Origin of the sequence: Escherichia sp. WS3227_2, assembly GCF_046486495.1 — a bacterium.
Lineage (GTDB): Bacteria > Pseudomonadota > Gammaproteobacteria > Enterobacterales > Enterobacteriaceae > Escherichia > Escherichia coli.
Genome location: NZ_JBJQLG010000002.1, coordinates 57,672 through 172,718 on the forward strand (window position 1 = coordinate 57,672; position 115,047 = coordinate 172,718).

Below are 115,047 nucleotides of genomic sequence, written 5' to 3' on the forward strand. Positions count from 1 at the left end.
TCGTCGCCAAACCGTGCACGGTTTCCACCACCAATGCCACGGTAGATCTCGGCGATCTTTATTCTTTCAGTCTGATGTCTGCCGGGGCGGCATCGGCCTGGCATGATGTTGCGCTTGAGTTGACTAATTGTCCGGTGGGAACGTCGAGGGTCACCGCCAGCTTCAGCGGGGCAGCCGACAGTACCGGATATTATAAAAACCAGGGGACCGCGCAAAACATCCAGTTAGAGCTACAGGATGACAGTGGCAACACATTGAATACTGGCGCAACCAAAACAGTTCAGGTGGATGATTCCTCACAATCAGCGCACTTCCCGTTACAGGTCAGAGCATTGACGGTAAATGGCGGAGCCACTCAGGGAACCATTCAGGCAGTGATTAGCATCACCTATACCTACAGCTGAAGCCGAAGAGATGATTGTAATGAAACGAGTTATTACCCTGTTTGCTGTTCTGCTGATGGGCTGGTCGGTAAATGCCTGGTCATTCGCCTGTAAAACTGCCAATGGCACCGCTATCCCTATTGGCGGTGGCAGCGCCAATGTTTATGTAAACCTTGCGCCCGCCGTGAATGTGGGGCAAAACCTGGTCGTAGATCTTTCGACGCAAATCTTTTGCCATAACGATTACCCGGAAACCATTACAGACTATGTCACACTGCAACGAGGTTCGGCTTATGGCGGCGTGTTATCTAATTTTTCCGGGACCGTAAAATATAGTGGCAGTAGCTATCCATTTCCGACCACCAGTGAAACGCCGCGCGTTGTTTATAATTCGAGAACGGATAAGCCGTGGCCGGTGGCGCTTTATTTGACGCCTGTGAGCAGTGCGGGCGGGGTGGCGATTAAAGCTGGCTCATTAATTGCCGTGCTTATTTTGCGACAGACCAACAACTATAACAGCGATGATTTCCAGTTTGTGTGGAATATTTACGCCAATAATGATGTGGTGGTGCCTACTGGCGGCTGCGATGTTTCTGCTCGTGATGTCACCGTTACTCTGCCGGACTACCCTGGTTCAGTGCCGATTCCTCTTACCGTTTATTGTGCGAAAAGCCAAAACCTGGGGTATTACCTCTCCGGCACAACCGCAGATGCGGGCAACTCGATTTTCACCAATACCGCGTCGTTTTCACCAGCGCAGGGCGTCGGCGTACAGTTGACGCGCAACGGTACGATTATTCCAGCGAATAACACGGTATCGTTAGGAGCAGTAGGGACTTCGGCGGTAAGTCTGGGATTAACGGCAAATTACGCTCGTACCGGAGGGCAGGTGACTGCAGGGAATGTGCAATCGATTATTGGCGTGACTTTTGTTTATCAATAAAAAAATTACAGGGCATTGCTAATGCTGGTACGCAATATTACCTGAAGCTAAAAAACTGCACGTTAGCCCTCTGTAGGCCAGATAAGACGCGCCAGCGTCGCATCTGGCATAAACAAAGCGCACTTTGCCGACAATCCGAACAGAGCCTGCCAATGGCAGGCTCTGGTGCTATTTTACGCTACCATGCTGATAATCAAAACAATAATCAGCCCAACCACGGAGTTGACCAGCTCCAGCAGACCCCAGGTTTTCAACGTGTCTTTTACTGACAGGTCAAAGTAACCTTTGAACAACCAGAATGAGGCATCGTTAATGTGGGTGAGGGTGTTGGAACCCGCAGCCGTCGCCAGTACCAGCAGCGCCGGATTCACGCCAACCAGCTGACCAGTTGCTGGATCAAGGATTGCTGCACTGATAATCCCGGCAGCGGTCATCGCCGAAACGACACCCTGACCTGTCGCCAGACGAATCAGTACAGTGATCAGCCATGCCATGATGTAGGGCGAGATATTGCCGTGGGACATCAACATGCCGATGGTGTCGCCAATGCCGGTGTCGATGATTGTCTGCTTCAGCACGCCACCCGCACCGATGATCAGAATCACCATTGCAATGCTTTTCACCGCGCTTTCAAAAGCGTTCATCACCCACTGCATGTCATGACCACGCGCGGTACCAAAGAGTACGAATGCAACCACCATCGCAATAAACATTGCAATCGGCGAGGAACCGATAAAGTTAACCACTTCCCACGCAGGGGTATCTTTTACCAGCCAGATATTGGCGATGGTGGTGGAGATCATAATGATCGCTGGGATCAGCGGCACCAGAATCGAAACGCCGAAAGAGGGCAGATTATTCATATCTACCGGTTGATCTGCTTTCAGGAATGATGGCGTTGGGCGCTCAAGATTGCCGAGGAACTTCGGCAGGATCAGACCTGCGCAGATGACACTTGGGATCGTCACCAGTACGCCATAGATATAAACCATCCCCATATCCGCGCCATAAGCATTCACCAGCGCCACCGGACCCGGCTGCGGTGGGAACAGTGAATGTGCGGTAGTGGCAGCTGCTACTGCCGGGATCGCCAGTTTCAGGAACGGAATTTTAGCTTCGGCGGCAATCACGATAACCAGCGGCGCTAACATGATAAAGGCCACTTCATAGAACATCGCCAGACCGAAAATCAGGCCGATGATAATCACCGACAGCTGTACATAGCGCAGACCGAGACGCGCCAGCAGCGTATGTGCTATCTGGTGCGCCGCGCCGGAGTCGACCATCAATTTACCGATGACCGCACCGAACACCACGATGATAGCCAGTTCCCCCAGCGTGTTGCCGAAGCCCGCTTTCATGGTGTGCAGCAGCGACATCAAATCCATGCCCGCCAGCATCCCGACGGACAGCGCCGCCACCAACAAAGCCACCATTGAATTGATTTTGAACTTCAAATTCAGTACCAGCATCAGACCAATGCCGAATACCACCCAGAGAATGTTAAGCACATGCATAACGTTTTACCTTACCTGGTTGAACCGTTGTTATTTTGGGCGACATGTTATGTAAATTGGTCAACCATTGTTGCGATGAATGTCACATCCTCTGATCAATAACCATCGATTACCCTTTGCTGCAATTTGCAGCAACAACCAGGAGAGTGAAATTCTTGTGATGTGGTTAACCAATTTTAGATTTCGGGTTGACATGTCTTACCAAAAGGTAGAACTTATACGCCATCTCATCCGATGCAACGCCACGGCTGCGGTCTGGTTGTTCATCCGGATACCTAAACAACTCCGGGGTTCCGCGTCTCTTTGCTGTGGAACCCACTATGTGAAAGAGGAAAAATCATGGAACAGACCTGGCGCTGGTACGGCCCAAACGATCCGGTTTCTTTAGCTGATGTCCGTCAGGCGGGCGCAACTGGCGTGGTTACCGCGCTGCACCATATCCCGAACGGCGAAGTATGGTCCGTAGAAGAGATCCTCAAACGCAAGGCGATCGTTGAAGATGCAGGCCTGGTGTGGTCTGTCGTAGAAAGCGTGCCAATTCACGAAGATATCAAAACCCACACTGGCAACTACGAGCAGTGGATCGCTAACTATCAGCAGACTCTGCGCAACCTGGCGCAGTGCGGCATTCGCACCGTGTGCTACAACTTCATGCCGGTGCTCGACTGGACCCGTACTGACCTCGAATACGTGCTGCCAGACGGCTCCAAAGCTCTGCGCTTCGACCAGATCGAATTCGCTGCATTCGAAATGCATATCCTGAAACGTCCAGGCGCGGAAGCGGATTACACCGAAGAAGAAATTGCTCAGGCAGCTGAACGCTTCGCCACTATGAGCGACGAAGACAAAGCGCGTCTGACGCGTAACATCATTGCCGGTCTGCCGGGCGCGGAAGAAGGGTATACCCTCGACCAGTTCCGTAAGCACCTGGAGCTGTATAAAGATATCGACAAAGCCAAACTGCGCGAAAACTTTGCCGTCTTCCTGAAAGCGATTATTCCGGTTGCCGAAGAAGTTGGCGTCCGTATGGCGGTTCACCCGGACGATCCGCCGCGCCCGATCCTCGGCCTGCCGCGTATCGTTTCCACCATTGAAGATATGCAGTGGATGGTTGATACCGTAAACAGCATGGCGAACGGTTTCACCATGTGCACCGGTTCCTACGGCGTGCGTGCTGACAACGATCTGGTTGATATGATCAAGCAGTTCGGTCCGCGTATTTACTTCACCCATCTGCGCTCCACCATGCGTGAAGATAACCCGAAAACCTTCCACGAAGCGGCGCACCTGAACGGTGACGTTGATATGTACGAAGTGGTGAAAGCGATTGTTGAAGAAGAACACCGTCGTAAAGCGGAAGGCAAAGAAGACCTGATCCCGATGCGTCCGGACCACGGTCATCAGATGCTGGACGACCTGAAGAAGAAAACCAACCCAGGTTACTCCGCAATTGGTCGTCTGAAAGGCCTGGCCGAAGTTCGCGGTGTCGAACTGGCGATCCAGCGCGCTTTCTTTAGCCGTTAATATCCACCGGCATGGCTGCGCGCCGTGCCGGTTCCTTCTTCCTTGCCGTCACTCTCTGAAGACGGATTCTGGAGTTTACGATGACTACTATTGTTGACAGCAATCTGCCGGTTGCCCGCCCGTCATGGGATCATTCTCGTCTGGAATCACGCATTGTGCATCTCGGTTGCGGGGCGTTTCACCGCGCGCACCAGGCGCTGTATACCCATCATCTGCTGGAAAGCACCGACAGCGACTGGGGTATCTGCGAAGTTAACCTGATGCCAGGTAACGACCGCGTGCTGATCGAAAACCTGAAAAAACAGCAACTGCTGTACACCGTGGCGGAAAAAGGCGCAGAAAGCACCGAGCTGAAAATTATCGGTTCGATGAAAGAAGCCCTGCATCCGGAAATCGACGGTTGTGAAGGTATTCTCAACGCGATGGCGCGTCCGCAGACGGCGATTGTCTCCCTGACGGTCACGGAAAAAGGCTACTGCGCCGATGCGGCAAGCGGTCAGCTGGATCTCAATAACCCGCTGATCAAGCACGATCTGGAAAACCCGACTGCGCCGAAGTCCGCGATTGGTTACATCGTCGAAGCCTTGCGCCTGCGTCGTGAAAAAGGGCTGAAAGCGTTTACGGTGATGTCCTGCGACAACGTGCGTGAAAACGGTCATGTGGCGAAGGTCGCGGTTCTGGGGCTGGCTCAGGCGCGTGATCCACAGCTGGCGGCATGGATTGAAGAGAACGTCACCTTCCCGTGCACCATGGTTGACCGCATCGTTCCGGCGGCGACGCCAGAAACCTTACAGGAAATTGCTGACCAGCTGGGTGTTTACGACCCATGCGCCATTGCCTGCGAACCGTTCCGTCAGTGGGTGATTGAAGATAACTTCGTTAATGGTCGCCCGGACTGGGATAAAGTGGGCGCACAGTTTGTTGCAGACGTTGTGCCGTTCGAAATGATGAAGCTGCGTATGCTGAACGGCAGCCACTCTTTCCTGGCGTACCTCGGTTACCTTGGCGGCTATGAAACTATTGCCGACACCATGACTAACCCGGATTATCGCAAAGCGGCCTTTGCCCTGATGATGCAGGAACAAGCGCCAACGCTGTCGATGCCGGAAGGTACAGACCTGAACGCCTATGCGACGCTGCTGATCGAGCGTTTCAGCAACCCGTCTCTGCGTCACCGTACCTGGCAGATTGCAATGGACGGCAGCCAGAAGTTACCGCAGCGTCTGCTGGATCCGGTGCGTCTGCACCTGCAAAACGGCGGTAGCTGGCGTCATCTGGCGCTGGGCGTGGCTGGCTGGATGCGTTACACCCAGGGCGTGGATGAGCAGGGTAAAGCTATTGACGTGGTTGACCCGATGCTGGCGGAGTTCCAGAAGATCAACGCGCAGTATCAGGGCGCAGACCGCGTGAAAGCGCTGCTGGGCCTGAGCGGTATCTTTGCCGATGATCTGCCGCAGAATGCTGACTTTGTTGGCGCGGTGACGGCGGCATATCAGCAGCTGTGCGAACGCGGTGCGCGCGAGTGTGTGGCTGCGCTGTAACTAACTGATTACCCTACAGACTTACTGGTCAATCAAACTGATATTTGGTTGACCAGTTTTCGTTTTTTTGCCCACCTGTACGTGCCAACTTCCAGTGCTAATGGTATAGTTTGAGATTAACGGGTGCCGTAAAATTGCCCGTTGTAGGCCGTATAAGGCATTCACGCCGCATCCGGCAAAAATTTGATTAACCGCATCTAACGGACACAACACCATGAAATCTGCCACCTCTGCGCAAAGACCTTACCAGGAAGTCGGGGCGATGATCCGCGATCTGATCATAAAGACGCCGTACAATCCTGGCGAACGGCTGCCGCCGGAGCGTGAAATTGCAGAAATGCTTGATGTCACGCGGACGGTGGTACGTGAAGCGCTGATCATGCTGGAGATCAAAGGGCTAGTGGAAGTGCGCCGGGGTGCCGGTATCTATGTTCTTGATAGCTCAGGCAGCCACAACACAGACAGTCCGGATGCCAACGTCTGCAATGATGCCGGTCCTTTTGAGCTGTTACAGGCGCGTCAGTTACTGGAAAGTAACATCGCCGAGTTTGCCGCTTTGCAGGCTACCCGCGAAGATATCGTCAAAATGCGTCAGGCATTGCAACTGGAAGAGCGTGAGCTTGCTTCCAGCGCGCCGGGCAGCAGCGAAAGTGGTGACATGCAGTTCCATCTCGCCATTGCCGAAGCGACGCATAACAGCATGCTGGTGGAGCTATTCCGTCAGTCCTGGCAGTGGCGGGAAAACAATCCGATGTGGATCCAGTTGCACAGCCATCTGGATGACAGCCTGTATCGCAAAGAGTGGTTGGGCGATCACAAACAGATCCTCGCCGCGTTAATCAAAAAAGATGCCCGTGCGGCGAAGCTGGCAATGTGGCAGCATCTGGAAAACGTTAAACAACGTCTGCTGGAATTCTCGAACGTTGACGATATTTATTTTGACGGCTATCTGTTTGATTCATGGCCGCTGGATAAAGTCGACGCCTGACTTATTATGATAAGCGCAAGGGTAAACGTTCCTTGCGCTTTCTTAAATTAAGAAGTCGCAATGAGTATTACTTTGTAAATTGCAGGGTATTGTTTAAATATCTGTATAACCTGAATGTTAGTACTCATTCTTCTCAGTAGTCATTTACCAATATAATTCCATTCACCATTTTTTAATTCAAACAGTTCTGGAAGAGATGACGGTTGCAGAGTCATGCGTTTGAGTTTTGCATCTTCATCACCGGGGATAACTTTATATCCCATTTTTGCATGGATCTCCGCGGTACCTGGATAGGCTTCTATACCAATTATTGGGTCATTTCCCATTCCAATATTAGCATTAAGTAATGCGGCAAGGGCGAATCCGGAAGAATTTGCTACCCCGGTTACCGTCATTATCTGATCAATATAGATATCAATTCTTGGCTGCTCATTGGTCCATCTTTTTGCCTGAGAAGCTGGAAGGGTTGAAATATATCCTATCGTGGTTCCGGCATAACCAGGAACATTGCAACCAGGGCCTAATGTTATTTCATGAACTGTATAGTCCTCAACAGGATCGAAAGGGCTCTTCATAAATAAATTTAGCCGTAAACCTTCTGCTAACTCTGTGGCAGCATGCGCCTTTTTACATATACCACCATATATTTCGTCTAAAGCTGAGGTGATTTTCAAGTTTCGATAGAGCATACGCCCTGTTGTTGTAATGCCATTGAATTCGCTGCATGTTTCTGTTACATAATTAAATGGCCAGGACTGTTTGCCAATATTAAGTTTTCTAATTTCGACAACGCTTTTTCCATCGTAATTATGGTTGTTGCCACGAGCAAGAGGCAGAAGATAGATATTTTCCGTATCCATGCGTGCATATTCATATCGACGTGTTAACTCATTGTCGACTTTTGGGTGATGAAGGAAATGATCATCTGTAATAATTTGACTCTGAAGGGCATTGCTTATTGGCATAGACATAATAGTTACCTTTTATGAGTATTTCACTGATGTTTAGAAAAATAGATAAATTTTTCTGTAGTAAAAGAGAAGTAAACAAATGACATGCATGTTTCTGTTGTAGTGATATCAACTCTACACAGTGATATTAAAGGGTGGGAAACACTATAAAGTATCAAAAAACGCTCATTTAAAATTATTTGCATGCAATTTAAAAGCATATCTTATTACTAATTGGAATTTGATGTTGCTATATTGATGTCTATATTAATAATGCCTGTGAATGGTATTTTTGATGTATTTGATATGTTATCAATTTATATTATTTACAAACTAATTGTTTCAAATAATACATGGCTGATTATGCGGAAATAAATAATTTCCCACCGGAATTAAGTAGCGGTGGTGACAAGTATTTTCATCTACGTAACTATTCGGAATATTCAGAATATACTAGCGGTTTTTTTTTGAGTTTGATGATTTTTATCAAATCATGACTTTTTTCCTGAAAAGTCAGTAGATATTCATAGGCAAGTAAGGTTTTATACTTTGCTGACAGGATTCAGGCCTGTCTCAGACTGACATGGATGTAATGAACAAAAGGGAATGGCTATGGAAAATGAGCATCAATACAGTGGTGCCCGGCATTCAGGGCAAGCCGCATATGTTGCTAAACGTCAGGAGTGCGCAAAATGATGCGCCAATCACTTCAGGCTGTTTTACCTGAAATTTCAGGCAATAAAACGTCATTGCTGCGTAAATCGGTATGCAGCGATCTCCTCACTCTTTTTAATTCTCCTCATTCGGCATTACCGTCATTACTTGTTTCAGGCATGCCCGAGTGGCAAGTGCATAACCAGAGCGACAAACATCTTCAGAGCTGGTATTGCCGTCAGCTGCGTTCTGCACTGTTATTTCATGAGCCACGGATTGCGGCGTTGCAGGTCAATTTGAAAGAAGCGTACAGCCACACGCTGGCGATCAGCCTTGAGATAATGCTGTACCACGACGATGAACCGCTAACGTTTGATCTGATCTGGGATAATGGCGGTTGGCGTAGTGCGACGCTGGAGAATGTCAGCTAAGCACAATCTCCAGCTCGCGCAGTTCACGCCAGAAGCGTTCGGCAACTGGATTCATGCGGGTATTCATCCGGTATGCGTAGGCCTGAATCGGGATCACCAGTTCTTCCCGATTCAGTACAACGAGCTGCCCGCTGCGAATTTCTTGTTGGATGGCGTACTCCGGCAGCCAGGCAATCCCACAGCCGTCGAGGGCAACCTGCTTTAAAAGCTCGCTCATCGAAGAGACAAAAAAGGTGCTGAAACTCAACTCACTGTGGCGCGTCAGGGTGCGATTAATCAATCGCCCCATGTAGGAGTTGCGGCTGTAATTCAGTAACGGAAAGTGTGGCTGCGCGAGGTTAAACAGTGCTTCTCCGTGTTCGTCACTGGCGCAGACGGGGAACAATTGAGATTCAAATAAGCGAATGTGGTCAAACGGTGCTTCCAGCAAATCTTCGTCGTGAAAGGAAAAAATACAGTCACTTTGCCCTTCACGCAGTTTATCGACCGCTTCATCGACATCAATGGCTTCAATCGCCCAGGTAAAGAGCGGCGGCATCTGGCTGATAATGGACGGTAACAGACCGAGGGAAAGAGAGTGTGCAGCGGCAATCTTGATTTTACGTTGCGCGTAATCGCTGCCGCCACGCAGCTCTGCCAGGTTGCTTTCTAACTGTTGTAACAGATGGCGGATCTGCGAATGAAAGATTTTCCCTTGTTCCGAGAGTTGCAGCGGCGTCACCTGGCGGTTAAACAATTCAACGCCAATCGCCTGTTCCAGTGCACGGATGCGGCGGCTGAATGCCGGTTGCGAGACGTTGCGACTGACTGCCGCCTGGGAAAAGTTGCGGCATTTTTCCAGGGTCAGAAAATCATAAAGCCATTTTGTTTCAATATTATGCAAAACCGCACCACAGTCATCCATTACGTTTTACTCTGTCAGCCGCCCTTGCGGGCATTCTACGTCCATTCGGGCGGCTGACAACCGTTTAAGCCATTTCAAACGTTCCTTTCACGCAGGCTTTGCCGTCTTTGACCATCAGTTTGCCGCGAGCGTATACCTGCTCAATGCGCAATTCTGGCGTCATGACCAGTAAGTCTGCGTCATTGCCTGGCAGAATTTCGCCTTTCCCGCTCAGGTTAAGGAAACCGGCTACGCTACTGGTGAGCGGGCGAAGGGCATCGCTGATACTGAAATCATAGTCCTTGACCAGCACCTGCACGGTTTCCAGCAACGTTTCAAAACCTGCAACACCGATATGGGTTAAATTCCCTTCGTCATCGAAGAACGGCTGGCTACCGTTGCCGTCGGAGCTGAGGGTGACGCGTGCCAGCGGAATACCGGCCTGAACGGCGCGGGCAATACCTTCGGCAGGGGCGACCGGTTCGTCAATGCTGCTGGTGATGTCGATAGTGCCGCCTTTGTGCGCAAACTCCAGCGCCTGCTCAAACAACGGAACGTTGCGGTTAACGTGGGTCGGCAGCAGCTTGCTGATCGGCACATCGCAGTTTTCCAGCAGGTCATAGACAGGCTGTAACGCCTTTTTGCTGTCGCCCATGTGGAACACGGTGACGCCAGGTTTGCCGCCGAGCAAACCGCCAACGCGGGATTCCGCCGCCATATTAGCCAGGTGATAAACGTCAGGTGCGGCAGAACGGTGATCAGAGATGGCGCATTTCACACCAATCACGCGATCGATAATCGCCACGTCTTTTTCCACGGAACCTGTAATGGTGCGGGAAGGGACATGATAAGCGCCGGTCAGCATCCAGGCGCTGATGCCTTCTTCATTGAGCGCACGGGTCTTGGCGAGCAGGGATTCCGGGTGACGAGAGATAGAGTCAGTGCCGAGCAGACCAACCACTGACGTGACGCCCGCTTCCGTCAGACGACTTAACGCCACTTCCGGCGTGCGCGTCGTGGGACCTGCTTCACCGCCACCGCCAATTAAATGAACGTGTTGATCAATAAAACCTGGGCAGAGGATCTGCCCGCTGAGATCGACAACCGTGCAGTCCGGTACAATATCAGAAGGGATATTACTGGCAACGGCGATAATTTTGCCGTTAGCGACGAGGACATCGCAAACTCCCCGATCTTCCGGCGCATACAAATGCGCTCCCTGCAGCAGGGTAAAACCGGCTGCGGTATAATCAATCATGGTAACTCCTTGTTAAACAATAAGCTGCATAACCCAGATCGACAGCAATGCGTTAATCACGCAGACCGTAATGATATGCGGGTAATATTTGGCATTCACTTCGGCTGTCCCCAGGCAGCGACCGACATTTTGCACCGGGTTGCCCATTAAATACATCGCGGGCAGTAAAACGGTGACATCGTGACCGGTTAATGCGCCAGCGGTTGCCAGACTGGCGGCAACACCGACTGCGCCGCCCATACTCATTAATGCGGCTAAAAGGACGGTTGCCGCTTCACCGGGCAATCCCCACAGCGCCATTACCGGTTCACAGATATGCCCCACCCAGTCGAGCAGGCCGGTAATTTTCAGCGCCTGAATGATGACAAACGCCATCACCACGTTTGGCAGCAGGTTGGTGGTGGCGATAGTAAAGCCACGGCGCGCGCCATCGATAAACATATCCATGACGTTTTTGCGGACCTGAGTTGTCATGCTTGCGCTCCTTGCGTTGGGTTGCGACGTTCTTCGAAGTTAAGCCAGACGCGCAAAATGTTGGCTCCGACAAATTTAAACACCAGGATGACTGCTAAAGGTACGATTACGGACGTGCCCAGAAAGGCAAACACCGCGACGCCGGAAGAGAAGTAGTTGGTGATAATGGCGCTACCGCTGGTTTGATATGCGGCGAAAATCACTTTATCGCGTTCGGTAATTTCACCTTCCTGCGCCAGCTCTTTGGTCATACCGGCGGCGGCATCGGTGTTTTGCAGGTTAGCGATCAGCGCCAGCGAGCAGATCCCTGGAATGCCCAACAACGGTTTTAGCACTGGCGTCATTAACTGCTGCGCGGCGCGTAATCCACCAAGACCATCGGTAATTGAAATAATCCCCAGAGAGAGAATGACTGACGGTGCCAGCTCCAGCGCAAAGAGAAAGCCATCTTTAGCCCCCGCGCCACCCGCGCCGCGAAACGAGGTGGTGGCTCCGTTCGCACCAGGCAGTTGCCCAAATGATCCGTTCAGCACGGAAAAATCAAAAACGCGCCACCAACTGTCTGTCCCGGAAAAAACACCGGAAAAAAAGATTATGGTGAGAAAAAAAGCCAGATACCCTTTAATGCCCACTTTTTCTGTCGCCAGCTCCCCGGCTACAGCATCCCCTTGTTGTGTCATAACAATCCCCATTGTTTTTTTGTGTTTGTGTGTTGCTTGAGCCAGGAAAATTCCTGGAGCTGAAAAACCTTATCAGCCATGTGGGTATGGGGAAAATGCAAGTATGTTTCTGGCTATGCGTTTTTTGCATAGCGGAAAAATTACGCTATGGGGAAAAGGTTCTGCGCAGGATTGAGTTGCAGTAAATTCATAAACCCAGTGACAATGACATCAGTAAATAAAAACAGAAAATCCAGGGACGAAAACGCGATGGCAAAGTACAACGAAAAAGAGCTGGCGGATACGAGCAAGTTTTTAAGTTATGTCCTCCGACACAAACCGGAGGCGATTGGTATCGTACTGGACCGTGAAGGATGGGCGGATATCGATAAGCTCATACTTTGTGCCCAAAAAGCGGGCAAGCGGTTAACCCGTGCATTGCTGGATACCGTTGTCGCCACCAGCGATAAAAAGCGTTTTAGTTATTCCAGTGATGGTAGGTGCATTCGCGCGGTTCAGGGGCATTCGACTTCGCAGGTCGCCATTTCCTTTGCCGAAAAAATACCGCCACAGTTTCTTTACCACGGTACGGCAAGCCGTTTCCTTGACGAGATAAAAAAACAGGGGCTGATTGCAGGGGAGCGTCATTACGTGCATCTCTCTGCTGATGAAGCAACGGCACGCAAAGTGGGAGCAAGACACGGATCGCCGGTTATCTTAACCGTCAAAGCACAGGAAATGGCGAAACGAGGCATCCCTTTCTGGCAAGCGGAAAATGGGGTCTGGCTGACATCAACGGTTGCTGTTGAGTTTCTTGAGTGGTCGTTCATGTCGGCTGGGCGACAAAAACAATAAATTCAATATATTGCAGGGGTTATATAGGCCTGATAAGCGCAGCGCATCAGGTAATGTAGCGTTTGTTATCAGTCTGAAAGGATACCCTCGCACAAGGGTATCCTTAATAACCTACTAAAATTAAAGTGATTTACGGCAGGCGGTCAGTTGGGGGCTGGAATCAGCGTCGCTTCCGGTCATACCGGTTAGCATCTGCACATAGTAATGCCTATTGTAATCATCAGATTCATTTGTCCAGTAAGCACCTTGTGTAAATTGCGAATTACTGGAAAACGCTCCAACGTTCCCCCATTCACCATACAGTGATCCCTGCGTGCGTTGGTTTTCGCCAGACGTCAAATGTGTGATGCCAGGAAGATTATATCCATCATTTTTCGCATGACAGAGCGCATTGGCAGCTAGCCAGATATTGGTATGATTTCCATTATTCACCCACCAGCCTTTCAGCTTAATTAAGGTCTGGTAGGTTGTACCTCCTTGTCGGGGAACAGCACTTATTGTGACTGACGTTTGATCGCCGATATTTGAGAAAGAAACTTTACCTGACGCATCGACAGACACCCAACTCTGTGAACTTGAAAACATATAATCATCAACGGTTTTACCCGCTTCAAAGTTATCATTGTTGAGTGTGTAATACGCTCCTGCAAAACCTTCGCTCGGGAATTTAGCCGTGGAGAAGGTATGGTTGTTTGCAGTGACATGACCGGACATTTCTTTTATCGATTGGATGAGATTCAGCGATACGCTTAATTTTGCCTGATGAACCCCGTTCAGCATGGGAATGAGGGTCGCTGTTCCCTCTTTTCCGCCAGTGACAGTCACGGTGTACTCGCCATAATTTCTTTGGCTGTAATCAATATCGCTCAACTTGAGAAAGTTCACGAAGGGACCTGACTGGACAAATTCCAGATGATCAGACGTCACTATCGGGTTACCGTACTTGTCTTGCAATGTTAGCGTAAGTTTCGCGCTATGCTGGTAGTCAGCCATCAGAGTGCCAACGTCGGATTTCAATAATGACTTACTTTCATCCGCCGTGCTGGCAAGCAAGGTAATAGCTGCGGATTGGTTGGCTGTACCAGGAACTTGCACATTGACCGTTAAGGTTTCTGCCAATGTACTGGTTATTGTCGCCGTGACTTGCCCGGACTGATCGGTACGCGTAGTTGGAATATTAACTACCGGGCGACCTTTGGTGTCTAAGGCGTAACGAACATCGACACCTTCAACCGGGAATCCGTAATCATCTTCTACTCGTGACGTGACGGTGCTGCTATCGATGCCGTCGGCGGTTATGGTGTCAGGAGAAGCCACGACGCTCACAACATGTGCCGTTTTAGCATCTGCCTTAACCGCAACCGTTACTTGGCTCTGAACGGGAACATCTTTGCCCATTGTGGCCGTAACGGTATAGACATTCACTTTGTCACTGGTCAGCGTCACTTTGGCCTGACCATACTGGTCAGTAAGTATTTCCCCTGTATTGCTTAGCGTTGCACCTTCAGGCGTTACGCTAAAGGTGATAATTTGCCCTGGCATCAATTCATCCCGTGCATTTCTCGCCGTTGCGGTCAGCGTAATACCTTCACTGTTATGGACCGTGGTTTCTGGCTTCGATGATGTTAACTCGAGTTTGCCATTTGCCACATTCACATCAACCTTACTACTACTGTTATTGTCCAGCGTTGCCGTCACCTGATAAACCCCAGGCTGGGTGCTGAGAAGGTTAACGTACGCGTAACCGTTATTATCAGTGTAAGCCGTATCGCCTATCGTAATGTTAGCTGTTGGCTGCGCACTTAATCTGACGCGTTGACCCGCTATTACATTGTTAAACGCGTCCTGGACGAGTATCCGTAGCGTGATGTTTTCGCCAACCGTTATCGTTTTTTCGGCTCCGGTTATACTTATTACCTTCGCCGAACTTTCATCCGGCAGCACTGATAAACTAAACGTTTTATTATCGGAGGCTTGCGCTTTCCGGCTCACCACGACGTTATGTTGCCCGGCAATATTGCTGGTCATTGTTACTGTCGCCTGACCCAGTGTATTGGTGGTGACTTCTGTTCCACTTAGAGTGACATCGTTACTCTGGAAAGTGACCAGCTGGTCTTTAAGCGGATTTTGGTAAGCGTCCAGGATCGTTGCCGTCAGGGTACTCCCCGTACTGTTACCCGCAACAATGGTATTTAATGAGGCAGTCAGCGGCTGGAGCTGCGCGCTGTTTGTATCCCCAATAAAAGTGACTTGCTGATGAGCAACGGTATTATTTCTGGTCAGCGTCGCCGTAACTGTAAACTCACCCGCTTTTGTGCCACGCAATGTGACCACGGCATCGCCGTTTGCATCGGTGCGGGCGGTTTCACTACTTAGCGTGAAGTTCCCGGTCATGGAGGCTGGCAAGGTAAATTTCACATCCTCATCCGGCAACGGGTGTCCGTAAACATCTTTCACACTGGCTGTCAGGATAACGGTATTTGTATTGTTAGCGATCGCACTGCCCGACCCGGCATTTAAGGTCATTACCGATTGTTCCCTGTTTGGGACCACGGTGATCGTGACCGACTGGTGAATATTTTTATCCGCCTCAAGCGAGGCATCGACGGAATAGCTACCAGCTTTTGAACTGGTCAGGTGCACTCGCACAATACCGGACTGATCTGTTGTGGCGGACGTGTTGTCCAGTTGCGAGCCACCAGGTGCCACAAAATTCACTTTCATATCTTTTAATGGATTGTTATGAAAGTCTGTGACGGTGGCGGTCAGAGTACTGCCCTGGCTGTTGCCAGCAATAATGGTATCTGGATCGGCAACCAGTTGTTTGAATTTTGGCGTACTCGAATCGCTAACGAATTTCGCAATTATCCGTTGTGAGAAACCATTTGGCAGCGTGGCACTAATCGTATTTTCTTCCGCAACCTGACTTACCATGTTGATTGTGGCAACACCGTATGCATCCGTATTTTGCTGCGGCGGTTCGACAAATTCCGCGCTTCCTTTTTCATTCTTAAAGGTGACCTGATGATTTGTCAGGGGATTATCACTCTCATCAGTGACGTTGATAGTGAGGGTATTAAATGTCTTTTTATCGGCGTAAACGTCATTATTCGTCGCTGATAATGTGGCGACGCGAGCCTTATTCTGGTTTGCCTCAATGTTATAAATATGCGATTGCAGTGGAGCATTCCAGTTGTGAAGGCTAAGTTGTGCCCTTAGTGCTGTCCCTTGCTTATGGGCCGGATAATTCGCGGCATAAACGCCCGGCTGCTCTTCGTTCCAGACAATCGTGGCTCCAGGTTTGCTGTTTTCGACAGTAACGGCTTTTACCAATTCTTCTTTTTGATAAGCAACCGGTTGATTGCTGTCGTCTTTCAGTTCCACCCTAACCTTGATGTCGTCTCCGGCATAATACGATACGTTATCTATTGTTATTGATGAATGGTCGCGGGATGAGACAACAGGGACGATATTAACGACAATGGATTCTTTTACCGCACTCTCACCGTTAATTTGCGGCGTCAGTGTTACTGAACCTGATGTCGTTCCGGCGGTCAGCATCTGTGTGTAACTACCATCACCGTTATCTGTCCAGTCAGACAGGGTGATATCCTGAACGCCTTCACTGCGGGTTTGCAGCGCCAGCCCCGGCACCGGAGTTCCGTCGGAATCGTGCGCAGTAACGGTCAATGTGGTCGTCGATTTTTTATCTGCAGCTACGGTTAGCGGATTAACGGATAACAGAGAATCTTTCTGGCTTAATGTCGGAGCCTGAATGACGACCATGCTTTGTTCATGACGTGACAGGTTACCTTTTACATCCTCGGCGGTAACGTCTATCGACCATGTATTATCGGTTTCTGGAGTGTTAGTGAAGCGGTAACCTGGCAGCGTGACCGTGATATCTTTTCCAGACGTGCTGACTTTACCTCCGGCAGCTTCCAGCGCAGCGGCTTCGATGTTATAGCCTTTCAGGGCATATTTGGTCTGTAGCGAGGAAACCAGCGGTTTTATTTCTCCAGACTTTCCTTTCACCGGATCCAGCAGACTCAGGCGAATCAGCTCTTTCTTGCGATATTCCAGAACGATGTTGTTGTTGCGATCAATCAGGTCATAACGACTACCGGCCAGACTGCGCCGTCCGGCCACTTCGTCCGGGTTAAGCTGTTTCTGCATTGAACTGCTGGGTTGCCAGGTCAGATCAACGGCAAAACGTGTGTCATTTTCACCTTGTTTTCCCTGACGCTGTTCCGCACTGAGAGTCAGAAGCGGGAAGGGGGTATAGTTGAGGCCCGCGGTAATAGCATGGGGATTACTTTGGCGATCATTCTTGTCAAACAGCGCCACTTCATCACCATAGTATTGTTCATAGACCAGTTTTCCACCCAGTTGTGGCCAGGCTGGTAACCAGCCTTCCGCGCGTAAATCCCAGCCGTTGGCCGGGCGGGCTTCGTAGTCATTATCCAATTCCGGTGCGCTACGCCAGCCGGTCAGGCCGATATAAGCGTTGCTGCTCAACTTCAGATAATCACGCCAGTATTCTGCGCCAAGCCCCGCGCGGGAGTGATAGCGGCTCAGGTCGTGGTCAAAAAACAGGTTGATGCCTGACATCCAGCTGGGGGTGAAATGACGCCAGCCCAAACCGGTGTTGATCTGGGTACGATCGTCTGTTCGGTGAAGGGTATGCTGGCTGAAGAGCAGATAATCGGGTGTGTCATACCACGGATGCAGGAAGTCGAATTGCGAATTTTTCAGGCTGAAATCTTCATCCACACCCAGAGAGATTTTCGCAGTGCCAAAGTTATTTAACCAATCAGTCATCGCGCCTGAGGCTTCTGAAGACGCCCAACCACGCGCCATGCCGCTTGCCTGCTCACTATTCATATCTTGTGAAAGCAGAGTGCCAACTTGCTGCGAAGTGCTGGCTATTTGATTCTCCAGCGTGTTTTCGCCATTCGCAGGCGGTACAGCATTTTGTTGCTCATGGCTTTTCTGCGAGGTTGTTGCCGGAACATCCAGTTCTTCACCCTGGCGCACGTTATCAAAGCCGCGAGCAAAAGTGCGGAACTGATTAAGACGACGAAGCTCCTCCAGTGAAATACCGAATCGATCAGCAACGCTTTGCGCTGATTCCAGCGCACCAAGCGTGTAAGGCACAGTATTATTTTCTATTAGAGGGGACGGAGATGAAACTGTCGTCTGAGGCTTAGCGTGTACCACATTTTGTGCCGTCGCCATGACGGGGAAAAAAATTTGTGTAAATAAACAAACTCCGGCGGTCAGGCGGCGTATTTTGTCACCCAGACCACATAAAGAGTTTTGATCATTATTTTTTATTTGATGCGCATTTGTTGAAGCCATAGTGACCTTCCGTGAAAAAACAGAATTAAACTTGTTTTTTCTAGCACGGAGATATAATGCGATCCTGACTATAATATGACCAGAAATAATGAATTCGCCGTGGAATTGCTAAACCAGGATTAATAACGGCGGTGGCTGAGTACCTCCAAAGAAAAAGGATGTTTTAATTATTTTACGTGATGTACTGAAAAGTTAAATTCGTTAAATTACTTAAGAATCATTCGTATGCAATTTTAATATTTGCATCCCGCAGATTAATGCTGCGATAAATAGCGCCGCCGCGCCGCAGAGCGTGGCACTGGCGAGGGCCGACGTTCCGTTGCCGAGCATGCTGGTCAGCGCCGGGCCAAGAATTTGCCCGATACCATAAATGAGTGTCACAAAGCCCAAAAGGTTGAGATTTCCCGGCACGCTAAGCTGGCGGGCGATGGTCATCACCAGCGAGGTCGTCCCCATAAAGGTGCCGCCAAAACCAATACTGCTGATGATGAGTAATAAAGGAGAGCTGCTGGCGAGGGTTAACAGCACGCAGATCGCCTGCACCAGCAAATTCGCGGTCAGGCAAGGTAATGCTCCCCACCGTTTGGCTGCCCACAGCCAGCCAAAGCAACCAGGGACAATCGACAAGCCAACCAGTGTCCAAAGGTGAGCCGTCAGCACAGGCTGGCCCGCGTCTTTCGCCATGAGCGGCAGGTAGGTGGCGACGATGATATAACCAAAACCCGCCAGACCATACAGAATCGCCAGTAACCACCAGCTCATGGGTTGTTGCGCGATTTTTGCCAATGGCGCTGGCGGGATAACGTGTTTATTCGACGGGATGAGCAGCGCCAGAGCAAGCAATATAATGGCAGAAAGTGCTCCGGCACCTTGCCACAACGTTTGTGAAGAGAGGGCAAAATGCAGGCCTGCCAGCACATATTCATTACCCAGAGCGATGCCGACGCCAACACCAGAAAATAGCGCCGCAAGGACAAAGGGATGGCGAGTATGTTGCATGATGAGCGTTGAGCCGAAAATCAACATCCCGGCGCTGGCGACTCCCGCCAGAAAGCGAATGATGAAAACCAGAAGAAACGGCGGCAGCCACGCCATCGCGAGGATTAATAATCCGGTTGCGAGAGCGGAAGCTAACAAGAACGGGCGCAGGCGTGAGGGTAAATGAAACGCGCCGAATGAAAACAGCAGGCTCCCCGCCAGATACCCGGCATAGTTACCGCTGGCGATCCATGAGAGTTCGCTAAAGGAAAACTCGCCTTCCGCCAGCATGACTGGCAGCATCGGCGTATAGAGAAAGCGGCCTAAACCCATACCTAAGGTCAGAACCAGCATCCCGAATAACGCGGTGCTGAAAGAAAAACGTTCTACGGGATGCGATGTCGAATTCATGTTCTGCCTGGTTTGTATTATTTTGAGTTAACAAGTTAATAACAAAAAAGGAGAACCTGCCAGACTGTTATCATGATTTTGTCGACGTAAAGCGATAAAAAAGATTCGGTTCACCAACGATATAAATGTTGCCGCTGTCATCCATCGCTATCCCTTCCGCCTGCTTGATGTTGTGTGAAAGGCCATACTTGCCTTTGGTTAACGACATTTCGCCGATCACGTCACCTGTCACGGTCACTTCCTGCAGGGCGCGTGACTCATGTGACAACACCAGCAACGTATTTTTATGTGGGTTAAATTCCGCGCCAGAAACATCGTCTAAAGTAAACTGACGCTGCAACGCTTTATCTTTGCTGATATGCAACTCATCGCTACGCAATAGCCCGGTTACTTTGTAGACCTCTATCGGATTTTTCTCTTTAAAAAACCAGAAGGTATGGTCCTGAGGGGAGTAAGCCAGTCCTTCAAAGCCACAGTTAGTAGGCGTTTCCTGCAATGGGATTTTAATTTTTTTGAGGATGCTTACTTCCGACTCAGCGTTAAGTGAAATCACATAAATGGCGTAGTCACGTTCATCACTGATGACAAATTTATTATCACCAATGTATTCAATCGTCTCGAGATCCTTAACAAAATCGAGCGGAATGGTGCGGATCAAGTCGCCCTCGGTCGTCATTTCAACGATGGCTGCAGGTTTGTTGATAGTGCTAAATAAGGTATTGCTCTGCGCTGACCAGGTCAGTGAGGAGATATTTTTAGTTACTCCTGTAATCTCTTTACCATCGATAGTGGCCTGATAATTCTGAAACCCTGCGACATGCTGGCTTTTACGGACGCAGGATTGCACAAAAAACAGGCTCACCGCCACGATGGCGCAAAGAAAAACGATAAAGGTGATGCGCTTTTTCAACTTGTTGCTCCTTATTATTGCTTTTTTTCTCGTCAAATTCAGTGCGACAGATAAGGAGTATACGGATGAAGCTTAATGAATTCTTAACGCGGGCGATGAAATAGTAAACGCCGCAGGGGGCGGCGGTTGTCTCTGGATGGCGGAACATTTTCAGCTTACATCGACTGATAAATGCGCCTCATCCATGAATGATAGATGAGGCGGTTAACATTTAAATTTTAATTTATATCCTCTGCCATACTCACTCTGTTTGGGTGATTATTGAACTATTCGTCAACTATATACGTTGGCTGATAAGACGTTAAACCCGGAATGGAAAAACTGCTATTCACTTCTTTCTTTAAACGGGCTTCATTAAAACTGGTACTGTCCTGTTGCTCGGTATTGTTCTTGGCTTGTTTATCGGTACTGTTATTGGCTTGTTTATCAGTACTGTTCTTGGCTTGTTTATCGGTACTGTCATTGGCTTGTTTCTCGATACTGTCACTGGCTTGTTTCTCGATACTGTCATTGGCTTGTTTCTCGATACTGTCACTGGGTTGTTTCTCGATACTGTCACTGGGTTGTTTCTCGGTACTGTCATTGGCTTTTTTATCGATATTATCATTGTAAATATATGCTTTCTTAAGAGAAACATTATTCACTTTGGCATTGAAAAAACAGGCATTTTTAAAAATCGTATCTATAAATATCGTATTGAACAACCATGCATGGTTAAACAGAATATTAGAACCTTCTGTACCAGTGAAATTAGTATTGTCAAAATTTGCAGCCGAAAAGTTTGTATTAAAGAGTTTGCATTTTGTTAAATTAGCGTTTGAAAAATTGGTAAACATGCAGACAGTACCAGTAAGATCATATTCTGAAAGATCTTTACCCGATAGATCGGAATAATTTAGTATTGCTCCAGTAAGAATTACTTTAGGTGTACCAGGTATTCGAGGTGTTGCAGGTATTTTAGGTGCTCCAGGTATTTCAGGTATTTTAGGTATTTTAGGAGTATCAGATGTTGCAGATGTTGCAGATGTTGCAGATGTTGCAGGTGCTGCAGGTGTTTCATATAGAATCACTGTTGTGAAATCTATGTGTTCAAGATAAGCGTTACTAAGGTCACTTCCAGTAAAATTAACGCCAGTGAGAACTTTTCCGCTGAAGTTACAGTTTCGTAGATTTGCGTTTTTGAAATTTACATAAGTCAAGTGGCGAACTTTACGAAAATCATTATTTTCTAATGAGGCGTTTTCGAATTTTGCATTACGCAGATCACAATCGGTAAAATCCACGCCTTCACAGATCGTACCGGAGAAATCCGCATTTCTAAGAATGCTGCCATTAAAATTGACATTCCTTAGAACCATATTAGACAAGTCTATGCCGGTTAAATCCATTCCCGCTAAATTCAACCCTTCTATACACCGTTGACCCGATTCATCTTTAGGAATAGCAGTGCTAATAGTATTGATGACAACATCACCTATCTTGAAGGTCATTGTAATTCCTGCATCAGAGATAGAGACTTTTCGCGTAAGACGTTCACTGTTATCTCCAGTGATACTCTTCTGAGCAACATAAAAGCGCTCGCATGTATGGCAAAATCTTTTCCAGCTCTCATTTGGGGTCAGATTATTGTCCGGGAGGAAATTAGCAATGCTATAAAGATCGTTCAGGACGCTACTTCTTATTTCAGGAGAGGCGCACTCAATAATTTCAGAGGTGGATATTGTATTTTTAATTTTATCTATATTATCCGTGAGATTTCGTGATCCAGCTATATTTGGCTGCTGGTGGTTTTCTCTGTAGTATTGCAGCACATTTTCCCATTGTAAGTTTGTCAACGAGATAGTTTCAGTCTCGTTATTGTTATCCCGTATTGTTAATTGATTTTCTACTGGGTCAAAAGAAATCATGAAGTTATTCAGATGTTGATATTGATGAGTGGCATCTAATTTCACTTCAAATGAATTTGAACTTTTGCAGGCATGTGTTAAAAACTTATCACAGGGAAGGTATTGCTCTTTATCTACGTGCTGTGGGTCATTTCGCAAAACAGAGAAAATACTCTCTTTCAAATTGTTCTTGTCAATATAGATTGGTAGTTGCGCTTTTTGTTCCATTATTTTAATAAACTGCTGCAGTTGCTCGGTTTTAACATTGCAACCATGACTTATATCTTTGTGTTTAACAGTTAATACGCTTTCATTATCATCTTGTCGATTAAATATTATTTTTAGATCGCCAACTTCAAACTCATGTAAACCATTTCTTTTGGTTCTGCCGATGATTTGCTCTGTTGTTGATGAATATCGATTTAAGGTTAATTCGAGATTATCGGGATTAGAGATAAGGTGAATAAAAACATTCAGTACACGCTTAATCAAACCATCATTCAAATGATTTATATCATAATTAATTTGTTTTTGTATGGTTTCAATTTCCGTGTTAATATCAAATGGTAGGTTGTTTTTTTCATGGCAAGGTTTTAGTCCCGAATACATGTTGAATGCTGGGAGAATATCCTGGTATATGTTAAATGTTGAGTCCATAATTTTATCCTTGAATTGTGAAATGTTCTTCTAAATCTAAAATAATCAGGGGTGTGGGTAATCATTTTATTGCTCTATGTATAATTATGGGTTTAAGTATAATACAATGTATATTGTATTTTAGACGCGCAATAGTAAGGTGCTATCAAAAATCGCTCATTTTGTGGATGGGAAATATTTCACATCAGGCGAGATATTTAATACAACTTCCTTCATGCAGGATTATGTGCAGCCAAATATCCGGGCGTTATATTTAAAGGTCTTATTGCCTGGTTGACGCTTCTGAAGCGTAATGCACCACGCACTGCCAGTCGCTGCCCTGCTGGCAATATATCGCTTCGGTTTGCCCAGGGATCACCCATTGTATTTCCTCGCCGGGCAGACAGGTCAGCCAAATGCATAACCCGCAGCCGCCGCGTAAATCACGGGGAATATCGCTGACGCGAAAAGTCATGCCCGCTGCCTGCAACGCCTTACGGGTTTGTATGACGCCGACCGTGGAGTGAAATAAAAATAAAAACTCTTTCATCGGCGTTTTCTCACTCGTTGACCAATTACCGCCGCGCCAATTGCGCCAGCAAATTGCGCATCAGGATGGGTATTTACCGGCATTCCCAGATGAAATTCCAGCATCCGGGCAAACGTCTGGCAATGACTAACGCCACCAGTAAACAGAATCGGCGCTTCACAGGAGAGACGAGCAATGAAATTGGCACTCCGCCGCGCCATCGCGTTAATCACTCCGGCGAGAATCGCTTCTGGCGCGACGCCCGCTGAGCGCAGGCTGATCACTTCTGATTCGGCAAACACTGTGCACATACTCGTGATGGCGTGCGGTCTGACATTTTCAGTAATGCTGTCGAGTTGCTCGACGCTGGTGCCAAGCGTGCGCGAGATCACCTCCAGGAAACGCCCGGTGCCCGCCGCGCATTTGTCATTCATCAGGAAATCGCACAGGTTACCGTCATCATCAAGCTGAATCACTTTGCTGTCCTGACCACCGATGTCGATTACTGCGCGCGTTGCTGGCGCAAGAAACCGTGCGCCCAGCCCGTGACAGGAGATTTCCGTCACCTGTTTATCGGCAAAATCCACCAGTTGCCGTCCGTAGCCGGTGAGCGTCAGAAACGGCGTTGTTTCTAACCCTTCGCGCAGAGTTTCCCAGGCTTCAGTAATTGCTGTTACCGGGCGAAAGGGTGTTGGAACGAGGAAACGGCGCGTAATCACGCCGTCTGCCAGTAAGATCCCTTTGGTGGCGGTTGAGCCGGAATCAATGCCAATCGAATATGCCACTGCCACTCCTTACAGCATCTCAATAAAGGCCGCGACGCGGGTGCTGAGCTGCCCGACATCCGAGGTGGAGTAGTCTGTTTCAATAGCGATATAAGGAATGTTGTGCTGCTGGCGCACATGACGTTTAATCGCCAGCGATTCCACCGCGTAGGTATGGCACGCCTGCAAAATCACATCAACTACGCCATCGACCTGATATTCTTCCACCATCTGGCTGAGCATTTTCAGGCGCTGATCGTTCGGCGAAACACAGGAGCAGCCAATCGCCAGATATTTATCCGCCAGCGCGTCGTAGACATCGCCCGTTTCTGCCACGCATTGCTCGGTCGCTTTCGCCCCGGTGCAGTTTTCATAACCGACAACCCAGCCGCCATTCTCTTCAATCGCGCGCACCACTTTTTCTGCTGCGCCGCCAATCGGGCAGCCGGTGATTAAAATGCGCGGACGCGGGTCCAGTCGCTGGCCTTCTTCCCACTGCTGACGAACGCGGGCGGTCATTGCATCCAGGTCATTGATCAACGCCTCTTTATCGAACCGGAAGGTTGCGCCGTAAACCACTTTCAGAATGTCGCTGCCGCTAAGCGCCGGAGGATTTAACTGCCCAAGATGATAAAAATTAGCCAGTGCGCGACGTTCGCGGTTTTTCAGCGCAATGGCATCGCGCAGAGCATCTTCGCTAATTTCGTGCCCAAAACGTTCTTCTACCGTTTTTTGCAAGCGCAGCATCTCGGCTTTCCATAACGCGCGTGAGGCATCGTCCTCGACGCTGTTTGGCAACTGCATCACATGAACGGGCTTAAACTCCGCCATGTATTCATACATTTTCTTTTTGCCGTCGCAGGTGGTTTCACCGACCACCAGATCAGAAAAGTAGAAGTAGGGGCATTTATCGGTTTTGCCGAAGCCGTAGCTGCTTTTAATCAGCGGGCAGAGGTTGCGCGGCAGATCTTTCTCCGCTTCTTCAATGGTTTCATCAGAGGTGGAACAGAGCGAAACCACAACTGCACCGGCTGCCATCGGGATCTCTTGCGGCATAAAGGTGCAGTAGGTGCCAACCAGCGGAATGCCGCGCTCCTTGAGATCCATGACGGTGAGAAAGCCTTTCTGGCGAGCTTCAGAGAACTGATCAAAAATGGCGGGTAGATCGGTGACAAGTGACATGATTTTCCTTCCCCGTACCACGGGAGATAATGAAAAGAGGCCACATTATTACCATTCTTTTAGTGTGGTTTATTTGATCTCTCTCGCGGTTAGCCACTTAGTTTTTCATGGATTTCTAAAAATTGCCGAGGGGGAACAAGGCCGGGAGCTGCGACAGCAAATACAAAATTAGCCCAATACAACCGCCAACCAGCGTACCGTTGACACGGATAAACTGCAGATCTTTGCCGATATTTAACTCGATTTGCCGCGACATATCCTGCGCATCCCAGCTTTTTACCGTATCGCTGATATGTCGCGTCAGGAATGCGGAAAACTCAGGCGCGACGCGGTGCGCGGCTTGTTCCAGATGACCATTTAACGACGCCCGCAAGGCATCATCGGCAATTAACGTTTCGCCAAACCATTGACCCGCCCGCGCGATACGTTCTTTCACACGAGAATCTTCACTGTTGATATCCGCTTTCAGCCATTCCCGTAAATCTCCCCACAATTCACTGAGATAGCGGTTAAAAGCTTCATCTTCTTTCAGATAGCTTTTTACGGCATCGGCTCGCGCTGCCATTTCAGGATCGTTTTTCAGCTTGTCGATCAGGGCAAAGGTGGCGCGATCAAACGCATGGCGGATCTGATGCGCACGATCGCGGCTGATATCATCAAGCAAAGAATTCACCGCGTCAGAAACCAACTCCGCGCTATGTTCGCCCAGCCATTCAGTGGGCAAAATTTTGGCTTTCAGTGGATGCTCGCTCTCCAGCCAGCGAACAATTTGCTGGGCGATAAACTTGCGCGATTTATCGCGCTGGAGAAGGGCGATCAACTGTGCGATCAGCGTATTGAGCAGCACCTGATGACGATCGTTTTTGGTCATACTCTCCAGCATCAACGCACTGGTGCCAGAAAGATCAACCTTATCAATCGCCCGGTGGACCGCGCGCTTAAGCAGGCGCTGAATACGCGCATCATCGGTCAGTTCAAGAAAACCACTCATGATCTGCAACAGATGCTGACCAACGCGGCGGGCGTTCTCCGGCTGACTAAACCAGTTGCCAATCAACAACGCCGGTTCGTGACGTCGAATCAATGCCACCAGCGACTGGGTATCGAGAAATTTTTCCTGCACGAACTGACCGAGATTTTCGCCAATCCGGTCTTTATTACGCGGGATAATCGCCGTATGACGAGAAATGATCGGAATCGGCACGCGGCGAAACAGCGCCACCACCGCAAACCAGTCCGCCAGCGCGCCGACCATCGCCGCTTCAGCAATCGCCTTCACGCCGCTCACCCAAAAATTGGGCGGCAAAAACAGCGTAACGACAAAGGTAGCAGCGGCGATAAGCAATAAAGAGAGCGCCAACATTTTGGCGCGTCTGAGTTCAATGAGTTTATTCATAATGTTAAGAATAGAGCCTGACGGCAGGATCGCGCAAAAATCACCGCTCCTCCGCCAGCTCGGCAGCCTGATGTTGGCGCACGCGATTAAGCAATCCGGCCAGGGTGAAAACGACGATAACGCCTGCCACAACGGCTAACAGATGAAACGGCAAGCGACCGCCGTTAAACCACAGCCAGTGGCCGATTTCGACCGAGACCGACATCACCATCAGGATCACCATATTTAGCGATGCGGAGACGGTCCCTTTCGGTAAGTTATTGGAAAACAGCGTAAAGCGGAATAAGGTCGGGAAGATCAAACCAATCCCGAAAGCATACAGACTGGTGCCCAGCACCGACCACAGCCAGACGTGCGGTGACAGCAGATTGCCGATAATCAACAGCGCGAGGCCAACCAGTTGAAGGGGTACGGCACGCCAGATAAAGCGCGGTTCGGTCGGATCTTTAACGAAACGCGCCACGATGGCATTCGCGACAATCACCGCGCCGAACACCGGAACCTGTGTCCAGGCGAACTGCGAAGTTGTTAAGCCGCCTGCATCGATAAGGATCACCGGCGAGACAGCCACCCAACTCATCATCGGGATATAGCTTAAAGAGATGGTTGCTGCGCCAAAGAGGAACAGCCGATTGCAAAAGACATTACGAAAATCGCGCAAGACGCTTTTGGCGCTAAACGGAACCGCGCCGCGCTTCACCGTCTCTGGCATCGTCAGCAGTAAGCCAACAAATGAGATAAAACCCATAACCGCAATGATGGCAAAAAGGACTTTCCAGTGCATAAAGTGCATCAGAGCTGCGCCGGAAAGCGGGCCGATAATCGGCGCAATCAGTACGATGGAGGTGATAATCGCCATCAACTTGATCCCTTTTGTCTGTCCGAACGCCTCCTGCACCGTGACATAACCAACGGTGGCAATAAAACAGATACTGGTGCCCTGAATTGCACGCGCGATAAGAAATTGTGTCATTGACGTGGTGAACATTGTCGCGGCGCAGGCAAGGGTAAAAATTAACGCCCCGGTAATCAGCACCGGCCTGCGGCCAATTCTGTCGGAAAGCGGCCCCAGCAGCCACTGTAACGCCATACCGCCAGCAAGATAGAGACTGACGGCAGCAGGGGCCAGACTGACATCGGCATTAAAATCACGGACCACATTAATGATCCCTGGCTGGATCAGATCCGTCGACAGGTACGCGGCAAAATCATACAAAATCAACGCCATCGGGAAAAACAGCGTGGCGGCATGGCGGGCAAAAAAACGTGGCATAACAAACAACTCCTTGTCCGGAGAACCCCAATGGGGAAAACGAAATTCAATACCGTCGGTAATGACGAAAGGCAGGCGAGAAGGACAAATGTACTGAATTTCATGTAATCAACCACACTGCCTGTGAACACACAGACAGAAAAATACCTTCTGACTCCAGGTCAGAATGTATAACGATTACAAATAGTCATCAGCACATTACACCTCTTGAATTGATGGGTTGCATAGAAAATATACACCTTAAGTGTAATTAAAATTTGCGGTTAATCAAAAGAGTGCGGTGGAAAGGGGAATATCTGCCGGGTACAGGAAATGTAAAATGCGAGCCTGTTTCCGAAAAAATGTATCGTTTGCAGAAGAATAAAAATAGCCTGGAAAGCACCTCGGGGAATGGGAAATTGCCGGGTGAGAATGGTTTTGTTAGTCGCTAAAGTCGGGCCATCTTATCAACAGGTGACGGATCGCCATGACAAACTTCACGACCAGTACGCCGCATGACGCATTATTTAAATCCTTTCTCACCCACCCTGACACCGCGCGGGATTTTATGGAGATCCACTTACCAATAGATTTACGTGAATTGTGCGATCTCGACAGCTTAAAACTGGAATCCGCCAGCTTCGTCGATGAAAAATTGCGGGCGCTACACTCCGATATTCTGTGGTCGGTAGAGACCCGTGAAGGTGATGGCTATATCTATGTGGTGATTGAACATCAGAGCCGTGAGGATATTCATATGGCCTTTCGCCTGATGCGCTATTCCATGGCGGTGATGCAGCGCCATATCGAGCATGATAAACGCCGGCCGCTACCGCTGGTCATCCCGATGCTGTTTTATCACGGTAGCCGCAGTCCTTATCCCTGGTCCCTGTGCTGGCTGGACGAATTTGCCGACCCGGCTACCGCACGGAAAGTTTATAACGCCGCGTTCCCGCTGGTGGATGTCACTGTCGTGCCAGACGACGAGATTGTGCAGCATCGCAGAGTCGCCCTGTTGGAGTTGATCCAAAAGCATATTCGCCAGCGCGATCTGATGGGGCTTATCGACCAACTGGTACTATTACTGGTTACAGAGTGTGCTAATGACAGCCAGATAACTGCGCTGTTAAATTACATTTTACTGACTGGCGATGAAGCGCGTTTTAAAGAGTTTATCAGCGAACTAACCAGTCGAATGCCACAACAAAGGGAGCGAATAATGACGATTGCAGAGCGAATTCATAATGATGGATGGCTGTTGGGAAGGGAGAGGGGGAGGAAAGAAGGGAAAGTAGAAGGGGAACGGAGCCTCCTCCGATTGTTGTTGCAGAATGGGGCAGATCCTGAATGGATACAACGATATACCGGACTCTCGGCAGAGCAAATGCAGGCATTAGAGCAGCCCTTGCCTGAAAGCAAGCGCGATCCTTGGATCGAGTACTAATCAGAGACTGATGACAAACGCAAAGCAGCCTGATGCGCTACGCTTATCAGGTCTACATAACCCATTTAATATATTGAACTTTAAAAATTTTGTAGACCTGGTAAGGCGTTCACATGGCATCCGGCATGAACGAAGCGCATTTTGCCTAAGCCATGCTGGAACGTGGAGATGACCCTGCAAAGATAAAACGAGTCACACGCTATTCGTGAGAGGAAATCAGGGGGCTCGCCACTATTTTGAATTCATTCCATTGCCCGATACACGGCTTCGCCAATTTGCTTCAGTGCTTCGCGATAGGTTTCGCTGAGCGGCAAAGCGCAGTTGATGCGCAGACAATTACGGTATTTGCCGGAAGCTGAGAAAATCGAGCCTGCTGCCACCTGGATTTTCATGCGGCACAGCTGCCGCGCGACGCAGACCATATCGACCTGTTCAGGCAATTCTATCCACAGTAAAAATCCGCCTTTCGGGCGCGTAATACAGATTTCGCAGGGAAAATATTCCCGTATCCAGCAGGTATAAAGTGCCAGATTGCGCTGATAGATCTGCCGCATCCGCCGGATATGGCGATGATAGTGACCTTCCAGCACAAACGTTGCCGCCGCCATTTGCGTGGACGGCACATTAAAGCTGCTGATGGCGTATTTCATATGCATCAGTTTATCGTGATAACGCCCCGGTGCGACCCAACCCACGCGCAGGCCAGGTGCAATGCTTTTACTGAACGAGCTGCACAGCAGCACTCGCCCGTCGATATCCCAGGAATGAATGGTCCGCGGGCGCGGATACTCCGTTGCCAGTTCGCCGTAGACATCATCTTCAAAAATCACAATATCATGACGCTGAGCGAGAGAGAGAACGGCCCGTTTGCGCGCGTCCGGCATAATAAATCCCAGCGGATTATTACAGTTTGGCACCAGAATGATGCCTTTAATCGGCCACTGTTCCAGCGCCAGTTCCAGCGCTTCAACGCTGATGCCTGTTTCTGGATCGGTTGGGATTTCAATCACTTTCACGCCCATGCCACGCAGCATCTGCATCGAACCGTAATAACAGGGGGATTCGACCGCGACAATATCGCCCGGTTTACACACCGCCATTAACGCCAGCGACATCGAGTTATGGCAGCCGCTGGTAATGATGATGTCATCGGCGGTGACCACCGAGCCGCTGTCGAGCATCAGGCGGGCAATCTGCTCTCGCAACACTCGCTGACCGGCTAACAAGTCATAACCGAGAACGGTTTGCAGATTATGCTGCACCACCCGGCTTAGCTCCCGCCACAGCGGTTTCAGGCTGGGCGTTTCGACATCCGGCGTGCTTTTACTTAACGGAACAATGGAACTGTCGCTATGCGCCTCCAGCATATCCAGCACCTGATCCCACTGGGTAATTTCCACCGGGCGCTGCACCGGACGCGTCATCGGCGGTACTGGCGGCTGGGCTTTACGTTGTGCGACAAAATAACCCGAACGCGGCTGCGGAGTGATGAGCTTCATCGTCTCCAGCGTCTGGTACGCCTGCTGCACGGTGCTGATGCTGACGCCGTGCTCCTGACTTAAGCTGCGCACCGACGGCAATTTCTCCCCGTGACGATACAGCCCTTGCTCAATCCGCTCGGCAAGTAGAGTCGCCAGATGTTGATAACGCGTCATGCTGTGTTCCTTATTTGGACCATACAGAGAGAAAAACCGGTACAGATGAGGCTAAAAAACCGGATGCAGATGCTGTTTTAACCTGTCTGTATGTTAAATAAAACTAATATTTGCATCTGTATTGTGAACTGCCAGAAGGCGGATGATGAAGCCTCTGAAAGATGAGGAGGCAGCAGATGGAATTTCACGAAAACAAAGCTAAAGCACCGTTTATTGGACTTGTGCAACTCTGGCAGGCAGTGAGGCGTTGGCGGCGGCAAATGCAGGCCCGGCGGGTGTTACAGCAGATGAGTGATGAGCGGTTGAGGGATATTGGGTTACGCAGGGAGGATGTGGAGTGAACTATGGGCGGCGTGTTGGCAAATGCTGCCTGTCTGCATTCAAAATTGCTACAAAATCCAACCATAAAAGTCGTTTACAACATATTTTTCTGATTTACATACAGATAATGACCTGAGCTGTCTCACTGGGGGTCATCATCTATGCGTCCGGGGGGCTGTCACAAAATGGAAAAGGAATAGAACAAAATCATCAGCGGTGAATAAAGCGATTCGTTTTAGATCACATTAATGAAATTTTTGTATCAAAAATTAGTTATCGCGCTCACAGTTCATAATGAAACAATTCTCTGCAAATAGATAACCGAAGCTTCGTTGCTAGTATCAATTCGCTAATTATACACCTGCCAGAGGATACAATGAAAAATAGAAATCGTATGATCGTGAACTGTGTTACTGCTTCCCTGATGTATTATTGGAGCTTACCTGCACTGGCTGAGCAGTCGTCAAGTGAGATAAAGATTGTTCGCGATGAATACGGCATGCCGCATATTTATGCCAATGATACATGGCACCTATTTTATGGCTATGGCTATGTAGTAGCACAAGATCGCCTTTTTCAGATGGAAATGGCACGTCGCAGTACTCAAGGGACTGTCGCGGAAGTGCTTGGCAAAGATTTTGTGAAATTTGATAAAGATATCCGTCGTAACTACTGGCCGGATGCTATCCGGGCGCAAATTGCTGCCCTTTCCCCAGAGGATATGTCCATTCTGCAAGGCTACGCTGATGGAATGAATGCCTGGATTGATAAGGTAAATACCAATCCAGAGACGCTCTTACCAAAACAGTTTAATACATTTGGCTTTACTCCTAAGCGCTGGGAACCGTTTGATGTCGCGATGATATTTGTGGGCACCATGGCAAACCGCTTCTCTGATAGCACTAGCGAAATTGATAATCTGGCACTGCTAACGGCTTTAAAAGATAAATATGGTGTATCACAAGGCATGGCGGTATTTAATCAGTTGAAATGGCTGGTAAACCCATCAGCGCCAACCACTATTGCCGTACAAGAGAGTAGCTACCCACTTAAATTTAATCAGCAAAACTCGCAAACAGCAGCTCTGTTGCCACGCTACGATTTACCTGCACCAATGCTTGACCGACCAGCAAAAGGGGCGGATGGCGCACTGCTGGCGTTAACAGCAGGGAAGAACCGGGAAACTATTGCTGCACAATTTGCACAGGGTGGTGCCAATGGTCTGGCGGGGTATCCAACGACCAGCAATATGTGGGTGATCGGCAAAAGCAAAGCCCAGGATGCGAAAGCAATCATGGTAAATGGTCCGCAGTTTGGCTGGTATGCGCCTGCGTATACTTATGGTATTGGTCTGCACGGTGCTGGTTATGATGTCACTGGCAATACACCATTTGCCTATCCTGGGCTGGTTTTTGGTCATAATGGTGTGATTTCCTGGGGATCAACGGCAGGTTTCGGCGATGATGTCGATATTTTTGCTGAACGGCTGTCGGCAGAGAAACCAGGCTACTACTTGCATAATGGTAAGTGGGTGAAAATGTTAAGCCGTGAGGAAACCATTACGGTGAAAAATGGTCAGGCAGAGACCTTTACTGTCTGGCGTACGGTGCATGGCAACATTCTCCAAACTGACCAGACGACACAAACGGCTTACGCTAAATCCCGCGCATGGGATGGTAAAGAGGTGGCGTCTTTGCTGGCCTGGACTCATCAGATGAAGGCCAAAAATTGGCAGGAGTGGACACAGCAGGCAGCGAAACAAGCACTGACCATCAACTGGTACTATGCTGATGTAAACGGCAATATTGGTTATGTTCATACTGGTGCTTATCCAGATCGTCAATCAGGCCATGATCCGCGATTACCCGTTCCTGGTACGGGAAAATGGGACTGGAAAGGGCTATTGCCTTTTGAAATGAACCCTAAGGTGTATAACCCCCTGTCGGGATATATTGCTAACTGGAACAATTCTCCCCAAAAAGATTATCCCGCTTCGGATCTGTTTGCCTTTTTGTGGGGGGGGGCAGATCGCGTTACGGAGATCGACCGACTGCTTGAGCAAAAGCCACGCTTAACTGCTGATCAGGCATGGGATGTTATTCGCCAAACCAGTCGTCAGGATCTTAACCTGAGGCTTTTTTTACCTACTCTGCAAGCAGCGACATCTGGTTTGACACAGAGCGATCCGCGCCGTCAGTTGGTGGATACATTAACACGTTGGGATGGCATCAATTTGCTTAATGATGATGGTAAAACATGGCAGCAGCCAGGCTCTGCCATCCTGAACGTTTGGCTGACCAGTATGTTGAAGCGTACCGTAGTGGCTGCCGTACCTATGCCATTTGATAAGTGGTACAGCGCCAGTGGCTACGAAACAACCCAGGACGGCCCAACTGGTTCGCTGAATATAAGTGTTGGAGCAAAAATTTTGTATGAGGCGGTGCAGGGAGACAAATCACCAATCCCACAGGCGGTTGATCTGTTTGCTGGGAAACCACAGCAGGAGGTTGTGTTGGCTGCGCTGGAAGATACCTGGGAGACTCTTTCCAAACGCTATGGCAATAATGTGAGTAACTGGAAAACACCTGCAATGGCCTTAACGTTCCGGGCAAATAATTTCTTTGGTGTACCGCAGGCCGCAGCGGAAGAAACGCGTCATCAGGCGGAGTATCAAAACCGTGGAACAGAAAACGATATGATTGTTTTCTCACCAACGACAAGCGATCGTCCGGTGCTTGCCTGGGATGTGGTCGCACCCGGTCAGAGTGGGTTTATTGCTCCCGATGGAACAGTTGATAAGCACTATGAAGATCAGCTGAAAATGTACGAAAATTTTGGTCGTAAGTCGCTCTGGTTAACGAAGCAGGATGTGGAGGCGCATAAGGAGTCGCAGGAAGTGTTGCACGTTCAGAGATAATTAAGCCCGAAAGCCCTCATATTCTGGAGGAATATGAGGGTGATAAAGTCTCAGGTATTGTGATGTTGGAGGGCTGGTTACTTTTTGAGTCCCGCAAACGCTGCCCGAATCTCTTCCTCCGGCAACTGAATCCCGATAAACACCATTGTGCTATGCGGTTTTTCATCGCCCCACGGGCGGTCCCAGTCGGCGCTGTAGAGGCGCTGGACGCCCTGGAACAGCAGGCGGTTAGGTTCGCCGTCAATCCACAGCATCCCTTTGTAACGCAGCAGTTTATCCGCCGATTCCAGCAGCAGGTTTTCCATCACGCGGGAAACTTCGCTGATATCTACCGGGTAATCCAGTTCCACCACAATCGACGAAATATCGTTTTGTTTATCCGCGATAAAGTGGAAACGCGGTTTGGTACTGACGACGTTCTCTTCCAGCATAAAACCGTTGGTATTGAACAGCAGGGCCAGGTCGATGTCGCCGTGAGTGACGGTGTAGACCGGCGCGCGGGCGTTGATGCGTGCCAGGCGTTCACGCAGTTTTTCTGCTTCGCCTGCGACGTCGGTTTTAGTCAGCAGAATACGGTCAGCGTAGCCCACCTGGGACTGGGCGATGGTGAACTGGTTCATCTGCTCATCGGCATGTACCGCATCCACCAGCGCAATCACGCCGTCCAGCAGGTAGCGCTGGCATAAAATCTCATGGGAGAAAAAGGTCTGAATAATCGGGCCGGGATCGGCCATGCCGGTGCATTCAATGACCAGACGGTCGAACTGAATATTGCCCTTGTCGAGATTGTCCAGCAGGTCGAGTAGTGCGTCTTCCAGCTCGTTGGAGCGCGAACAGCAGATGCAGCCGTTGGTCAGCGTTTTGATCTGCGTGGCGCGATCACCAATCAATTGATCATCAACGGAGACTTCGCCGAATTCGTTTTCAATCACGGCAATCTTGTAGCCGTGTTGTTCGTTAAGAATATGGCGCAGCAGGGTGGTTTTGCCCGCGCCTAAAAAACCGGTGAGTAGGGTAACTGCAATCGGGTTCATGCTCTCTCCATTAACAACAGCGCATACCGCCTTTACCATCGCCGCCGTAGCGCGCGTTCTGGCGTTCGCGGAAGAATTCTTCATAGCTCATGTACGGCTTGTCGGGATGGTTGGTCTTCATATGCTCGACGTAGTTGTCGTAGTCTGGAATGCCAATCAACATCTTCGCCGCCTGGCCGAGATATTTTTTTGCCTGTCCTAAGTTACCAAACATAGTTCACTCTGATAAGAACAAAGCCCCGCCGAAGCGGGGCTAAACACGGTTAGTGGTGCGAAGAGATCTTCACGCCGCCTTCCGGGATTGGAACGTACGGTGTTTCTTTGTCAGTACGTTTGTCGCTGTTACGCACCTTCAGCCAGGTTTTGAAACCGTAGAAGATGATGCTGTACACCACAATCAGGAACAGAATACTCAGACCTGCGTTGGTGTAGTTGTTCACAATGATGTGGTTCATGTTGGCAATCTGCTGCGCCGTCAGGTCAGTACCGTTAGCAATCTTCTCTTTGTACTGGCTTGCCATGTAGAAGAAGCCTTCCATCTGCGGGTTGGTGCTGAACAGTTTCAGGCCCAGCGCCCAGGTGGTGCAGATAAGCAGCCATACAGCCGGAACAACAGTTACCCAGATGTATTGGGTGCGCTTCATCTTAATCAGCACAACGGTACCCAGTACCAGCGCCACGGCTGCCAGCATCTGGTTGGAGATACCGAACAGCGGCCACAGGCTCTTAACGCCGCCCAGCGGATCGACCACGCCCTGATACAGCAGGTAGCCCCACAGACCCACACAGCCCGCAGTACCGATGATACCAGCAACCAGAGAGTCGGTTTTTTTCAGGAACGGGATGAAGTTACCCAGCAGGTCTTGCAGCATAAAGCGGCCAGAACGGGTACCGGCATCCAGCGCGGTCAGGATGAACAGGGCTTCGAACAGAATACCGAAGTGATACCAGAAGCCCATGTCAGCCATCGGCAGCACTTTGTGGAACACGTGAGCGATACCTACCGCCAGTGTCGGCGCACCACCTGCACGGTTCAGGACAGAAGGCTCACCAATGTCTTTCGCGGTTTGCAGGATCTGCTCTGGCGAAATCACGAAGCCCCAGGAGCTGACGGTCGCCGCCGCGTGTGCGGTAACGTCTTTCAACTGCGCCATGATGATCGGCGCGTTCTCGCCACCCATTTCATGCAGGTTAGGCATGGTGATGCCAAGGCCCGCAGGCGGGGTGTTCATCGCGAAGTAAAGACCCGGTTCGATGATGGACGCTGCAACCAGCGCCATAATCGCCACGAAGGACTCCATCAGCATTGCGCCGTAGCCAATGAAACGCGCGTCGGTTTCGTTAGCCAGCAGTTTCGGCGTCGTACCGGAAGAGATCAGTGCGTGGAAGCCAGATACCGCACCACAGGCGATGGTGATGAACAGGAACGGGAACAGAGCGCCTTTCCACAGCGGGCCAGTACCGTCAATGTACTGGGTCATCGCAGGCATTTTCAGTTCCGGGTTCAGCACCACGATACCCAGCGCCAGGCCGACGATAACACCGATTTTCAGGAAGGTTGCCAGATAGTCGCGCGGTGCGAGGATCAGCCACACCGGCAGCAGTGCGGAAACAAACGCATAGCCAATCAGCGCGAAGGTAATGGTGGTGTCTTTAAAGGTCAGTGCCGGACCCCAGTACGGATCGTGAGCAATCACGCCACCGAAGTAGATAGAGGCAACCAGCAGCACGATACCAATGACAGAGACTTCACCCACACGCCCCGGACGGATAAAGCGCATGTAGATACCCATAAACAGCGCAATTGGTACGGTTGAGCAAACGGTGAAGACACCCCACGGACTTTCGGCCAGGGCTTTAACCACAATCAGCGCCAGAACGGCGAGGATGATGATCATGATTAAGAAACAGCCAAACAGCGCGATAGTCCCCGGTACTGGTCCCATCTCTTCTTTGATCATCTCACCGAGAGATGCGCCGTTACGGCGAGAGGAGATAAACAGCACCATAAAGTCCTGAACCGCACCGGCCAGTACTACCCCCGCCAGCAGCCACAGCGTGCCAGGCAGGTAGCCCATCTGCGCGGCGAGCACCGGACCCACCAGCGGACCAGCACCGGCGATAGCGGCGAAGTGGTGACCAAACAACACGTAACGGTTGGTCGGAACGTAGTTCAGACCGTCGTTGTTAATAACCGCAGGCGTCGCGCGCGTGGGGTCGAGTTTCATCACCTTCTGGGCGATGTACAGACTGTAGTAGCGATACGCCACCAGATACACCGACACAGAGGCGACCACGATCCACAGGGCGCTGACGTGCTCCCCCCGACGTAATGCAACTACCGCGAGGCAGAATGCACCGATGATTCCGAGAATCACCCAGGGTATGTGCTTGAATAGTTTTTTCGTATCCATAGTAAAACCTGGCATTTTACTCGTCGTCTTTTGGCTTACAGGTGCGGCAGCTGCGTTCGTTCACCTCTGTCACTTACTGTTGTAAGCTCCCGGGGATTCACTCACTTGCTGCCTTCCTGCAAACCAAAATCCATAGAGTAATTTGTTAATCATAGGCCGAAGCCGTTCTAGGTTTGCGTTGCGTTTGAGGAGGTAAATTGACCGCTATCCTGCAGTGATGTTGCCAGAGATACGCGCGCGTAAAGTAAGGTAAATAACTGAGTGGTTATTTTAGGGATGTAAGCGGTCAGGAATGGCGGTGAGCGGTTGGGCAAGAATTATTCATCGGGTGGATATGTGATTGAGATCACAATAAAAATGCCCCTTCGACGAATGCGTGAAGGGGCTGGAGCTTAAATCGCAGCTTCCATTTCCAGCATCACCGGATGGAAACGGCGTTTAAAGTAGATAAGTCCGTGACCTTCTGCACTGAGGATGATGTTTTTAATCTCCACCAGATACACCAGATGTGTGCCAATTGCCTGCACATCGCGGATCTCACCTTCAAGACTGGCTAGCGAACCTTTTAGCACCGGCTGCGCCAGCGGACCTTTTTGCCAGCATGAGAGGCTAAAACGCTCTTCCATCGCCATGCCTGTCATGCCCGCGAAGTGGCGTGCCATCAGTTCCTGCTCATGGTTGAGGACGTTGACGCACAACTTGCCGTTGCCCTGAAAAACCGGGTTCATCGCACTGTTGGCGTTAATGCACACCATCAGCGACGGTGGTGTATCCGTGACCGAGCAGACGGCCGTTGCCGTAATCCCGCATTGTCCGGCGTCGCCCTCGGTGGTGATAATATTTACCGCTGCCGACAGGCTGGCCATCGCGTCACGAAAGCGCAGGCGTTGTTCATCTAATTGCATCTTAACCTCCTGCTGCGTTATTTCAGCAGCTTATCCAGCATGTTGATATCGTCGTTGTTGTGCAGGTGCGGCACAGTCCAGCCGTTCTGGTCGTATTCCGACAGGCAGCGATCAACCATCGCCATCATCTTGTCCATATTGCCGGAGCTTTGTGCCTGGCGCAGACACTGCAGGCGAATCTCATCCTGGCTACCGGAGTAGTTGATTTCATACAGTTCGTGACGACCACCAAATTCGCTGCCAATAGCATCCCACATCAGTTTGAGGATCTTGATGCGCTGGACGTGATCCATACCATTCGAACCGCGCACATACTTCGCCAGATACTGGTCGATCTGCGGATTGTTCAGGTCACGGGCACTGGAAGGAAGATAGATCAGGCCACTGGTAACGTTGCGTTCGATAATGTTTTTGATCTTCGCGTAGGCCATTGGTGCCAGTACGCGATAGGTTTGCAGTGCGGCATGATCCGGTAAATAAGCCCCGTTGACCCACGGCGTCGCTTCTGAGCACATCGAGTCACTCAATGCCCAGAAGGTGTTGCGCCACGCCACCACTTCACCGAGATCGGCCTGCACGCCCCGGAACTCCAGGGTGCCGGTACATTCAAGTGATTTTTTCAGCAGTGCCGTGATGAAATCGAGTTTCACTGCCAGGCGCACACAGGCTTGCAGCGGATACATACGGGCGAAACCGCCTTCCATCGTCCAGCGACGGCAGCGATCGAAATCGCGGTAGATCAACACGTTTTCCCACGGGATCAGTACGTTATCCATCACCAGAATCGCATCGTTCTCATCGAAGCGGCTGGAGAGCGGGTAGTCGTACGGCGAGCCGGTAGCACCCGCGACCATCTCATAAGAGGCGCGGGAGATTAATTTCACGCCATCGGCATCCATTGGCGCAACGAACATCAGTGCGAAGTCCGGGTTTTCGCCCATCACTTGTGCCGAGCCGAAGCCAATCATGTTGTAGTGAGTCAGCGCCGAGTTGGTGGCAACCACTTTCGCACCGCTGACGATAATCCCGGCGTCAGTCTCTTTTTCCAGCTTGATGTAAACGTCTTTTACTTTATCGGTCGGCAAATGACGATCGATCGGTGGGTTAACAATCGCGTGGTTAAAGTAGAGGCCAGTTTCCTGAATACGGGTGTACCAGTTACGGGCGTTCTGCTCGAACTGACCGTAAAAGCCCGGATTCGCGCCCAGTGCGCAACCGAAAGCGGCTTTGTAGTCTGGGGTGCGGCCCATCCAGCCATAGCTCAGGCGTGACCACTCAGCGATGGCGTCGCGTTGCTGGCGCAGGTCGTCGGCACTTTTCGCCACGCGGAAGAATTTATGGGTATAGCCGCCGCTGCCGGTGTCGGTGTTCCAACACAGAGAGTCCTGCATCTCCGGTTTGTGCAGCGCGTCGTACAGTTGGGCAACAGACGCTGCCGCATTACGAAATGCCGGATGAGTGGTGACGTCTTTCACTCGCTCGCCATAGATATAGATCTCGCGACCATCCTGCAGGCTTTTCAGATACTCTTCCCCGGTGAACGGACGTTGGGTACTGGCGCGGAAATCTTCTGGTTTCATGTCGACCTCTACAGTATTAATCGGAATACGATTGTTAATTTTGTGTTTTGTTTTTGTTATTCAATTGAAGCTTGCAGGGGCGATTACGGGAAGACACTTTTGGGACAATGGCTGGTACTTTTCAGGTCGGGTACGGTTTTGTGATCGAGGTCGCTTTTCGCGATTTTTAACGTTACTAAATCCCCTTGCTCCAGGCGGAGAAAGGGGAATAGCAGGTGGTGCCTGGTTTCCCGTTAAGGCTAAGGGATTTTCACGTCACAGGTACTTTTTTGGCACGATAAGCACTGGGCGAGCAACCGACTAAACGATTAAAAAAGCGCGCAAAATAAGCCGGATCCTTAAAACCGAGTTGCCAGGCAATATTGTTCACGGCGTTATCAGAAAACAGCAGCAGCCGCTTGGCTTCTCGTAGCTGCCTGTCGAAAATCAACCGTTTTGGCGGACGGTTGGCAAAGCGGCGGCAGATGTCCGTGAGGCGTGATTCGGTGATATGCAGTTCGTTAGCGTAATCCGGTACTGTCCAGTGCTGATGAAAATGGCTTTCAATCAGCATATTAAAACGCTGGAACAGTTTTAATTCTCCGCGCATTCCGCTGGCGGCATGGTCGTCGAGTTTTGCGTTACGCAGCAGTAGGGTGAACACTGCCTGTGCCAGTAACGTCAGGGTGTGTTCCCGTCCAGGCAGTTGTTCCACCGATTCCCGCTCTATCAGTTGCCAATAGTGTTCCAGCGCCGCCAGTTCGTCGGGTTTATCTGCCAGTGACAGGCAAATCCCCGGCAGGCCGAAGGTTTCCCGAGTGCCCGGATAAAGAACTTCCAGCAGGGGCCAGATCAGATCTTCCCGTACCGTCAACACATGACCGTCGGCGTCAGACTCCGTAATAAACGCATGAGGTACTGACGGCGGCGTCAGGACAAACAGGGGCGCTTCCACCGAGTAGCGATGATCGTCAAGCTGTAGCTCAATCTGTCCGCTATTGAGGAAATGCATCTGAAAGTACTGTTCGTGGCGATGTGGCAGCATATGGCGGCCAAAAAATGCCGCCATGCGGGCGAATGACTGATAATGCACATCGTCCGTGCCCAGGCTTTCATCGTACTCTTTGCTGATATCAATATTGGCAATCTGACGGTCACACATCGTCGTTCCTTACGGGGTCGCTCGCGGACGGGAGGACTGCATTGGAATCGCCCAGATAATCCCCGCACCAATCACCAGCAGCGCGGCAACAAACCACAATCCACTGTTAAAGCTGCCGGTCAGATCTTTCAACCAGCCGATCATAAACGGACTTAACGCTGAACCAATGTTGCCTGTGGCGTTGATCACCGCAATACCGATCGCTCTTGCCCGCAGGCTGATGGACTGATCCGGTGTTGTCCAGAAAATCGCCATTGCGCTGAATGATCCGGTCGAAGCCATAATGATCCCCAGCATCTGGAGCATGTTGTGATCAGTTGCCGAAGCCAGTAACCAACCAGCGGCAGCGAACAAATAAGGAAGGGCGGTGTGATGCCTTCGTTCCTGGCGGCGATCTGAGTGACGGCTCCAGTAGATCATCCCGAGAATGGTACAAATCTGCGGTACGGCGGCCAGCAGGCCGATGGTGATATTACTGCTGCCCTGATTAAAGCTTTGCAGGATCTGCGGTGTCCAGATGCTGATCGCACTAAGTGTGTTGGTCAGGCAGAAATACGCCAGGGTATACATCATCACCACCGGAGTGAAGATCTCCCGCCACATGCTGCGTTGTTGCATGGCATGGTGGCTGATGGCTCCCTCAGGCTGAACCAGCGTCAGACGATCGTTATCCATCATCTCTTGCAGGCATTTTTTGTCTTCTTTCGTCAGCCACTTAGCTTTGTCCGGTGAGTCATCAAGCCAGAACCACACCATGACGCCGAGTAATACCGACGGGAAGCCTTCCAGCAAAAACAGCCACTGCCAGCCTTTTAATGCCATTACGCCATCCAGCGACAAAATGTAGCCGGAAACGATAGAGCCCAGCGCTGTCGTTACCGGCATTGCCACCATAAACAAGGCGTTGGCACGGGCGCGGAAATAGGCCGGAAACCAGAAGGTTAAATACAGCAGAATGCCAGGCAGAAAGCCGGCTTCGGTAATGCCAACCAGTATACGCAGTACGTACAAGCTGGTGGGGCCAGTGGCAAACATGGTAGCAGTAGAGGCGATGCCCCAAAGCACCATGATGGTGGCGATCCAGCGCCGTGCACCGACAATACTCAGCATAATGTTGCTGGGAATGCCGAAGATGACATAAGCGGCGTAGAACAGGGTGGTGGCGAGGCCAAACATGGTGGCGCTCAGACCGAGGTCGCGTCCCATCGTGAGTCCGGCAAAGCCGATGTTGATGCGATCAAGGAACGAGAAGATAAACAGCACGAACAGAAAGACGATCAGGCGGCGAAACAGCTTCTTAATAACCGCCTGTTGTCCGGTAGTCAGCGCTTTATGCTGATTCGCCGGATCGATACTCTCCGGTATGGCAGGTGAGGTGTCGCTCATTTTTCTTCCTCTAATGGGATTTTTGTAGGGTACGACAAGGTTTATGGCGGATGCGGCGTAAACGCCTTATCCGGCTACAGTTTGGTACTGCTGTAAGCCGGATAAGCGCATTCAGCATTAATACACGCCGGGCTTAACGGTCGTGGCCTGCGCGCCAAACCGTGCTGCCAACGCTTCGGCGGCGCGGGCGAGCAGGGTGGTGTCAACGCCGACGGCGACAAACAGCGCGCCCAGTTCCAGATAGCGTTTTGCCAGTTGCTCATTGGCGATCAGGATCCCCGGCGCTTTGCCCGCTTCGCGGATCTGCACGATCGCCTGCTCAATGGCGACCTGTACTTCCGGGTGCTGTGGATTACCGGCATAACCCATATCGGCGCTCAGATCCGCCGGGCCGATAAACACGCCGTCGACCCCTTCCACGTCCAGAATCTGCGGTAAGTTCTTCATTGCCTCACGCGTTTCGATCTGCACCAGCACGCACATTTGATCGTTGGCTTTTTGCAGGTAATCAGGAATGCGATTCCAGCGCGAGGCGCGAGCCAGCGCACTGCCCACACCGCGAATACCGGCGGGGGGATAACGGGTGGCGCGTACCGCTTCACGGGCTTCGTCGGCGTTTTGTACCATCGGCACCAGTAAGGTTTGTGTGCCGACGTCCAGCAGTTGTTTGATTTGCACCGGATCGTTCCACGACGGACGTACTACCGGCTGGCTGGGGTAGGGCGCAATCGCCTGTAGCTGGGTGAGCACAGTTTGCACGTTATTCGGCGCGTGCTCACCGTCGATCAATAACCAGTCGAATCCTGCTCCGGCCAGTAACTCTGCGCTGTAGCTGCTACTTAGCCCCAGCCATAATCCGATCTGCGGGCGGCCTGCTTTCAGCGCCGCTTTAAAACTGTTTTCCATCGTTCTCTCCTTAAACAAAGCGGCAGCTAATGGAGCCCATGTTGCCGTAATCGACGTGGAAGGTGTCGCCCTTACGCGCCGGAACCGGGCGGGTAAACGAACCGCCGAGAATGATTTGCCCGGCTTCCAGTTGTACGTCATACGGTGCGAGTTTGTTCGCCAGCCAGGCCACGCCGTTTGCCGGGTGATTCAGCACGCCAGCGGCGACGCCGGTTTCTTCAATCACGCCATTGCGATACATCAGGGCGGAGATCCAACGTAGATCCAACTCATCGGGCTTAATGGGACGACCACCGAGGATCACCCCGGCATTGGCGGCGTTATCAGAAATGGTGTCGAACACTTTACGCGGGCGCTGGGTTTCCGGATCGATGTTGTGGCAGCGAGCGTCGATCAGCTCCAGCGCCGGGATCACATAGTCCGTGGCGTTGTAGACGTCGAACAGCGTGCAGTTTGGCCCACGCAGCGGTTTTGCCAGCACGAAAGCCAGCTCCACTTCAATGCGCGGCACGATAAAGCGATCGGTCGGGATATCGCTGCCATCGTGGAAGAACATGTCATCCAGCAGGGCACCATAATCCGGCTCGCTGATTTGCGAGCTGGCCTGCATCGCTTTCGAGGTCAGGCCGATTTTGTGGCCTTTCAGCGTACGGCCTTCGGCAATTTTCAGGCGGACCCATTCGCGCTGTACGGCGTAGGCATCTTCGATGGTGATCTCCGGGTAATCCAGCGAGATCGCGCGGATCTGTTCACGCTGTTTTTCTGCCTGATCCAGACGCTGGGCGATCAGGGTGTGGGTGTGTTTATCGAACATGGCGATATCCTGTGGCATTGCCGGATGCGGCTGCGCCTTATCATCCGGCCTGGAAGCTGGTGCAAATTTATTTAAACAACGCGTGTACGTTGTTCTGTTTGAAATTCAACGTCGGGTGCAGCTCTGCAATCTCAAATGAAAGCGCCAGGTAACGGCTCTCCATCAGTGAGGCGAAGTGCGTTTTAATCAGATCAAACAGCATTTCGCCCACTTTCTGACGGCTTTCCAGACTGCGCCCGCTGCCGATTTTTAGCGTCATATGCACAAAGGCGTAATCGTGCTTGCCATCAGCCATTTGCCAGGTATCGATCCAGTGTGCCCGGCTACGTATTCCCCCAAGCGGAAAAATCCCCGTCGCCGCCAGTGCGGTGTTAACACTGGCAAACAGCTCAGGTAAGCGGGCTTCTTGACGAATATTTTCAGTACATTCCACGATAAAGTGCGGCATGGTGGTTCCTTACGCGGGAAGCGGGAAAACAGCGTTAACCTGACCAGTACCGGAGCTTGGGAACAGCTCGGTAATAAACTCCACCTTGCCGTCGTATTTATCCCAGCCGAGCATCCCCAGCAGCATCACCGTGTCGTGCATATTGCCTTCGCCGTAGCAGTAGTCGGCGTACTCCGGCAGCATATTGCAGAACTCTTTGAACTGGCCTTCGCGCCACAGCTTCACCACGCGCTCGTCCATCTGGCGGTCGAACTCGCGGGTGTAGCTGTTCATCCCTTCTTCTGCACGCTGATCGTCAATAAAGCGGTGCGATAACGAACCGCTGGCAAGGACCGCCACGGTACCGTCGTACTGTTCGATCGCTTTCAGAATCGCTTCGCCCAGCTTGCGGCTGTCGGCAAAATCGTGAACCGTGCAGAAAGCCGAAATGGAGACCACTTTGAAGTGCTTGTCTTCATTCATGTAGCGCATTGGCACCAGCGTGCCGTATTCCAGTTTCAGGCTGGGAATATTGTGCGCTTTTGCCCGCACGCCGAGTTTTAAGGCTTCATCGGCAATAAGCTGCCCCAACTCCGGGTTGCCCTCGTAGTTGTAGGTCATGTCACGAATAAAATGCGGCAGCTCGTTACTGGTGTAGACGCCTTCAAAATGGTCTGCACAGTTGATGTGATAAGCACTGTTGACCAGCCAGTGGGTATCGAAAACGATAATGGTATCGACGCCCATTTCCCGGCAACGCTTGCTGATCTCTTTATGCCCGTCGATCGCGCCCTGGCGGCAACCGTGGTTTTTCCCTGGCAGTTCAGAGAGATACATCGACGGTACGTGCGTGATCTTGGCGGCTAACGCTAACTTACCCATATCAGACTCCCCATTTCGGAATTGGATGGTCGCCCATGGAAATGCAGACGTTCTTCATTTCCGCGAACACTTCGAAGCTGTACTCACCGCCTTCACGCCCGGTGCCGGAGGCTTTTACGCCGCCAAACGGCTGGCGCAGGTCGCGCACGTTCTGGGTGTTGACGAACACCATGCCTGCTTCAATGCCACGCGCCAGGCGTAACACTTTGCTGACATCCTGCGTCCAGATGTACGATGCCAGGCCGTACTCCACGTCGTTTGCCAGGCGTAAGCCTTCGGCTTCGTCTTTAAACGGCAGCAGGCAGGCGACCGGCCCGAAAATCTCTTCCTGGGCGACGCGCATACGGTTATCTACGTCTGCCAGCACGGTTGGGCGCAGGAAGTTGCCGCCTTTCAGATGTGCAGGCAGGTCAGACGGTTTATCCGGGCCGCCCGCCAGCAGGGTTGCGCCTTCTTCAATGCCGAGACGGATATAGCCAGAGACTTTTTCCCAGTGCTGCTGGCTGATAAGCGCCCCAACCTGGGTATTCGGATCGTTCGGATCGCCCACGCGCAGACGGTTGGCGCGTTCGGCAAAGCGTTTAACGAATTCCGGGTAGATGCTTTGCTGAATAAAGATGCGCGAACCGGCGGTGCAGCGCTCGCCGTTGATCGAGAAGATGGTGAACAGGGCAGCGTCCAGCGCGCGTTCAATATCGGCATCTTCAAAAATCAGCACCGGCGATTTACCGCCCAGTTCCATGGAGTATTTTTTCAGCCCGGCGTTTTTCATGATGTTGCGCCCGGTGGCCGTACCGCCGGTGAACGACACGGCACGTACGTCATGATGACGAACCAGCGCATCGCCTGCGGTTGCGCCGTAGCCCTGTACCACGTTCAGCACGCCCGCCGGAATACCGGCTTCCAGCGCCAGCTCACCCAGGCGGTCAGCGGTCAGCGGGGAGAGTTCCGACATTTTCAACACCGCGGTATTGCCCAGCGCCAGACACGGCGCGACCTTCCATGTGGCGGTCATAAACGGCACGTTCCACGGCGATACCAGCGCACAAACGCCTACCGGTTGCACCAGCGTGTAGTTGAGCATCTTGTCGTCAACCGGATAGGTCTTGCCGTTCATCTGCTGGCAGACTTCCGCGAAAAATTCAAAGTTGTGAGAAGCGCGTGGGATCAACACATTTTTGGTCTGATGGATTGGCAGGCCCGTGTCAGCGGTTTCCATCGCGGCGATCTCAGGCACGTTCTGGTCGATCAGATCGCCCAGACGGCGCATCAGGCGCGCACGCTCTTTCATCGGCAGATTGGCCCATTTCGGGAACGCCTCTTTCGCTGCCGCTACCGCCTGATTGATCTCCGCTTCACCGCCAGAGGCCACATCCGCCAGCACTTCACCCGTTGCCGGATTGGTGGTCTGGAAGTAGTCGTTACCTGCAACATTTTTGCCGTTGATCCAATGATTTACTTTTTTCATTTCGCTGTTTCCTCACTCACAATTCGGTTCACCAGGCGGCCCACGCCTTCTACTTCCACTACTACTTCATCGCCAGGCACCACGTCAGATAAGCCTTTTGGTGTGCCGGTGGCGATCATGTCGCCCGGATTCAGGGTCATAAATTCGCTTAAGTAGGCGATCAGGAAGGGCACGCTGAAGATCAGATCGGCGGTGGTGCCTTTCTGGCGTAACTCGCCGTTGACGAAGGTGCGAAGGGTCAGATTATGCGGGTCCGGGATCGCCTCTTTCGGCACGATGGTTGAAAGCATCGGCGTCAGTCCGTCGCGGCTTTTTACCCGCAGGTTAGGGCGGTAGTAGTTTTCCAGATAGTCGCGAATGGCGTAGTCGTTACACACGGTGTAGCCCGCGACATAATCCATAGCATCGGCTTCGCTGACGTTACGCGCCTGCTTGCCAATCACCACCACCAGCTCCGCTTCGTAGTGCATATACTCAATATTGTTCGGGCGCACGGAGGTCTGGTTATCGCCAGTGAGGGTATTCGGCGCTTTCAGGAACACCAGCGGTTCTTCCGGTGGCTTAAATTCCAGTTCGCTGGCGTGGTCGGCGTAGTTCAGGCCGAGGGCAAACAGCGTGCCGTGCGGGTGTGGCTGCGTTGGGAAGCTCTTGCGCGTGGTCACTTCACGTTCGTCCACTACCGGATTTTCCAGTGGCGGGAAACCTTCAGCGAGAACACGAACGCGATCGCCTGGCTGTATTTCCACGCGCGCCTGTGGCGTGCCGAGCAGAATGGCATCGCCTGGATTCAGCGTGGCAAATTCGCTCAGAGCGCTCAGCAACTGCGCGGCATTACGTTGTAAATCGGCGGTGTTCCAGTGATCGGCAGGACGTCCGTTGATCTCGGTATAGATGGTCAGATTATCGACATTGCTGAGAGCCACGGTTTCGCCAATGGGGCAGAATCCATCACGACATTTTGCTTTGATTGCCGGGCGGTAAAAGCTCTCTTCCGGCAGGCTGACGTCGTTAGCCAGCGCATATCCGGCGATGTACTCTGCTGCATCTTCTTCACGTACTTTCGTCGCCGTTTTTCCCACAATCAGCGCAACAGTCGCACCGCTCAGTACCTTTTCACCCTGTGGAAAGGGAATCGGTTCACCGCAACCAATCACCGTATTGCGCGGTTTAATAAACCAGACCGCAGTTTTAGGCGGGGCTTTGTAGGGGGATTGCTGGAACGCTTCCTGCCATGCATCAAGTTGGCTGCGATGGTTCAACGCTACGGCGAAGATAGTGCCTTTCATTACCACTCCTCGGATTCGATCATCTTAATCATTAATATGTTAATGATTACTTTTATTCCCGATTGCGTAGTTTGGCAAAAGTAAGTGATGTAAATGTGATCTAATTAACAAACTATTTACATTTAAAGATAATAAAATATTAAATATCAGTAAGTTAACAAAACATGCTCAATTTTGATAAAATGAAGAATTGCAGGGGCAGCGCAGTCCCGGTAACGTGATGATTAACTGTTTCTATATTAATGATTTTGAATTTTTCAGGGGGAAGATAATGCACGACTCACTAACCATTGCGTTGCTCCAGGCGCGAGAAGCGGCGATGAGTTATTTTCGCCCAATCGTTAAACGGCATAATTTGACAGAGCAACAGTGGCGCATCGTGCGTATTCTGGCGGAAAGCCCATCAATGGATTTTCACGATCTGGCGTATCGCGCCTGCATTTTGCGCCCAAGCCTGACCGGGATCCTCACGCGGATGGAACGCGACGGTTTAGTGTTGCGATTAAAGCCGATCAATGATCAGCGGAAGCTCTATATCTCGCTGACCAAAGAGGGGCAGGCCCTGTATAACCGCGCTCAGACACAGATTGAAGAAGCCTATCGGCAGATTGAAGCTCAGTTTACTGCCGAGAAAATGCAACAGTTAACCCATCTGTTAGAGGAATTTATTGCTCTGGGTAATTCCCGACAAGAAGACATTCCGGGCGATAATGAATAACTTTTTAGTATCTGATAACCAGCATCTGGTTTTTCCATGGATGGCGGGTTACACCTTTTCATAAAGTTTTTGCTTTCCAGGCCGAAAATCTTGCATCGGTCCACAGGAAAGAGAAACCATGTTAAAACGTATCAAAATTGTGACCAGCTTACTGCTGGTTTTGGCCGTTTTTGGCCTTTTACAACTGACATCAGGCGGTCTGTTCTTTAATGCCTTAAAGAATGACAAAGAAAATTTCACTGTTTTACAAACCATTCGCCAGCAGCAATCCACGCTGAATGGCAGCTGGGTCGCGTTGTTGCAGACGCGTAACACCCTCAACCGCGCGGGTATCCGCTACATGATGGATCAGAATAATATTGGTAGCGGTTCAACCGTTGCTGAGCTGATGCAGAGTGCCAGTATTTCGCTGAAACAGGCGGAAAAAAACTGGGCGGATTACGAAGCGTTGCCGCGTGACCCGCGTCAGAGCACCGCCGCAGCGGCAGAGATCAAACGTAATTACGATATTTATCACAATGCGCTGGCGGAGCTGATCCAACTGTTAGGTGCAGGCAAAATCAACGAGTTCTTTGATCAGCCGACCCAGGGATATCAGGACGGTTTCGAGAAGCAGTATGTGGCTTACATGGAGCAAAACGATCGGCTCTATGATATCGCCGTCAGCGATAATAATGCCTCCTACAGCCAGGCGATGTGGATTCTGGTGGGCGTGATGATCGTCGTACTGGCGGTCATCTTCGCCGTCTGGTTCGGTATTAAAGCCTCGTTGGTAGCGCCAATGAATCGCCTGATTGACAGCATTCGTCATATTGCAGGCGGCGATCTGGTGAAACCGATTGAGGTGGATGGCTCTAATGAGATGGGGCAACTGGCAGAGAGTTTGCGCCATATGCAGGGAGAGCTGATGCGTACCGTCGGTGATGTGCGCAACGGGGCCAATGCCATTTATAGCGGTGCCAGCGAAATCGCTACCGGCAATAACGATCTCTCTTCGCGCACCGAGCAACAGGCCGCTTCGCTGGAAGAGACGGCAGCCAGCATGGAGCAACTGACCGCAACGGTGAAACAGAACGCCGAGAATGCGCGCCAGGCCAGCCACCTGGCGTTAAGTGCTTCTGAAACGGCGCAACGCGGCGGCAAAGTGGTAGATAACGTGGTGCAGACTATGCGCGATATCTCCACCAGTTCGCAGAAAATCGCCGATATTATCAGCGTAATTGACGGTATTGCCTTCCAGACCAATATTCTGGCTTTGAACGCGGCGGTTGAAGCAGCGCGCGCGGGTGAGCAAGGGCGCGGTTTTGCGGTGGTCGCGGGCGAAGTGCGTAATCTGGCCCAGCGCAGCGCCCAGGCGGCTCGCGAAATTAAAAGCCTGATTGAAGACTCGGTGGGGAAAGTGGATGTTGGCTCTACGCTGGTCGAAAGCGCCGGGGAAACAATGGCGGAGATTGTCAGTGCTGTGACCCGCGTGACGGACATTATGGGCGAAATAGCTTCTGCTTCTGATGAGCAGAGCCGTGGTATCGATCAGGTTGGCTTAGCGGTCGCTGAGATGGACCGGGTAACTCAACAGAACGCTGCGCTGGTGGAAGAATCTGCCGCTGCCGCCGCCGCGCTGGAAGAGCAGGCCAGTCGCCTGACCGAAGCTGTGGCAGTGTTCCGGATTCAGCAACAGCAGCAACATCAGCGTGAAACATCGGCTGTGGTAAAAACCGTGACGCCAGCTGCGCCGCGTAAAATGGCCGTAGCAGATAGCGGGGAGAACTGGGAAACGTTTTAATCGCCATAAAAATGCCCGATAAGCAAAATGTTATCGGGCATAGGGAGTTTAATCTTTACGCGGGTCGTTGATCGGCTGACGAACCAGGAAGATGTACGCCAGTGCCCCCGCTGCGGTGACGCAACCGCAGATGATTAGTGCCAGACGGAATGAGTGGGTGGTATCAACAATAAAACCAGTAATGATCGGCGCGAAAGAGGCGCAGATGAAGCTGGCAAAGTTCTGGATACTGCCCACCGACGCCGTCATGCGAGAAGCAACTGCGACGTGGATCAAGCCCCAGCAGGATGTTCCGGCAAAGTGAATACAAAACAGTGCCATGCCAATCAGCAGAACCGCTGTCATGGATGTTGTCGCTTGCGGTACGACCAGCGTAAAGGCGGCAGAACAGAACATCCCGGCAATAATGCAGATCTTACGGCTTTTAATCGGAGCCATTCCCCCTTTGACCAGCCAGTCGGTAACGTAACCGTTGACCAGCATCCCGGCAGCCCCAAACAGGAAAGGGATAGCAGCCATCAATCCTGTGCTTTTTAAATCCAGGTTATAGGCTGTTTGCAGGTAACCAGGAAGCCAGGCCAGATACAGCCACGCAGTGTAGTTGATGCCACTGAATCCGAGCATCATTCCCCACATTGTGCGGTTACGGAACAGGCTGCGCCATTCGGCAAAACTGAGCGGATCTCGGCGGGCATTGACGCTACCTGCATTGAGATAAGCTTGTTCAACGGCAGTCAGTTCTACGTGCTCGCGGTTGCGATAGAGCATATACCAGCCGATGGCGAGAAAAATCCCCAGTACACCAATGGTAATAAACATCCCGCGCCAGCCCATCACCAGCATCATCGCCGCCAGAATCGGTGGGCTTACGGCAACGCCAATGGTAGAAGCTGCGTTGAAGAAGCCCATCGGGCGTCCGCGCTCTTTGATGTTGAACCAGTCGTTAATGACTTTTACACCGCATGGGTTCATCGGCGCTTCACCAATCCCCATACCGATACGCACCAACACGAACTGCGTAAAGCTGTGAACCATGCCAGACATTGCCTGGAACAGTGACCAGAAGAACATCCCCAGTCCCAGCATCAGGCGTGGGCCTTTACGATCCAATAGTGGGCCGCAAGGAAGTTGCGCAATGCCGTAAGCGAGTGAAAACACGGAGAGCAAAGCGCCGATTTCGGTGGCACTTAATCCCAATTCTTCACGAATTGTTAAATTTGCTACCGACAGCGAACTGCGGTCGAGATAATTGATTACCGCCGCAAAAAATAATAACAACATGGCGGTGGTTTGAATGCGTTTAATTCGGGTGCTGCGTTGAACTAATCCATCTGGTGGCACGGGAATATCTGCCGACGAAGATGGAGTAAATGAAGAACGCGGATCGAGGGTGATATTTTCTTTTTCCACGCCGGACTCCTGTATTTATAATTTTAATTGTTTACGTAATTGTGCATTACGCAAGGTTGACATTAACGGCAGGTTAAAGTTTTAGGACTTTACTACCGCTCACAAAAACATTTTTAGTCGACTGATTGTGAGCATAGGTAAGCGGGAATTTCCCGGTATTTATCTTTTGATAAAACCGTGCACCCGCTAATAGTTTGCTGTTTTTAATCCGTACTTAATGAGCATAACGCGTGTTCTCATTAATGGATCGAATCATTGATTGTTTAGCTGAATTCAAATGGTTACGGAGCGCAAGGGTGGCATCCAGGTCACTGCGGCAAATCAGAGCACTGAGAATGGTCATATGTTCATCGACGGCAATGATATTGCGCTGTTTAAGATCGCTTTCGTCCCATTGATAGTGAAAATGAAAGATGACTGAGATGATCTCAAGCGATTGATCAAAAAAGATATTGTCGGCAGCTGAAAGCAGTAAGGAGTGAAAATCTCTGTCAAGTTGCGAGAACATGCGAAAGCTATTGCCGATGTTGTCACGCAGTAGCCGATGACGTTCGAGCATGGTTTTCGCCTGCAGCCAGCGAGGATCATGATCAGGCAGGTTGAGAAAGTGCTGAAGTGAATGAGTTTCGAGCATTTCGCGTAGCTCAAACAGCTGCTCAGCGTAGGATTGATCGAATTGCTTCATGCTCCACTGGCCGCGCTTTTCGCTTTGAATAAGATTATAACGGCCGAATTTTAAAAGATATTCTCTTACTACAACCGGGCTGACACCCGCGGCCCGAGCCAGTTGCAGTTCAGAAAAAGTTTCCCCAGGGCGTAACTGGCGCTGGTTTATCATCGTGAAAAAAGCCTGCTCAAACACTTTGTTTTGTTCACTCATTGAAGCGGTAGTACAGGCGAAACCGTCATCATGGTCAGGTTTACGCGCAATAACATAGTCGTTTCCAACCTGCGTTAAGACGCCGCATTCGCGTAAGTGGCTGAGAATATGACGCACTGTAGTGCGGCTGATGTTGTACATTTCCGCCAGCGCACTTTGCGATGGAAGTGGGGAAGGGATATGACCCCGCGCCATATCATCAATGACCTGGTTAATCACATTGTGGCGTAAATTTTGTGAACGACTCATATTTTCCTCCTTGTGAGCCCATTAAAACCCGATTTAAAACATTTTTATGCGTGTGTTTTCACAAAACAGATTTTCCGTTCCGCTGCCATTTTTCATTTTCATTGATATCTAAGGCAACAAAAAATGGAGAGCCGAATCATGTCTACGATGAATGTTTTAATTTGCCAGCAGCCGAAAGAATTAGTCTGGAAACAACGCGAGATACCTATTCCGGGTGACAATGAAGCATTAATAAAAATTAAGTCAGTCGGCATTTGTGGTACCGATATTCATGCCTGGGGTGGGAATCAACCATTTTTTAGTTATCCACGCGTTTTAGGCCATGAAATATGTGGGGAGATTGTTGGGCTGGGTAAAAATATTGCAAATCTTAAAAATGGACAGCAAGTAGCGGTGATCCCTTATGTTGCCTGTCAGCAATGCCCGGCGTGTAAAAGCGGGCGTACCAATTGCTGTGAAAAAATTTCAGTCATTGGCGTGCATCAGGATGGCGGTTTTAGTGAGTATTTGAGCGTGCCGGTGGCGAACATTTTGCCCGCAGATGGTATTGACCCGCAGGCGGCAGCATTAATTGAACCTTTCGCTATTAGCGCTCATGCGGTGCGTCGCGCAGCCATTGCTCCCGGCGAGCAGGTGCTGGTGGTCGGGGCGGGGCCAATCGGTCTGGGCGCGGCGGCAATCGCTAAAGCCGATGGCGCACAGGTGGTGGTGGCGGATACCAGTCCGGCGCGCCGTGAACATGTGGCAACGCGTCTGGAATTACCTGTACTGGACCCGTCAGCCGAAGATTTTGACGCGCAGCTGCGGGCGCAGTTTGGTGGTTCGCTGGCGCAGAAAGTGATCGACGCGACAGGTAATCAACATGCGATGAATAACACCGTGAATCTGATTCGTCACGGCGGCACGGTGGTATTTGTCGGTCTGTTTAAAGGTGAGTTGCAGTTCTCCGATCCGGAATTCCATAAAAAAGAAACGACGATGATGGGTAGCCGCAACGCCACGCCGGAAGATTTCGCTAAAGTCGGTCGACTGATGGCGGAAGGGAAAATCACTGCCGACATGATGTTAACCCATCGCTATCCGTTCGCCACGCTGGCAGAAACCTACGAGCGCGATGTGATTAACAATCGTGAGTTGATTAAGGGTGTAATTACTTTCTGATAAGGCGAGATTATTAAAGTTGCCATGCAGCGTCCGGGGAAGTGTTGGGCGCTGTTTTTTTTGTTTCTTAATAGTGTGTTGTAAGCCGGAGAAGGCGTGTAGGTCGCACCTTATGCGACCTACACATCAGTCAGGAATTACCCTTCACGTTCTACCACTTTAATTTCCACCATGCCGATCCCGAGCTTACGCGGCGAGTGTCCGAGGATATTCCCTTCGTTGGTTGAGACAGGTTCCGGCGGCACAATTACCAGCGTGTCGGCATCGGTTGGGTTATCGAAATGCAGCGTGGTGGTGGTCACTTCATTGCCCAGCACAAGAGTTTGTTCTTCATTGCCTACGCGTACCGGAATAGGACGGCTGGCGTTATTGCCGTATGCTTTGGCGGTAATCACCAGGTCAAATTTCTTCGGCAGCGGATGCTTGTACTCGATTTTTACTTCGTCGCCCAGTTGCGCGTTGGACCAGCGGCCCCACGACTCCGGACGGGAAATCCCGCTAAACTGTTTCACCTCTTCTGGCGCACCGGCGACGTTAAAGATGAAACTGTCGGCTTTGTAGCGAATATCGTTATCAACAATCTTCAGCGTATCGACATTGCCTTTGTAACGCGCCATGTCGATGACCGTATCTTTAAATGCCGTTTTGCCCTTCCACATTGTTTTATCAACATGCTGGACAATTTGCTGACCGCCAAGCTGCCCTTGCGAGACACACCAGTCGGTGGAGAGTGCCAGTTCCGGAGCCCAAAGTTGTGCCATCTTGTAGCAACGGTCAACCCAGACGAAATTGTCGCGTGGAGCGAAATCGGCCAGCTGGAAACGCAGCGGTGCTGAGTATTCGCTTTCCGGCAGCGGTTCCACGCGTTTGTCTGAAACCCGCAACAGCAGCGGCAAACGGAAATGGCTACCCGAGAAGGCAATCATGTTTTTCTGCTGGTCGATGGTGAACTCTTTCATCTCTTTAGGGAATTTCCACAGGCGGATGATATCCGGCTTCCACGCCAATGTTTTCTCTTTGATATTGAGGAAGATTTCCGACATTGACTGCCCGGATAAACTGCTACGACCAAGTCCGAGATAGTTATCGCCACCGAGAATGTCCAGCACCGTCGCGCCGTTATCCATCGTGTTACGCTTCACCGCCAGCGTCTCTTGCTGCGGCTTGTCGCCACGGATGACAAAAAACAGGTTATTGCGATCCTGTTTATTAAGGTATTTCCACGCCGTGTTGTTCATCGCTAAATGGTCAGAAGAGACGACGATGACGGTATCTTTAAACCACGGTGACGCTTTGATTTTGTTGATAAACGTCGCGATATTCTCCTGGCTGCAACTTACCGCGCTGAATGACTGATTCGGCTTACCGTCAAAATCATATTTTTTGCGGTTACAGGTACGCGAGATAAAACCATCCGGGTGATGGGTATCGACTGTCAGGGTAAACAGTGAGAATCGCTGACCTGAGCGGGAAAGCTCTTCAAACTTTTTCCACGCTTCATCGAGAACGGTATCGTCGTAGAATCCCCAGTCGTTGCGATAGTGCGGGTCGGCTACCACGCTTTTCAGCTCTTCTGAGCCGTATAAGTGGTCGAAGCCATGCGACTTCAGGAACACATCTTTACCGGCAAAACGCAGATTTGCGCCCTGCACGAAATAGTTCTGATAACCCGAGTTTTTCAGGATATCTCCCAGACAGATGTTCTGCGGGAAGAAGCTGGAGACAGAGGCGGAGGCGTTGCCTTCAAAGGGGGCAAACAGCGGTATGCCGCACTGAGAAGCCACCATGCCCGCAATCGTGTAATCCGTTCCTGGCAGCTGCTGCGTGTGGCTGAAATCCAGGCCTTCATTTTTCAACGCGCCCAGTTCAGGCGTGAGATCCGGGAAAGCCTCGTTATCAAAATAGGTCCGCTCGAGACTTTCGCCGTAGATATAAACCAGGTTGAGTTTCGGGTCAGGGATAGTTTTCGACGGCTCTTTATAATAAGCCGCAAAGTCCGGGTCGCCGTCGCGTGACTGGGATTTCACTAGTTCCGTTATCTGACGAAATGCCGGGCTGGCATCCACTGAACCCAGCGCCAGTAAGAGTGCCAGCAGGCTGTAACCAAAATGGTGCGGATGATGGCGACGACGGCGCAGGATCCAGCCCAGCGCACCGAACACCGCCGTCAGCCCCAGCACAATGCCGATACCAGGCAGGATGTATTTACTGACACCAGCACCGGTCAGGCTGTTGGTTAAGGTATAGAGAACCGCGTCGTTAATACCATCGCCAGTAAAATAGTCGCTGGCAAACAGGGTGATATTTAAAACGACAAATAGCCCCAGTACCGTTAATGTGGCTGCAAACCACCAGGTGTTACGTCCCGCTTTCCATGCGTAAATCAGCACAGAGGCGAGAAAAAGGGCGAAAGAGAGTAGTTCTGACAACGGGCGATCCTCACTAAACCGGGCCGTTTAGCCAACGTTTAAGCTTTTTGAGAAGCACAATGTAATGGCGTCGCCATATTGCTGCAATTCTAGTGTCAAAAAAATGCGATGTTGTTAGGAATTAGTTTATAAACAGACTTTTTTGATTACGGTCGCTTCCCGTGTAACAGGGGAAAACCGTCCAGGAGCAGGGAAAAGGGCAGGAGAGAGCCGCGTCAGCCGGGTAACAGCTAAAACGCGGCGTTTCGCGGTTCAGGAAATGAAGTTCAGCCCCTGCTTTAACACCAGATCGCAGGCTTTGGTTTTCACCTTTTCTGCCAGCGGAGTCGTTCCGATATTATCCAGATTGAGTTGCTGACCATCTTTAGTTTTCAGCAACCCCTGAATGCCATCCAGATAATTGGTGTCTTCTTTTTGCTCTTCACTGTTCAGGCCCAGTTTTTCCAGTACCTGATTCTTGATGTTTTCGGCATCGGTTACCGAAGCCAGCTTTTGCTTCGCGCAGTATTGCAGAATGCCTGCGGCATTGTTCATGTTATCTGCGCTTAAGGCCTGGTTTCCGCTGCTAAGCAAGTTAGTTAATGACGCGAGCGACCAACCGCCTTCCTGTGTCGTGCTGTTTTGGTTGCCAAGTTCGCTGGCGGCGCTGGAGAGCGCATCTTTCCAGGACGCAGCATGCACCCCGGTGGAAATTAATGCGCTGGCGGCAATGGCACAGCACAGAAGATGTTTAACAGTTTTCATCATCATTACTCAAGGTGGAATTGTGTCGCAGTATACCGCCAGAAACGGGGATTAATACTCTTTACCCGTTACCCGGCTACGGTAGCTATCCCAGTTGAAGATCACCCACAAACTGTTACCCAGGCGCATACGGTCCATCACGCGTTCGCCCAGCAACTTGGTCATCTCTTCCATATTACTGTTGGTCAGCATCCCGGTTGGGCGTTTGGAAGAAGAGCGGCGATCGACGATCTGGTTGATGATCACTTTTTCGTATTTCGATTCGGTCTGCACGCCGATCTCATCGATCACCAGCAGATCAACGTTGCTCAGATCGTTAAGCAGTTGTTCTTCGCTGGTACCGCTATTCCTGAAGGTATCTTTCATCGCCGACATAATATCGGCCACGGTGATGATCAATACGGATTTACCGCGTAGCAGCAGCTCGTTGCAGATTGCCGCCGCCAGATGGTTTTTGCCGGTTCCTGGCTTACCAGAAAAGATGAAGCTGGCGATGTTGCCGTCAAACTCTTCGACATACTGGCGCGCTTTGCTTAACGCATTCATCTGCCCTTCACACTCAACGCGATAGTTCTCAAAGGAGCAGTTCTGATGCAGTGGACGAATACCGGAGCGGTTAAAGGTGCGCTGCATTTTCATCGCCCGATTTTCACGTTCGAGAGCGGCGGAGCGGATCGCCCCTTGTTCTTTCTGCCAGGCCAGTAGTTCTTCACCCGTTTTGAAAGCAGGTTTGATATGGGCAGGCATCATTTTTTGCAGGCGTTGCATCAGGTCGCCAACGTTTTTCATCGTTACCCTCTGAATCCTGGTGGAATTTGGCTGTCAGGTTCACTGACCGTATTCACATCTCGTTTCGGCAGTCCGCCGTTGCTGGCACGACCGATTTGCAGGCTGCGCGCCAGTTTTTGTTGCCACTGCACATGGTGAAAGACTTTACCTTCCGCCTGCCAGTAGGCAATGAATGAGGCCAGTTCTTCGGTGGTCACCGGCTCTCTTAGCGCCACGCCCCATAGCGCCGCCAGGCGGATAAAGTCGGCATCGGGTTGCCAGTCCGGATACATGGCGAATTTCCCCATGGGTACAGCTACGGGAGCAGCTTGCGGTTCCTGATAGAGTTGATCGTCCAGAGCGACATCGCTTCCCGGACGCGCCAGCTTTTCTTCCAGCGCCAGCAGTTCAGCCAGGCGTGCAGGCGTGACGGCATAAAACGCCGGGGCATTGTTAGCAAATACGGCAACCACACCGCCTTCAGCTTTTGCCAGAACGGTTTGGTGATCGTGTACCAGGGCGTCAATACCAACGACGTCCGGGGTCAAAACTCTGGAAGACATACTGTTTCTCAAATATGGAACGATGAACGAGAAGGGAGATAACTTTTATAGTAACACACGGAGGAGAGGAGGCTGTCTCTCATCCGTGTGCTTAAGCGAGGCAATTTTATACGCGAGGGCGCTTGCGGTACAACCATAATCCAGGAATGGAAAGACCGATGGATAACGCACCAACAATTGATGAAGCTGTAAGAAAGTTGGTTAACAGGGTAATCATCAACGGTTCGCTGTAACCTAGTTGGCTGATTTTTACCGCCGAAATCATTGCGGTATAAGCCGATATGCCAGGGAACATAGGAATAACAGCCGCCACGGTAAACACTTTCGGATGCGCCAGATACCAGCGCGACCATTGAATACCAATGGTGCCGACCAGCATAGAAGCCATAAAAGTTGACCACTCAATATTCAGCCCGCTGGTCATTAAGATCATTCGGGAACCATGACCTATCGAGCCAAGCAGCGCACACCAGCGTAACGCCCGCACGGGAACGTTGAACACCATCGCAAAGCCGACCGCAGGAATGGCGGCGAGGATCATATCCTGCGCCAACGCTAACAGAAATTCGATCACACCCATCCGCGTAGCCCCCAAATCGTCAGTGCCATCACTACGCCGACGCAGGTAGCCAGTGTCAGCAGACTGGCGATCGCCCAGCGTGCCAGTCCGGTATTGATGTGGCCTTTAAACATATCGGCGACGGCATTAATCAACGGAAAACCCGGCACCAGCAGCAGAACGCTGGCGGCCATCGCGATAGTGGGTGTATTGCTGAAAGTGGGAAGTTGCAAAAGCAAACCGGAAATGGTGGTGGCGGCGAAAGCGGTGAGGCAAAAGTTGATCTGTGGATGAAGATGACGTTGTGCCAGCAGCTGGCGGATATACATCGCGACCGTACTGGCAAAGAAGGTGATGACGGCACCATCCCAGCCACCTTTATTGAGTTTACAGAAACAGGCGCAAGAAAGGCCGACCATTAAGGCTACCAGCCATCTCGGGTAACGTAATGGCTGAATTTGGCTAAATCGTTTCTCTACACCTTTGTAATCCAGCAGATGATGCTCCGCCAGAATCACAATGTGCTGGACTTCAGTCACCACATGCATATTAATGCCGCGATCGTGATTTTTTCGTGTCGATGTCAGGCATTGCCCATCTTTAATGGTTGTCAGCACTATGGCGTTCGAAGAGATAGAACTTTCGACGCTGTCCATTCCCAGCGCCCGACCCAGTCGTGAGGAAAGCTCATCAACCAACGCGCTTTCCGCACCATGTTGCAAAAGAAATAATCCACACTGGATACAAAGCCGTGTTACGGCTCGCTGTTGCTCAGTTTGCATAACTCGCCCTTTGTCATAGACGTGATGCGTATTGTTCAGATAATGAGAATCCATTTGTATCATGAAGCACGGTTGTTTTGCGGTAGGTTAAGATCAAAATTGCGCTGATTAATCCTGGTTATCAGGAGAAGCTCGGTGATAAAAAGCGAATTATCTCTCGTCGCAAACAAATTATCACATGAATATTATCACTATAATGAATTTATTGTTTAGCCTTTACGAATCAGGATAAAAGATAACTGGGCGCGTTTTTTAATTTTTACAAGTTAAAACTATCAGATTTTATTGAATAAATATTGATTGTGTGATCCCGCATTCTGCGGGAAGGGATATCAGTTAATTATAAATTAAATGAATGAGAATTCTGTTTTTCATTAAGTATTTCTAACAACTTAATGTAGATATTTTAAATGTCTCCAGGCTATTTCACCAGGTTATCATTTGATGCTAACCTTCTGACACATGCAGTGGAGTTGTTGTGCAGCAGGAGTATGCTGATATGAAAGTGAATGCTAAGGATAATTTATTCGCTTAATCTATTAATTTGCTGGAAACATTTAAGGAATGAATATCCTGAATAAACCATCATGATTTATAGACAGTGGATGTGGAGGAAATATGTTGCCAGGATGCTGCAAAAATGGAATTGTTATCAGTAAAATACCTGTTATGCAAGCAGGGTTAAAAGAGGTCATGAGGACTCACTTCCCTGAATATGAAATAATATCCAGCGCCTCTGCGGAGGACCTTACCTTATTACAATTACGTCGTTCCGGATTAGTCATTGCTGATTTAGCCGGTGAAAGTGAAGATCCACGTTCTGTTTGTGAACATTATTATTCTTTAATCTCACAATATCGGGAAATTCACTGGGTTTTCATGGTGTCACGTTCCTGGTATTCCCAGGCAGTAGAATTGCTCATGTGCCCTACGGCGACGTTATTGTCTGATGTTGAACCCATTGAGAATCTGGTCAAGACCGTTCGTTCCGGCAATACGCACGCAGAGCGTATCAGCGCCATGCTGACCTCTCCGGCAATGACTGAAACTCATGATTTTAGCTATCGCTCCGTCATTCTCACTCTTTCAGAGCGTAAAGTGCTGCGGCTATTAGGTAAAGGATGGGGCATCAACCAGATAGCTTCATTGCTTAAGAAAAGTAATAAAACTATCAGCGCCCAAAAAAACAGTGCGATGCGTCGACTGGCAATTCACAGCAACGCTGAAATGTATGCATGGATAAATAGCGCGCAGGGTGCAAGAGAACTTAACTTGCCTTCTGTTTATGGAGATGCCGCAGAATGGAACACAGCCGAATTAAGAAGAGAAATGTCGCACTCATAGAAAAATGCGTCATGAGTAGTATCGGTATTGAGAGTTTATTCAGAAAGTTTGCGGGTAACCCTTATAAGCTCCATACCTATACCAGTCAGGAGTCATTTCAGGATGCCATGTCGCGGATCTCGTTTGCGGCGGTCATTTTTTCTTTTTCTGCCATGAGAAGTGAGCGCAGAGAGGGATTATCATGCCTGACTGAACTGGCGATTAAGTTCCCGCGTACCCGGCGTTTAGTTATTGCGGATGATGATATTGAAGCTCGGCTGATTGGTTCATTGTCGCCATCACCGCTGGACGGTGTATTAAGTAAAGCGTCAACGCTGGAGATTTTTCATCAGGAACTCTTTTTGTCATTAAATGGTGTACGTCAGGCGACCGACCGACTGAACAATCAGTGGTACATTAATCAAAGCCGAACGCTAAGCCCGACGGAGAGAGAAATATTGCGCTTTATGTCGCGTGGCTACTCAATGACACAAATTGCCGAGCAGCTTAAACGCAATATCAAAACGATCCGTGCACATAAATTTAATGTGATGTCGAAACTGGGCGTCAGTTCTGATGCAGGGTTGTTGGAGGCCGCAGATATTCTGTTATGTATGCGGCATTGCGAAGCAAGTAATGTGTTGCATCCCTATTAATCCGCATGATGCCGGGTTTACTTCCCCGGCAGTGCTTTCATTTCAGCGTACAATCGCCACATTGCTGCACATCCGGTAACCGATAACGCTGGCAGCAAGTGCGGCGCACCAGCAGGCCGTCGCGCAGTACCACGGTACGCCAGAGTGGATTATCTTCACCGTTCGTGAGCATTTTCTCAAAAAAGAGGGCATGGCGCAGCGATTCAACCGTCGCCTCGCCAAGCAGCTGCTTCATCTCAGTGAGATACCAGTTGATCAAATAACCGGTATTACTCCAGATAAGTTTGCCGTTGATCTCTCCCGTCGCTTCTAATGCCTGCACAACCGGAACCAGCGCCTGGCTGATTAACGTTTCCATTCGCTGCTGCGGCGAATGTAGTGTTGCGTTTTTATCTTCACACACATCGACCCAGAAACAGGCGGCGCGTCCGGTTTCGTGAAACTCAACGTGGAAATGTTCCGGCGACACATCTAATGCTTTTTCCTGCGTCAGCAGCGCCAACATTAATGGTTGCACCATCAGGCCGATATACCATTGCGCCCATAGTGAGATCAGCGGTTTGTTCTCGCGGATCATCGTTGGTTGGTTGCGATAGATATGATCGGAATAGACCGCCAGTAGAGAACTTAGCGCATTCGTTGATGACCATTGCGCCAGCGTCATGGCGTTAAGCGGAGCGGGTTCATCCAGGCGGATAAACTCGAGCAAATGTTCACGATGTTCGGCGATCGTCGTCCGTATGGCTTGTGCAAGCCCAGCATCCTGCGGCTGGAGATGCGTTCGCCAGATAACATCTTCATAGAGCGGTGCGGAACGATAGGCCATAATCGGGATAGTAATCTAAATGATAATGATTGCTAATCCTAGCGATAGGTTTACCCGATAGCAAGGGATTTCTCTGGCTTGCAAATGATAAAAATTATCATATGATATTAGTTATCATTATCAATGAAAGAGATGAAACCATGTTGCAACGTACGCTGGGCAGTGGCTGGGGAGTGTTGCTGCCGGGATTGCTGATTGCAGGGCTGATGTATGCGGATTTATCGCCGGATCAGTGGCGGATTGTCATTCTGATGGGATTAATATTGACGCCGGTGATGCTGTATCACAAACAGTTGCGGCATTACGTTTTGCTGCCATCGTGCCTGGCGCTTATTGCTGGCATCATGCTGATGATAATGAATTTGAATCAGGGATGAAAAATCAGGGAAGAAACAAGAAAGGAAGTAAAGATAATTGGTGCGAGGGGGGGGACTTGAACCCCCACGTCCGTAAGGACACTAACACCTGAAGCTAGCGCGTCTACCAATTCCGCCACCTTCGCACAGTCATCTTACTTTTTTTGATATCGCCTCGTTTGGTGCGAGGGGGGGGACTTGAACCCCCACGTCCGTAAGAACACTAACACCTGAAGCTAGCGCGTCTACCAATTCCGCCACCTTCGCCCAGTGCGAGCAATATCAACGTGGTTTTTGGTGCGAGGGGGGGGACTTGAACCCCCACGTCCGTAAGGACACTAACACCTGAAGCTAGCGCGTCTACCAATTCCGCCACCTTCGCATACCATCAATTCTTAAAAAGAATTGCTACCACGGAGGCGCATTCTAGTGGTTTTCAGCTTTTCGTCAATAGTTAATTATCGCCGGAGGTGTAATTGCTGGAAAAATGTCCATCAGGAAACTAACGTGCAGGTTTTGTAGGTCGGATAAGGCGTTCACGCCGCATCCGACACGGTATTTGGGTGCAGATGCCAGATGCGACGCGGGCGCGTCTTATCTGGCCTACGAAGGGCTAACGTGCAGGTTTTGTAGGTTGTATAAGGCGAGCACGCCGCATCCGACAAGGCTTGCGGCGGGATACTTAACCTTTCTTCGCCTGGCGGGTCATAATGGCGCGATACACCTTGAAGCGCCCGGTTTGCGCGATCACTTCATGGAAGCCAAATGTCTCATCCAGCACGTCCGGATAAGGCAGGAAGGCGTTCGCTACAATTCGCAGCTCGCCGCCGCTATTAAGATGACGCACCGCGCCGCGAATCAGCGTTTGCGCCGCATCGAGGCTGGTTTGCATCCCATCGTGGAACGGCGGGTTGGAGATGATCATATCAAAACGACCTTTCACCTCGGAAAAGACGTTACTGGCAAAGACTTCACCTTCAACACCGTTGGCCGCAAGTGTTGCGCGGCTGGCTTCTACCGCTGGCGCAGAGACATCGCACAGAGTGAGACGAATTTTCGGCGAATGGCGCGCAAAGGCAACAGAAAGCACGCCCGCGCCACAGCCGACATCCAGCACTTTACCTTTCGTGTGCGGAGTTAACGTCGAGAGCAGTAACTGGCTACCGACATCCAGACCGTCGCGGCTAAACACGCCCGGCAGCGTTTTGACCGTCAGGCCATCCACGTTATATTCGCCCCAGAATTTATCCGCATCAAATTCCGGCTGTTTTTCCAGACGACCAAAATAGAGGCCGCAGCGACGGGCGCTGTCGACTTTATTCAACGGCGCATAATCTGCCAGCATCTGTTCGGCGCTGCGCACGCCGCTGCGGTTCTCGCCAACGACAAAAATATCCGTGCCCACCGGCAGCAGAGAAAGTAAATTCATCAACTGGAACTGGGCTTCCGGTTTATTCTTCGGCCAGTAGTAGATCAGCGTATCGCAATCTGCGACGTCATCTGCCGTTGCGACCAGACTAAAACGGGCGTTATCCCCCATCTGGCGGCTTAACACCTGCCAATGGTGGAATTGCTGGGTATGAGCACGGCTGGCCGCGGTATCTAAACGCGCGGGCAGGTCATCCTGTAAGTCTCCGGCAAACAGAATACGGCTTTGTTCGAAATCATCACTGTGACGCAGCAAGACTTCACTTGCCGGGGTAAATGCAGACATGGAATGCTCCTCAATTGATACTGGCGGCGATTATAGCCATATGTTGGCGCGGTATCGACGAATTTGCTATATTTGCGCCCCTGACAACAGGAGCGATTCGCTATGACATCCCGACGAGACTGGCAGTTACAGCAACTGGGCATTACCCAGTGGTCGCTGCGTCGCCCTGGCGCGTTGCAGGGGGAGATTGCCATTGCGATCCCGGCACACGTCCGTCTGGTGATGGTGGCAAACGATCTTCCCGCCCTGACTGATCCTCTGGTGAGCGATGTTCTGCGCGCATTAACCGTCAGCCCCGATCAAGTGCTGCAACTGACGCCAGAAAAAATCTCGATGCTGCCACAAGGCAGTCGCTGCAACAGCTGGCGGTTGGGTACTGACGAACCGCTATCACTGGAAGGCGCTCAGGTGGCATCACCGGCGCTCACCGAATTACGGGCAAACCCAACGGCACGCGCCGCGTTATGGCAACAAATTTGCACATATGAACACGATTTCTTCCCTCGAAACGACTGATTTACCAGCGGCTTACCACATTGAACAACGCGCCCACGCCTTTCCGTGGAGTGAGAAAACCTTTGCCAGCAACCAGGGCGAGCGTTATCTCAACTTTCAGTTAACGCAAAACGGCAAAATGGCGGCGTTTGCGATTACGCAAGTGGTGCTGGATGAAGCTACATTGTTCAATATTGCGGTCGATCCTGACTATCAGCGTCAGGGATTGGGAAGGGCGCTGCTGGAACATCTGATCGACGAACTGGAAAAACGCGGCGTGGCGACGCTATGGCTGGAAGTCCGTGCCTCAAACGCTGCCGCCATTGCACTGTACGAAAGTTTAGGCTTTAACGAGGCGACGATTCGCCGCAATTACTACCCCACCACGGACGGTCGCGAAGACGCCATCATCATGGCGTTGCCAATCAGTATGTAAGACAAGGTGGAATAATGAAGTGGGACTGGATTTTCTTTGATGCCGATGAAACGCTGTTTACCTTTGACTCATTCACCGGCCTGCAGCGGATGTTTCTTGATTACAGCGTCACCTTTACCGCTGAAGATTTTCAGGACTATCAGGCCGTTAACAAGCCACTGTGGGTGGATTATCAAAACGGCGCGATCACTTCATTACAGCTTCAGCACGGGCGGTTTGAGAGCTGGGCCGAACGGCTGAACGTCGAGCCGGGTAAACTCAACGAAGCCTTTATTAATGCGATGGCGGAAATCTGTACGCCGCTGCCGGGCGCGGTTTCTCTGCTTAACGCCATTCGTGGCAACGCTAAAATTGGCATCATCACCAACGGCTTTAGCGCCTTGCAGCAAGTGCGTCTGGAACGCACGGGCCTGCGTGATTATTTCGATTTGCTGGTGATTTCCGAAGAAGTTGGCGTTGCCAAACCGAATAAGAAAATTTTCGATTATGCGCTGGAACAGGCGGGCAATCCTGACCGTTCACGCGTGCTGATGGTTGGCGACACTGCCGAGTCCGATATTCTCGGTGGCATCAACGCCGGGCTTGCGACCTGCTGGCTGAATGCGCACAATCGCGAGCAACCAGAAGGCATCGCGCCTACCTGGACCGTTTCTTCGTTGCACGAACTGGAGCAGCTCCTGTGTAAACACTGATTGCCTCCCCCCCGTTGATGGGTAAAATAGCCGCAATTTTTCGTTTTCAACAAGCGCGGCGCGATGCCGCTTACTCAAGAAGAAAGAATTATGACGTTGTCTCCTTATTTGCAAGAGGTGGCGAAGCGCCGCACTTTTGCCATTATTTCTCACCCGGACGCCGGTAAGACTACCATCACCGAGAAGGTGCTGCTGTTCGGACAGGCCATTCAGACCGCCGGTACAGTAAAAGGCCGTGGTTCCAACCAGCACGCTAAGTCGGACTGGATGGAGATGGAAAAGCAGCGTGGGATCTCCATTACTACTTCTGTGATGCAGTTTCCGTATCACGATTGCCTGGTTAACCTGCTCGACACCCCGGGGCACGAAGACTTCTCGGAAGATACCTATCGTACCCTGACGGCGGTGGACTGCTGCCTGATGGTTATCGACGCTGCAAAAGGTGTTGAAGATCGTACCCGTAAGCTGATGGAAGTTACCCGTCTGCGCGACACGCCGATCCTCACCTTTATGAACAAACTTGACCGTGATATCCGCGACCCGATGGAGCTGCTCGATGAAGTTGAGAACGAGCTGAAAATCGGCTGCGCACCGATCACCTGGCCGATTGGCTGCGGCAAGCTGTTTAAAGGCGTTTACCACCTTTATAAAGATGAAACCTATCTCTATCAGAGCGGTAAAGGCCACACGATTCAGGAAGTCCGCATTGTCAAAGGGCTGAATAACCCGGATCTCGACGCTGCGGTTGGTGAAGATCTGGCACAGCAGCTACGTGACGAACTGGAACTGGTGAAAGGCGCGTCTAACGAGTTCGACAAAGAGCTGTTCCTTGCGGGCGAAATCACTCCGGTATTCTTCGGTACTGCGCTGGGTAACTTCGGCGTTGATCATATGCTGGATGGCCTGGTGGAGTGGGCCCCTGCGCCGATGCCGCGTCAGACTGATACCCGTACCGTAGAGGCGAGCGAAGACAAATTTACCGGCTTCGTATTTAAAATTCAGGCCAACATGGACCCGAAACACCGCGACCGCGTGGCGTTTATGCGCGTGGTATCCGGTAAATATGAAAAAGGCATGAAGCTGCGCCAGGTGCGCACTGCGAAAGATGTGGTGATCTCCGACGCGCTGACCTTTATGGCGGGTGACCGTTCGCACGTTGAAGAAGCGTATCCTGGCGATATCCTTGGTCTGCACAACCACGGCACCATTCAGATCGGCGACACCTTTACCCAGGGTGAGATGATGAAGTTCACCGGTATTCCGAACTTCGCACCAGAACTGTTCCGTCGTATCCGCCTGAAAGATCCGCTGAAGCAAAAACAGCTACTCAAAGGGCTGGTACAGCTTTCCGAAGAGGGCGCGGTGCAGGTGTTCCGTCCGATCTCCAACAACGATCTGATCGTTGGTGCAGTTGGTGTGCTGCAGTTTGATGTGGTGGTAGCGCGTCTGAAGAGCGAATACAACGTTGAAGCAGTGTATGAGTCAGTCAACGTTGCCACTGCCCGCTGGGTAGAATGTGCGGACGCGAAGAAATTCGAAGAGTTCAAGCGTAAGAACGAAAGCCAACTGGCGCTTGATGGCGGCGATAACCTCGCTTACATCGCTACCAGCATGGTCAACCTGCGCCTGGCGCAGGAACGTTATCCGGACGTTCAGTTCCACCAGACCCGCGAGCATTAATTCTTGCCTCCAGGGCGCGGTAGCCGCTGCGCCCTGTCAATTTCCCTTCCTTATTAGCCGCTTACGGAATGTTCTTAAAACATTCACTTTTGCTTATGTTTTCGCTGATCTCCCGAGCGGTTTCAAAATTGTGATCTATATTTAACAAAGTAATGACATTTCTGGCGGCGTTAAATACCGTTCAATGCGTAGATATCAGTATCTAAAGCCGTCGATTGTCATTCTACCGATATTAATAACTGATTCAGAGGCTGTAATGGTCGTTATTCATCACCCATCGCTTTTGTGATGGCGACCATTGACTTCTGTAGAGGGTGAAGTCTCTCCCTATTCAGCAATGCAACCTCGTGTTGCCAGGCTCAAATTACGAGCAAACATACAGGAATAAATCGATGACTATGACAAGACTGAAGATTTCGAAAACTCTGCTGGCTGTAATGTTGACCTCTGCCGTCGCGACCGGCTCTGCCTACGCGGAAAACAACGCACAGACTACCAATGAAAGCGCAGGGCAAAAAGTCGATAGCTCTATGAATAAAGTCGGTAATTTCATGGATGACAGCGCCATCACCGCGAAAGTGAAGGCGGCGCTGGTGGATCATGACAACATCAAGAGCACCGATATCTCTGTCAAAACCGATCAAAAAGTCGTGACCCTGAGCGGTTTCGTTGAAAGCCAGGCTCAGGCCGAAGAGGCAGTGAAAGTGGCGAAAGGCGTTGAAGGGGTGACCTCTGTCAGCGACAAACTGCACGTTCGCGACGCTAAAGAAGGCTCGGTGAAGGGCTACGCGGGTGACACCGCCACCACCAGTGAAATCAAAGCCAAACTGCTGGCGGACGATATCGTCCCTTCCCGTCATGTGAAAGTTGAAACCACCGACGGCGTGGTTCAGCTCTCCGGTACCGTCGATTCCCAGGCACAGAGCGACCGTGCTGAAAGTATCGCCAAAGCGGTAGATGGTGTGAAAAGCGTTAAAAATGATCTCAAAACTAAGTAATTCGTCGTAATTCGTCCTCCCGAACTTTGTCGGGAGGCGCGATGTGCACCACACTAAAAATATCGCATTGAGTGATTTTCACGCTCATATCAAGCGGTGACATTAACTATGGTAAAGGAGACGCTTATGTTTCGTTGGGGCATCATATTTCTGGTTATCGCGTTAATCGCCGCCGCACTTGGGTTTGGTGGTCTGGCCGGTACCGCTGCAGGCGCAGCTAAAATTGTCTTTGTCGTCGGGATTATTCTGTTCCTGGTGAGTTTGTTCATGGGCCGAAAACGACCCTAGATTTCAGACCATTAAGAAAATTTTATCCAAAGCCAGTCCAGCGGACTGGCTTTTGCGGTTTTAGCGAATAATAAATTGCGTTACTTTGTCATTCTTTCACAACAAAAACAGGAAGGCAGAGGTGGGGCAGCGAATACCTGTAACGCTTGGTAATATTGCGCCGTTGTCGCTAAGGCCGTTCCAGCCTGGACGAATAGCTCTGGTGTGCGAAGGCGGCGGACAGCGTGGAATTTTCACGGCTGGCGTGCTGGATGAGTTTATGCGCGCGCAGTTTAATCCTTTCGATCTTTATCTCGGCACATCTGCCGGGGCGCAGAACCTCTCGGCGTATATCTGCAATCAGCCCGGTTACGCGCGCAAAGTCATCATGCGCTATACCACAAAACGCGAATTTTTCGATCCATTGCGCTTTGTCCGTGGAGGAAATCTTATCGATCTCGACTGGCTGGTGGAGGCCACTGCAAGCCAGATGCCGTTGCAAATGGATACCGCCGCGCGGTTGTTTGACAGCGGCAAATCGTTTTATATGTGCGCCTGTCGTCAGGATGACTATGCGCCGAATTACTTTTTACCAACCAAACAAAACTGGCTGGATGTGATTCGCGCCTCCAGTGCGATACCTGGCTTTTATCGTAGCGGAGTGTCGCTGGAAGGCATTAACTACCTGGATGGCGGGATCAGTGATGCGATTCCGGTTAAAGAGGCGGCAAGGCAGGGAGCAAAAACCTTGGTCGTCATCCGCACCGTGCCGTCGCAAATGTACTACACGCCGCAGTGGTTCAAACGCATGGAACGCTGGCTGGGTGACAGTAGCCTGCAGCCGCTGGTCAATCTGGTGCAGCATCATGAAACCAGCTATCGTGACATTCAGCAATTTATTGAGAAACCACCGGGCAAACTGCGGATATTCGAAATTTATCCGCCGAAGCCATTGCATAGTATCGCGCTTGGCAGTCGGATTCCGGCGCTGCGTGAAGACTATAAACTTGGGCGTTTATGCGGTCGTTATTTCCTAGCAACGGTTGGCAAGCTATTAACTGAAAAAGCGCCGCTAACCCGCCATCTGGTGCCAGTGGTGACGCCGGAATCGATTGTCATTCCGCCTGCGCCAGTCGCCAACGATACGCTGGTTGCCGAAGTGAGCGATGCTCCGCAGGCGAACGACCCGACATTTAACAATGAGGATCTGGCTTGATTTGCCGTTTTATCGACACCCACTGCCATTTTGATTTCCCGCCGTTTAGTGGCGATGAAGAGGCCAGCCTGCAACGCGCGGCACAAGCGGGCGTAGGCAAGATCATTGTTCCGGCGACAGAGGCGGCAAATTTTGCCCGTGTGTTGGCATTAGCGGAAAATTATCAACCGCTGTATGCCTCGTTAGGGTTGCATCCGGGGATGTTAGAAAAACATAGCGATGCATCGCTGGAGCAGTTACAGCAGGCGCTGGAAAGGCATCCGGCGAAGGTGGTGGCGGTGGGGGAGATCGGCCTGGATCTCTTTGGCGACGATCCGCAATTTGAGAGGCAGCAGTGGTTACTCGACGAACAACTGAAACTGGCGAAACGCTACGATCTGCCGGTGATCCTGCATTCACGGCGCACGCACGACAAACTGGCGATGCATCTTAAACGCCACGATTTGCCGCGTACTGGCGTGGTTCACGGTTTTTCCGGCAGCCTGCAACAGGCTGAACGGTTTGTACAGCTGGGCTACAAAATTGGCGTAGGCGGCACTATCACCTATCCACGCGCCAGTAAAACCCGCGATGTCATCGCAAAATTACCGCTGGCATCGTTGTTGCTGGAAACCGATGCGCCGGATATGCCGCTCAACGGCTTTCAGGGGAAGCCTAACCGCCCGGAACAGGCTGCGCGGGTGTTTGCCGTACTTTGCGAGTTACGCCCGGAACCAGAAGATGAGATTGCCGAAGTGTTGCTTAATAATACGTATGCGTTGTTTAACGTGCCGTAGGCAGGACAAGGCGTTTACGCCACATCCGGCATGTCACAAATACAGCGCCGGAAATATCAACCGGCTCACCCCGCGCTCCCGTAACGCATCAGCCAACTGCTCAACATCTTCCGGTGTGGCGCTCGGCCAGCTTTGCGCTTCGCCATACACGCCGTGGGCATGAAACGCGTTCAGGCGTACCGGAACATCGCCAAGTCCCTTGATAAACGCCGCCAGTTCTTCGATGTGTTGCAAATAATCCACCTGGCCAGGGATTACCAGCAAACGCAGTTCCGCCAGCTTGCCGCGCTCTGCCAGCAAATAGATGCTGCGCTTAATCTGCTGATTATCGCGTCCGGTTAACTGTTGATGACATTCGCTACCCCACGCTTTGAGATCGAGCATCGCGCCGTCGCACACCGGGAGCAATTTTTCCCAGCCGGTTTCGCTCAACATACCGTTACTGTCCACCAGACAGGTGAGATGGCACAGTTGCGGATCATTTTTGATAGCAGTAAACAGCGCCACCACAAACGGTAGCTGGGTCGTGGCTTCGCCGCCGCTTACCGTTATCCCTTCGATAAACAGCACTGCTTTGCGGATATGGCTAAGCACCTCATCCACGCTCATGGACTGCGCCATTGGCGTGGCATGTTGCGGACACATCTTCAGGCAGGTATCACATTGCTCGCAGACCACAGCGTTCCACACCACTTTGCCGTCAACAATCTGCAACGCCTGATGCGGACACTGTGGCACGCACTCTCCACAGTCATTGCAGCGTCCCATCGTCCACGGATTGTGACAATTTTTGCAACGCAGATTGCAGCCCTGCAAAAACAGAGCCAGACGACTGCCTGGCCCGTCAACGCAGGAGAAGGGGATAATCTTACTGACTAAAGCGCATCTGCTGTTCATGGCTTATCACGCGCGGCTGGCGTTCCAGAATACGAGTGTTACGTGCGGCTTCTTCTCCCAGCCAGGTGGTGTTGGTACGTGAGCCTTCGGCACGATATTTTTCCAGATCCGACAAACGCACCATATAACCAGTAACGCGAACCAGGTCGTTACCGCTGATATTGGCGGTAAATTCACGCATTCCGGCTTTAAAGGCACCGAGGCAAAGCTGTACCAGCGCCTGCGGATTACGTTTGATGGTTTCGTCGAGCGTCAGAATGTCGCTGATGCCGGAATAATAATAAGCATGATGCGGGGCGACGGTTTGCAGATGGGTGATCGGATCTGGCTCATCACCATACGGCAAACGTGCGCCCGGCGTGGTGCCGACATCGGAACTTATCCCCGACTGTGCGTGTAACATGGCGCGTTTTTGCCAGCCATATTTCACGGGGGTATTGGCGACAAACTCCGCCAGTTGCGCGCTGATGCGATAACCCACTTCATTTGCGGCGGCCTCTTTACCGTAGCGCGCGGCAATCCCTTCGTTTTCACACAGCAAGTTAACCGCTTCCGCCAGCCCATACATGCCAAACATTGGCACAAAACGTTCAGGGTTAATCAGCCCTTCTTTCACCAGGAAGCTATTCTCAAAGAAGTGTGATTGTTGATAGAGGAATTCACACCGCGCATCGATGATGGCGATCTGCTGCTGGCAGTAGTGCGGTAGAGTGCGCGTAAAGAAGTCATCCAGCGATTCGCTGCGCTCGGCAATGGCTTTCAGGTTAAGGCGTACCAGCGTGCTGCCACCACCCGCCAGCGGCAGTGAGTTGTAACAGCTCACAATCCCGTAGCCCCCTTTTGTGAAAATTTTATCATGCACCGGAGCGTTGGCGATGTGCGGTTTGCTACATTCACAGATGTTCTTCGCCACTTCCAGCAGTAGGTCATCAGGGGTGATTTCAGGATCGTAGATAAAGGTCAGGTTCGGTGAAACCTGCTTCAACTCTGCGTCTGCACGTAAGATCGCGCGGGTAATGGGCGAATCAGACGGGCCGATATTGGCGTGCATAAAGGCGTCTGGCAGGGTTCTGTCGAGGTAACGCCAGAAACGTTTTATTCGAATATCGATCTCGTCTTGTGTTAGAATTCTAACATACGGTTGCAACAACGCATCCAGTTGCCCCAGGTAGACCGGCATCGATGTGACCGACGGTACGTGGTGGTAAAGAATGGTCAGCAGAGAGAGTGCATCATCAAGATCTTTCGCGCCTTCCAGCTCCAGCCATTCGGAACCGTTCGCCAGAAAACGGGCGTAATCGGGTAAGACATAGCGCGGTTTGTACGGCGCATGACCTTCAAACATATCGCAGATTACACCCTCATCCAGCGCGCGGCGGGCTTCGGCAGGAAGCTGCGGATAAGGCAGATTGTTTTCTGCTTCCAGTGCCAGAAAATGGCGCTTCTGCTCCGGGCTAAGCACTGGGCTGGTGACAATTTGCAGGCAACGTTGTTGCAGTGCATTTTCATGAGAAGTGGGCATCTTCTTTTCCTTTTATGCCGAAGGTGATGCGCCATTGTAAGAAGTTTCGTGATGTTCACTTTGATCCTGATGCGTTTGCCACCACTGACGCATTCATTTGAAAGTGAATTATTTGAACCAGATCTCATTACAGTGATGCAAACTTGTAAGTAGATTTCCTTAATTGTGATGTATATCGAAGTGTGTTGCGGAGTAGATGTTAGAATACTAACAAACTCGCAAGGTGAATTTTATTGGCGACAAGCCAGGAGAATGAAATGACTGATCTGAAAGCAAGCAGCCTGCGTGCACTGAAATTGATGGACCTGACCACCCTGAATGACGACGACACCGACGAGAAAGTGATCGCCCTGTGTCATCAGGCCAAAACTCCGGTCGGCAATACCGCCGCTATCTGTATCTATCCTCGCTTTATCCCGATTGCTCGCAAAACGATGAAAGAGCAGGGTACCCCGGAAATCCGTATTGCTACGGTAACCAACTTCCCACACGGTAACGACGACATCGAAATCGCGCTGGCAGAAACCCGTGCGGCAATCGCCTACGGTGCCGATGAAGTTGACGTGGTGTTCCCGTACCGCGCGCTGATGGCGGGTAACGAGCAGGTTGGTTTTGACCTGGTGAAAGCCTGTAAAGAGGCTTGCGCTGCGGCTAACGTACTGCTGAAAGTGATCATCGAAACCGGCGAACTGAAAGACGAAGCGCTGATCCGTAAAGCGTCTGAAATCTCCATCAAAGCGGGTGCTGACTTCATCAAAACCTCTACCGGTAAAGTGGCAGTGAACGCGACGCCGGAAAGCGCGCGCATCATGATGGAAGTGATCCGCGACATGGGAGTAGAAAAAACCGTTGGTTTCAAACCGGCAGGCGGCGTGCGTACTGCGGAAGATGCGCAGAAATATCTCGCCATCGCCGATGAACTGTTCGGCGCTGACTGGGCCGATGCGCGTCACTACCGCTTTGGCGCTTCCAGCCTGCTGGCAAGCCTGCTGAAGGCTCTGGGCCACGGCGACGGTAAGAGCGCCAGCAGCTACTAAGGCTTGATTTGCCGGATGACGCAGCGATGCTCATCCGGTTCCCCGATTACCTCGTCTCTTTTCCACGGGAGGTTACCTTGTTTCTCGCACAAGAAATTATTCGTAAAAAACGTGATGGTCATGCGCTGAGCGATGAAGAAATTCGTTTCTTTATCAACGGCATTCGCGACAACACTATCTCCGAAGGGCAGATTGCCGCCCTCGCGATGACCATTTTCTTCCACGATATGACAATGCCTGAGCGTGTCTCGCTGACCATGGCGATGCGAGATTCAGGAACCGTTCTCGACTGGAAAAGCCTGCATCTGAATGGCCCGATTGTTGATAAACACTCCACCGGTGGCGTCGGCGATGTGACTTCGCTGATGTTGGGGCCGATGGTCGCAGCCTGCGGCGGCTATATTCCGATGATCTCCGGTCGCGGCCTCGGTCATACTGGCGGTACGCTCGACAAACTGGAATCCATCCCTGGCTTCGACATTTTCCCGGATGACAACCGTTTCCGCGAAATTATTAAAGACGTCGGCGTGGCGATTATCGGTCAGACCAGTTCACTGGCTCCGGCTGATAAACGTTTCTACGCGACCCGTGATATTACCGCAACCGTGGACTCCATCCCGCTGATCACTGCCTCGATCCTGGCGAAGAAACTGGCGGAAGGTCTGGATGCGCTGGTGATGGACGTGAAAGTGGGTAGCGGTGCATTTATGCCGACCTACGAACTCTCTGAAGCCCTTGCCGAAGCGATTGTTGGCGTGGCTAACGGCGCTGGCGTGCGTACCACCGCGCTGCTCACCGATATGAATCAGGTACTGGCCTCCAGTGCAGGTAACGCGGTTGAAGTTCGTGAAGCGGTGCAGTTCCTGACGGGTGAGTATCGTAACCCGCGTCTGTTTGATGTCACGATGGCGCTGTGCGTAGAGATGCTTATCTCCGGCAAACTGGCGAAAGATGACGCCGAAGCGCGCGCGAAATTGCAGGCGGTGCTGGACAACGGTAAAGCGGCAGAAGTCTTTGGTCGTATGGTAGCGGCACAAAAAGGCCCAACCGACTTCGTTGAGAACTACGCGAAGTATCTGCCGACAGCGATGCTGACGAAAGCAGTCTATGCTGATACCGAAGGTTTTGTCAGTGAAATGGATACCCGTGCGCTGGGGATGGCAGTGGTTGCAATGGGCGGCGGACGCCGTCAGGCATCTGACACCATCGATTACAGCGTCGGCTTTACTGATATGGCGCGTTTGGGCGACCAGGTAGACGGTCAGCGTCCACTGGCGGTTATCCACGCGAAAGACGAAAACAGCTGGCAGGAAGCGGCGAAAGCGGTGAAAGCGGCAATTAAACTTGCCGATAAAGCACCGGAAAGCACACCAACTGTCTATCGCCGTATCAGCGAATAACGGTATACTGATCTGATCATTTAAATTTGAAGCACTGAGTACGGAGAACATATGAAACGTGCATTTATTATGGTGCTGGACTCATTCGGCATCGGCGCTACAGAAGATGCAGAACGCTTTGGTGACGTCGGGGCTGACACCCTGGGTCATATCGCAGAAGCTTGTGCCAAAGGCGAAGCTGATAACGGTCGTAAAGGCCCGCTCAATCTGCCAAATCTGACCCGTCTGGGGCTGGCGAAAGCACACGAAGGTTCTACCGGTTTCATTCCGGCGGGAATGGACGGCAACGCTGAAGTTATCGGCGCGTACGCATGGGCGCACGAAATGTCATCCGGTAAAGATACCCCGTCTGGTCACTGGGAAATCGCCGGTGTCCCGGTTCTGTTTGAGTGGGGATACTTCTCCGATCACGAAAACAGCTTCCCGCAAGAGCTGCTGGATAAACTGGTTGAACGCGCTAATCTGCCGGGTTACCTCGGTAACTGCCACTCTTCCGGTACGGTCATTCTGGATCAGCTGGGCGAAGAGCACATGAAAACCGGCAAGCCGATTTTCTATACCTCCGCTGACTCCGTGTTCCAGATTGCCTGCCATGAAGAAACTTTCGGTCTGGATAAACTCTACGAACTGTGCGAAATCGCCCGTGAAGAGCTGACCAACGGCGGCTACAATATCGGTCGTGTTATCGCTCGTCCGTTTATCGGCGACAAAGCCGGTAACTTCCAGCGTACCGGTAACCGTCACGACCTGGCCGTTGAACCGCCAGCACCGACCGTGCTGCAGAAACTGGTTGATGAAAAACACGGCCAGGTGGTTTCTGTCGGTAAAATTGCAGACATCTACGCCAACTGCGGTATCACCAAAAAAGTGAAAGCGACTGGCCTGGACGCGCTGTTTGACGCCACCATCAAAGAGATGAAAGAAGCGGGTGATAACACCATCGTCTTCACCAACTTCGTTGACTTCGACTCTTCCTGGGGCCACCGTCGCGACGTCGCCGGTTATGCTGCGGGTCTGGAACTGTTCGACCGCCGTCTGCCGGAGCTGATGTCTCTGCTGCGCGATGACGACATCCTGATCCTCACCGCTGACCACGGCTGTGATCCGACCTGGACCGGTACTGACCACACGCGTGAACACATTCCGGTACTGGTTTACGGCCCGAAAGTAAAACCGGGCTCACTGGGTCACCGTGAAACCTTCGCGGATATCGGCCAGACTCTGGCAAAATATTTTGGTACTTCTGATATGGAATATGGCAAAGCCATGTTCTGATAATGGGTGCGGCTTGATGCCCTCACCCCGGCCCTCTCCCACAGGGAGAGGGTGAAAACATGTTGATAAGGATAAAACAATGGCTACCCCACACATTAATGCAGAAATGGGCGATTTCGCTGACGTAGTTTTGATGCCAGGCGACCCGCTGCGTGCGAAGTATATTGCTGAAACTTTCCTTGAAGATGCCCGTGAAGTGAACAACGTTCGCGGTATGCTGGGCTTCACCGGTACATACAAAGGCCGCAAAATTTCCGTAATGGGTCACGGTATGGGTATCCCGTCCTGCTCCATCTACACCAAAGAACTGATCACCGATTTCGGCGTGAAGAAAATTATCCGCGTGGGTTCCTGTGGCGCTGTTCTGCCACACGTAAAACTGCGCGACGTCGTTATCGGTATGGGTGCCTGCACCGATTCCAAAGTTAACCGCATCCGTTTTAAAGACCATGACTTTGCCGCTATCGCTGACTTCGACATGGTGCGTAACGCGGTAGACGCGGCTAAAGCACTGGGCATTGATGCTCGCGTTGGTAACCTGTTCTCCGCTGACCTGTTCTACTCTCCGGACGGCGAAATGTTCGACGTGATGGAAAAATACGGCATCCTCGGCGTGGAAATGGAAGCGGCTGGTATCTACGGCGTCGCTGCAGAATTTGGCGCGAAAGCCCTGACCATCTGTACCGTGTCTGACCACATCCGCACTCACGAGCAGACCACTGCCGCTGAGCGTCAGACCACCTTCAACGACATGATCAAAATCGCACTGGAATCCGTTCTGCTGGGCGATAAAGAGTAATTGTGTTTTGCTGAAAGGCGATTGCCTTGTGAAGCCGGAGCGGGAGACTGCTCCGGCTTTTTAGTATCTATTCATCAATAGCAACTGATTTATAGATTTACTATTATTTTTCATATGGATAGAAAATAAAATCCATTCAAGTATCTATTCACGAATCTATTCATTTATGTTCAGCCGTCATCCAGGAAGGGCATATCAGCAACTCTGGTGGACAACCATAAATTCCTGCCATTTTGCTTTTGATGTTTGAACTAAGCCGTTCCGTCTTTTCGATCTGTTTTAGAGAATTAATGGAGATACCTAACATTTTACTTACTTCAGCAAGTGATAGTTTATGCCTGATACGCACGGCGGTTAGCCAGGATATACCCTGGCTGAACATTAAATTGATAATCTCCCGTTCCTGGTTTTCCAGATCGCTCATATTTCCTTCCCTGGATATTTAAATCAGCGAGTTACCTTACCGCCCCCGCTATCCACGCAGACAACTCCCGTAGCTCTTTTTCCTGTTCCGGGAAGTCAACCAACAGCGCTTCGCACTCCTGTTGCAGCATATCCGCGCGGTACAGGCAGCCTTGCAGTCGCCCGGCGAGGGCTTCCAGCGGCGCGGGGTTGAGGCTGTCGGTAAACACCTGGGCGCGGGTGATATGGCCTTTTTCAACGTCGAAATGCAGTTCCACACCGCCCCAGGTAAAGCGTTCATCCAGCAGATGCGAGAATGCCGGAGCCTGACCGAAGTTCCATTCCCAGCTACTCTGGCGGGCAAAGGTTTCGGCGAAGTTTGGCAAGTCTGGCGTTTTGTCCGGGGAGATGATTTCTGCTTCCACGCGCTCGCCATAATGGGCGAAAAAGGCCTCGGTTATGGCCTCGCAAACCTGCTCATGGGTGATCCCCGGCAGCAGCTCGGTGAGGTTGGTCACTCGGGAACGTACCGACGTAATGCCTTTCGCCGCCAGTTTCTTTTTATCCGGATTGAGATAGTTTGCCAGGCGGCTAAGGTCGGCATTGAGCAGCAAGGTGCCGTGGTGGAAGCCGCGATCTTTGGTTTCGCGATAGGCCGAGCCTGAGACTTTGCGGTCGCCTTCGGCGGTTTTCACCACCAGATCGTTACGTCCGGACGCTTCGGCGCTGACGCCGAGCGCGTTCAGCGCATTAAGCACAATCGACGTGGAGATAGTTTTATCGTACTCCGGCTTGCCAGCCATAAAGGTAAAGCAGGTATTACCGAGATCGTGGAACACCGCGCCGCCACCGCTACTGCGCCGCGCCAGGCGGACGTTATCTTCTTCCATCCGCCGGGTATTACACTCTTTCCACGGGTTCTGTGCGCGACCAATCACTACCGTGTCGGCATTGCGCCAGAGAAACAGAACGCGCTGCGTGGCGGGCATCTGGCGAAAAATACACTCCTCCACCGCCAGGTTAAACCACGGATCGTAAGAGTCAGAGATGAGCAGGCGTAATGTGGACATAACGATTTCCTTTCTTGTAGTAATGGGTCACTCTTTTTTCTCGCTTTCTTCCTCTTCCGGCACCGGTTTGCTGGCGGTTAACAGGAAGGGCGATTGCTGCCAGCGGGTGCGTTTACCCTGTAGCAGCGTGCGGGTCAGCACAACGCCGATTGCCAGTGAGAGCAGCAACATCAGGCGTAAAATGTTAGTGGTGTTATCCACCTGTTGGGCTTCGGTGGCGAGCGTATGGGTGTCGAGCGTCAGGCGCAGATAGCCGAGCGGTCCGTTTTTCCCGGCAATAGGTTCGACAATCTGCTGGTTAAAATAGCCGCCCGCTTTTTTGCCGTCGAGCGCCAACCGGTCGCGCACTTCGACGCTTTCGCCAGAACGGGCGATAAGATCGCCTTGTTCGTCATACACGCCCGCGTCGAGGATGCGGCTTTCATCCGTTAACTGATCGAGGATCGCCTGAATGCGTTTTTCATCCGGTGAGTCGGTACGCATCAGCGGTGCAACGTTCAGCGTCACCTGACGCGCCAGGGTGCGGGCCAGTTCTTCCAGCTGTGGATTACGCTGTCGCTGGTGGTTTTGACTAAACCATGACGCTCCCTGCATCAGCGCCACTAACAAGGCAAGACAGAACAGGACAATCACTGCCCGATGCAGCCGGAATTTCAGTTTTGTGCGAGCCATCTTCCACCCTTTGAAAATTTGAGACTTAATGTTGCCAGAAGCAATGGATACAAGGTAGCCTCATGCGTTATTTTCCCTGCTTCGAACGATTTTACAGGAGCCTTAATGCCTAACATTACCTGGTGCGACCTGCCTGAAGATGTCTCTTTATGGCCCGGTCTGCCTCTTTCATTAAGTGGTGATGAAGTGATGCCACTGGATTACCACGCAGGTCGTAGCGGCTGGCTGCTGTATGGTCGTGGGCTGGATAAACAACGTCTGACCCAATACCAGAGCAAACTGGGCGCGGCGATGGTGATTGTTGCCGCCTGGTGCGTGGAAGATTATCAGGTGATTCGTCTGGCAGGTTCACTCACCGCGCGGGCTACGCGCCTGGCCCACGAAGCGCAGCTGGATGTCGCGCCGCTGGGGAAAATCCCGCACCTGCGCACGCCGGGTTTGCTGGTGATGGACATGGATTCCACCGCCATCCAGATTGAATGTATTGATGAAATTGCCAAACTGGCCGGAACGGGCGAGATGGTGGCGGAGGTAACCGAACGGGCGATGCGCGGCGAACTCGATTTTACCGCCAGCCTGCGCAGCCGCGTGGCGACGCTGAAAGGCGCTGACGCCAATATTCTGCAACAGGTGCGTGAAAATCTGCCGCTGATGCCAGGCTTAACGCAACTGGTACTCAAGCTGGAAACGCTGGGCTGGAAAGTGGCGATTGCCTCCGGTGGCTTTACTTTCTTTGCTGAATACCTGCGCGACAAGCTGCGCCTGACAGCCGTGGTAGCCAATGAACTGGAGATCATGGACGGTAAATTTACCGGCAATGTGATCGGCGACATCGTAGACGCGCAGTACAAAGCGAAAACTCTAACTCGCCTCGCGCAGGAGTATGAAATCCCGCTGGCGCAGACTGTGGCGATTGGCGATGGAGCCAATGACCTGCCGATGATCAAAGCGGCAGGGCTGGGGATTGCCTACCATGCCAAGCCAAAAGTGAATGAAAAGACGGAAGTCACCATCCGTCACGCTGACCTGATGGGGGTATTCTGCATCCTCTCTGGCAGCCTGAATCAGAAGTAATTGCTCGCCCGTCATCCTGCGGGCGGCACAGCATTAACGAGGTACACCGTGGCAAAAGCTCCAAAACGCGCCTTTGTTTGTAATGAATGCGGGGCCGATTATCCGCGCTGGCAGGGGCAGTGCAGTGCCTGTCATGCCTGGAACACCATCACCGAGGTGCGTCTTGCTGCGTCGCCAACGGTGGCGCGTAACGAGCGTCTCAGTGGCTATGCCGGTAGCGCCGGGGTGGCAAAAGTCCAGAAACTCTCCGATATCAGCCTTGAAGAGCTGCCGCGTTTTTCCACCGGATTTAAAGAGTTCGACCGCGTACTAGGCGGCGGCGTGGTGCCGGGAAGCGCCATTCTGATTGGCGGTAACCCAGGTGCGGGGAAATCCACGCTGCTACTGCAAACGCTGTGCAAACTGGCCCAGCAGATGAAAACGCTGTATGTCACTGGCGAAGAGTCGCTGCAACAGGTGGCAATGCGCGCTCATCGCCTTGGCCTGCCGACTGACAATCTCAATATGTTGTCGGAAACCAGCATCGAACAGATCTGCCTGATTGCCGAAGAAGAGCAACCGAAACTGATGGTAATTGACTCGATCCAGGTGATGCATATGGCGGATGTACAATCATCGCCTGGTAGCGTGGCGCAGGTGCGTGAAACGGCGGCTTATCTGACGCGCTTCGCCAAAACGCGCGGCGTGGCGATTGTCATGGTCGGGCACGTAACCAAAGATGGCTCGCTGGCTGGCCCTAAAGTGCTGGAACACTGTATTGACTGTTCGGTGCTTCTGGACGGCGATGCCGACTCCCGTTTCCGCACCTTGCGTAGCCATAAAAACCGCTTCGGCGCGGTGAATGAACTGGGCGTCTTCGCGATGACCGAACAGGGTCTGCGTGAAGTCAGCAACCCTTCGGCAATCTTTTTAAGCCGCGGTGATGAAGTGACCTCCGGTAGCTCAGTGATGGTAGTGTGGGAAGGAACGCGTCCGCTGCTGGTGGAGATCCAGGCGCTGGTCGATCACTCGATGATGGCGAATCCACGCCGCGTGGCGGTAGGGCTGGAGCAAAACCGTCTGGCGATCCTGCTGGCTGTCTTGCACCGTCACGGTGGTCTGCAAATGGCCGATCAGGATGTATTTGTGAACGTGGTCGGCGGCGTGAAGGTAACCGAAACCAGCGCCGACTTGGCGTTACTGCTGGCGATGGTTTCCAGCCTGCGTGACAGACCGCTGCCGCAGGATCTGGTGGTGTTTGGTGAAGTCGGGCTGGCAGGGGAGATCCGCCCGGTGCCCAGCGGTCAGGAACGTATCTCAGAAGCGGCGAAACACGGTTTTCGCCGGGCGATTGTTCCGGCGGCTAACGTACCGAAAAAAGCGCCGGAAGGGATGCAGATTTTTGGCGTTAAAAAACTCTCCGACGCGCTTAGCGTGTTCGACGACTTATAATGAGAGATACGGAGGGAGATATGTCGTCATTTGATTACCTGAAAACTGCCATCAAGCAACAAGGCTGCACGCTACAGCAGGTAGCTGATGCCAGCGGTATGACCAAAGGGTATTTAAGCCAGTTACTGAATGCCAAAATTAAAAGCCCCAGCGCGCAAAAGCTGGAGGCGTTGCACCGTTTTTTGGGGCTTGAGTTTCCCCGGCAGAAGAAAACCATTGGTGTCGTATTCGGTAAGTTCTACCCGCTGCATACCGGACATATCTACCTTATCCAGCGCGCCTGTAGCCAGGTTGACGAGCTGCATATCATTATGGGCTTTGACGATACCCGTGACCGTGCGTTGTTTGAAGACAGCGCCATGTCGCAGCAGCCCACGGTGCCGGATCGTCTGCGCTGGTTATTGCAAACCTTTAAATATCAGAAAAATATCCGTATTCATGCCTTCAACGAAGAGGGCATGGAGCCGTATCCGCACGGCTGGGATGTGTGGAGCAACGGCATCAAAAAGTTTATGGCTGAAAAGGGGATCCAGCCGGACCTGATCTACACCTCGGAAGAAGCCGATGCGCCACAGTATATGGAACATCTGGGGATCGAGACGGTGCTGGTCGATCCGAAACGCACCTTTATGAGTATCAGCGGTGCGCAGATCCGCGAAAACCCGTTCCGCTACTGGGAATATATTCCCACCGAAGTGAAGCCGTTCTTTGTGCGTACCGTGGCGATCCTTGGCGGCGAGTCGAGCGGTAAATCAACCCTGGTAAACAAACTTGCTAATATCTTCAACACTACCAGTGCATGGGAATATGGTCGCGATTATGTCTTTTCACACCTTGGCGGTGATGAGATCGCATTGCAGTATTCCGACTACGATAAAATCGCGCTGGGACACGCTCAATACATTGATTTTGCAGTGAAATATGCCAATAAAGTGGCGTTTATCGACACTGATTTTGTCACTACCCAGGCGTTCTGCAAAAAGTACGAAGGGCGGGAGCATCCGTTCGTGCAGGCGCTGATTGATGAATACCGTTTTGATCTGGTGATCCTGCTGGAGAACAACACCCCGTGGGTGGCGGATGGTTTACGCAGCCTCGGCAGTTCGGTGGATCGCAAAGAGTTCCAGAACTTGCTGGTGGAGATGCTGGAAGAGAACAATATCGAATTTGTGCGGGTTGAAGAGGACGATTACGACAGCCGTTTCCTGCGCTGTGTGGAGCTGGTGCGGGAGATGATGGGCGAGCAGAGATAACCGTGACGAAACGGCTCAAAGGCGAGGTATAAAATGAGTTTTTTTGATAAGTTGAAAACCTCTCTGGAAGAGGCTGTTGAGATTAAACAAGGTTTAAAAGAACCTGCACGGGTGACCCGCTACGAAATTGCGGATGCTAAGGCTATTCGTGAGCAACTTCATACTCCAACTGACCGGTTGCGTAGCCAGAATGCAATCAAATCTGACAGTCCGCTTCGAGCGAAAATCGGAAGTTAGTAGCTAGTTACCCAATAACTGCTCCCACTCTTTCTTGAGTAGAGCGAAAATAAATGTATCATCATATTTTTCTACACCATTATCATGTGTGAACGAGACAAACTCTTTAAAACATCCCTCCTGTCGCATATGGAGACGAGCACATAGTTTCTGAGAGGCAAAATTATAGTCTTCAACATATGCATAAAGACGTCTGGCTTCTTTTTCAAAAAACAAATATTGAAATAACGCAGTGACAGATTCTGTAGCATAGCCTTTACCTTCATACCTCTTGTTAAAATGCCAGCCAACTGACCAGGTATTTCTGTCAGACTCCCCCTTATTATCAGCAAAGAGATGACCAATTAATTCATCAGTCTCTTTAAGGCAAACGGCAAACTGGCTGTTATCAAGGATTCTGCTGTCTATTTCTTTTATCGCATCTTCCAGGGAGTTGAGTTTTTCGTCCTGAAAACAAGGTGTGCGAGGTGAAGACAGATAATCGAAAAGTGCAGATGCATCTTTATTTTTGAATGCGCGAATAATGAGTCGCTCTGTAGTCATGAAGATCATGGAAACCTTATGTTATCTGGAGAACTTTTTGTGCATTCTACTAAATAATGATGCTTAGTCATATTAAGCTCATTCTGATGTGATCAATGTCTACTTTTGGCACTATACGGACGACCAAACCCAATCAGATCCGACCAGCCGTTAGCCAGTGCCAGTTCGGCGCGCGCTTTGGTGTATTTTCCGGAGTAAATCAGCGTGCCGTGGAAAATTATGCGCAGCGCTTCTGCTGATTTGCGTACCTTCGCAGATGATAAGTCCAGCACTGGCGCGCTGCGCGTAATAGGCCGCCATTATGTCAGTCGCAACGTCACCCGCGCGGGAACGCGTCGTCGGTGGCATTACAATACGGTTTATTAATGGCAACGCATTCAGCGCATATTTAGCAAATTACGTAATGGGTCCCTCGCGCGATTATTTATACAGTTCGGCACTCATGGTGACGGTATTGCCCATGCGAGCGCTGGTAATTTTGTATTCAGAGGCGTTCATCTCTTTCGCTTTCTGCGCAATAACCGCTTCAGCGGAATCCAGTGTTGTACCGGTTGCTGTCACGCTTTGCGCCGATGCGTTAAACGCCGCGACAGAGAAAAGAGAAGCCGTAAAAATTGCGATGATCGTTTTCATGTTTATATTCCAGAGTGTCTTAATTGTTTGGCGTTTATTAACGCGATGGGGAGAGAATACGCCTGCTGCCTGATAACATAAATGATACAAATGACAATAGACTATTCTGATTTTGTTAATAATCAGACGCCGGACGTTCCGACGCCTGTCGATTGCATCAGGCAACAAAGTTGTCCTTCAGCGCCTTGAGACCATCCCGATAGATGCCGGTAAACAGCGCTTCGGCCTCTTCGTTCGTCACATTCACCGGGGTGAATTCACCGAACCATTCCACACGGGAAACCTGGCTGTCGGCGGTTTCATGAACGGTAATGGTGGAGAGGTAATCCACCACCGGGAACGGTGCCTGAATAATGGAATAGGTATAACTGCGTTGACGGTTATCAAACGCTTCCAGACGTTCAACCACAGTGCCGCCGTCAGAGGTTGTCAGCGAACGAACGCGACCGCCTTCTGTCACTACGCTTTTCGGGATGAACGGCAGCCAGTCTGGCAGCGCATCAAAGCCGCCCATCAATTGCCATACGGCGTCGGTAGAAGCCGGAATTTCGATCGATACAGTTGTTTTAGCCATGATAATTTTCTCTTAATTTATAGGGTTACATAGTCAGGGTGTCGACGACACCGCCATCGACGCGCAGGGCTGCCCCTGTGGTTGCCGAGGAAAGCGGTGACGCGAGATAAACCGCCAGATTCGCTACTTCTTCCACATCCGCCGCACGCTGGATGATGGAGCTCGGACGCGAGGTTTTAACAAACTCATCGGCCTGTTCACGCGCACTGCGTCCCGATTGTGCAGCGGCATCCGCCAGCATCTCTTTCAGGCCATCGGTAAAGGTTGGCCCTGGCAGAATGGCGTTGACGGTCACACCGGTCCCCGCCAGTCGTTTCGCCAGACCATGAGAAACCGCCAGATTCGCGGCTTTGGTGACGCCGTAGTTGATCATGTCGCCAGGGATTGCCACGCCGGATTCGGACGAGACAAAAATAATCCGCCCCCAGCCCTGTTCCGTCATGCCTGGCGCATAGTGACGCGCCAGACGAACGCCGGAGAGGACGTTGACGTTATAGAAGTGCATCCACTCATCATCCGGAACGCTAAAGAAATCTTTATCGTTAAAAATGCCCAGATTATTGACCAGCACATCAGCCGTTGGGACTGCAGCGATCAGCGCAGCCACGCCGTCTTCGGTGCTGAGATCCGCCACCACGCCGCGCAGTGACGCTGTGGGGGTTTGTGCCGCAATCGCAGCCATGGCGTCATCAACGCCGCTCTGTTTACGGCCGACGACAACCACCGTTGCGCCTGCTTTTGCCAGTCCGGCGGCGATACCCTGCCCAATGCCGGAGGTTGAGCCGCTGACCACCGCGACTTTACCTGTCAGATCCAGTTTCATCGTTTTCTCACCAGGTTGATTAACGGGTCGGCAGCGGAGCGTTTTCCGCAACCAGATTTTGACGGCGCATTTCTGCCCAGAATTCAGCCGGAACAGGCGCATTCAGTGCAGCCAGATCTTCTGCCATACGGCCAGGACGGCTGGAGCCAGGAATAACCGCTGCAACGGCCGGGTTTGCCAGCGCGAACTGCAGCGCAGCCGCTTTAACGTTCACATTGAAACGTGTGGCAATGGCGTTAATTTGCGCCACTTTCTGCTGGATGGCCGCAGAAGCTTTCTGATATTCAAAGTGCTCGCCGCCTGCCAGTACGCCAGAGCTGTACGGACCGCCCACAACAATATCCACGTTCTGTTCCAGTGCTTCTGGCATCAGGCGTTGCAGCGCACGTTCGTGATCCAGCAGGGAATAACGCCCCGCCAGCAGGAACGCATCTGGCTTCGGTTCGTCCAGCGCCAGCGTCAGTTCACAAGGTTCGACGCGGTTCACACCCAGTCCCCAGGCTTTAATCACACCTTCGTCACGCAAACGTGTCAGTGCACGAAACGCACCGGTACGGGCTATGTTGAACTGTTCCAGCCAGCTGTCACCGTAGAAGTCCTGTGCCGGGTCGTGGATCCAGACAATATCCAGACGGTCTGTTTTCAGGCGTTTCAGGCTGTCTTCAATCGAGCGCAGCGTGGCGTCAGCAGAGTAGTCATTCAGAATTTTGTTTTTCAGGCCGTGTTCGAACAGGCCACCTTTTTCACCGAAATCACGTTTTGCCGGATCTTCCATTTCGTCCAGCATGATGCGACCGACTTTGCTGCTCAGAACGTATTCATCACGTGGATACTGAGACAGCGCTTCGCCTATGCGGATTTCAGAAAGGCCAGAGCCGTACAGCGGCGCGGTATCAAAGTAACGCACGCCCAGGTTCCAGGCTTCGCTCACGGTGGCGTGGGCCTCGTCTTCCAGAATGGCACGGAACATGTTGCCGAGTGGTGCGCCGCCTAAGCCAATTTTGCCGGGAAGTAAATTTTTGATGCTCATAAGATGTCCTCAATTATTCGGTTTGGGTTAGGGCATTTTTTTGCTATCGCCCTGTGACGTGGATCACAATACCTTGCGAGGTTGTGACTTGATAGGACATAATTCGTCTGACTTAAGTCCTTTGAGGTCTAACATGATTGATTTACGCCAACTGAAGTACTTCGTGGTGGTCGCAGAAGAAGAGCACGTGGGACGCGCAGCCGAGCGATTACATATCTCGCAATCACCGCTGAGCCGCCAGATTGCACAACTGGAAGAACGGCTGGGGCTGACGCTGTTTGAGCGTAATCAGCAGCGCATTCGCCTGACCGCTGATGGACAGACATTCCTTGCCGAAACACGTTCGTTGCTGACACACGCCAACCGCCTGGAGTCGTTAGGCAAACGCCTGGGACGGGGGGAAGATGGTGGCTTGTGTATTGGCTATATCGAAAACGCCATGCATTCCGGTGTGCTTTCTACGGCGCTACGTACGTTACGTGTATCGCGTCCGAATGTGCATATTGCACTTTACAGCCAACCACCGGCGACCCAGATTGAAGGCCTGCGCCAGCGCAGTCTCGATTTTTCTCTGGTCGATACGCCGCCCACCGACAGCGAGCAGGATCTGGAATATATTCAGGTTCTGGATGATCGAATGTTGTTGGCCTTACCGCAAAATCATCCTCTGGCGCAGGAGGAAAACCTTGTCGCGTCACAACTTGGCGATGAGCAGTGGATTGCGGTGATTCATAACGACGATGCGCATTCTCGCGATCATTTTGTCGCCGCCTGTGTTAACGCCGGGTTTAATCCTGATATTCGCCTGGAAGCGGGTGAACCCCTCACGGCATTAGGTCTGGTCGCTGCGGGATTAGGTCTGGCCTTAATTCAACATAGTCTGCGTCATAATGCGCCGGAAGGGGTGGTATTACGTGAATTGCCGTGGATGAATTATTCAACGCAATTATGGGCAGCCTGGCATAAAGCCAACCAACGTCCGCTGGTTTCCCATTTCCGCCAGATTTTGCGCGGTGAATAAAACGTTAAGCGGGAACCATGAGTTCCCGCTTGATTTGAGATGTCAGTCCGCATCTGAGCTAATACGCTTAAAGAAAATTCTGCCTTTTCCGGGGACTCATCATTTAACTAATACCGGCTGCGATGCTGGCGCGCCGCATCCGGCATTTTACGCATTACTTCGCAATGCGCTTGTACTTGATACGCTTCGGCTCCAGCGCGTCTGCGCCCAGCGTGCGTTTCTTGTACTCTTCGTACTCGGTAAAGTTACCTTCGAAGAACTCAACTTTACCTTCATCCTGGTAGTCCAGGATGTGCGTGGCGATACGGTCGAGGAACCAACGGTCGTGCGAGATAACCATCGCGCAGCCCGGGAACTCCAGCAGGGCGTTTTCCAGCGCACGCAGGGTTTCGATATCCAGGTCGTTGGTTGGTTCGTCGAGCAGCAGCATGTTGCCGCCAACTTGCAGCAGCTTCGCCAGATGCAGACGACCGCGCTCACCGCCGGAGAGTTCACCAACGCGTTTACCCTGATCAACCCCTTTAAAGTTAAAGCGGCCAACGTAGGCGCGGCTTGGCATCTCGGTGTTGCCGATTTTCATGATATCCAGCCCGCCGGAAACTTCTTCCCAAACGGTTTTGCTGTTATCCATTGAGTCACGGAACTGATCAACCGATGCCAGTTTCACCGTTTCACCCAAAGTGATGGTGCCGCTGTCCGGCTGTTCCTGACCAGAGATCATACGGAACAGCGTCGATTTACCCGCACCGTTCGGACCGATGATCCCGACGATCGCCCCTTTCGGGATCGAGAAACTCAGATCATCAATCAGCAGACGATCGCCATAGGATTTACGCAGATTGCTGACTTCCAGCACTTTGTCGCCCAGACGCGGTCCAGGTGGAATAAACAGTTCGTTGGTTTCGTTACGTTTCTGATATTCGGTGCTGTTCAGCTCTTCAAAGCGTGCCAGACGTGCTTTACCTTTCGACTGACGGCCTTTAGTTCCCTGACGTACCCACTCCAGCTCTTTCTCAATCGACTTACGACGCGCCGCTTCTTGTGAAGCTTCCTGCGCCAGGCGCTGATCTTTCTGCTCCAGCCAGGAGGAGTAGTTGCCTTCCCACGGAATACCTTCACCGCGGTCCAGTTCGAGGATCCAGCCTGCAACGTTATCGAGGAAGTAACGGTCGTGAGTAATCGCTACAACGGTGCCTTCGAAGTCGTGCAGGAAGCGTTCCAGCCACGCCACGGATTCGGCATCCAGGTGGTTCGTCGGTTCGTCGAGCAGCAGCATGTCTGGTTTTTCCAGCAGCAGGCGGCACAACGCCACGCGACGACGCTCACCACCGGAGAGGTTAGCGATTTTCGCGTCCCAGTCCGGCAGACGCAGCGCATCCGCCGCACGCTCCAGCTGAACGTTCAGGTTGTGACCGTCGTGAGCCTGAATGATCTCTTCCAGACGGCCCTGTTCAGCGGCCAGTTTGTCAAAATCGGCATCCGGATCGGCGTACAGCGCATACACTTCATCCAGACGTTTCAGAGCGTTAACCACTTCAGAAACCGCTTCTTCAATGGACTCACGTACGGTGTGTTCCGGGTTGAGCTGAGGTTCCTGCGGCAGATAACCAATCTTGATATCCGGTTGCGGACGCGCTTCGCCTTCGATGTCTTTATCAATGCCCGCCATAATGCGCAGCAGGGTGGACTTACCCGCGCCGTTCAGACCCAGGACACCAATTTTTGCCCCAGGGAAGAAACTCAGAGAGATGTTTTTCAAAATATGACGTTTCGGCGGAACAACTTTGCCGACACGATGCATGGTATAAACGAATTGAGCCACGTTGGACTTCGCCTCTATGTTTATCGTGATGATGAGTTTTCAAAGGCGAAGTGTAGCCTGTTTCCTTATCTAATCCCAGCCGGTCGATCACCCTCGCAGTAAAAGTAAAAAAGTGTCCGTAACGTGGCGTAAACGGCAATGACTGGTTAGCATAAATCTATTACGTGGCATGACGCTGCATTGATGTATTTACACTTAGAGGATGCGCTTGTGGAAAAAGCCAAACACGTTACCTGGCGGCTGTTGGCTGCCGGTGTCTGTCTGCTGACGGTCAGCAGTGTGGCGCGAGCCGACTCACTGGATGAGCAGCGTAGTCGTTACGCGCAAATCAAGCAGGCCTGGGATAATCGACAAATGGACGTGGTTGAACAAATGATGCCTGGACTGAAGGATTATCCGCTTTATCCCTACCTGGAATACCGTCAGATCACCGATGACCTGATGAATCAACCGGCGGTGACGGTCACTAACTTTGTTCGCGCTAACCCCACGCTTCCTCCCGCTCGCACGCTGCAATCTCGTTTCGTCAATGAACTGGCGCGGCGTGAAGACTGGCGTGGCTTGTTAGCCTTTAGCCCGGAAAAGCCCGGAACTACCGAAGCGCAATGTAATTACTACTATGCGAAATGGAACACCGGGCAGAGTGAAGAAGCCTGGCAAGGGGCGAAAGAGCTGTGGCTAACCGGCAAGAGCCAGCCTAACGCCTGTGACAAGTTATTCAGCGTCTGGCGTGCGTCAGGTAAACAAGATCCGCTGGCGTATTTAGAGCGTATCCGTCTGGCGATGAAAGCGGGTAACACTGGACTCGTAACAGTGCTGGCAGGGCAGATGCCTGCCGATTACCAGACTATCGCTTCGGCAATCATTTCACTAGCGAACAATCCTAATACGGTACTGACCTTCGCGCGTACAACCGGAGCGACCGATTTTACCCGTCAAATGGCGGCGGTGGCGTTTGCCAGTGTAGCGCGGCAGGATGCTGAAAATGCACGGCTGATGATCCCGTCGCTTGCCCAGGCGCAGCAGCTTAATGAAGATCAGATTCAGGAGCTGCGCGATATCGTCGCCTGGCGTTTGATGGGCAACGATGTCACCGACGAACAGGCGAAATGGCGTGATGACGCCATTATGCGTTCGCAATCTACTTCGCTTATTGAACGCCGTGTGCGAATGGCGCTTGGCACCGGCGATCGTCGCGGCCTGAATACCTGGCTGGCGCGTCTGCCGATGGAGGCGAAAGAGAAAGATGAATGGCGTTACTGGCAGGCGGATTTACTGCTGGAACGCGGACGTGAAGCTGAAGCAAAAGAGATTTTGCATCAACTCATGCAACAGCGTGGTTTCTACCCGATGGTTGCAGCACAACGCATCGGAGAAGAGTATGAGCTGAAGATTGATAAAGCGCCGCAGAATGTTGACAGCGCCCTGACTCAGGGGCCGGAGATGGCGCGCGTGCGCGAGTTGATGTACTGGAATCTCGATAACACCGCGCGTAGCGAGTGGGCCAATCTGGTGAAGAGCAAGTCAAAAACAGAGCAAGCTCAACTGGCGCGGTATGCTTTCAACAACCAATGGTGGGATCTTAGCGTTCAGGCAACGATCGCCGGGAAGCTTTGGGATCATCTGGAAGAGCGATTCCCGCTGGCTTACAACGATCTTTTCAAACGTTACACCAGTGGGAAGGAGATCCCACAAAGCTATGCGATGGCGATTGCCCGTCAGGAGAGTGCCTGGAATCCGAAAGTGAAATCGCCGGTAGGGGCCAGCGGCCTGATGCAGATTATGCCGGGCACGGCGACCCATACGGTGAAGATGTTCTCTATTCCTGGTTATAGCAGCCCAGGACAATTGCTGGATCCGGAAACGAACATCAACATTGGCACCAGTTACCTGCAATATGTTTATCAGCAGTTTGGTAATAACCGTATTTTCTCCTCAGCAGCTTATAACGCCGGACCAGGGCGGGTGCGAACCTGGCTTGGCAACAGCGCCGGGCGTATCGACGCAGTGGCATTTGTCGAGAGTATTCCGTTCTCCGAGACGCGCGGTTATGTGAAGAACGTGCTGGCTTATGACGCTTACTACCGCTATTTCATGGGGGATAAACCGACATTGATGAGCGCCACGGAATGGGGACGTCGTTACTGATCCGCACGTTTATGATATGCTATCGTACTCTTTAGCGAGTACAACCGGGGGAGGCATTTTGCTTCCCCCGCTAACAATGGCGACATATTATGGCCCAACAATCACCCTATTCAGCAGCGATGGCAGAACAGCGTCACCAGGAGTGGTTACGTTTTGTCGACCTGCTTAAGAATGCCTACCAGAACGATCTCCATTTACCGTTGTTAAACCTGATGCTGACGCCAGATGAGCGCGAAGCGTTGGGGACTCGCGTGCGTATTGTCGAAGAGCTGTTGCGCGGCGAAATGAGCCAGCGTGAGTTAAAAAATGAACTCGGCGCGGGCATCGCGACGATTACGCGTGGATCTAATAGTCTGAAAGCCGCGCCCGTCGAGCTGCGCCAGTGGCTGGAAGAGGTGTTGCTGAAAGATCACTGATACACCGCATTATGAAACGGACTCAGCGCCAGGATCACCGCCTGGTGATAGACGCTGGCGCGGGTAAGTTTCCCGGCGGTAAACACGCCGATCGCCCCTTCCTTACGACCAATCTCATCAATACCGGTATAACGCGACATCACGGGACCGAGCGCCTCGCCTTCACGCACTTTCTGCAAAATCACCGCAGGTAACGGCAAAGTAGCCGAACGCGCCTCGCCGCGCTGGCTGGCGTTTTCAATCACCACCCAACTGAAGGTGCTGTCGCCATCAATGCCTGCTTCAATCGCCACCCAAAAATCAGCCTCTGGATGTAAACGGCGGGCATTTGCTACCCGATTTCGTGCGCCAGCGCGCGTTTCCTCACTGCCAAAGGGCTGTTCCGGTACACCGCTCTCGACGGCAACGGATGCAATATGGCAGGATCCTTCGCCGAAGATCTCGTGAAATGCCTGCAGAATGGCCTGAATTTTAGCGGGATTGGTGGTCGCACAGACAACTTGGTGCATAATCAGCATTACTCAGAAAATTAACGTTACAGCAGTATACGGAAAAAAAGCATGTTACAGGTATACCTAGTCCGCCACGGTGAAACGCAGTGGAACGCCGAGCGACGTATTCAGGGCCAGTCTGACAGCCCGCTGACCGCCAAAGGTGAGCAACAGGCGATGCAGGTGGCAACCCGTGCCAAAGAGCTTGGCATTACGCATATCATCAGTAGCGATTTAGGGCGCACCCGGCGTACGGCGGAAATCATCGCCCAGGCCTGCGGCTGTGACATCATCTTTGATTCTCGCCTGCGTGAATTAAACATGGGTGTGCTGGAAAAAAGACATATCGATTCTCTGACCGAAGAAGAAGAGAACTGGCGTCGGCAGCTGGTCAATGGCACCGTTGACGGGCGTATTCCTGAAGGCGAGTCAATGCAGGAGCTCAGCGATCGCGTCAATGCGGCACTGGAATCTTGCCGGGACTTACCGCAGGGAAGCCGACCGCTGCTGGTGAGCCATGGTATTGCACTGGGATGCCTGGTGAGTACGATTCTCGGATTACCAGCATGGGCAGAGCGTCGCTTACGTTTGCGTAACTGTTCTATTTCGCGCGTGGATTATCAGGAAAGCCTGTGGCTGGCGTCTGGCTGGGTCGTTGAAACCGCAGGGGACATCTCGCATCTGGACGCCCCTGCATTAGATGAGCTGCAGCGTTAACGACGGATCGGAATCAGTAGTTCACAGCGCAGATTAATTGGGCGATCTCCCGCTTTGGCATCTTCTGCCGGGTAGTATCGCTCAATATCCTGACCTTTACGGCGCGTCAGGTTGAGCATTGGCATGCACGTTCCGTATACCGTCAGGATAAACTCCTGCACGCCGGTTCCCAGACCTTCATAGGTAAACATCACATATTCGCCGCCCTGCAGCATCACCGGATGCCCCGTCAGTACATAGCCATCTGCCTGATCCTGGGCTAACGCGGTGGTATAGAATACTTCTTGTTCGTCGTCTTTATCCTGACTCGGACGCGTTTCATTCAGGCCGTAGAGCACCGGCGGAATGGTCGGCGCGTTGCCGAGAAAATCGTGCCAGAACTGATAACGCATTTCATGGCGGAAATCAGAGATTTGCTCCAGCGAACAGGAGTAGCTCTGGGTAACACCAATCAGCGGCGTATCTTCCAGGGTGACAAATTTGTGCTCTGGCATAGTGAATTCACCCAGACGTAGCGGCGGGCGAATACCAAAGGCGCTCCATTCAGGAGAACGGCGGTAAAGTGCAGGAGTCTGGGCAAACTGCTTCTTGAATGCGCGGGTAAATGTCTGTTGAGAGTCGAAGCGGTATTGCAGCGCGATGTCCAGAATCGGACGCGCAGTCAGGCGTAGTGCGACCGCCGATTTCGACAAACGACGAGCACGAATATACGCGCCAATAGCATGGCCAGTGACATCTTTAAACATTCTCTGTAAGTGCCACTTGGAATAACCTGCTTTCGCCGCTACATTGTCGAGCGACAGGGGCTGATCCAGATGACCTTCCAGCCAGATTAAAAGGTCGCGAATAATGCCGGCCTGATCCATAAAATATCCTCATCCTTTCAACAACGAGCACCTGACATCAGGTAATTGGATAATAGCATTTTTTGCTGTTTTAGCATTCAGTGTTTTTTTCTTAGTAGAGTATGTTTTAGGACTTGACGGAAATAAAAGTATTGAGATTTTGTTCTTAATCAATATGTTATTTACCGTGACGAACTAATTGCTCGTGTAATAGATAAAAATGGTAACAATATGAAATACAAGCATTTGATCCTGTCTTTAAGCCTGATAATGCTGGGGCCATTGGCTCATGCAGAAGAGATTGGTTCGGTCGACACCGTATTTAAAATGATCGGCCCGGATCACAAAATTGTTGTGGAAGCCTTTGACGATCCCGATGTGAAAAATGTCACCTGTTATGTGAGCCGGGCGAAAACCGGTGGTATTAAAGGGGGATTGGGCCTGGCAGAAGATACCTCCGATGCGGCCATTTCTTGTCAGCAAGTCGGGCCGATTGAACTTTCGGATCGTATTAAAAACGGCAAAGCTCAGGGCGAGGTAGTATTCAAAAAACGCACGTCCCTGGTCTTTAAGTCGTTACAGGTCGTGCGCTTTTATGACGCCAAACGCAACGCGCTCGCTTATCTGGCTTACTCCGACAAAGTTGTAGAAGGTTCGCCGAAAAACGCGATTAGCGCGGTTCCTGTCATGCCGTGGCGGCAATAACAGAGGCGATTTATGCATCGGGAAACGGTCTGGTTAGTGGAAGATGAGCAAGGGATAGCCGACACGCTGGTCTACATGTTGCAGCAGGAAGGTTTTGCCGTCGAGGTCTTTGAGCGAGGCTTGCCGGTGCTGGATAAAGCTCGCCAGCAGGTTCCCGATGTCATGATTCTCGACGTTGGTCTGCCGGATATTAGCGGCTTTGAATTGTGCCGCCAGTTACTGGCGCTCCATCCGGCGTTACCTGTACTGTTCCTGACGGCCCGAAGTGAAGAGGTCGATCGCCTGCTTGGGCTGGAAATTGGCGCTGACGACTATGTGGCTAAACCGTTTTCACCCCGCGAAGTGTGCGCCAGGGTGCGCACCTTACTGCGTCGGGTGAAGAAGTTCTCGACGCCGTCTCCCGTCATCCATATTGGTCATTTTGAATTGAATGAACCCGCGGCGCAGATCAGCTGGTTTGACACGCCATTAACGCTGACGCGGTATGAGTTTTTATTGCTGAAGACGTTACTCAAGTCGCCAGGCCGCGTCTGGTCCCGCCAGCAACTGATGGATAGCGTGTGGGAAGATGCACAGGACACCTACGATCGCACCGTCGATACCCACATTAAAACGTTGCGTGCCAAGCTGCGCGCCATCAACCCCGATCTTTCACCGATTAATACTCATCGCGGCATGGGATATAGCCTGAGGGGCCTGTAATGCGTATCGGCATGCGGTTGCTGCTGGGCTATTTTTTATTGGTGGCGGTGGCGGCCTGGTTCGTACTGGCTATTTTTGTCAAAGAAGTTAAACCGGGCGTGCGAAGAGCAACGGAGGGGACGTTGATCGACACCGCAACGTTGCTGGCGGAGCTGGCGCGTCCCGATTTGCTCTCTGGGGACCCAACGCATGGGCAACTGGCGCAGGCGTTTAATCAGCTACAACATCGCCCGTTTCGCGCCAATATCGGTGGCATTAACAAAGTGCGCAATGAATATCATGTCTATATGACCGATGCGCAGGGCAAAGTATTGTTCGATTCGGCAAATAAAGCCGTTGGACAGGATTATTCGCGCTGGAATGACGTCTGGCTAACGTTGCGTGGGCAGTATGGTGCGCGCAGCACGTTGCAAAATCCTGCCGATCCCGAAAGTTCGGTGATGTATGTTGCCGCGCCGATTATGGACGGCTCGCGGCTTATTGGCGTTTTGAGCGTAGGCAAACCGAACGCGGCGATGGCTCCGGTCATTAAGCGCAGCGAGCGGCGAATTTTATGGGCCAGCGCCATTTTGTTGGGGATTGCACTGGTGATTGGCGCAGGCATAGTTTGGTGGATCAACCGCTCCATTGCCCGGCTCACTCGCTATGCTGATTCCGTCACTGACAATAAGCCCGTTCCTCTCCCCGATCTCGGTAGTAGCGAGCTGCGTAAACTCGCGCAGGCGCTGGAAAGTATGCGCGTGAAGCTGGAAGGGAAAAACTATATTGAGCAGTATGTTTACGCATTAACTCATGAGCTAAAAAGCCCACTGGCGGCGATTCGTGGCGCGGCGGAAATTTTACGCGAAGGTCCGCCGCCGGAAGTGGTGGCTCGTTTTACTGACAACATTCTGACGCAAAATGCGCGTATGCAGGCATTGGTAGAAACGTTACTACGCCAGGCAAGACTGGAGAATCGTCAGGAAGTCGTTCTGACTGCTGTTGATGTGGCGGCATTATTCCGCCGCGTCAGCGAAGCGCGCACCGTGCAGTTGGCAGAAAAAAACATCACTCTACATGTTACGCCCACCGAGGTTAACGTTGCTGCTGAACCGGCGTTACTGGAGCAGGCTCTGGGGAATTTACTGGATAACGCCATCGATTTTACCCCCGAGAGCGGTTGCATCATGCTAAGCGCCGAAGTGGAGCAGGAACACGTCACGCTTAAGGTGCTGGATACCGGTAGTGGTATTCCTGACTACGCGCTTTCACGTATTTTTGAACGCTTTTACTCTTTGCCTCGTGCAAATGGGCAAAAAAGCAGCGGTCTGGGGTTGGCGTTCGTCAGTGAGGTCGCCCGTTTGTTTAACGGCGAAGTCACGCTGCGCAACGTGCAGGAAGGTGGCGTGCTGGCCTCGCTTCGACTTCACCGTCACTTCACATAGCTTCAAATTCTTCCCACATAGCCTTCGTATCCTGCTGCCATTGCAAAGGAGAAGACTATGTTGAAATCCCCCCTGTTCTGGAAAATTACCACCCTGTTTGGTGCAGTATTGCTGTTGTTGATTCCGATAATGCTGATTCGGCAGGTGATTGTCGAACGTGCTGATTACCGTAGCGATGTGGAAGATGCGATTCGCCAAAGTACCAGCGGGCCGCAAAAACTCGTTGGGCCGCTCATCGCTATTCCTGTGACCGAGCTTTATACGGTGCAGGAAGAGGATAAAACCGTGGAGCGGAAACGAAGTTTTATCCATTTTTGGTTACCTGAGTCATTGATGGTTGATGGCAATCAGAACGTGGAAGAACGCAAGATAGGGATTTATACCGGTCAGGTCTGGCACAGTGATTTAACGCTAAAAGCTGATTTCGATGTTTCGCGTCTTAGCGAACTCAACGCGCCAAATATCACCTTAGGCAAGCCATTTATTGTGATTAGCGTCGGGGATGCGCGTGGTATTGGTGTGGTGAAAGCGCCTGAAGTTAACGGAACGGCGCTGACCATTGAACCCGGCACCGGGTTAGAGCAAGGCGGACAGGGCGTGCATATCCCTTTACCTGAAGGGGACTGGCGGAAGCAGAACCTGAAGCTGAATATGGCCCTGAATTTAAGCGGTACCGGCGATCTTTCTGTGGTGCCTGGCGGGCGTAATAGCGAAATGACCTTAACCAGCAACTGGCCGCATCCCAGTTTTTTAGGTGATTTTCTACCAGCCAAACGGGAAGTTAGCGAGTCAGGTTTTCAGGCGCACTGGCAAAGCAGCTGGTTTGCTAATAATCTCGGTGAGCGTTTTGCTTCAGGCAATGATACCGGCTGGGAAAACTTCCCGGCGTTTAGCGTCGCAGTAACGACGCCAGCCGATCAATACCAATTAACTGACCGGGCGACTAAGTACGCCATTCTGCTGATTGCACTGACTTTTATGGCGTTCTTTGTTTTTGAAACGCTCACCGCGCAACGTTTACACCCAATGCAATATTTGCTGGTGGGGCTTTCATTGGTGATGTTTTATTTGCTCTTGCTGGCGCTTTCTGAACATACCGGTTTTACCGTGGCATGGATAATCGCCAGTCTGATTGGGGCGATAATGAACGGTATTTATTTGCAGGCGGTATTGAAAGGTTGGTGCAACAGCATGTTGTTTACCCTCGCGCTGTTGTTGCTGGATGGTGTGATGTGGGGACTGCTCAACTCTGCCGATAGCGCGCTGTTGTTGGGAACCAGTGTGCTGGTGGTGGCGCTGGCCGGCATGATGTTTGTGACCCGTAATATCGACTGGTATGCGTTTTCACTGCCGAAAATGAAAGCCAGTAAAGAAGTTACAACGGACGATGAATTACGTATCTGGAAATAAGGTTGAAAAATAAAAACGGCGCTAAAAAGCGCCGTTTTTTTGACGGTGGTAAAGCCGATTAATCTTCCAGATCACCGCAGAAGCGATAACCTTCACCGTGAATGGTGGCGATGATTTCCGGCGTATCCGGCGTAGATTCGAAATGTTTACGAATACGGCGGATCGTCACGTCTACAGTACGGTCGTGCGGTTTCAGCTCACGGCCGGTCATTTTCTTCAGCAGTTCAGCACGGGACTGAATTTTGCCTGGGTTTTCACAGAAGTGAAGCATGGCGCGGAACTCGCTGCGCGGCAGCTTGTACTGTTCGCCATCTGGGCCGATCAACGAACGGCTGTTGATGTCCAGTTCCCAACCATTGAACTTGTAGCTTTCAACGCTACGACGTTCTTCGCTGACAGTACCCAGATTCATGGTACGGGACAGCAGGTTGCGTGCACGAATCGTCAGTTCACGCGGGTTGAACGGTTTGGTGATGTAGTCATCTGCACCGATTTCGAGGCCGAGAATTTTATCGACTTCGTTGTCACGGCCAGTCAGGAACATCAACGCAACATTCGCCTGCTCGCGCAGTTCACGCGCTAACAGAAGACCGTTCTTACCCGGCAGATTGATATCCATGATCACCAGGTTGATGTCATATTCAGAGAGGATCTGATGCATTTCCGCGCCATCTGTCGCTTCGAAAACATCATAGCCTTCCGCTTCGAAAATACTTTTCAACGTGTTGCGTGTTACCAACTCGTCTTCAACGATAAGAATGTGCGGGGTCTGCATGTTTGCTACCTAAATTGCCAACTAAATCGAAACAGGAAGTACAAAAGTCCCTGACCTGCCTGATGCATGCTGCAAATTAACATGATCGGCGTAACATGACTAAAGTACGTAATTGCGTTCTTGATGCACTTTCCATCAACGTCAACAACATCATTAGCTTGGTCGTGGGTACTTTCCCTCAGGACCCGACAGTGTCAAAAACGGCTGTCATCCTAACCATTTTAACAGCAACATAACAGGCTAAGAGGGGCCGGACACCCAATAAAACTACGCTTCGTTGACATATATCAAGTTCAATTGTAGCACGTTAACAGTTTGATGAAATCATCGTATCTAAATGCTAGCTTTCGTCACATTATTTTAATAATCCAACTAGTTGCATCATACAACTAATAAACGTGGTGAATCCAATTGTCGAGATTTATTTTTTATAAAATTATCCTAAGTAAACAGAAGGATATGTAGCATTTTTTAACAATTCAACCGTTAGTACAGTCAGGAAATAGTTTAGCTTTTTTTAAGCTAAGTAAAGGGCTTTTTCTGCGACTTACGTTAAGAATTTGTAAATTCGCACCGCGTAATAAGTTGACAGTGGTCACCCGGTTCGCGGTTATTTGAGCAAGAAGAGTGGCAATATGCGTATAACGATTATTCTGGTCGCACCCGCCAGAGCAGAAAATATTGGGGCAGCGGCGCGGGCAATGAAAACGATGGGGTTTAGCGAGCTGCGGATTGTCGATAGTCAGGCACACCTGGAGCCAGCCACCCGCTGGGTCGCACATGGATCTGGTGATATTATTGATAATATTAAAGTTTTCCCGACACTGGCTGAATCGTTACACGATGTCGATTTCACTGTTGCCACCACTGCGCGCAGTCGGGCGAAATATCATTACTACGCTACGCCAGTAGAACTGGTGCCGCTGTTAGAGGAAAAATCTTCATGGATGAGCCATGCCGCGTTGGTGTTTGGTCGCGAAGATTCCGGGTTGACTAACGAAGAGTTAGCGTTGGCTGACGTTCTTACTGGTGTGCCGATGGTGGCGGATTATCCTTCGCTCAATCTGGGGCAGGCGGTGATGGTCTATTGCTATCAATTAGCAACATTAATACAACAACCGGCGAAAAGTGACACAACGGCAGACCAACATCAACTGCAAGCTTTACGCGAACGAGCCATGGCATTGCTGACGACTCTGGCAGTGGCAGATGACATAAAACTGGTCGACTGGTTACAACAACGCCTGGGGCTTTTAGAGCAACGAGACACAGCAATGTTGCACCGTTTGCTGCATGATATTGAAAAAAATATCACCAAATAAAAAACGCCTTAGTAAGTATTTTTCAGCTTTTCATTCTGACTGCAACGGGCAATATGTCTCTGTGTGGATTAAAAAAAGAGTCTCTGACAGCAGCTTCTGAACTGGTTACCTGCCGTGAGTAAATTAAAATTTTATTGACTTAGGTCACTAAATACTTTAACCAATATAGGCATAGCGCACAGACAGATAAAAATTACAGAGTACACAACATCCATGAAACGCATTAGCACCACCATTACCACCACCATCACCATTACCACAGGTAACGGTGCGGGCTGACGCGTACAGGAAACACAGAAAAAAGCCCGCACCTGACAGTGCGGGCTTTTTTTTCGACCAAAGGTAACGAGGTAACAACCATGCGAGTGTTGAAGTTCGGCGGTACATCAGTGGCAAATGCAGAACGTTTTCTGCGGGTTGCCGATATTCTGGAAAGCAATGCCAGGCAGGGGCAGGTGGCCACCGTCCTCTCTGCCCCCGCCAAAATCACCAACCACCTGGTGGCGATGATTGAAAAAACCATTAGCGGCCAGGATGCTTTACCCAATATCAGCGATGCCGAACGTATTTTTGCCGAACTTCTGACGGGACTCGCCGCCGCCCAGCCGGGATTCCCGCTGGCGCAACTGAAAACTTTCGTCGACCAGGAATTTGCCCAAATAAAACATGTCCTGCATGGCATTAGTTTGTTGGGGCAGTGCCCGGATAGCATCAACGCTGCGCTGATTTGCCGTGGCGAGAAAATGTCGATCGCCATTATGGCCGGCGTGTTAGAAGCGCGTGGTCACAACGTTACCGTTATCGATCCGGTCGAAAAACTGCTGGCAGTGGGGCATTACCTCGAATCTACCGTCGATATTGCTGAGTCCACCCGCCGTATTGCGGCAAGCCGCATTCCTGCTGATCACATGGTGCTGATGGCAGGTTTCACCGCCGGTAATGAAAAAGGCGAACTGGTGGTGCTTGGACGCAACGGTTCCGACTACTCCGCGGCGGTGCTGGCTGCCTGTTTACGCGCCGATTGTTGCGAGATTTGGACGGACGTTGACGGGGTCTATACCTGCGACCCGCGTCAGGTGCCCGATGCGAGGTTGTTGAAGTCGATGTCCTACCAGGAAGCGATGGAGCTTTCCTACTTCGGCGCTAAAGTTCTTCACCCCCGCACAATTACCCCCATCGCCCAGTTCCAGATCCCTTGCCTGATTAAAAATACCGGAAATCCTCAAGCACCAGGTACGCTCATTGGTGCCAGCCGTGATGAAGACGAATTACCGGTCAAGGGCATTTCCAATCTGAATAACATGGCAATGTTCAGCGTTTCTGGTCCGGGGATGAAAGGGATGGTCGGCATGGCGGCGCGCGTCTTTGCAGCGATGTCACGCGCCCGTATTTCCGTGGTGCTGATTACGCAATCATCTTCCGAATACAGTATCAGTTTCTGCGTTCCACAAAGCGACTGTGTGCGAGCTGAACGGGCAATGCAGGAAGAGTTCTACCTGGAACTGAAAGAAGGCTTACTGGAGCCGCTGGCGGTGACGGAACGGCTGGCCATTATCTCGGTGGTAGGTGATGGTATGCGCACCTTGCGTGGGATCTCGGCGAAATTCTTTGCCGCGCTGGCCCGCGCCAATATCAACATTGTCGCCATTGCTCAGGGATCTTCTGAACGCTCAATCTCTGTCGTGGTAAATAACGATGATGCGACCACTGGCGTGCGCGTTACTCATCAGATGCTGTTCAATACCGATCAGGTTATCGAAGTGTTTGTGATTGGCGTCGGTGGCGTTGGCGGTGCGCTGCTGGAGCAACTGAAGCGTCAGCAAAGCTGGCTGAAGAATAAACATATCGACTTACGTGTCTGTGGTGTTGCCAACTCGAAGGCTCTGCTCACCAATGTACATGGCCTTAATCTGGAAAACTGGCAGGAAGAACTGGCGCAAGCCAAAGAGCCGTTTAATCTCGGGCGCTTAATTCGCCTCGTGAAAGAATATCATCTGTTGAACCCGGTCATTGTTGACTGCACCTCCAGCCAGGCAGTGGCGGATCAATATGCCGACTTCCTGCGCGAAGGTTTCCACGTTGTTACGCCGAACAAAAAGGCTAACACCTCGTCGATGGATTACTACCATCTGTTGCGTCATGCGGCGGAAAAATCGCGGCGTAAATTCCTCTATGACACCAACGTTGGGGCTGGATTACCGGTTATTGAGAACCTGCAAAATCTGCTCAATGCAGGTGATGAATTGATGAAGTTCTCCGGCATTCTTTCTGGTTCGCTTTCTTATATCTTCGGCAAGTTAGACGAAGGCATGAGTTTCTCCGAGGCGACCACGCTGGCGCGGGAAATGGGTTATACCGAACCGGACCCGCGAGATGATCTTTCTGGTATGGATGTGGCGCGTAAACTATTGATTCTCGCTCGTGAAACGGGACGTGAACTGGAGCTGGCGGATATTGAAATTGAACCTGTGCTGCCTGCTGAGTTTAACGCCGAGGGTGATGTTACCGCTTTTATGGCGAATCTGTCACAGCTCGACGATCTCTTTGCCGCGCGCGTGGCGAAGGCCCGTGATGAAGGAAAAGTTTTACGCTATGTTGGCAATATTGATGAAGATGGCGTCTGTCGCGTGAAGATTGCCGAAGTGGATGGTAATGATCCGCTGTTCAAAGTGAAAAATGGCGAAAACGCCCTGGCCTTCTATAGCCACTATTATCAGCCGCTGCCGTTGGTGCTGCGCGGATATGGTGCGGGCAATGACGTTACAGCTGCCGGTGTTTTTGCCGATCTGCTACGTACCCTCTCATGGAAGTTAGGAGTCTGACATGGTTAAAGTTTATGCCCCGGCTTCCAGTGCCAATATGAGCGTCGGGTTTGATGTGCTCGGGGCGGCGGTGACACCCGTTGATGGTGCATTGCTCGGAGATGTAGTCACGGTTGAGGCGGCAGAGACATTCAGTCTCAATAACCTCGGACGCTTTGCCGATAAGCTGCCGTCAGAACCTCGGGAAAATATCGTTTATCAGTGTTGGGAGCGTTTTTGCCAGGAGCTGGGTAAGCAAATTCCAGTGGCGATGACCCTGGAAAAGAATATGCCGATCGGTTCGGGCTTAGGCTCCAGCGCCTGTTCAGTGGTCGCGGCGCTGATGGCGATGAATGAACACTGCGGCAAGCCGCTTAATGACACCCGTTTGCTGGCTTTGATGGGCGAGCTGGAAGGGCGTATCTCCGGCAGCATTCATTACGACAACGTGGCACCGTGTTTTCTTGGTGGTATGCAGTTAATGATCGAAGAAAACGACATCATCAGCCAGCAAGTGCCAGGGTTTGATGAGTGGCTGTGGGTGCTGGCGTATCCGGGGATTAAAGTCTCGACGGCAGAAGCCAGGGCTATTTTACCGGCACAGTATCGCCGCCAGGATTGCATTGCGCACGGGCGACATCTGGCAGGCTTCATTCACGCCTGCTATTCCCGTCAGCCTGAGCTTGCCGCGAAGCTGATGAAAGATGTTATCGCTGAACCCTACCGTGAACGGTTACTGCCTGGTTTCCGGCAGGCGCGGCAGGCGGTCGCGGAAATCGGCGCGGTAGCGAGCGGTATCTCCGGCTCCGGCCCGACTTTGTTCGCTCTGTGTGACAAGCCGGATACCGCCCAGCGCGTTGCCGACTGGTTGGGTAAGAACTACCTGCAAAATCAGGAAGGTTTTGTTCATATTTGCCGGCTGGATACGGCGGGCGCACGAGTACTGGAAAACTAAATGAAACTCTACAATCTGAAAGATCACAATGAGCAGGTCAGCTTTGCGCAAGCCGTAACCCAGGGGTTGGGCAAAAATCAGGGGCTGTTTTTCCCGCACGACCTGCCGGAATTCAGCCTGACTGAAATTGATGAGATGCTGAAGCTGGATTTTGTCACCCGCAGTGCGAAGATCCTCTCGGCGTTTATTGGTGATGAAATCCCGCAGGAAATCCTGGAAGAGCGCGTACGCGCGGCGTTTGCCTTCCCGGCTCCGGTCGCCAATGTTGAAAGCGATGTCGGTTGTCTGGAGTTGTTCCACGGGCCAACGCTGGCATTTAAAGATTTCGGCGGTCGCTTTATGGCACAAATGCTGACCCATATTGCGGGCGATAAGCCAGTGACCATTCTGACCGCGACCTCCGGTGATACCGGAGCGGCAGTGGCTCATGCTTTCTACGGTTTGCCGAATGTGAAAGTGGTTATCCTCTATCCACGAGGCAAAATCAGTCCACTGCAAGAAAAACTGTTCTGTACATTGGGCGGCAATATTGAAACTGTTGCCATCGACGGCGATTTCGATGCCTGTCAGGCGCTGGTGAAGCAGGCGTTTGATGATGAAGAACTGAAAGTGGCGCTGGGGTTAAACTCTGCTAACTCCATTAACATCAGCCGTTTGCTGGCGCAGATTTGCTACTACTTTGAAGCCGTGGCGCAGTTGCCGCAGGAAGCGCGCAACCAGCTGGTTGTCTCGGTGCCGAGCGGTAACTTCGGCGATTTGACGGCGGGCCTGCTGGCGAAATCTCTTGGCCTGCCGGTGAAGCGTTTTATCGCTGCCACTAACGTGAACGATACCGTGCCGCGTTTCCTGCACGACGGGCAGTGGTCACCCAAAGCGACTCAGGCGACGTTATCCAACGCGATGGACGTGAGTCAACCGAACAACTGGCCGCGTGTGGAAGAGTTGTTCCGCCGCAAAATTTGGCAACTGAAAGAGCTGGGTTATGCAGCCGTAGATGATGAAACCACGCAACAGACAATGCGTGAGTTAAAAGAACTGGGCTATACCTCGGAGCCGCACGCTGCCGTAGCTTATCGTGCACTGCGTGACCAGTTGCATCCAGGCGAATATGGCTTGTTCCTCGGCACCGCGCATCCGGCGAAATTTAAAGAGAGCGTGGAAGCGATTCTCGGTGAAACGTTGGATCTGCCAAAAGAGCTGGCAGAACGTGCTGATTTACCCTTGCTTTCGCATAATCTGCCCGCCGATTTTGCTGCGTTGCGTAAATTGATGATGAATCATCAGTAACATCTATTCATTATCTCAATCAGGCCGGGTTTGCTTTTATACAGCCCGGCTTTTTTAATGAAGAAAATATGGAGAAAAACGACAGGGAAAAAGGAGAAATTCTCAATAAATGCGGTAACTTAGAGATTAGGATTGCGGAGAATAACAACTGCCGTTCTCATCGCGTAATCTCCGGATATCGACCCATAACGGGCAATGATAAAAGGAGTAACCTGTGAAAAAGATGCAATCTATCGTACTCGCACTTTCCCTGGTTCTGGTCGCTCCCATGGCAGCGCAGGCTGCGGAAATTACGTTAGTCCCGTCAGTAAAATTACAGATAGGCGATCGTGATAATCGTGGCTATTACTGGGATGGCGGTCACTGGCGCGACCACGGCTGGTGGAAACAACATTATGAATGGCGAGGCAATCGCTGGCACCCATATGGACCGCCGCCATCGCCGCGCCATAACAAGCACAATGATCATCGTGGCGATCATCGTCCGGGGCCTGACAAACATCATCGCTAAATATCAATGCCGGATTGCCATCCGGCATTGACTGCAAACTTAACGCTGCTCGTAGCGTTTAAACACCAGTTCGCCGTTGCTGGAGGAAGCTTCATCAAAGAAGTAACCTTCGCTATTAAAACCAGTCAGTTGCTCTGGTTTGGTCAGCCGATTTTCAATAATGAAACGACTCATCAGACCGCGTGCTTTCTTAGCGTAGAAGCTGATGATCTTAAATTTGCCGTTCTTCTCATCGAGGAACACCGGCTTGATAATCTCGGCATTCAATTTCTTCGGCTTCACCGATTTAAAATACTCATCTGACGCCAGATTTATCACCACATTATCGCCTTGTGCTGCGAGCGCCTCGTTCAGCTTGTTGGTGATGATATCTCCCCAGAATTGATACAGATCTTTCCCTCGGGCATTCTCAAGACGGATCCCCATTTCCAGACGATAAGGCTGCATTAAATCGAGCGGGCGCAGTACGCCATACAAGCCGGAAAGCATTCGCAAATGCTGTTGGGCAAAATCGAAATCGTCTTCGCTGAAGGTTTCGGCCTGCAAGCCGGTGTAGACATCACCTTTAAACGCCAGAATCGCCTGGCGGGCATTCTCCGGCGTGAAATCTGGCTGCCAGTCATGAAAGCGAGCGGCGTTGATACCCGCCAGTTTGTCGCTGATGCGCATCAGCGTGCTAATCTGCGGAGGCGTCAGTTTCCGCGCTTCATGGATCAACTGCTGGGAATTGTCTAACAGCTCCGGCAGCGTATAGCGCGTGGTGGGCAACGGGCTTTGGTAATCGAGCGTTTTCGCAGGTGAAATAAGAATCAGCATATCCAGTCCTTGCAGGAAATTTATGCCGACTTTAGCAAAAAAAGAGAATGAGTTGATCGATAGTTGTGATTACTCCTGCGAAACATCATCCCACGCGTCCGGAGAAAGCTGGCGACCGATATCCGGATAACGCAACGGATCAAACACCGGGCGCACGCCGAGTTTACGCTGGCGTAGATAATCACTGGCAATGGTATGAACCACAGGCGAGAGCAGTAATATGGCGGTCAAATTGGTAATAGCCATGCAGGCCATAATGATATCTGCCAGTTGCCACATCAGCGGAAGACTTAGCAAGGTGCCGCCGATGACCGTTGCGAAGGTGCAGATTCGCAGACACCAGATCGCTTTAGGGTTGTTCAGACGTAAGAAGAAGAGATTGTTTTCGGCATAAATGTAGTTGGCAACGATGGAGCTGAAGGCAAACAGAATAACCACGAGGGTAACAAACTCCGCACCCCAGGAACCCATTAACACCCGCATCGCCTTCTGGATAAGCTGAATACCTTCCAGCGGCATGTAGGTTGTGCCGTTACCCGCCAGTAATATCAGCATGGCGCTTGCCGTACAGATGACCAGGGTGTCGATAAAAATGCCAATCATCTGGACAATTCCTTGCGCTGCGGGATGCGGAGGCCAGGACGCAGCCGCCGCTGCCGCGTTTGGCGTCGACCCCATTCCCGCCTCATTGGAAAACATACTGCGCTGAAAACCGTTAGTAATCGCCTGGCTTAAGGTATATCCCGCCGCGCCGCCTGCCGCTTCCTGCCAGCCAAAAGCACTCTCAAAAATAGACCAAATGACGTGGGGAAGTTGCCCGATATTCATTACGCAAATTACCAGGCTGGTCAGTACCCAGATTAACGCCATCAACGGGACAAACCCCTGCATGAGCCGGGCGACGCCATGAAGACCGCGAGTGATTGCCAGCAGAGCAAAGACAGCAAGAATAATGCCTGTCACCAGCGGAGGAAAATCAAAAGAAAAACTCAGGGCGCGGGCAACGGCGTTCGCCTGAACTCCGCTGAAAATTATGCCGTAGGCGATGAGCAAAAAGAGGGCGAACAGAACGCCCATCCAGCGCATCCCCAGCCCGCGCGCCATATACCATGCCGGTCCGCCACGAAACTGCCCATTAACGTCACGTTCTTTATAAAGTTGTGCAAGGGAACATTCGGCAAACGAGGTCGCCATGCCGATAAACGCGGCAACCCACATCCAGAAGACGGCTCCAGGTCCACCGGCGGTAATAGCCAGCGCAACGCCGGCCAGGTTGCCGCTACCCACGCGTGCCGCAAGACTGGTACACAATGACTGAAATGAGGTTAAACCGCCTGGCTGTGGATGAATGCTATTTTTAAGACTTTTGCCAAACTGGCGGATGTAGCGAAACTGCACAAATCCGGTGCGAAAAGTGAACCAACAACCTGCGCCGAAGAGCAGGTAAATCATTACCGATCCCCAAAGGACGCTGTTAATAAAGGAGAAAAAATCTGGCATGCATATCCCTCTTATTGCCGGTCGCGATGACTTTCCTGTGTAAACGTTACCAATTGTTTAAGAAGTATATACGCTACGAGGTACTTGATAACTTCTGCGTAGCATACATGAGGTTTTGTATAAAAATGGCGGGCGATATCAACGCAGTGTCAGAAATCTGAAACAGTCTCGCCTGGCGATAACCGTCTTGTCGGCGGTTGCGCTGACGTTGCGTCGTGATATCATCAGGGCAGACCGGTTACATCCCCCTAACAAGCTGTTTAAAGAGAAATACTATCATGACGGACAAATTGACCTCCCTTCGTCAGTACACCACCGTAGTGGCCGACACTGGGGACATCGCGGCAATGAAGCTGTATCAACCGCAGGATGCCACAACCAACCCTTCTCTCATTCTTAACGCAGCGCAGATTCCGGAATACCGTAAGTTGATTGATGATGCTGTCGCCTGGGCGAAACAGCAGAGCAACGATCGCGCGCAGCAGATCGTGGACGCGACCGACAAACTGGCAGTAAATATTGGTCTGGAAATCCTGAAACTGGTTCCGGGCCGTATCTCAACTGAAGTTGATGCGCGTCTTTCCTATGACACCGAAGCGTCAATTGCGAAAGCAAAACGCCTGATCAAACTCTACAACGATGCAGGGATTAGCAACGATCGTATTCTGATCAAACTGGCTTCTACCTGGCAGGGTATCCGTGCTGCAGAACAGCTGGAAAAAGAAGGTATCAACTGTAACCTGACCCTGCTGTTCTCCTTCGCTCAGGCTCGTGCTTGTGCGGAAGCAGGCGTGTTCCTGATCTCGCCATTTGTTGGCCGTATTCTTGACTGGTACAAAGCGAATACTGATAAGAAAGAGTACGCTCCGGCAGAAGATCCGGGCGTGGTTTCTGTATCTGAAATCTACCAGTACTACAAAGAGCACGGTTATGAAACCGTGGTTATGGGCGCAAGCTTCCGTAACATCGGCGAAATTCTGGAACTGGCAGGTTGCGACCGTCTGACCATCGCACCGGCACTGCTGAAAGAGCTGGCTGAGAGCGAAGGGGCTATCGAACGTAAACTGTCTTACACCGGCGAAGTGAAAGCGCGTCCGGCGCGTATCACTGAGTCCGAGTTCCTGTGGCAGCATAACCAGGATCCAATGGCAGTAGATAAACTGGCGGAAGGTATCCGTAAGTTTGCTGTTGACCAGGAAAAACTGGAAAAAATGATCGGCGATCTGCTGTAATCATTCTTAGCGTGACCGGGAAGTCGGTCACGCTACCTCTTCTGAAGCCTGTCTGTCACTCCCTTCGCAGTGTATCATTCTGTTTAACGAGACTGTTTAAACGGAAAAATCTTGATGAATACTTTACGTATTGGCTTAGTTTCCATCTCTGATCGCGCATCCAGCGGCGTTTATCAGGATAAAGGCATCCCTGCGTTGGAAGAATGGCTGACATCGGCGCTAACCACGCCGTTTGAACTGGAAACCCGCTTAATCCCCGACGAGCAGGCGATCATCGAGCAAACGTTGTGTGAGCTGGTGGATGAAATGAGTTGCCATCTGGTGCTCACCACGGGCGGAACTGGCCCGGCGCGTCGTGACGTAACGCCCGATGCGACGCTGGCAGTAGCGGACCGCGAGATGCCAGGCTTTGGTGAACAGATGCGCCAGATCAGCCTGCATTTTGTACCAACTGCGATCCTTTCGCGTCAGGTGGGCGTGATTCGCAAACAGGCGCTGATCCTTAACTTACCCGGTCAGCCGAAGTCTATTAAAGAGACGCTGGAAGGTGTAAAGGACGCTGAGGGTAACGTTGTGGTGCACGGTATTTTTGCCAGCGTACCGTACTGCATTCAGTTGCTGGAAGGGCCATACGTTGAAACGGCACCGGAAGTGGTTGCTGCATTCAGACCGAAGAGTGCAAGACGCGAAGTTAGCGAATAAAAAAATCCCCCCGAGCGGGGGGATCTCAAAACAATTAGTGCGATTCACCAATCGGCAGAACGGTGCGACCAAACTGCTCGTTCAGCACTTCACCCATCGCCAGATAGATTGCGCTGGCACCGCAGATCAGACCAATCCAGCCGGCAAAGTGGATGATCGCGGCATTACCGACAATGTTACCGATCGCCAGCAGGGCAAACAGCACGGTCAGGCTAAAGAAAACGAATTGCAGAACGCGTGCGCCTTTCAGCGTGCCGAAGAACATAAACAGCGTAAATACGCCCCACAGACCCAGGTAGACACCAAGGAACTGTGCATTTGGCGCATCGGTCAGACCCAGTTTCGGCATCAGCAGAATCGCAACCAGCGTCAGCCAGAAAGAACCGTAAGAGGTGAATGCGGTTAAACCGAAAGTGTTGCCTTTTTTGTACTCCAGCAGACCAGCAAAAATTTGCGCGATGCCGCCGTAGAAAATGCCCATTGCAAGAATAATACCGTCAAGAGCGAAATAACCCACGTTGTGCAGGTTAAGCAGAATGGTGGTCATGCCGAAGCCCATCAGGCCCAGCGGTGCCGGATTAGCCAACTTAGTGTTGCCCATAATTCCTCAAAAATCATCATCGAATGAATGGTGAAATAATTTCCCTGAATAACTGTAGTGTTTTCAGGGCGCGGCATAATAATCAGCCAGTGGGGCAGTGTCTACGATCTTTTGAAGGGAAAATGAAAATTTTCCCCGGTTTCCGGTATCAGACCTGAGTGGCACTAACCATCCGGCGCAGGCAGGCGATTTGCAGTACGGCTGGAATCGTCACGCGATAGGCGCTGCCGCTGACCGCTTTAACCCCATTTAGTGCCGCGCCTACAGGGCCTCCCAGCCCCGCGCCGCGCAGCAAACCATGCCCAAGTACGCTCATTGCTGCGTGGGTGCGTAAAATGCGGGTCAATTGGCTGGAAAGCAAATGCGACACGCCTTTTGCCAATAATTTGTCTTTCATCAGCAGCGGCAGCAGCTCTTCCAGCTCATTCACCCTGGCATCGACCGCGTGCAGAAACTCCTGCTTATGTTCCTCGTCCATTTTCTTCCAGGTATTACGCAGAAATTGTTCCAGTAACTGTTGCTCAATTTCAAACGTAGACATCTCTTTGTCGGCTTTCAGCTTCAATCGTTTTGAAACATCGAGCAAAATGGCCCGATACAATTTACCGTGTCCGCGCAATTTGTTGGCGATACTATCGCCACCAAAATGTTGTAATTCTCCGGCAATCAGCTGCCAGTTGCGGCGGTGTTGCTCGGGATGTCCTTCCATCGATTTAAACAGTTCGTTGCGCATCAGTACGCTGGAGAGGCGAGTTTTGCCTTTTTCATTATGGGTGAGCAGCCGGGCGAAATTTGCCAATTGTTCCTCACTACAATGCTGGAGAAAATCCAGATCTGAATCATTCAGGTAATTAACATTCATTTTTTGTGGCTTCTATATTCTGGCGTTAGTCGTCGCCGATAATTTTCAGCGTGGCCATATCCGATGAGTTCACCGTATGGCCGGAAAAGGTGATTTTTGAGACGCAGCGTTTATTGTCGTTATCGCTGTTAATGTTGATCCAGTCAGTGGTTTGCCCTTCTTTTATTTCTGAAGGAATATTCAGGCTCTGACTGGCGCTACGGGCGGCTTTGAAATAAACCGATGCACCGCTTAACTGCAAATCGCCATGGTCGGCAGTGAGTTGAATGCGTTTAACAATGCGACAAACAGGAAGTTTCAGCGCCAGATCGTTGGTTTCGTTACGCGGCATCGCAATGACGCCGAGGATTTTATGGTTGTTTGCCTGCGCCGTGCAGCACAGCAGCAGGCTAATCGCCAGGCTGGCGGAAAGCGTAAAAACGGATTTCATAAGGATTCTCTTAGTGGGGAGAGGTAGGGGATGAATACCCACTAGTTTACTGCTGATAAAGAGAAGATTCAGGTACGTAATATTTTCTTTTTATTACAATTTTTCTATGAATGTCTTGGCTGTCATTCATTCTCTATATGAATAAAATTGCTGTCAGTTTCGTGTCTTGTTCTGGCATATCGCGAAATTTCTGCGCAAAAGCACAAAAAATTTTTGCATCTCCCCCTTGATGACGTGGGTTACGACCCCATTTAGTAGTCAACCGCAGTGAGTGAGTCTGCAAAAAAATGAAATTGGGCAGTTGAAACCAGACGTTTCGCCCCTATTACAGACTCACAACCACATGATGACCGAATATATAGTGGAGACGTTTAGATGGGTAAAATAATTGGTATCGACCTGGGTACTACCAACTCTTGTGTAGCGATTATGGATGGCACCACTCCTCGTGTAC

At 51.3% G+C, this 115,047-nt stretch carries 110 protein-coding genes, 3 tRNA genes, 2 pseudogenes and 1 other annotated feature (2 of these 116 running past the window's edge); of the genes and pseudogenes, 52 read left to right on the top strand and 63 right to left on the bottom strand.

Features of this window, described 5'->3' with window-relative positions:
- Positions 1 to 404, top strand: the 3' portion of a protein-coding gene (locus tag ACJHXB_RS03715; protein ID WP_077897989.1) for a fimbrial protein. The gene continues 40 nt to the left of window position 1, outside the view; 404 of the gene's 444 nt are visible here — the last part of the coding sequence; its start codon lies off the left edge, out of view; it ends in the stop codon at positions 402 to 404.
- Between the two features lie 19 nt (positions 405 to 423).
- The gene (fimH, locus tag ACJHXB_RS03720) at positions 424 to 1,326 is read left to right on the top strand and encodes a type 1 fimbria D-mannose specific adhesin FimH (RefSeq protein ID WP_000832227.1); all 903 of its coding nucleotides are present in this window, start codon (positions 424 to 426) and stop codon (positions 1,324 to 1,326) included.
- Positions 1,327 to 1,499: 173 nt separating this feature from the next.
- Here fimH and gntP read toward each other — a convergent pair whose 3' ends face one another.
- Positions 1,500 to 2,843, bottom strand: coding sequence for a gluconate permease GntP (gntP, locus tag ACJHXB_RS03725; RefSeq protein ID WP_000558251.1), 1,344 nt, complete (start codon positions 2,841 to 2,843; stop codon positions 1,500 to 1,502).
- 339 nt (positions 2,844 to 3,182) lie between these two features.
- Between gntP and uxuA the strand changes: the two genes are divergently transcribed.
- From uxuA to uxuR, 3 genes are all read left to right on the top strand, one after another.
- Positions 3,183 to 4,367, top strand: coding sequence for a mannonate dehydratase (gene uxuA, locus ACJHXB_RS03730; RefSeq protein WP_000438582.1), 1,185 nt, complete (start codon positions 3,183 to 3,185; stop codon positions 4,365 to 4,367).
- 80 nt (positions 4,368 to 4,447) lie between these two features.
- On the top strand, positions 4,448 to 5,908 hold the full coding sequence (locus tag ACJHXB_RS03735) for a fructuronate reductase (protein ID WP_000208189.1): 1,461 nt from the start codon (positions 4,448 to 4,450) through the stop codon (positions 5,906 to 5,908).
- 214 nt (positions 5,909 to 6,122) lie between these two features.
- On the top strand, positions 6,123 to 6,896 hold the full coding sequence (uxuR, locus tag ACJHXB_RS03740) for a Uxu operon transcriptional regulator (RefSeq protein WP_000833686.1): 774 nt from the start codon (positions 6,123 to 6,125) through the stop codon (positions 6,894 to 6,896).
- Between the two features lie 140 nt (positions 6,897 to 7,036).
- On the opposite strand, the gene ACJHXB_RS03745 is transcribed toward uxuR, so the two are convergent.
- Entirely contained in the window at positions 7,037 to 7,867 is an 831-nt protein-coding gene (locus tag ACJHXB_RS03745; RefSeq protein WP_000062494.1) for a DUF2686 family protein, read from the bottom strand.
- Positions 7,868 to 8,199: 332 nt separating this feature from the next.
- Between ACJHXB_RS03745 and ytiD the strand changes: the two genes are divergently transcribed.
- From ytiD to iraD, 3 genes are all read left to right on the top strand, one after another.
- Positions 8,200 to 8,343 (top strand): protein YtiD, encoded by a 144-nt coding sequence (gene ytiD / locus ACJHXB_RS03750; protein WP_001329085.1) that lies wholly within the window; start codon positions 8,200 to 8,202, stop codon positions 8,341 to 8,343.
- A gap of 115 nt (positions 8,344 to 8,458) precedes the next feature.
- Complete coding sequence (gene idlP, locus ACJHXB_RS03755) at positions 8,459 to 8,542, top strand: iraD leader peptide IdlP (RefSeq protein ID WP_122989392.1); 84 nt, start codon at positions 8,459 to 8,461, stop codon at positions 8,540 to 8,542.
- Positions 8,539 to 8,931 (top strand): anti-adapter protein IraD, encoded by a 393-nt coding sequence (gene iraD, locus ACJHXB_RS03760; protein WP_000986210.1) that lies wholly within the window; start codon positions 8,539 to 8,541, stop codon positions 8,929 to 8,931. Before idlP ends, iraD begins: the two co-directional genes overlap by 4 nt.
- Here iraD and hypT read toward each other — a convergent pair.
- From hypT to ACJHXB_RS03780, 4 genes are all read right to left on the bottom strand, one after another.
- Positions 8,924 to 9,835: a hypochlorite stress DNA-binding transcriptional regulator HypT gene (hypT, locus tag ACJHXB_RS03765; RefSeq protein ID WP_000340760.1), complete on the bottom strand. Its 912-nt coding sequence runs from the start codon at positions 9,833 to 9,835 to the stop codon at positions 8,924 to 8,926. The genes iraD and hypT overlap by 8 nt on opposite strands.
- A 64-nt stretch (positions 9,836 to 9,899) precedes the next feature.
- Positions 9,900 to 11,072, bottom strand: a complete 1,173-nt coding sequence (iadA, locus tag ACJHXB_RS03770) for a beta-aspartyl-peptidase (protein WP_000568439.1) — start codon at positions 11,070 to 11,072, stop codon at positions 9,900 to 9,902.
- 12 nt (positions 11,073 to 11,084) lie between these two features.
- Complete coding sequence (locus ACJHXB_RS03775) at positions 11,085 to 11,546, bottom strand: YjiG family protein (protein WP_000211971.1); 462 nt, start codon at positions 11,544 to 11,546, stop codon at positions 11,085 to 11,087.
- Positions 11,543 to 12,226, bottom strand: a complete 684-nt coding sequence (locus ACJHXB_RS03780) for a nucleoside recognition domain-containing protein (protein WP_001295597.1) — start codon at positions 12,224 to 12,226, stop codon at positions 11,543 to 11,545. The genes ACJHXB_RS03775 and ACJHXB_RS03780 overlap by 4 nt, the downstream gene beginning before the upstream one ends.
- 249 nt (positions 12,227 to 12,475) lie before the next feature.
- On the opposite strand from ACJHXB_RS03780, the gene kptA reads away from it, so the two are divergent.
- Positions 12,476 to 13,060 (top strand): RNA 2'-phosphotransferase, encoded by a 585-nt coding sequence (gene kptA / locus ACJHXB_RS03785; RefSeq protein ID WP_001407304.1) that lies wholly within the window; start codon positions 12,476 to 12,478, stop codon positions 13,058 to 13,060.
- Between the two features lie 120 nt (positions 13,061 to 13,180).
- Here kptA and iatD read toward each other — a convergent pair whose 3' ends face one another.
- From iatD to mdtM, 9 genes are all read right to left on the bottom strand, one after another.
- Positions 13,181 to 18,421, bottom strand: a complete 5,241-nt coding sequence (gene iatD / locus ACJHXB_RS03790) for an inverse autotransporter IatD (RefSeq protein WP_000168884.1) — start codon at positions 18,419 to 18,421, stop codon at positions 13,181 to 13,183.
- Positions 18,422 to 18,631: 210 nt separating this feature from the next.
- Positions 18,632 to 19,810, bottom strand: coding sequence for an MFS transporter (locus ACJHXB_RS03795; RefSeq protein WP_001089436.1), 1,179 nt, complete (start codon positions 19,808 to 19,810; stop codon positions 18,632 to 18,634).
- A 70-nt stretch (positions 19,811 to 19,880) separates the two neighbouring features.
- On the bottom strand, positions 19,881 to 20,720 hold the full coding sequence (locus ACJHXB_RS03800; RefSeq protein ID WP_001605031.1) for an SdiA-regulated domain-containing protein: 840 nt from the start codon (positions 20,718 to 20,720) through the stop codon (positions 19,881 to 19,883).
- Positions 20,721 to 20,986: 266 nt separating this feature from the next.
- Positions 20,987 to 23,263: a pentapeptide repeat-containing protein gene (locus ACJHXB_RS03805; protein ID WP_001605032.1), complete on the bottom strand. Its 2,277-nt coding sequence runs from the start codon at positions 23,261 to 23,263 to the stop codon at positions 20,987 to 20,989.
- A gap of 262 nt (positions 23,264 to 23,525) precedes the next feature.
- Positions 23,526 to 23,792: a DUF3343 domain-containing protein gene (locus ACJHXB_RS03810; RefSeq protein ID WP_000657670.1), complete on the bottom strand. Its 267-nt coding sequence runs from the start codon at positions 23,790 to 23,792 to the stop codon at positions 23,526 to 23,528.
- Positions 23,789 to 24,556 carry a putative 2-hydroxyacyl-CoA dehydratase activator YjiL gene (gene yjiL / locus ACJHXB_RS03815; protein ID WP_000331750.1) on the bottom strand — a complete coding sequence of 256 codons (768 nt, stop codon included), beginning with the start codon at positions 24,554 to 24,556 and terminating at the stop codon, positions 23,789 to 23,791. Before yjiL ends, ACJHXB_RS03810 begins: the two co-directional genes overlap by 4 nt.
- A gap of 9 nt (positions 24,557 to 24,565) precedes the next feature.
- Positions 24,566 to 25,717 (bottom strand): double-cubane-cluster-containing anaerobic reductase, encoded by a 1,152-nt coding sequence (locus ACJHXB_RS03820; protein WP_001407306.1) that lies wholly within the window; start codon positions 25,715 to 25,717, stop codon positions 24,566 to 24,568.
- Between the two features lie 115 nt (positions 25,718 to 25,832).
- The gene (locus ACJHXB_RS03825; RefSeq protein ID WP_001037396.1) at positions 25,833 to 27,113 is read right to left on the bottom strand and encodes a DUF445 domain-containing protein; all 1,281 of its coding nucleotides are present in this window, start codon (positions 27,111 to 27,113) and stop codon (positions 25,833 to 25,835) included.
- A gap of 40 nt (positions 27,114 to 27,153) precedes the next feature.
- On the bottom strand, positions 27,154 to 28,386 hold the full coding sequence (gene mdtM / locus ACJHXB_RS03830; RefSeq protein WP_410233464.1) for a multidrug efflux MFS transporter MdtM: 1,233 nt from the start codon (positions 28,384 to 28,386) through the stop codon (positions 27,154 to 27,156).
- 466 nt (positions 28,387 to 28,852) lie between these two features.
- Here mdtM and ACJHXB_RS03835 point away from each other — a divergent pair, with 466 nt between their 5' ends.
- Positions 28,853 to 29,809 (top strand): Rpn family recombination-promoting nuclease/putative transposase, encoded by a 957-nt coding sequence (locus tag ACJHXB_RS03835; RefSeq protein ID WP_000181151.1) that lies wholly within the window; start codon positions 28,853 to 28,855, stop codon positions 29,807 to 29,809.
- 242 nt (positions 29,810 to 30,051) lie between these two features.
- Here the strand turns inward: ACJHXB_RS03835 and ACJHXB_RS03840 are convergent, their stop codons facing one another.
- Complete coding sequence (locus tag ACJHXB_RS03840) at positions 30,052 to 31,464, bottom strand: PLP-dependent aminotransferase family protein (RefSeq protein ID WP_000199308.1); 1,413 nt, start codon at positions 31,462 to 31,464, stop codon at positions 30,052 to 30,054.
- 176 nt (positions 31,465 to 31,640) lie between these two features.
- Here ACJHXB_RS03840 and ACJHXB_RS03845 point away from each other — a divergent pair, with 176 nt between their 5' ends.
- Together ACJHXB_RS03845 and ACJHXB_RS03850 are read left to right on the top strand one after the other, a co-directional pair.
- A complete protein-coding gene (locus ACJHXB_RS03845) occupies positions 31,641 to 31,805 on the top strand; it encodes a DUF1127 domain-containing protein (RefSeq protein WP_000394263.1) in 165 nt (54 codons plus the stop codon).
- Between the two features lie 356 nt (positions 31,806 to 32,161).
- Positions 32,162 to 34,702 (top strand): penicillin G acylase, encoded by a 2,541-nt coding sequence (locus ACJHXB_RS03850; RefSeq protein ID WP_000797402.1) that lies wholly within the window; start codon positions 32,162 to 32,164, stop codon positions 34,700 to 34,702.
- A gap of 77 nt (positions 34,703 to 34,779) precedes the next feature.
- On the opposite strand, the gene yjiA is transcribed toward ACJHXB_RS03850, so the two are convergent.
- From yjiA to hpaG, 13 genes are all read right to left on the bottom strand, one after another.
- On the bottom strand, positions 34,780 to 35,736 hold the full coding sequence (gene yjiA / locus ACJHXB_RS03855) for a GTPase (RefSeq protein ID WP_001407308.1): 957 nt from the start codon (positions 35,734 to 35,736) through the stop codon (positions 34,780 to 34,782).
- 10 nt (positions 35,737 to 35,746) lie between these two features.
- Positions 35,747 to 35,950, bottom strand: a complete 204-nt coding sequence (locus tag ACJHXB_RS03860) for a YbdD/YjiX family protein (RefSeq protein ID WP_000467859.1) — start codon at positions 35,948 to 35,950, stop codon at positions 35,747 to 35,749.
- 49 nt (positions 35,951 to 35,999) lie between these two features.
- Complete coding sequence (btsT, locus tag ACJHXB_RS03865; RefSeq protein WP_001407309.1) at positions 36,000 to 38,150, bottom strand: pyruvate/proton symporter BtsT; 2,151 nt, start codon at positions 38,148 to 38,150, stop codon at positions 36,000 to 36,002.
- A gap of 392 nt (positions 38,151 to 38,542) precedes the next feature.
- Complete coding sequence (locus ACJHXB_RS03870) at positions 38,543 to 39,055, bottom strand: 4-hydroxyphenylacetate 3-monooxygenase reductase subunit (RefSeq protein ID WP_001175455.1); 513 nt, start codon at positions 39,053 to 39,055, stop codon at positions 38,543 to 38,545.
- Positions 39,056 to 39,072: 17 nt separating this feature from the next.
- Positions 39,073 to 40,635, bottom strand: coding sequence for a 4-hydroxyphenylacetate 3-monooxygenase, oxygenase component (gene hpaB / locus ACJHXB_RS03875; RefSeq protein WP_000801473.1), 1,563 nt, complete (start codon positions 40,633 to 40,635; stop codon positions 39,073 to 39,075).
- Between the two features lie 250 nt (positions 40,636 to 40,885).
- Complete coding sequence (gene hpaA / locus ACJHXB_RS03880) at positions 40,886 to 41,776, bottom strand: 4-hydroxyphenylacetate catabolism regulatory protein HpaA (RefSeq protein WP_000332891.1); 891 nt, start codon at positions 41,774 to 41,776, stop codon at positions 40,886 to 40,888.
- 9 nt (positions 41,777 to 41,785) lie between these two features.
- Positions 41,786 to 43,162 (bottom strand): 4-hydroxyphenylacetate permease, encoded by a 1,377-nt coding sequence (hpaX, locus tag ACJHXB_RS03885; RefSeq protein WP_001285783.1) that lies wholly within the window; start codon positions 43,160 to 43,162, stop codon positions 41,786 to 41,788.
- 117 nt (positions 43,163 to 43,279) lie between these two features.
- Positions 43,280 to 44,068 carry a 4-hydroxy-2-oxoheptanedioate aldolase gene (hpaI, locus tag ACJHXB_RS03890; protein ID WP_000431707.1) on the bottom strand — a complete coding sequence of 263 codons (789 nt, stop codon included), beginning with the start codon at positions 44,066 to 44,068 and terminating at the stop codon, positions 43,280 to 43,282.
- Positions 44,069 to 44,078: 10 nt separating this feature from the next.
- Positions 44,079 to 44,882 carry a 2-oxo-hept-4-ene-1,7-dioate hydratase gene (gene hpaH / locus ACJHXB_RS03895; protein WP_000459750.1) on the bottom strand — a complete coding sequence of 268 codons (804 nt, stop codon included), beginning with the start codon at positions 44,880 to 44,882 and terminating at the stop codon, positions 44,079 to 44,081.
- Positions 44,883 to 44,949: 67 nt separating this feature from the next.
- Entirely contained in the window at positions 44,950 to 45,330 is a 381-nt protein-coding gene (locus ACJHXB_RS03900) for a 5-carboxymethyl-2-hydroxymuconate Delta-isomerase (RefSeq protein ID WP_001119875.1), read from the bottom strand.
- A gap of 9 nt (positions 45,331 to 45,339) precedes the next feature.
- Positions 45,340 to 46,191, bottom strand: coding sequence for a 3,4-dihydroxyphenylacetate 2,3-dioxygenase (gene hpaD, locus ACJHXB_RS03905; protein ID WP_000516990.1), 852 nt, complete (start codon positions 46,189 to 46,191; stop codon positions 45,340 to 45,342).
- A 1-nt stretch (position 46,192) separates the two neighbouring features.
- Positions 46,193 to 47,659: a 5-carboxymethyl-2-hydroxymuconate semialdehyde dehydrogenase gene (gene hpaE, locus ACJHXB_RS03910; protein WP_000757512.1), complete on the bottom strand. Its 1,467-nt coding sequence runs from the start codon at positions 47,657 to 47,659 to the stop codon at positions 46,193 to 46,195.
- Positions 47,656 to 48,945 carry a 4-hydroxyphenylacetate degradation bifunctional isomerase/decarboxylase gene (gene hpaG, locus ACJHXB_RS03915; RefSeq protein WP_000679087.1) on the bottom strand — a complete coding sequence of 430 codons (1,290 nt, stop codon included), beginning with the start codon at positions 48,943 to 48,945 and terminating at the stop codon, positions 47,656 to 47,658. The genes hpaE and hpaG overlap by 4 nt, the downstream gene beginning before the upstream one ends.
- Positions 48,946 to 49,216: 271 nt before the next feature.
- Between hpaG and hpaR the strand changes: the two genes are divergently transcribed.
- Both hpaR and tsr read left to right on the top strand, forming a co-directional pair.
- Complete coding sequence (gene hpaR / locus ACJHXB_RS03920; protein ID WP_000543916.1) at positions 49,217 to 49,663, top strand: homoprotocatechuate degradation operon regulator HpaR; 447 nt, start codon at positions 49,217 to 49,219, stop codon at positions 49,661 to 49,663.
- A 118-nt stretch (positions 49,664 to 49,781) separates the two neighbouring features.
- Positions 49,782 to 51,446: a methyl-accepting chemotaxis protein gene (tsr, locus tag ACJHXB_RS03925; RefSeq protein WP_000919560.1), complete on the top strand. Its 1,665-nt coding sequence runs from the start codon at positions 49,782 to 49,784 to the stop codon at positions 51,444 to 51,446.
- 48 nt (positions 51,447 to 51,494) lie between these two features.
- Here tsr and ACJHXB_RS03930 read toward each other — a convergent pair whose 3' ends face one another.
- Positions 51,495 to 52,856: an MFS transporter gene (locus ACJHXB_RS03930; protein WP_000410144.1), complete on the bottom strand. Its 1,362-nt coding sequence runs from the start codon at positions 52,854 to 52,856 to the stop codon at positions 51,495 to 51,497.
- Positions 52,857 to 53,070: 214 nt separating this feature from the next.
- Complete coding sequence (locus ACJHXB_RS03935) at positions 53,071 to 53,985, bottom strand: GntR family transcriptional regulator (RefSeq protein ID WP_000091572.1); 915 nt, start codon at positions 53,983 to 53,985, stop codon at positions 53,071 to 53,073.
- Positions 53,986 to 54,123: 138 nt separating this feature from the next.
- Here ACJHXB_RS03935 and lgoD point away from each other — a divergent pair, with 138 nt between their 5' ends.
- On the top strand, positions 54,124 to 55,146 hold the full coding sequence (lgoD, locus tag ACJHXB_RS03940; RefSeq protein WP_000106043.1) for an L-galactonate oxidoreductase: 1,023 nt from the start codon (positions 54,124 to 54,126) through the stop codon (positions 55,144 to 55,146).
- Between the two features lie 137 nt (positions 55,147 to 55,283).
- Here the strand turns inward: lgoD and opgB are convergent, their stop codons facing one another.
- The 6 genes from opgB to ACJHXB_RS03970 form a co-directional block, all read right to left on the bottom strand.
- Positions 55,284 to 57,575 carry a phosphatidylglycerol--membrane-oligosaccharide glycerophosphotransferase gene (gene opgB, locus ACJHXB_RS03945; RefSeq protein ID WP_001292670.1) on the bottom strand — a complete coding sequence of 764 codons (2,292 nt, stop codon included), beginning with the start codon at positions 57,573 to 57,575 and terminating at the stop codon, positions 55,284 to 55,286.
- Positions 57,576 to 57,827: 252 nt separating this feature from the next.
- Positions 57,828 to 58,322, bottom strand: a complete 495-nt coding sequence (yjjA, locus tag ACJHXB_RS03950; RefSeq protein ID WP_001308243.1) for a DUF2501 domain-containing protein YjjA — start codon at positions 58,320 to 58,322, stop codon at positions 57,828 to 57,830.
- A gap of 48 nt (positions 58,323 to 58,370) precedes the next feature.
- Positions 58,371 to 59,108 carry a DNA replication protein DnaC gene (gene dnaC, locus ACJHXB_RS03955; protein WP_000799911.1) on the bottom strand — a complete coding sequence of 246 codons (738 nt, stop codon included), beginning with the start codon at positions 59,106 to 59,108 and terminating at the stop codon, positions 58,371 to 58,373.
- A gap of 2 nt (positions 59,109 to 59,110) precedes the next feature.
- Complete coding sequence (gene dnaT / locus ACJHXB_RS03960; protein ID WP_000098818.1) at positions 59,111 to 59,650, bottom strand: primosomal protein DnaT; 540 nt, start codon at positions 59,648 to 59,650, stop codon at positions 59,111 to 59,113.
- 106 nt (positions 59,651 to 59,756) lie between these two features.
- On the bottom strand, positions 59,757 to 60,230 hold the full coding sequence (locus ACJHXB_RS03965) for a threonine/serine exporter (RefSeq protein WP_000538191.1): 474 nt from the start codon (positions 60,228 to 60,230) through the stop codon (positions 59,757 to 59,759).
- The gene (locus ACJHXB_RS03970) at positions 60,221 to 60,991 is read right to left on the bottom strand and encodes a threonine/serine exporter ThrE family protein (RefSeq protein WP_001346517.1); all 771 of its coding nucleotides are present in this window, start codon (positions 60,989 to 60,991) and stop codon (positions 60,221 to 60,223) included. The genes ACJHXB_RS03965 and ACJHXB_RS03970 overlap by 10 nt, the downstream gene beginning before the upstream one ends.
- Positions 60,992 to 61,609: 618 nt before the next feature.
- Between ACJHXB_RS03970 and ACJHXB_RS03975 the strand changes: the two genes are divergently transcribed.
- Together ACJHXB_RS03975 and bglJ are read left to right on the top strand one after the other, a co-directional pair.
- Positions 61,610 to 62,335 (top strand): helix-turn-helix domain-containing protein, encoded by a 726-nt coding sequence (locus ACJHXB_RS03975; RefSeq protein WP_000936635.1) that lies wholly within the window; start codon positions 61,610 to 61,612, stop codon positions 62,333 to 62,335.
- Positions 62,293 to 62,970 carry a DNA-binding transcriptional activator BglJ gene (bglJ, locus tag ACJHXB_RS03980; protein WP_001300509.1) on the top strand — a complete coding sequence of 226 codons (678 nt, stop codon included), beginning with the start codon at positions 62,293 to 62,295 and terminating at the stop codon, positions 62,968 to 62,970. The genes ACJHXB_RS03975 and bglJ overlap by 43 nt, the downstream gene beginning before the upstream one ends.
- A 37-nt stretch (positions 62,971 to 63,007) precedes the next feature.
- On the opposite strand, the gene fhuF is transcribed toward bglJ, so the two are convergent.
- Entirely contained in the window at positions 63,008 to 63,796 is a 789-nt protein-coding gene (fhuF, locus tag ACJHXB_RS03985) for a siderophore-iron reductase FhuF (protein ID WP_000331577.1), read from the bottom strand.
- Positions 63,797 to 63,936: 140 nt separating this feature from the next.
- Here fhuF and ACJHXB_RS03990 point away from each other — a divergent pair, with 140 nt between their 5' ends.
- Positions 63,937 to 64,173 (top strand): DUF1435 domain-containing protein, encoded by a 237-nt coding sequence (locus tag ACJHXB_RS03990; protein ID WP_001422893.1) that lies wholly within the window; start codon positions 63,937 to 63,939, stop codon positions 64,171 to 64,173.
- Between the two features lie 38 nt (positions 64,174 to 64,211).
- On the opposite strand, the gene ACJHXB_RS03995 is transcribed toward ACJHXB_RS03990, so the two are convergent.
- The 4 genes from ACJHXB_RS03995 to rsmC form a co-directional block, all read right to left on the bottom strand.
- Positions 64,212 to 64,298: transfer RNA gene (locus tag ACJHXB_RS03995), tRNA-Leu, on the bottom strand.
- Positions 64,299 to 64,332: 34 nt separating this feature from the next.
- A tRNA-Leu gene (locus ACJHXB_RS04000) sits at positions 64,333 to 64,419 on the bottom strand.
- A 28-nt stretch (positions 64,420 to 64,447) separates the two neighbouring features.
- Positions 64,448 to 64,534, bottom strand: a tRNA-Leu gene (locus tag ACJHXB_RS04005).
- A gap of 300 nt (positions 64,535 to 64,834) precedes the next feature.
- Positions 64,835 to 65,866, bottom strand: a complete 1,032-nt coding sequence (rsmC, locus tag ACJHXB_RS04010) for a 16S rRNA (guanine(1207)-N(2))-methyltransferase RsmC (RefSeq protein WP_001272308.1) — start codon at positions 65,864 to 65,866, stop codon at positions 64,835 to 64,837.
- 102 nt (positions 65,867 to 65,968) lie between these two features.
- Between rsmC and holD the strand changes: the two genes are divergently transcribed.
- From holD to ACJHXB_RS04050, 8 genes are all read left to right on the top strand, one after another.
- Complete coding sequence (gene holD, locus ACJHXB_RS04015; protein WP_000204024.1) at positions 65,969 to 66,382, top strand: DNA polymerase III subunit psi; 414 nt, start codon at positions 65,969 to 65,971, stop codon at positions 66,380 to 66,382.
- Positions 66,351 to 66,797, top strand: coding sequence for a ribosomal protein S18-alanine N-acetyltransferase (rimI, locus tag ACJHXB_RS04020; protein ID WP_001092461.1), 447 nt, complete (start codon positions 66,351 to 66,353; stop codon positions 66,795 to 66,797). The genes holD and rimI overlap by 32 nt, the downstream gene beginning before the upstream one ends.
- Before the next feature lie 14 nt (positions 66,798 to 66,811).
- Positions 66,812 to 67,489 carry a pyrimidine 5'-nucleotidase gene (gene yjjG / locus ACJHXB_RS04025; protein ID WP_000870712.1) on the top strand — a complete coding sequence of 226 codons (678 nt, stop codon included), beginning with the start codon at positions 66,812 to 66,814 and terminating at the stop codon, positions 67,487 to 67,489.
- 90 nt (positions 67,490 to 67,579) lie between these two features.
- Positions 67,580 to 69,169, top strand: a complete 1,590-nt coding sequence (gene prfC, locus ACJHXB_RS04030) for a peptide chain release factor 3 (protein WP_000175940.1) — start codon at positions 67,580 to 67,582, stop codon at positions 69,167 to 69,169.
- A gap of 392 nt (positions 69,170 to 69,561) precedes the next feature.
- Positions 69,562 to 70,167, top strand: a complete 606-nt coding sequence (gene osmY / locus ACJHXB_RS04035) for a molecular chaperone OsmY (protein WP_001295748.1) — start codon at positions 69,562 to 69,564, stop codon at positions 70,165 to 70,167.
- A gap of 126 nt (positions 70,168 to 70,293) precedes the next feature.
- Positions 70,294 to 70,455, top strand: a complete 162-nt coding sequence (locus tag ACJHXB_RS04040; RefSeq protein ID WP_000490275.1) for a DUF1328 domain-containing protein — start codon at positions 70,294 to 70,296, stop codon at positions 70,453 to 70,455.
- Positions 70,456 to 70,576: 121 nt separating this feature from the next.
- Positions 70,577 to 71,650 carry a patatin family protein gene (locus ACJHXB_RS04045; protein WP_000531527.1) on the top strand — a complete coding sequence of 358 codons (1,074 nt, stop codon included), beginning with the start codon at positions 70,577 to 70,579 and terminating at the stop codon, positions 71,648 to 71,650.
- The gene (locus ACJHXB_RS04050) at positions 71,647 to 72,426 is read left to right on the top strand and encodes a metal-dependent hydrolase (RefSeq protein ID WP_000563028.1); all 780 of its coding nucleotides are present in this window, start codon (positions 71,647 to 71,649) and stop codon (positions 72,424 to 72,426) included. The genes ACJHXB_RS04045 and ACJHXB_RS04050 overlap by 4 nt, the downstream gene beginning before the upstream one ends.
- Before the next feature lie 33 nt (positions 72,427 to 72,459).
- On the opposite strand, the gene ACJHXB_RS04055 is transcribed toward ACJHXB_RS04050, so the two are convergent.
- The gene (locus tag ACJHXB_RS04055) at positions 72,460 to 73,323 is read right to left on the bottom strand and encodes a YjjW family glycine radical enzyme activase (RefSeq protein WP_001088388.1); all 864 of its coding nucleotides are present in this window, start codon (positions 73,321 to 73,323) and stop codon (positions 72,460 to 72,462) included.
- Positions 73,295 to 74,845 carry a YjjI family glycine radical enzyme gene (locus ACJHXB_RS04060; protein ID WP_001143204.1) on the bottom strand — a complete coding sequence of 517 codons (1,551 nt, stop codon included), beginning with the start codon at positions 74,843 to 74,845 and terminating at the stop codon, positions 73,295 to 73,297. Before ACJHXB_RS04060 ends, ACJHXB_RS04055 begins: the two co-directional genes overlap by 29 nt.
- 257 nt (positions 74,846 to 75,102) lie before the next feature.
- On the opposite strand from ACJHXB_RS04060, the gene deoC reads away from it, so the two are divergent.
- The 4 genes from deoC (at position 75,103) to deoD (ending at position 79,356) form a co-directional block, all read left to right on the top strand.
- Positions 75,103 to 75,882, top strand: coding sequence for a deoxyribose-phosphate aldolase (gene deoC / locus ACJHXB_RS04065; protein WP_001407310.1), 780 nt, complete (start codon positions 75,103 to 75,105; stop codon positions 75,880 to 75,882).
- 77 nt (positions 75,883 to 75,959) lie between these two features.
- Entirely contained in the window at positions 75,960 to 77,282 is a 1,323-nt protein-coding gene (gene deoA, locus ACJHXB_RS04070) for a thymidine phosphorylase (protein ID WP_000477811.1), read from the top strand.
- A 51-nt stretch (positions 77,283 to 77,333) separates the two neighbouring features.
- Positions 77,334 to 78,557, top strand: a complete 1,224-nt coding sequence (gene deoB, locus ACJHXB_RS04075) for a phosphopentomutase (RefSeq protein ID WP_000816471.1) — start codon at positions 77,334 to 77,336, stop codon at positions 78,555 to 78,557.
- 79 nt (positions 78,558 to 78,636) lie between these two features.
- Positions 78,637 to 79,356 carry a purine-nucleoside phosphorylase gene (gene deoD, locus ACJHXB_RS04080; RefSeq protein WP_000224877.1) on the top strand — a complete coding sequence of 240 codons (720 nt, stop codon included), beginning with the start codon at positions 78,637 to 78,639 and terminating at the stop codon, positions 79,354 to 79,356.
- A 160-nt stretch (positions 79,357 to 79,516) separates the two neighbouring features.
- Here deoD and ACJHXB_RS04085 read toward each other — a convergent pair whose 3' ends face one another.
- From ACJHXB_RS04085 to ACJHXB_RS04095, 3 genes are read right to left on the bottom strand one after another with little or no spacing between them, the layout of a single operon-like run.
- Complete coding sequence (locus tag ACJHXB_RS04085) at positions 79,517 to 79,780, bottom strand: helix-turn-helix domain-containing protein (RefSeq protein ID WP_001281310.1); 264 nt, start codon at positions 79,778 to 79,780, stop codon at positions 79,517 to 79,519.
- Positions 79,781 to 79,811: 31 nt separating this feature from the next.
- Positions 79,812 to 80,828 (bottom strand): lipoate--protein ligase LplA, encoded by a 1,017-nt coding sequence (gene lplA, locus ACJHXB_RS04090; RefSeq protein ID WP_000105849.1) that lies wholly within the window; start codon positions 80,826 to 80,828, stop codon positions 79,812 to 79,814.
- Between the two features lie 27 nt (positions 80,829 to 80,855).
- Complete coding sequence (locus ACJHXB_RS04095; RefSeq protein ID WP_000124615.1) at positions 80,856 to 81,500, bottom strand: YtjB family periplasmic protein; 645 nt, start codon at positions 81,498 to 81,500, stop codon at positions 80,856 to 80,858.
- Positions 81,501 to 81,605: 105 nt separating this feature from the next.
- On the opposite strand from ACJHXB_RS04095, the gene serB reads away from it, so the two are divergent.
- From serB to nadS, 4 genes and pseudogenes are all read left to right on the top strand, one after another.
- Positions 81,606 to 82,574: a phosphoserine phosphatase gene (serB, locus tag ACJHXB_RS04100; protein ID WP_001132956.1), complete on the top strand. Its 969-nt coding sequence runs from the start codon at positions 81,606 to 81,608 to the stop codon at positions 82,572 to 82,574.
- A gap of 48 nt (positions 82,575 to 82,622) precedes the next feature.
- Positions 82,623 to 84,005, top strand: coding sequence for a DNA repair protein RadA (radA, locus tag ACJHXB_RS04105; protein WP_001029698.1), 1,383 nt, complete (start codon positions 82,623 to 82,625; stop codon positions 84,003 to 84,005).
- A 20-nt stretch (positions 84,006 to 84,025) separates the two neighbouring features.
- Entirely contained in the window at positions 84,026 to 85,258 is a 1,233-nt protein-coding gene (gene nadR / locus ACJHXB_RS04110; protein ID WP_000093813.1) for a multifunctional transcriptional regulator/nicotinamide-nucleotide adenylyltransferase/ribosylnicotinamide kinase NadR, read from the top strand.
- A 33-nt stretch (positions 85,259 to 85,291) separates the two neighbouring features.
- A pseudogene (nadS, locus tag ACJHXB_RS04115) lies at positions 85,292 to 85,420 on the top strand (NadS family protein); the annotation flags it as partial.
- Between the two features lie 78 nt (positions 85,421 to 85,498).
- Here nadS and ACJHXB_RS04120 read toward each other — a convergent pair.
- The 7 genes and pseudogenes from ACJHXB_RS04120 to ACJHXB_RS04150 all read right to left on the bottom strand — a co-directional run bounded on the left by ACJHXB_RS04120 (position 85,499) and on the right by ACJHXB_RS04150 (position 89,098).
- Complete coding sequence (locus ACJHXB_RS04120; RefSeq protein WP_000576894.1) at positions 85,499 to 86,047, bottom strand: GNAT family N-acetyltransferase; 549 nt, start codon at positions 86,045 to 86,047, stop codon at positions 85,499 to 85,501.
- Positions 86,048 to 86,130: 83 nt separating this feature from the next.
- A complete protein-coding gene (locus ACJHXB_RS04125; RefSeq protein ID WP_001407311.1) occupies positions 86,131 to 86,310 on the bottom strand; it encodes a hypothetical protein in 180 nt (59 codons plus the stop codon).
- A pseudogene (locus tag ACJHXB_RS04130) lies at positions 86,270 to 86,386 on the bottom strand (hypothetical protein); the annotation flags it as partial. The pseudogene ACJHXB_RS04130 and the gene ACJHXB_RS04125, both read right to left, overlap by 41 nt.
- Positions 86,387 to 86,458: 72 nt before the next feature.
- Positions 86,459 to 86,671 (bottom strand): DUF1471 domain-containing protein, encoded by a 213-nt coding sequence (locus ACJHXB_RS04135; protein ID WP_000848792.1) that lies wholly within the window; start codon positions 86,669 to 86,671, stop codon positions 86,459 to 86,461.
- Between the two features lie 157 nt (positions 86,672 to 86,828).
- A complete protein-coding gene (locus ACJHXB_RS04140; RefSeq protein ID WP_001140840.1) occupies positions 86,829 to 87,245 on the bottom strand; it encodes an SRPBCC family protein in 417 nt (138 codons plus the stop codon).
- 25 nt (positions 87,246 to 87,270) lie between these two features.
- The gene (locus tag ACJHXB_RS04145; RefSeq protein WP_000762716.1) at positions 87,271 to 88,068 is read right to left on the bottom strand and encodes an SDR family NAD(P)-dependent oxidoreductase; all 798 of its coding nucleotides are present in this window, start codon (positions 88,066 to 88,068) and stop codon (positions 87,271 to 87,273) included.
- 19 nt (positions 88,069 to 88,087) lie between these two features.
- Positions 88,088 to 89,098 carry an aldo/keto reductase gene (locus ACJHXB_RS04150; protein WP_000023618.1) on the bottom strand — a complete coding sequence of 337 codons (1,011 nt, stop codon included), beginning with the start codon at positions 89,096 to 89,098 and terminating at the stop codon, positions 88,088 to 88,090.
- 133 nt (positions 89,099 to 89,231) lie between these two features.
- Here ACJHXB_RS04150 and ACJHXB_RS04155 point away from each other — a divergent pair, with 133 nt between their 5' ends.
- Positions 89,232 to 90,119, top strand: a complete 888-nt coding sequence (locus ACJHXB_RS04155; RefSeq protein ID WP_000566334.1) for a LysR substrate-binding domain-containing protein — start codon at positions 89,232 to 89,234, stop codon at positions 90,117 to 90,119.
- Positions 90,120 to 90,273: 154 nt separating this feature from the next.
- Here ACJHXB_RS04155 and ettA read toward each other — a convergent pair whose 3' ends face one another.
- Positions 90,274 to 91,941: an energy-dependent translational throttle protein EttA gene (gene ettA / locus ACJHXB_RS04160; protein ID WP_000046749.1), complete on the bottom strand. Its 1,668-nt coding sequence runs from the start codon at positions 91,939 to 91,941 to the stop codon at positions 90,274 to 90,276.
- A 210-nt stretch (positions 91,942 to 92,151) separates the two neighbouring features.
- Between ettA and sltY the strand changes: the two genes are divergently transcribed.
- Positions 92,152 to 94,089, top strand: a complete 1,938-nt coding sequence (gene sltY / locus ACJHXB_RS04165) for a murein transglycosylase (protein WP_000409419.1) — start codon at positions 92,152 to 92,154, stop codon at positions 94,087 to 94,089.
- Between the two features lie 89 nt (positions 94,090 to 94,178).
- Positions 94,179 to 94,505, top strand: coding sequence for a trp operon repressor (gene trpR / locus ACJHXB_RS04170; RefSeq protein WP_000068678.1), 327 nt, complete (start codon positions 94,179 to 94,181; stop codon positions 94,503 to 94,505).
- Here the strand turns inward: trpR and yjjX are convergent.
- Positions 94,499 to 95,014 (bottom strand): inosine/xanthosine triphosphatase, encoded by a 516-nt coding sequence (yjjX, locus tag ACJHXB_RS04175; RefSeq protein WP_001389639.1) that lies wholly within the window; start codon positions 95,012 to 95,014, stop codon positions 94,499 to 94,501. The genes trpR and yjjX overlap by 7 nt on opposite strands.
- 51 nt (positions 95,015 to 95,065) lie before the next feature.
- Between yjjX and gpmB the strand changes: the two genes are divergently transcribed.
- Positions 95,066 to 95,713: a 2,3-diphosphoglycerate-dependent phosphoglycerate mutase GpmB gene (gene gpmB / locus ACJHXB_RS04180; protein ID WP_000942344.1), complete on the top strand. Its 648-nt coding sequence runs from the start codon at positions 95,066 to 95,068 to the stop codon at positions 95,711 to 95,713.
- Here gpmB and robA read toward each other — a convergent pair.
- Positions 95,710 to 96,579, bottom strand: a complete 870-nt coding sequence (gene robA, locus ACJHXB_RS04185; protein WP_000371666.1) for an MDR efflux pump AcrAB transcriptional activator RobA — start codon at positions 96,577 to 96,579, stop codon at positions 95,710 to 95,712. The genes gpmB and robA overlap by 4 nt on opposite strands.
- A gap of 210 nt (positions 96,580 to 96,789) precedes the next feature.
- Here robA and creA point away from each other — a divergent pair, with 210 nt between their 5' ends.
- The 4 genes from creA to creD are packed head-to-tail and all read left to right on the top strand — an operon-like array spanning position 96,790 to position 100,799.
- Positions 96,790 to 97,263 carry a protein CreA gene (creA, locus tag ACJHXB_RS04190; RefSeq protein ID WP_000875487.1) on the top strand — a complete coding sequence of 158 codons (474 nt, stop codon included), beginning with the start codon at positions 96,790 to 96,792 and terminating at the stop codon, positions 97,261 to 97,263.
- Positions 97,264 to 97,275: 12 nt separating this feature from the next.
- Entirely contained in the window at positions 97,276 to 97,965 is a 690-nt protein-coding gene (gene creB / locus ACJHXB_RS04195) for a two-component system response regulator CreB (RefSeq protein WP_000554505.1), read from the top strand.
- Complete coding sequence (gene creC / locus ACJHXB_RS04200; RefSeq protein ID WP_001219574.1) at positions 97,965 to 99,389, top strand: two-component system sensor histidine kinase CreC; 1,425 nt, start codon at positions 97,965 to 97,967, stop codon at positions 99,387 to 99,389. The genes creB and creC overlap by 1 nt, the downstream gene beginning before the upstream one ends.
- A 57-nt stretch (positions 99,390 to 99,446) precedes the next feature.
- A complete protein-coding gene (gene creD, locus ACJHXB_RS04205; RefSeq protein WP_000920291.1) occupies positions 99,447 to 100,799 on the top strand; it encodes a cell envelope integrity protein CreD in 1,353 nt (450 codons plus the stop codon).
- 58 nt (positions 100,800 to 100,857) lie between these two features.
- On the opposite strand, the gene arcA is transcribed toward creD, so the two are convergent.
- A complete protein-coding gene (gene arcA / locus ACJHXB_RS04210; protein WP_001194358.1) occupies positions 100,858 to 101,574 on the bottom strand; it encodes a two-component system response regulator ArcA in 717 nt (238 codons plus the stop codon).
- Positions 101,575 to 101,669: 95 nt separating this feature from the next.
- Here arcA and yjjY point away from each other — a divergent pair, with 95 nt between their 5' ends.
- From yjjY to ACJHXB_RS04245, 7 genes are all read left to right on the top strand, one after another.
- Complete coding sequence (gene yjjY, locus ACJHXB_RS04215; RefSeq protein WP_001303782.1) at positions 101,670 to 101,810, top strand: protein YjjY; 141 nt, start codon at positions 101,670 to 101,672, stop codon at positions 101,808 to 101,810.
- A gap of 399 nt (positions 101,811 to 102,209) precedes the next feature.
- Positions 102,210 to 102,896 carry a tRNA/rRNA methyltransferase gene (locus ACJHXB_RS04220; RefSeq protein ID WP_001223151.1) on the top strand — a complete coding sequence of 229 codons (687 nt, stop codon included), beginning with the start codon at positions 102,210 to 102,212 and terminating at the stop codon, positions 102,894 to 102,896.
- Positions 102,897 to 103,109: 213 nt separating this feature from the next.
- Complete coding sequence (thrL, locus tag ACJHXB_RS04225; protein ID WP_001386572.1) at positions 103,110 to 103,175, top strand: thr operon leader peptide; 66 nt, start codon at positions 103,110 to 103,112, stop codon at positions 103,173 to 103,175.
- Positions 103,111 to 103,230: a sequence feature (Thr leader region), on the top strand. (Overlaps the previous gene by 65 nt.)
- Before the next feature lie 25 nt (positions 103,231 to 103,255).
- Positions 103,256 to 105,718 carry a bifunctional aspartate kinase/homoserine dehydrogenase I gene (thrA, locus tag ACJHXB_RS04230; RefSeq protein ID WP_001264703.1) on the top strand — a complete coding sequence of 821 codons (2,463 nt, stop codon included), beginning with the start codon at positions 103,256 to 103,258 and terminating at the stop codon, positions 105,716 to 105,718.
- Position 105,719: 1 nt separating this feature from the next.
- Positions 105,720 to 106,652: a homoserine kinase gene (thrB, locus tag ACJHXB_RS04235; protein ID WP_000241660.1), complete on the top strand. Its 933-nt coding sequence runs from the start codon at positions 105,720 to 105,722 to the stop codon at positions 106,650 to 106,652.
- The gene (thrC, locus tag ACJHXB_RS04240; RefSeq protein WP_000781061.1) at positions 106,653 to 107,939 is read left to right on the top strand and encodes a threonine synthase; all 1,287 of its coding nucleotides are present in this window, start codon (positions 106,653 to 106,655) and stop codon (positions 107,937 to 107,939) included. It abuts the gene before it with no gap.
- A gap of 214 nt (positions 107,940 to 108,153) precedes the next feature.
- Positions 108,154 to 108,450, top strand: coding sequence for a DUF2502 domain-containing protein (locus tag ACJHXB_RS04245; protein ID WP_000738734.1), 297 nt, complete (start codon positions 108,154 to 108,156; stop codon positions 108,448 to 108,450).
- A 39-nt stretch (positions 108,451 to 108,489) separates the two neighbouring features.
- On the opposite strand, the gene yaaA is transcribed toward ACJHXB_RS04245, so the two are convergent.
- Complete coding sequence (gene yaaA / locus ACJHXB_RS04250) at positions 108,490 to 109,266, bottom strand: peroxide stress protein YaaA (protein WP_000906178.1); 777 nt, start codon at positions 109,264 to 109,266, stop codon at positions 108,490 to 108,492.
- Positions 109,267 to 109,335: 69 nt separating this feature from the next.
- A complete protein-coding gene (locus ACJHXB_RS04255) occupies positions 109,336 to 110,766 on the bottom strand; it encodes an alanine/glycine:cation symporter family protein (RefSeq protein WP_001112575.1) in 1,431 nt (476 codons plus the stop codon).
- 278 nt (positions 110,767 to 111,044) lie between these two features.
- Between ACJHXB_RS04255 and tal the strand changes: the two genes are divergently transcribed.
- Entirely contained in the window at positions 111,045 to 111,998 is a 954-nt protein-coding gene (tal, locus tag ACJHXB_RS04260; protein WP_000130187.1) for a transaldolase, read from the top strand.
- A gap of 114 nt (positions 111,999 to 112,112) precedes the next feature.
- Entirely contained in the window at positions 112,113 to 112,700 is a 588-nt protein-coding gene (mog, locus tag ACJHXB_RS04265; RefSeq protein ID WP_001094685.1) for a molybdopterin adenylyltransferase, read from the top strand.
- Between the two features lie 34 nt (positions 112,701 to 112,734).
- On the opposite strand, the gene satP is transcribed toward mog, so the two are convergent.
- From satP to ACJHXB_RS04280, 3 genes are all read right to left on the bottom strand, one after another.
- Positions 112,735 to 113,301: an acetate uptake transporter gene (satP, locus tag ACJHXB_RS04270; RefSeq protein WP_000528541.1), complete on the bottom strand. Its 567-nt coding sequence runs from the start codon at positions 113,299 to 113,301 to the stop codon at positions 112,735 to 112,737.
- A gap of 148 nt (positions 113,302 to 113,449) precedes the next feature.
- Positions 113,450 to 114,163: an acidic protein MsyB gene (gene msyB / locus ACJHXB_RS04275; protein ID WP_001102367.1), complete on the bottom strand. Its 714-nt coding sequence runs from the start codon at positions 114,161 to 114,163 to the stop codon at positions 113,450 to 113,452.
- Positions 114,164 to 114,188: 25 nt separating this feature from the next.
- Positions 114,189 to 114,593: a DUF2541 family protein gene (locus ACJHXB_RS04280; RefSeq protein WP_000843579.1), complete on the bottom strand. Its 405-nt coding sequence runs from the start codon at positions 114,591 to 114,593 to the stop codon at positions 114,189 to 114,191.
- A 375-nt stretch (positions 114,594 to 114,968) separates the two neighbouring features.
- On the opposite strand from ACJHXB_RS04280, the gene dnaK reads away from it, so the two are divergent.
- A protein-coding gene (gene dnaK / locus ACJHXB_RS04285) for a molecular chaperone DnaK (RefSeq protein ID WP_000516135.1) crosses the window boundary here: on the top strand, positions 114,969 to 115,047 show its start. Its footprint extends 1,838 nt past the window's final position; only the first 79 of its 1,917 coding nucleotides appear in the window; its start codon is at positions 114,969 to 114,971; its stop codon lies off the right edge, out of view.

Bases quoted from the DNA above. Each gene is read 5' to 3' on its own strand.
- fimH (WP_000832227.1), top strand. From the start codon at position 424: ATGAAACGAGTTATTACCCTGTTTGCTGTTCTGCTGATGGGCTGGTCG.
- gntP (WP_000558251.1), bottom strand. From the start codon at position 2,843: ATGCATGTGCTTAACATTCTCTGGGTGGTATTCGGCATTGGTCTGATG.
- uxuA (WP_000438582.1), top strand. From the start codon at position 3,183: ATGGAACAGACCTGGCGCTGGTACGGCCCAAACGATCCGGTTTCTTTA.
- ACJHXB_RS03735 (WP_000208189.1), top strand. From the start codon at position 4,448: ATGACTACTATTGTTGACAGCAATCTGCCGGTTGCCCGCCCGTCATGG.
- uxuR (WP_000833686.1), top strand. From the start codon at position 6,123: ATGAAATCTGCCACCTCTGCGCAAAGACCTTACCAGGAAGTCGGGGCG.
- ACJHXB_RS03745 (WP_000062494.1), bottom strand. From the start codon at position 7,867: ATGTCTATGCCAATAAGCAATGCCCTTCAGAGTCAAATTATTACAGAT.
- ytiD (WP_001329085.1), top strand. From the start codon at position 8,200: ATGGCTGATTATGCGGAAATAAATAATTTCCCACCGGAATTAAGTAGC.
- idlP (WP_122989392.1), top strand. From the start codon at position 8,459: ATGGAAAATGAGCATCAATACAGTGGTGCCCGGCATTCAGGGCAAGCC.
- iraD (WP_000986210.1), top strand. From the start codon at position 8,539: ATGATGCGCCAATCACTTCAGGCTGTTTTACCTGAAATTTCAGGCAAT.
- hypT (WP_000340760.1), bottom strand. From the start codon at position 9,835: ATGGATGACTGTGGTGCGGTTTTGCATAATATTGAAACAAAATGGCTT.
- iadA (WP_000568439.1), bottom strand. From the start codon at position 11,072: ATGATTGATTATACCGCAGCCGGTTTTACCCTGCTGCAGGGAGCGCAT.
- ACJHXB_RS03775 (WP_000211971.1), bottom strand. From the start codon at position 11,546: ATGACAACTCAGGTCCGCAAAAACGTCATGGATATGTTTATCGATGGC.
- ACJHXB_RS03780 (WP_001295597.1), bottom strand. From the start codon at position 12,226: ATGACACAACAAGGGGATGCTGTAGCCGGGGAGCTGGCGACAGAAAAA.
- kptA (WP_001407304.1), top strand. From the start codon at position 12,476: ATGGCAAAGTACAACGAAAAAGAGCTGGCGGATACGAGCAAGTTTTTA.
- iatD (WP_000168884.1), bottom strand. From the start codon at position 18,421: ATGGCTTCAACAAATGCGCATCAAATAAAAAATAATGATCAAAACTCT.
- ACJHXB_RS03795 (WP_001089436.1), bottom strand. From the start codon at position 19,810: ATGAATTCGACATCGCATCCCGTAGAACGTTTTTCTTTCAGCACCGCG.
- ACJHXB_RS03805 (WP_001605032.1), bottom strand. From the start codon at position 23,263: ATGGACTCAACATTTAACATATACCAGGATATTCTCCCAGCATTCAAC.
- ACJHXB_RS03810 (WP_000657670.1), bottom strand. From the start codon at position 23,792: ATGAAAGAGTTTTTATTTTTATTTCACTCCACGGTCGGCGTCATACAA.
- ACJHXB_RS03820 (WP_001407306.1), bottom strand. From the start codon at position 25,717: ATGTCACTTGTCACCGATCTACCCGCCATTTTTGATCAGTTCTCTGAA.
- ACJHXB_RS03825 (WP_001037396.1), bottom strand. From the start codon at position 27,113: ATGAATAAACTCATTGAACTCAGACGCGCCAAAATGTTGGCGCTCTCT.
- mdtM (WP_410233464.1), bottom strand. From the start codon at position 28,386: ATGCCACGTTTTTTTGCCCGCCATGCCGCCACGCTGTTTTTCCCGATG.
- ACJHXB_RS03835 (WP_000181151.1), top strand. From the start codon at position 28,853: ATGACAAACTTCACGACCAGTACGCCGCATGACGCATTATTTAAATCC.
- ACJHXB_RS03840 (WP_000199308.1), bottom strand. From the start codon at position 31,464: ATGACGCGTTATCAACATCTGGCGACTCTACTTGCCGAGCGGATTGAG.
- ACJHXB_RS03845 (WP_000394263.1), top strand. From the start codon at position 31,641: ATGGAATTTCACGAAAACAAAGCTAAAGCACCGTTTATTGGACTTGTG.
- ACJHXB_RS03850 (WP_000797402.1), top strand. From the start codon at position 32,162: ATGAAAAATAGAAATCGTATGATCGTGAACTGTGTTACTGCTTCCCTG.
- yjiA (WP_001407308.1), bottom strand. From the start codon at position 35,736: ATGAACCCGATTGCAGTTACCCTACTCACCGGTTTTTTAGGCGCGGGC.
- ACJHXB_RS03860 (WP_000467859.1), bottom strand. From the start codon at position 35,950: ATGTTTGGTAACTTAGGACAGGCAAAAAAATATCTCGGCCAGGCGGCG.
- btsT (WP_001407309.1), bottom strand. From the start codon at position 38,150: ATGGATACGAAAAAACTATTCAAGCACATACCCTGGGTGATTCTCGGA.
- ACJHXB_RS03870 (WP_001175455.1), bottom strand. From the start codon at position 39,055: ATGCAATTAGATGAACAACGCCTGCGCTTTCGTGACGCGATGGCCAGC.
- hpaB (WP_000801473.1), bottom strand. From the start codon at position 40,635: ATGAAACCAGAAGATTTCCGCGCCAGTACCCAACGTCCGTTCACCGGG.
- hpaA (WP_000332891.1), bottom strand. From the start codon at position 41,776: ATGTGTGACCGTCAGATTGCCAATATTGATATCAGCAAAGAGTACGAT.
- hpaX (WP_001285783.1), bottom strand. From the start codon at position 43,162: ATGAGCGACACCTCACCTGCCATACCGGAGAGTATCGATCCGGCGAAT.
- hpaI (WP_000431707.1), bottom strand. From the start codon at position 44,068: ATGGAAAACAGTTTTAAAGCGGCGCTGAAAGCAGGCCGCCCGCAGATC.
- hpaH (WP_000459750.1), bottom strand. From the start codon at position 44,882: ATGTTCGATAAACACACCCACACCCTGATCGCCCAGCGTCTGGATCAG.
- ACJHXB_RS03900 (WP_001119875.1), bottom strand. From the start codon at position 45,330: ATGCCGCACTTTATCGTGGAATGTACTGAAAATATTCGTCAAGAAGCC.
- hpaD (WP_000516990.1), bottom strand. From the start codon at position 46,191: ATGGGTAAGTTAGCGTTAGCCGCCAAGATCACGCACGTACCGTCGATG.
- hpaE (WP_000757512.1), bottom strand. From the start codon at position 47,659: ATGAAAAAAGTAAATCATTGGATCAACGGCAAAAATGTTGCAGGTAAC.
- hpaG (WP_000679087.1), bottom strand. From the start codon at position 48,945: ATGAAAGGCACTATCTTCGCCGTAGCGTTGAACCATCGCAGCCAACTT.
- hpaR (WP_000543916.1), top strand. From the start codon at position 49,217: ATGCACGACTCACTAACCATTGCGTTGCTCCAGGCGCGAGAAGCGGCG.
- tsr (WP_000919560.1), top strand. From the start codon at position 49,782: ATGTTAAAACGTATCAAAATTGTGACCAGCTTACTGCTGGTTTTGGCC.
- ACJHXB_RS03935 (WP_000091572.1), bottom strand. From the start codon at position 53,985: ATGAGTCGTTCACAAAATTTACGCCACAATGTGATTAACCAGGTCATT.
- lgoD (WP_000106043.1), top strand. From the start codon at position 54,124: ATGTCTACGATGAATGTTTTAATTTGCCAGCAGCCGAAAGAATTAGTC.
- yjjA (WP_001308243.1), bottom strand. From the start codon at position 58,322: ATGATGAAAACTGTTAAACATCTTCTGTGCTGTGCCATTGCCGCCAGC.
- dnaC (WP_000799911.1), bottom strand. From the start codon at position 59,108: ATGAAAAACGTTGGCGACCTGATGCAACGCCTGCAAAAAATGATGCCT.
- dnaT (WP_000098818.1), bottom strand. From the start codon at position 59,650: ATGTCTTCCAGAGTTTTGACCCCGGACGTCGTTGGTATTGACGCCCTG.
- ACJHXB_RS03965 (WP_000538191.1), bottom strand. From the start codon at position 60,230: ATGGGTGTGATCGAATTTCTGTTAGCGTTGGCGCAGGATATGATCCTC.
- ACJHXB_RS03970 (WP_001346517.1), bottom strand. From the start codon at position 60,991: ATGCAAACTGAGCAACAGCGAGCCGTAACACGGCTTTGTATCCAGTGT.
- ACJHXB_RS03975 (WP_000936635.1), top strand. From the start codon at position 61,610: ATGTTGCCAGGATGCTGCAAAAATGGAATTGTTATCAGTAAAATACCT.
- bglJ (WP_001300509.1), top strand. From the start codon at position 62,293: ATGGAACACAGCCGAATTAAGAAGAGAAATGTCGCACTCATAGAAAAA.
- fhuF (WP_000331577.1), bottom strand. From the start codon at position 63,796: ATGGCCTATCGTTCCGCACCGCTCTATGAAGATGTTATCTGGCGAACG.
- ACJHXB_RS03990 (WP_001422893.1), top strand. From the start codon at position 63,937: ATGTTGCAACGTACGCTGGGCAGTGGCTGGGGAGTGTTGCTGCCGGGA.
- rsmC (WP_001272308.1), bottom strand. From the start codon at position 65,866: ATGTCTGCATTTACCCCGGCAAGTGAAGTCTTGCTGCGTCACAGTGAT.
- holD (WP_000204024.1), top strand. From the start codon at position 65,969: ATGACATCCCGACGAGACTGGCAGTTACAGCAACTGGGCATTACCCAG.
- rimI (WP_001092461.1), top strand. From the start codon at position 66,351: ATGAACACGATTTCTTCCCTCGAAACGACTGATTTACCAGCGGCTTAC.
- yjjG (WP_000870712.1), top strand. From the start codon at position 66,812: ATGAAGTGGGACTGGATTTTCTTTGATGCCGATGAAACGCTGTTTACC.
- prfC (WP_000175940.1), top strand. From the start codon at position 67,580: ATGACGTTGTCTCCTTATTTGCAAGAGGTGGCGAAGCGCCGCACTTTT.
- osmY (WP_001295748.1), top strand. From the start codon at position 69,562: ATGACTATGACAAGACTGAAGATTTCGAAAACTCTGCTGGCTGTAATG.
- ACJHXB_RS04040 (WP_000490275.1), top strand. From the start codon at position 70,294: ATGTTTCGTTGGGGCATCATATTTCTGGTTATCGCGTTAATCGCCGCC.
- ACJHXB_RS04055 (WP_001088388.1), bottom strand. From the start codon at position 73,323: ATGAACAGCAGATGCGCTTTAGTCAGTAAGATTATCCCCTTCTCCTGC.
- ACJHXB_RS04060 (WP_001143204.1), bottom strand. From the start codon at position 74,845: ATGCCCACTTCTCATGAAAATGCACTGCAACAACGTTGCCTGCAAATT.
- deoC (WP_001407310.1), top strand. From the start codon at position 75,103: ATGACTGATCTGAAAGCAAGCAGCCTGCGTGCACTGAAATTGATGGAC.
- deoB (WP_000816471.1), top strand. From the start codon at position 77,334: ATGAAACGTGCATTTATTATGGTGCTGGACTCATTCGGCATCGGCGCT.
- deoD (WP_000224877.1), top strand. From the start codon at position 78,637: ATGGCTACCCCACACATTAATGCAGAAATGGGCGATTTCGCTGACGTA.
- ACJHXB_RS04085 (WP_001281310.1), bottom strand. From the start codon at position 79,780: ATGAGCGATCTGGAAAACCAGGAACGGGAGATTATCAATTTAATGTTC.
- lplA (WP_000105849.1), bottom strand. From the start codon at position 80,828: ATGTCCACATTACGCCTGCTCATCTCTGACTCTTACGATCCGTGGTTT.
- ACJHXB_RS04095 (WP_000124615.1), bottom strand. From the start codon at position 81,500: ATGGCTCGCACAAAACTGAAATTCCGGCTGCATCGGGCAGTGATTGTC.
- serB (WP_001132956.1), top strand. From the start codon at position 81,606: ATGCCTAACATTACCTGGTGCGACCTGCCTGAAGATGTCTCTTTATGG.
- nadR (WP_000093813.1), top strand. From the start codon at position 84,026: ATGTCGTCATTTGATTACCTGAAAACTGCCATCAAGCAACAAGGCTGC.
- ACJHXB_RS04120 (WP_000576894.1), bottom strand. From the start codon at position 86,047: ATGATCTTCATGACTACAGAGCGACTCATTATTCGCGCATTCAAAAAT.
- ACJHXB_RS04135 (WP_000848792.1), bottom strand. From the start codon at position 86,671: ATGAAAACGATCATCGCAATTTTTACGGCTTCTCTTTTCTCTGTCGCG.
- ACJHXB_RS04140 (WP_001140840.1), bottom strand. From the start codon at position 87,245: ATGGCTAAAACAACTGTATCGATCGAAATTCCGGCTTCTACCGACGCC.
- ACJHXB_RS04145 (WP_000762716.1), bottom strand. From the start codon at position 88,068: ATGAAACTGGATCTGACAGGTAAAGTCGCGGTGGTCAGCGGCTCAACC.
- ACJHXB_RS04150 (WP_000023618.1), bottom strand. From the start codon at position 89,098: ATGAGCATCAAAAATTTACTTCCCGGCAAAATTGGCTTAGGCGGCGCA.
- ACJHXB_RS04155 (WP_000566334.1), top strand. From the start codon at position 89,232: ATGATTGATTTACGCCAACTGAAGTACTTCGTGGTGGTCGCAGAAGAA.
- trpR (WP_000068678.1), top strand. From the start codon at position 94,179: ATGGCCCAACAATCACCCTATTCAGCAGCGATGGCAGAACAGCGTCAC.
- yjjX (WP_001389639.1), bottom strand. From the start codon at position 95,014: ATGCACCAAGTTGTCTGTGCGACCACCAATCCCGCTAAAATTCAGGCC.
- gpmB (WP_000942344.1), top strand. From the start codon at position 95,066: ATGTTACAGGTATACCTAGTCCGCCACGGTGAAACGCAGTGGAACGCC.
- robA (WP_000371666.1), bottom strand. From the start codon at position 96,579: ATGGATCAGGCCGGCATTATTCGCGACCTTTTAATCTGGCTGGAAGGT.
- creA (WP_000875487.1), top strand. From the start codon at position 96,790: ATGAAATACAAGCATTTGATCCTGTCTTTAAGCCTGATAATGCTGGGG.
- creB (WP_000554505.1), top strand. From the start codon at position 97,276: ATGCATCGGGAAACGGTCTGGTTAGTGGAAGATGAGCAAGGGATAGCC.
- creC (WP_001219574.1), top strand. From the start codon at position 97,965: ATGCGTATCGGCATGCGGTTGCTGCTGGGCTATTTTTTATTGGTGGCG.
- creD (WP_000920291.1), top strand. From the start codon at position 99,447: ATGTTGAAATCCCCCCTGTTCTGGAAAATTACCACCCTGTTTGGTGCA.
- arcA (WP_001194358.1), bottom strand. From the start codon at position 101,574: ATGCAGACCCCGCACATTCTTATCGTTGAAGACGAGTTGGTAACACGC.
- yjjY (WP_001303782.1), top strand. From the start codon at position 101,670: ATGACTAAAGTACGTAATTGCGTTCTTGATGCACTTTCCATCAACGTC.
- ACJHXB_RS04220 (WP_001223151.1), top strand. From the start codon at position 102,210: ATGCGTATAACGATTATTCTGGTCGCACCCGCCAGAGCAGAAAATATT.
- thrA (WP_001264703.1), top strand. From the start codon at position 103,256: ATGCGAGTGTTGAAGTTCGGCGGTACATCAGTGGCAAATGCAGAACGT.
- thrB (WP_000241660.1), top strand. From the start codon at position 105,720: ATGGTTAAAGTTTATGCCCCGGCTTCCAGTGCCAATATGAGCGTCGGG.
- thrC (WP_000781061.1), top strand. From the start codon at position 106,653: ATGAAACTCTACAATCTGAAAGATCACAATGAGCAGGTCAGCTTTGCG.
- yaaA (WP_000906178.1), bottom strand. From the start codon at position 109,266: ATGCTGATTCTTATTTCACCTGCGAAAACGCTCGATTACCAAAGCCCG.
- ACJHXB_RS04255 (WP_001112575.1), bottom strand. From the start codon at position 110,766: ATGCCAGATTTTTTCTCCTTTATTAACAGCGTCCTTTGGGGATCGGTA.
- tal (WP_000130187.1), top strand. From the start codon at position 111,045: ATGACGGACAAATTGACCTCCCTTCGTCAGTACACCACCGTAGTGGCC.
- mog (WP_001094685.1), top strand. From the start codon at position 112,113: ATGAATACTTTACGTATTGGCTTAGTTTCCATCTCTGATCGCGCATCC.
- satP (WP_000528541.1), bottom strand. From the start codon at position 113,301: ATGGGCAACACTAAGTTGGCTAATCCGGCACCGCTGGGCCTGATGGGC.
- msyB (WP_001102367.1), bottom strand. From the start codon at position 114,163: ATGAATGTTAATTACCTGAATGATTCAGATCTGGATTTTCTCCAGCAT.
- ACJHXB_RS04280 (WP_000843579.1), bottom strand. From the start codon at position 114,593: ATGAAATCCGTTTTTACGCTTTCCGCCAGCCTGGCGATTAGCCTGCTG.